This window comes from Williamsia sp. Y844, assembly GCF_056786475.1.
The window spans coordinates 115,343-229,134 of record NZ_JBXCJB010000002.1 but is presented as its reverse complement, the minus strand read 5'-3'; the positions used below and the strand labels follow the sequence as shown (position 1 = coordinate 229,134).

At 64.0% G+C, this 113,792-nt stretch carries 109 protein-coding genes and 1 tRNA gene (2 of these 110 running past the window's edge); 44 read left to right on the top strand and 66 right to left on the bottom strand.

Translation table 11 applies throughout. The features are described from left to right. A protein-coding gene (locus AC1TQG_RS13450) for an indolepyruvate ferredoxin oxidoreductase family protein (RefSeq protein ID WP_482137628.1) crosses the window boundary here: on the top strand, positions 1-2,918 show its 3' portion. 664 nt of this gene lie to the left of the window's left edge; the window shows 2,918 of its 3,582 coding nt (coding positions 665-3,582); its start codon lies off the left edge, out of view; it ends in the stop codon at positions 2,916-2,918. 121 nt (positions 2,919-3,039) lie between these two features. On the opposite strand, the gene AC1TQG_RS13445 is transcribed toward AC1TQG_RS13450, so the two are convergent. The 6 genes from AC1TQG_RS13445 to sucC form a co-directional block, all read right to left on the bottom strand. Next, positions 3,040-3,675, bottom strand: coding sequence for an SACE_7040 family transcriptional regulator (locus tag AC1TQG_RS13445; RefSeq protein ID WP_482137627.1), 636 nt, complete (start codon positions 3,673-3,675; stop codon positions 3,040-3,042). 101 nt (positions 3,676-3,776) lie between these two features. Then, the gene (locus tag AC1TQG_RS13440) at positions 3,777-4,241 is read right to left on the bottom strand and encodes an RDD family protein (RefSeq protein ID WP_482137625.1); all 465 of its coding nucleotides are present in this window, start codon (positions 4,239-4,241) and stop codon (positions 3,777-3,779) included. Beyond that, the gene (locus AC1TQG_RS13435; RefSeq protein WP_482137623.1) at positions 4,238-4,933 is read right to left on the bottom strand and encodes a hypothetical protein; all 696 of its coding nucleotides are present in this window, start codon (positions 4,931-4,933) and stop codon (positions 4,238-4,240) included. Before AC1TQG_RS13435 ends, AC1TQG_RS13440 begins: the two co-directional genes overlap by 4 nt. Before the next feature lie 146 nt (positions 4,934-5,079). Then, positions 5,080-5,433 (bottom strand): cupin domain-containing protein, encoded by a 354-nt coding sequence (locus AC1TQG_RS13430; protein WP_482137621.1) that lies wholly within the window; start codon positions 5,431-5,433, stop codon positions 5,080-5,082. A 144-nt stretch (positions 5,434-5,577) separates the two neighbouring features. Continuing rightward, positions 5,578-6,468 (bottom strand): succinate--CoA ligase subunit alpha, encoded by an 891-nt coding sequence (sucD, locus tag AC1TQG_RS13425; RefSeq protein WP_482137619.1) that lies wholly within the window; start codon positions 6,466-6,468, stop codon positions 5,578-5,580. Positions 6,469-6,481: 13 nt separating this feature from the next. After that, the gene (gene sucC / locus AC1TQG_RS13420; protein WP_482137617.1) at positions 6,482-7,645 is read right to left on the bottom strand and encodes an ADP-forming succinate--CoA ligase subunit beta; all 1,164 of its coding nucleotides are present in this window, start codon (positions 7,643-7,645) and stop codon (positions 6,482-6,484) included. A gap of 368 nt (positions 7,646-8,013) precedes the next feature. Between sucC and AC1TQG_RS13415 the strand changes: the two genes are divergently transcribed. Beyond that, positions 8,014-9,159 (top strand): M23 family metallopeptidase, encoded by a 1,146-nt coding sequence (locus AC1TQG_RS13415; protein WP_482137615.1) that lies wholly within the window; start codon positions 8,014-8,016, stop codon positions 9,157-9,159. A gap of 108 nt (positions 9,160-9,267) precedes the next feature. Here the strand turns inward: AC1TQG_RS13415 and AC1TQG_RS13410 are convergent, their stop codons facing one another. Next, entirely contained in the window at positions 9,268-11,820 is a 2,553-nt protein-coding gene (locus tag AC1TQG_RS13410) for a UvrD-helicase domain-containing protein (protein ID WP_482137614.1), read from the bottom strand. A 202-nt stretch (positions 11,821-12,022) separates the two neighbouring features. Between AC1TQG_RS13410 and AC1TQG_RS13405 the strand changes: the two genes are divergently transcribed. Next, positions 12,023-13,567, top strand: coding sequence for a hypothetical protein (locus AC1TQG_RS13405; protein WP_482137612.1), 1,545 nt, complete (start codon positions 12,023-12,025; stop codon positions 13,565-13,567). 11 nt (positions 13,568-13,578) lie between these two features. Here AC1TQG_RS13405 and AC1TQG_RS13400 read toward each other — a convergent pair whose 3' ends face one another. After that, positions 13,579-15,375 carry a hypothetical protein gene (locus tag AC1TQG_RS13400; protein ID WP_482137609.1) on the bottom strand — a complete coding sequence of 599 codons (1,797 nt, stop codon included), beginning with the start codon at positions 15,373-15,375 and terminating at the stop codon, positions 13,579-13,581. Positions 15,376-15,526: 151 nt separating this feature from the next. Between AC1TQG_RS13400 and AC1TQG_RS13395 the strand changes: the two genes are divergently transcribed. Then, positions 15,527-15,832, top strand: a complete 306-nt coding sequence (locus tag AC1TQG_RS13395; RefSeq protein WP_482137608.1) for a chorismate mutase — start codon at positions 15,527-15,529, stop codon at positions 15,830-15,832. Between the two features lie 139 nt (positions 15,833-15,971). Next, entirely contained in the window at positions 15,972-17,363 is a 1,392-nt protein-coding gene (locus tag AC1TQG_RS13390) for a sulfatase family protein (protein WP_482137606.1), read from the top strand. A 25-nt stretch (positions 17,364-17,388) separates the two neighbouring features. On the opposite strand, the gene AC1TQG_RS13385 is transcribed toward AC1TQG_RS13390, so the two are convergent. Beyond that, on the bottom strand, positions 17,389-18,885 hold the full coding sequence (locus AC1TQG_RS13385) for an MFS transporter (RefSeq protein ID WP_482137605.1): 1,497 nt from the start codon (positions 18,883-18,885) through the stop codon (positions 17,389-17,391). A gap of 99 nt (positions 18,886-18,984) precedes the next feature. Between AC1TQG_RS13385 and AC1TQG_RS13380 the strand changes: the two genes are divergently transcribed. Both AC1TQG_RS13380 and AC1TQG_RS13375 read left to right on the top strand, forming a co-directional pair. Beyond that, positions 18,985-19,662, top strand: a complete 678-nt coding sequence (locus tag AC1TQG_RS13380; protein ID WP_482137603.1) for a TetR/AcrR family transcriptional regulator — start codon at positions 18,985-18,987, stop codon at positions 19,660-19,662. A 160-nt stretch (positions 19,663-19,822) separates the two neighbouring features. Then, positions 19,823-20,554 (top strand): hypothetical protein, encoded by a 732-nt coding sequence (locus AC1TQG_RS13375; protein ID WP_482137601.1) that lies wholly within the window; start codon positions 19,823-19,825, stop codon positions 20,552-20,554. Here AC1TQG_RS13375 and AC1TQG_RS13370 read toward each other — a convergent pair. After that, positions 20,536-21,510, bottom strand: coding sequence for a formylglycine-generating enzyme family protein (locus AC1TQG_RS13370; protein ID WP_482137599.1), 975 nt, complete (start codon positions 21,508-21,510; stop codon positions 20,536-20,538). The two genes, AC1TQG_RS13375 and AC1TQG_RS13370, sit on opposite strands and share 19 nt — an antisense overlap. A gap of 133 nt (positions 21,511-21,643) precedes the next feature. On the opposite strand from AC1TQG_RS13370, the gene pgi reads away from it, so the two are divergent. The 3 genes from pgi (at position 21,644) to AC1TQG_RS13355 (ending at position 25,796) form a co-directional block, all read left to right on the top strand. Next, positions 21,644-23,359 (top strand): glucose-6-phosphate isomerase, encoded by a 1,716-nt coding sequence (gene pgi / locus AC1TQG_RS13365; protein ID WP_482138728.1) that lies wholly within the window; start codon positions 21,644-21,646, stop codon positions 23,357-23,359. Beyond that, positions 23,356-24,750 carry a hypothetical protein gene (locus tag AC1TQG_RS13360; protein WP_482137597.1) on the top strand — a complete coding sequence of 465 codons (1,395 nt, stop codon included), beginning with the start codon at positions 23,356-23,358 and terminating at the stop codon, positions 24,748-24,750. Before pgi ends, AC1TQG_RS13360 begins: the two co-directional genes overlap by 4 nt. A 62-nt stretch (positions 24,751-24,812) precedes the next feature. Beyond that, positions 24,813-25,796 carry a mechanosensitive ion channel family protein gene (locus tag AC1TQG_RS13355; protein ID WP_482137596.1) on the top strand — a complete coding sequence of 328 codons (984 nt, stop codon included), beginning with the start codon at positions 24,813-24,815 and terminating at the stop codon, positions 25,794-25,796. Positions 25,797-25,799: 3 nt separating this feature from the next. Here AC1TQG_RS13355 and AC1TQG_RS13350 read toward each other — a convergent pair whose 3' ends face one another. The 5 genes from AC1TQG_RS13350 to AC1TQG_RS13330 are packed head-to-tail and all read right to left on the bottom strand — an operon-like array spanning position 25,800 to position 30,741. Next, on the bottom strand, positions 25,800-26,333 hold the full coding sequence (locus tag AC1TQG_RS13350; RefSeq protein WP_482137595.1) for a hypothetical protein: 534 nt from the start codon (positions 26,331-26,333) through the stop codon (positions 25,800-25,802). Positions 26,334-26,385: 52 nt separating this feature from the next. Continuing rightward, on the bottom strand, positions 26,386-27,390 hold the full coding sequence (locus AC1TQG_RS13345) for a pyridoxal phosphate-dependent aminotransferase (protein WP_482137593.1): 1,005 nt from the start codon (positions 27,388-27,390) through the stop codon (positions 26,386-26,388). Continuing rightward, a complete protein-coding gene (locus AC1TQG_RS13340) occupies positions 27,387-28,403 on the bottom strand; it encodes a 3-oxoacyl-ACP synthase III family protein (protein ID WP_482137591.1) in 1,017 nt (338 codons plus the stop codon). Before AC1TQG_RS13340 ends, AC1TQG_RS13345 begins: the two co-directional genes overlap by 4 nt. Continuing rightward, positions 28,400-29,065 carry an SRPBCC family protein gene (locus tag AC1TQG_RS13335; RefSeq protein WP_482137589.1) on the bottom strand — a complete coding sequence of 222 codons (666 nt, stop codon included), beginning with the start codon at positions 29,063-29,065 and terminating at the stop codon, positions 28,400-28,402. Before AC1TQG_RS13335 ends, AC1TQG_RS13340 begins: the two co-directional genes overlap by 4 nt. Continuing rightward, positions 29,062-30,741: a thiamine pyrophosphate-binding protein gene (locus AC1TQG_RS13330; RefSeq protein WP_482137588.1), complete on the bottom strand. Its 1,680-nt coding sequence runs from the start codon at positions 30,739-30,741 to the stop codon at positions 29,062-29,064. Before AC1TQG_RS13330 ends, AC1TQG_RS13335 begins: the two co-directional genes overlap by 4 nt. A 169-nt stretch (positions 30,742-30,910) precedes the next feature. Between AC1TQG_RS13330 and AC1TQG_RS13325 the strand changes: the two genes are divergently transcribed. Continuing rightward, positions 30,911-32,344 carry a sensor histidine kinase gene (locus tag AC1TQG_RS13325; protein ID WP_482137586.1) on the top strand — a complete coding sequence of 478 codons (1,434 nt, stop codon included), beginning with the start codon at positions 30,911-30,913 and terminating at the stop codon, positions 32,342-32,344. On the opposite strand, the gene AC1TQG_RS13320 is transcribed toward AC1TQG_RS13325, so the two are convergent. Then, positions 32,297-32,968: a response regulator transcription factor gene (locus AC1TQG_RS13320; RefSeq protein ID WP_482137585.1), complete on the bottom strand. Its 672-nt coding sequence runs from the start codon at positions 32,966-32,968 to the stop codon at positions 32,297-32,299. The genes AC1TQG_RS13325 and AC1TQG_RS13320 overlap by 48 nt on opposite strands. Positions 32,969-33,102: 134 nt before the next feature. On the opposite strand from AC1TQG_RS13320, the gene AC1TQG_RS13315 reads away from it, so the two are divergent. Beyond that, positions 33,103-34,479, top strand: coding sequence for a cytochrome P450 (locus AC1TQG_RS13315; protein ID WP_482137583.1), 1,377 nt, complete (start codon positions 33,103-33,105; stop codon positions 34,477-34,479). On the opposite strand, the gene AC1TQG_RS13310 is transcribed toward AC1TQG_RS13315, so the two are convergent. From AC1TQG_RS13310 to AC1TQG_RS13300, 3 genes are read right to left on the bottom strand one after another with little or no spacing between them, the layout of a single operon-like run. Further along, positions 34,438-35,178 carry an SDR family oxidoreductase gene (locus AC1TQG_RS13310; protein ID WP_482137582.1) on the bottom strand — a complete coding sequence of 247 codons (741 nt, stop codon included), beginning with the start codon at positions 35,176-35,178 and terminating at the stop codon, positions 34,438-34,440. The genes AC1TQG_RS13315 and AC1TQG_RS13310 overlap by 42 nt on opposite strands. Positions 35,179-35,188: 10 nt before the next feature. Beyond that, a complete protein-coding gene (locus AC1TQG_RS13305) occupies positions 35,189-36,280 on the bottom strand; it encodes a Ca2+-dependent phosphoinositide-specific phospholipase C (protein ID WP_482137581.1) in 1,092 nt (363 codons plus the stop codon). Then, entirely contained in the window at positions 36,277-37,164 is an 888-nt protein-coding gene (locus AC1TQG_RS13300; RefSeq protein ID WP_482137579.1) for an Fpg/Nei family DNA glycosylase, read from the bottom strand. Before AC1TQG_RS13300 ends, AC1TQG_RS13305 begins: the two co-directional genes overlap by 4 nt. 25 nt (positions 37,165-37,189) lie before the next feature. On the opposite strand from AC1TQG_RS13300, the gene AC1TQG_RS13295 reads away from it, so the two are divergent. After that, a complete protein-coding gene (locus AC1TQG_RS13295) occupies positions 37,190-37,936 on the top strand; it encodes a 3'(2'),5'-bisphosphate nucleotidase CysQ (RefSeq protein WP_482137577.1) in 747 nt (248 codons plus the stop codon). Positions 37,937-38,000: 64 nt separating this feature from the next. Here AC1TQG_RS13295 and cobF read toward each other — a convergent pair whose 3' ends face one another. Both cobF and AC1TQG_RS13285 read right to left on the bottom strand, forming a co-directional pair. Beyond that, on the bottom strand, positions 38,001-38,771 hold the full coding sequence (gene cobF, locus AC1TQG_RS13290; protein ID WP_482137575.1) for a precorrin-6A synthase (deacetylating): 771 nt from the start codon (positions 38,769-38,771) through the stop codon (positions 38,001-38,003). 4 nt (positions 38,772-38,775) lie between these two features. Continuing rightward, positions 38,776-39,582 (bottom strand): SDR family oxidoreductase, encoded by an 807-nt coding sequence (locus tag AC1TQG_RS13285; protein WP_482137573.1) that lies wholly within the window; start codon positions 39,580-39,582, stop codon positions 38,776-38,778. Positions 39,583-39,740: 158 nt separating this feature from the next. On the opposite strand from AC1TQG_RS13285, the gene AC1TQG_RS13280 reads away from it, so the two are divergent. Beyond that, positions 39,741-40,778, top strand: coding sequence for a hypothetical protein (locus AC1TQG_RS13280; protein WP_482137571.1), 1,038 nt, complete (start codon positions 39,741-39,743; stop codon positions 40,776-40,778). Here the strand turns inward: AC1TQG_RS13280 and AC1TQG_RS13275 are convergent. Together AC1TQG_RS13275 and AC1TQG_RS13270 are read right to left on the bottom strand one after the other, a co-directional pair. Continuing rightward, positions 40,675-41,961 carry a family 1 glycosylhydrolase gene (locus AC1TQG_RS13275; RefSeq protein WP_482137569.1) on the bottom strand — a complete coding sequence of 429 codons (1,287 nt, stop codon included), beginning with the start codon at positions 41,959-41,961 and terminating at the stop codon, positions 40,675-40,677. The genes AC1TQG_RS13280 and AC1TQG_RS13275 overlap by 104 nt on opposite strands. 27 nt (positions 41,962-41,988) lie before the next feature. Beyond that, entirely contained in the window at positions 41,989-42,807 is an 819-nt protein-coding gene (locus AC1TQG_RS13270) for a maleylpyruvate isomerase family mycothiol-dependent enzyme (protein ID WP_482137567.1), read from the bottom strand. 138 nt (positions 42,808-42,945) lie between these two features. Here AC1TQG_RS13270 and phnD point away from each other — a divergent pair, with 138 nt between their 5' ends. From phnD to AC1TQG_RS13245, 5 genes are read left to right on the top strand one after another with little or no spacing between them, the layout of a single operon-like run. Then, positions 42,946-43,845, top strand: a complete 900-nt coding sequence (gene phnD, locus AC1TQG_RS13265) for a phosphate/phosphite/phosphonate ABC transporter substrate-binding protein (protein ID WP_482137565.1) — start codon at positions 42,946-42,948, stop codon at positions 43,843-43,845. Continuing rightward, positions 43,846-44,661: a phosphonate ABC transporter ATP-binding protein gene (phnC, locus tag AC1TQG_RS13260; protein WP_482137563.1), complete on the top strand. Its 816-nt coding sequence runs from the start codon at positions 43,846-43,848 to the stop codon at positions 44,659-44,661. It abuts the gene before it with no gap. Then, complete coding sequence (gene phnE, locus AC1TQG_RS13255) at positions 44,645-45,508, top strand: phosphonate ABC transporter, permease protein PhnE (RefSeq protein ID WP_482137561.1); 864 nt, start codon at positions 44,645-44,647, stop codon at positions 45,506-45,508. Before phnC ends, phnE begins: the two co-directional genes overlap by 17 nt. Before the next feature lie 2 nt (positions 45,509-45,510). Further along, positions 45,511-46,287 carry a tyrosine-protein phosphatase gene (locus AC1TQG_RS13250; RefSeq protein WP_482137559.1) on the top strand — a complete coding sequence of 259 codons (777 nt, stop codon included), beginning with the start codon at positions 45,511-45,513 and terminating at the stop codon, positions 46,285-46,287. Between the two features lie 17 nt (positions 46,288-46,304). After that, a complete protein-coding gene (locus AC1TQG_RS13245; protein WP_482137557.1) occupies positions 46,305-46,886 on the top strand; it encodes a TetR/AcrR family transcriptional regulator in 582 nt (193 codons plus the stop codon). A gap of 55 nt (positions 46,887-46,941) precedes the next feature. On the opposite strand, the gene AC1TQG_RS13240 is transcribed toward AC1TQG_RS13245, so the two are convergent. Continuing rightward, positions 46,942-47,017, bottom strand: a tRNA-Arg gene (locus tag AC1TQG_RS13240). Between the two features lie 140 nt (positions 47,018-47,157). Here AC1TQG_RS13240 and pgfA point away from each other — a divergent pair. Further along, positions 47,158-48,378 carry a cell envelope lipid trafficking protein PgfA gene (pgfA, locus tag AC1TQG_RS13235; protein ID WP_482137555.1) on the top strand — a complete coding sequence of 407 codons (1,221 nt, stop codon included), beginning with the start codon at positions 47,158-47,160 and terminating at the stop codon, positions 48,376-48,378. A gap of 97 nt (positions 48,379-48,475) precedes the next feature. On the opposite strand, the gene AC1TQG_RS13230 is transcribed toward pgfA, so the two are convergent. Beyond that, entirely contained in the window at positions 48,476-50,086 is a 1,611-nt protein-coding gene (locus tag AC1TQG_RS13230; RefSeq protein WP_482137553.1) for a PucR family transcriptional regulator, read from the bottom strand. 94 nt (positions 50,087-50,180) lie between these two features. Between AC1TQG_RS13230 and pruA the strand changes: the two genes are divergently transcribed. The 3 genes from pruA (at position 50,181) to AC1TQG_RS13215 (ending at position 54,562) form a co-directional block, all read left to right on the top strand. Beyond that, on the top strand, positions 50,181-51,857 hold the full coding sequence (pruA, locus tag AC1TQG_RS13225; RefSeq protein ID WP_482137551.1) for an L-glutamate gamma-semialdehyde dehydrogenase: 1,677 nt from the start codon (positions 50,181-50,183) through the stop codon (positions 51,855-51,857). Next, complete coding sequence (locus tag AC1TQG_RS13220) at positions 51,854-52,813, top strand: proline dehydrogenase family protein (RefSeq protein ID WP_482137549.1); 960 nt, start codon at positions 51,854-51,856, stop codon at positions 52,811-52,813. The genes pruA and AC1TQG_RS13220 overlap by 4 nt, the downstream gene beginning before the upstream one ends. 192 nt (positions 52,814-53,005) lie before the next feature. Beyond that, positions 53,006-54,562 carry an HNH endonuclease signature motif containing protein gene (locus AC1TQG_RS13215; protein WP_482137547.1) on the top strand — a complete coding sequence of 519 codons (1,557 nt, stop codon included), beginning with the start codon at positions 53,006-53,008 and terminating at the stop codon, positions 54,560-54,562. Positions 54,563-54,713: 151 nt separating this feature from the next. Here AC1TQG_RS13215 and AC1TQG_RS13210 read toward each other — a convergent pair whose 3' ends face one another. The 11 genes from AC1TQG_RS13210 to AC1TQG_RS13160 all read right to left on the bottom strand — a co-directional run bounded on the left by AC1TQG_RS13210 (position 54,714) and on the right by AC1TQG_RS13160 (position 66,027). Then, positions 54,714-54,932, bottom strand: a complete 219-nt coding sequence (locus AC1TQG_RS13210; protein ID WP_482137545.1) for a hypothetical protein — start codon at positions 54,930-54,932, stop codon at positions 54,714-54,716. Between the two features lie 131 nt (positions 54,933-55,063). Continuing rightward, the gene (locus tag AC1TQG_RS13205) at positions 55,064-56,584 is read right to left on the bottom strand and encodes an oxidoreductase (RefSeq protein WP_482137543.1); all 1,521 of its coding nucleotides are present in this window, start codon (positions 56,582-56,584) and stop codon (positions 55,064-55,066) included. Then, positions 56,581-57,441 carry an FAD:protein FMN transferase gene (locus AC1TQG_RS13200; RefSeq protein WP_482137541.1) on the bottom strand — a complete coding sequence of 287 codons (861 nt, stop codon included), beginning with the start codon at positions 57,439-57,441 and terminating at the stop codon, positions 56,581-56,583. Before AC1TQG_RS13200 ends, AC1TQG_RS13205 begins: the two co-directional genes overlap by 4 nt. Positions 57,442-57,452: 11 nt before the next feature. Further along, positions 57,453-57,977 (bottom strand): FMN-binding protein, encoded by a 525-nt coding sequence (locus AC1TQG_RS13195; RefSeq protein ID WP_482137539.1) that lies wholly within the window; start codon positions 57,975-57,977, stop codon positions 57,453-57,455. Between the two features lie 86 nt (positions 57,978-58,063). Further along, a complete protein-coding gene (locus AC1TQG_RS13190) occupies positions 58,064-58,555 on the bottom strand; it encodes an FMN-binding protein (RefSeq protein ID WP_482137537.1) in 492 nt (163 codons plus the stop codon). Positions 58,556-58,650: 95 nt separating this feature from the next. Next, positions 58,651-60,321: a substrate-binding domain-containing protein gene (locus tag AC1TQG_RS13185; RefSeq protein ID WP_482137535.1), complete on the bottom strand. Its 1,671-nt coding sequence runs from the start codon at positions 60,319-60,321 to the stop codon at positions 58,651-58,653. A 105-nt stretch (positions 60,322-60,426) separates the two neighbouring features. Beyond that, positions 60,427-60,864, bottom strand: coding sequence for a type II toxin-antitoxin system Rv0910 family toxin (locus AC1TQG_RS13180; protein ID WP_482137533.1), 438 nt, complete (start codon positions 60,862-60,864; stop codon positions 60,427-60,429). Positions 60,865-60,901: 37 nt separating this feature from the next. Beyond that, on the bottom strand, positions 60,902-62,047 hold the full coding sequence (locus AC1TQG_RS13175) for a lipase family protein (protein ID WP_482137532.1): 1,146 nt from the start codon (positions 62,045-62,047) through the stop codon (positions 60,902-60,904). Between the two features lie 142 nt (positions 62,048-62,189). Next, positions 62,190-62,384 carry an antitoxin gene (locus tag AC1TQG_RS13170; protein WP_482137530.1) on the bottom strand — a complete coding sequence of 65 codons (195 nt, stop codon included), beginning with the start codon at positions 62,382-62,384 and terminating at the stop codon, positions 62,190-62,192. Between the two features lie 8 nt (positions 62,385-62,392). Next, positions 62,393-64,900, bottom strand: coding sequence for an HAD-IC family P-type ATPase (locus tag AC1TQG_RS13165; protein ID WP_482137529.1), 2,508 nt, complete (start codon positions 64,898-64,900; stop codon positions 62,393-62,395). Next, complete coding sequence (locus AC1TQG_RS13160; protein WP_482137527.1) at positions 64,897-66,027, bottom strand: MBL fold metallo-hydrolase; 1,131 nt, start codon at positions 66,025-66,027, stop codon at positions 64,897-64,899. Before AC1TQG_RS13160 ends, AC1TQG_RS13165 begins: the two co-directional genes overlap by 4 nt. 154 nt (positions 66,028-66,181) lie before the next feature. On the opposite strand from AC1TQG_RS13160, the gene AC1TQG_RS13155 reads away from it, so the two are divergent. Then, on the top strand, positions 66,182-67,390 hold the full coding sequence (locus AC1TQG_RS13155) for a thiolase family protein (protein WP_482137525.1): 1,209 nt from the start codon (positions 66,182-66,184) through the stop codon (positions 67,388-67,390). 107 nt (positions 67,391-67,497) lie between these two features. Here AC1TQG_RS13155 and AC1TQG_RS13150 read toward each other — a convergent pair whose 3' ends face one another. Then, the gene (locus tag AC1TQG_RS13150; protein WP_482137523.1) at positions 67,498-68,448 is read right to left on the bottom strand and encodes a hypothetical protein; all 951 of its coding nucleotides are present in this window, start codon (positions 68,446-68,448) and stop codon (positions 67,498-67,500) included. Positions 68,449-68,628: 180 nt separating this feature from the next. On the opposite strand from AC1TQG_RS13150, the gene AC1TQG_RS13145 reads away from it, so the two are divergent. Continuing rightward, positions 68,629-69,570, top strand: a complete 942-nt coding sequence (locus AC1TQG_RS13145) for an ROK family protein (RefSeq protein ID WP_482137522.1) — start codon at positions 68,629-68,631, stop codon at positions 69,568-69,570. A gap of 76 nt (positions 69,571-69,646) precedes the next feature. Here the strand turns inward: AC1TQG_RS13145 and AC1TQG_RS13140 are convergent, their stop codons facing one another. Beyond that, complete coding sequence (locus tag AC1TQG_RS13140; protein WP_482137520.1) at positions 69,647-70,786, bottom strand: acyl-CoA dehydrogenase family protein; 1,140 nt, start codon at positions 70,784-70,786, stop codon at positions 69,647-69,649. A 112-nt stretch (positions 70,787-70,898) separates the two neighbouring features. On the opposite strand from AC1TQG_RS13140, the gene AC1TQG_RS13135 reads away from it, so the two are divergent. Beyond that, entirely contained in the window at positions 70,899-71,486 is a 588-nt protein-coding gene (locus AC1TQG_RS13135) for a TetR/AcrR family transcriptional regulator (protein ID WP_482137518.1), read from the top strand. On the opposite strand, the gene AC1TQG_RS13130 is transcribed toward AC1TQG_RS13135, so the two are convergent. Then, complete coding sequence (locus AC1TQG_RS13130) at positions 71,473-72,606, bottom strand: FUSC family protein (RefSeq protein WP_482137516.1); 1,134 nt, start codon at positions 72,604-72,606, stop codon at positions 71,473-71,475. The genes AC1TQG_RS13135 and AC1TQG_RS13130 overlap by 14 nt on opposite strands. A 44-nt stretch (positions 72,607-72,650) precedes the next feature. Between AC1TQG_RS13130 and AC1TQG_RS13125 the strand changes: the two genes are divergently transcribed. Beyond that, on the top strand, positions 72,651-73,172 hold the full coding sequence (locus AC1TQG_RS13125) for a MarR family winged helix-turn-helix transcriptional regulator (protein WP_482137515.1): 522 nt from the start codon (positions 72,651-72,653) through the stop codon (positions 73,170-73,172). 8 nt (positions 73,173-73,180) lie between these two features. On the opposite strand, the gene AC1TQG_RS13120 is transcribed toward AC1TQG_RS13125, so the two are convergent. Beyond that, a complete protein-coding gene (locus AC1TQG_RS13120; RefSeq protein WP_482137513.1) occupies positions 73,181-73,519 on the bottom strand; it encodes a winged helix-turn-helix transcriptional regulator in 339 nt (112 codons plus the stop codon). Between the two features lie 77 nt (positions 73,520-73,596). Between AC1TQG_RS13120 and AC1TQG_RS13115 the strand changes: the two genes are divergently transcribed. Beyond that, a complete protein-coding gene (locus AC1TQG_RS13115) occupies positions 73,597-74,199 on the top strand; it encodes a malonic semialdehyde reductase (protein WP_482137511.1) in 603 nt (200 codons plus the stop codon). Between the two features lie 19 nt (positions 74,200-74,218). Here AC1TQG_RS13115 and AC1TQG_RS13110 read toward each other — a convergent pair whose 3' ends face one another. The 10 genes from AC1TQG_RS13110 to AC1TQG_RS13065 form a co-directional block, all read right to left on the bottom strand. Then, a complete protein-coding gene (locus AC1TQG_RS13110) occupies positions 74,219-74,692 on the bottom strand; it encodes an NUDIX hydrolase (protein WP_482137509.1) in 474 nt (157 codons plus the stop codon). Positions 74,693-74,786: 94 nt separating this feature from the next. After that, a complete protein-coding gene (locus AC1TQG_RS13105; protein ID WP_482137507.1) occupies positions 74,787-76,184 on the bottom strand; it encodes an aminotransferase class III-fold pyridoxal phosphate-dependent enzyme in 1,398 nt (465 codons plus the stop codon). Next, on the bottom strand, positions 76,184-77,497 hold the full coding sequence (locus AC1TQG_RS13100; protein ID WP_482137505.1) for a M20 family metallo-hydrolase: 1,314 nt from the start codon (positions 77,495-77,497) through the stop codon (positions 76,184-76,186). Before AC1TQG_RS13100 ends, AC1TQG_RS13105 begins: the two co-directional genes overlap by 1 nt. Before the next feature lie 27 nt (positions 77,498-77,524). Next, positions 77,525-78,544: a TIGR03842 family LLM class F420-dependent oxidoreductase gene (locus AC1TQG_RS13095; RefSeq protein ID WP_482137504.1), complete on the bottom strand. Its 1,020-nt coding sequence runs from the start codon at positions 78,542-78,544 to the stop codon at positions 77,525-77,527. Positions 78,545-78,604: 60 nt separating this feature from the next. Then, positions 78,605-80,026 carry a dihydropyrimidinase gene (hydA, locus tag AC1TQG_RS13090; RefSeq protein ID WP_482137502.1) on the bottom strand — a complete coding sequence of 474 codons (1,422 nt, stop codon included), beginning with the start codon at positions 80,024-80,026 and terminating at the stop codon, positions 78,605-78,607. Continuing rightward, positions 80,026-81,387 (bottom strand): uracil-xanthine permease family protein, encoded by a 1,362-nt coding sequence (locus tag AC1TQG_RS13085; protein WP_482137501.1) that lies wholly within the window; start codon positions 81,385-81,387, stop codon positions 80,026-80,028. The genes hydA and AC1TQG_RS13085 overlap by 1 nt, the downstream gene beginning before the upstream one ends. Positions 81,388-81,400: 13 nt before the next feature. Further along, positions 81,401-81,841, bottom strand: a complete 441-nt coding sequence (locus AC1TQG_RS13080) for a VOC family protein (protein WP_482137500.1) — start codon at positions 81,839-81,841, stop codon at positions 81,401-81,403. 16 nt (positions 81,842-81,857) lie between these two features. Then, the gene (locus tag AC1TQG_RS13075; RefSeq protein WP_482137498.1) at positions 81,858-82,142 is read right to left on the bottom strand and encodes a 2Fe-2S iron-sulfur cluster-binding protein; all 285 of its coding nucleotides are present in this window, start codon (positions 82,140-82,142) and stop codon (positions 81,858-81,860) included. Then, entirely contained in the window at positions 82,142-83,137 is a 996-nt protein-coding gene (locus AC1TQG_RS13070) for an isopenicillin N synthase family dioxygenase (protein WP_482137497.1), read from the bottom strand. The genes AC1TQG_RS13075 and AC1TQG_RS13070 overlap by 1 nt, the downstream gene beginning before the upstream one ends. Before the next feature lie 187 nt (positions 83,138-83,324). Then, positions 83,325-84,302, bottom strand: a complete 978-nt coding sequence (locus AC1TQG_RS13065) for an isopenicillin N synthase family dioxygenase (protein ID WP_482137495.1) — start codon at positions 84,300-84,302, stop codon at positions 83,325-83,327. Between the two features lie 50 nt (positions 84,303-84,352). On the opposite strand from AC1TQG_RS13065, the gene AC1TQG_RS13060 reads away from it, so the two are divergent. The 4 genes from AC1TQG_RS13060 to AC1TQG_RS13045 all read left to right on the top strand — a co-directional run bounded on the left by AC1TQG_RS13060 (position 84,353) and on the right by AC1TQG_RS13045 (position 88,580). After that, positions 84,353-85,828, top strand: a complete 1,476-nt coding sequence (locus AC1TQG_RS13060; RefSeq protein ID WP_482137493.1) for a PucR family transcriptional regulator — start codon at positions 84,353-84,355, stop codon at positions 85,826-85,828. Between the two features lie 113 nt (positions 85,829-85,941). Then, positions 85,942-86,619, top strand: coding sequence for a FadR/GntR family transcriptional regulator (locus tag AC1TQG_RS13055; RefSeq protein ID WP_482137492.1), 678 nt, complete (start codon positions 85,942-85,944; stop codon positions 86,617-86,619). Continuing rightward, positions 86,616-87,830, top strand: a complete 1,215-nt coding sequence (locus tag AC1TQG_RS13050) for a CynX/NimT family MFS transporter (protein ID WP_482137490.1) — start codon at positions 86,616-86,618, stop codon at positions 87,828-87,830. Before AC1TQG_RS13055 ends, AC1TQG_RS13050 begins: the two co-directional genes overlap by 4 nt. 135 nt (positions 87,831-87,965) lie before the next feature. Beyond that, positions 87,966-88,580, top strand: coding sequence for a TetR/AcrR family transcriptional regulator (locus AC1TQG_RS13045; protein WP_482137488.1), 615 nt, complete (start codon positions 87,966-87,968; stop codon positions 88,578-88,580). A gap of 89 nt (positions 88,581-88,669) precedes the next feature. On the opposite strand, the gene AC1TQG_RS13040 is transcribed toward AC1TQG_RS13045, so the two are convergent. From AC1TQG_RS13040 to AC1TQG_RS13030, 3 genes are all read right to left on the bottom strand, one after another. Beyond that, complete coding sequence (locus AC1TQG_RS13040) at positions 88,670-89,575, bottom strand: oxygenase MpaB family protein (protein WP_482137486.1); 906 nt, start codon at positions 89,573-89,575, stop codon at positions 88,670-88,672. A gap of 121 nt (positions 89,576-89,696) precedes the next feature. After that, positions 89,697-90,206: an O-acetyl-ADP-ribose deacetylase gene (locus AC1TQG_RS13035; protein ID WP_482137484.1), complete on the bottom strand. Its 510-nt coding sequence runs from the start codon at positions 90,204-90,206 to the stop codon at positions 89,697-89,699. Further along, a complete protein-coding gene (locus AC1TQG_RS13030; RefSeq protein ID WP_482137483.1) occupies positions 90,203-91,147 on the bottom strand; it encodes an ADP-ribosylglycohydrolase family protein in 945 nt (314 codons plus the stop codon). The genes AC1TQG_RS13035 and AC1TQG_RS13030 overlap by 4 nt, the downstream gene beginning before the upstream one ends. Before the next feature lie 69 nt (positions 91,148-91,216). Between AC1TQG_RS13030 and AC1TQG_RS13025 the strand changes: the two genes are divergently transcribed. Further along, positions 91,217-91,846, top strand: a complete 630-nt coding sequence (locus AC1TQG_RS13025; protein WP_482137481.1) for an NUDIX hydrolase — start codon at positions 91,217-91,219, stop codon at positions 91,844-91,846. Positions 91,847-91,855: 9 nt separating this feature from the next. On the opposite strand, the gene AC1TQG_RS13020 is transcribed toward AC1TQG_RS13025, so the two are convergent. Next, positions 91,856-92,962: an alcohol dehydrogenase catalytic domain-containing protein gene (locus tag AC1TQG_RS13020; RefSeq protein ID WP_482137480.1), complete on the bottom strand. Its 1,107-nt coding sequence runs from the start codon at positions 92,960-92,962 to the stop codon at positions 91,856-91,858. Positions 92,963-93,114: 152 nt separating this feature from the next. Here AC1TQG_RS13020 and AC1TQG_RS13015 point away from each other — a divergent pair, with 152 nt between their 5' ends. The 3 genes from AC1TQG_RS13015 to AC1TQG_RS13005 all read left to right on the top strand — a co-directional run bounded on the left by AC1TQG_RS13015 (position 93,115) and on the right by AC1TQG_RS13005 (position 95,828). After that, positions 93,115-93,528 carry an acyl-CoA thioesterase gene (locus AC1TQG_RS13015; RefSeq protein WP_482138726.1) on the top strand — a complete coding sequence of 138 codons (414 nt, stop codon included), beginning with the start codon at positions 93,115-93,117 and terminating at the stop codon, positions 93,526-93,528. Next, positions 93,525-94,739, top strand: coding sequence for a cation:proton antiporter (locus AC1TQG_RS13010; RefSeq protein ID WP_482137478.1), 1,215 nt, complete (start codon positions 93,525-93,527; stop codon positions 94,737-94,739). Before AC1TQG_RS13015 ends, AC1TQG_RS13010 begins: the two co-directional genes overlap by 4 nt. Positions 94,740-94,805: 66 nt before the next feature. Continuing rightward, positions 94,806-95,828 (top strand): hypothetical protein, encoded by a 1,023-nt coding sequence (locus AC1TQG_RS13005; protein WP_482137476.1) that lies wholly within the window; start codon positions 94,806-94,808, stop codon positions 95,826-95,828. 68 nt (positions 95,829-95,896) lie between these two features. Here the strand turns inward: AC1TQG_RS13005 and AC1TQG_RS13000 are convergent, their stop codons facing one another. Next, entirely contained in the window at positions 95,897-96,646 is a 750-nt protein-coding gene (locus AC1TQG_RS13000; protein ID WP_482137474.1) for an alpha/beta fold hydrolase, read from the bottom strand. A 35-nt stretch (positions 96,647-96,681) separates the two neighbouring features. Further along, complete coding sequence (locus AC1TQG_RS12995; protein ID WP_482137472.1) at positions 96,682-97,101, bottom strand: CoA-binding protein; 420 nt, start codon at positions 97,099-97,101, stop codon at positions 96,682-96,684. 56 nt (positions 97,102-97,157) lie between these two features. Here AC1TQG_RS12995 and AC1TQG_RS12990 point away from each other — a divergent pair, with 56 nt between their 5' ends. Beyond that, the gene (locus AC1TQG_RS12990; protein WP_482137471.1) at positions 97,158-97,685 is read left to right on the top strand and encodes a DUF1697 domain-containing protein; all 528 of its coding nucleotides are present in this window, start codon (positions 97,158-97,160) and stop codon (positions 97,683-97,685) included. A gap of 15 nt (positions 97,686-97,700) precedes the next feature. Here AC1TQG_RS12990 and AC1TQG_RS12985 read toward each other — a convergent pair whose 3' ends face one another. The 3 genes from AC1TQG_RS12985 to AC1TQG_RS12975 all read right to left on the bottom strand — a co-directional run bounded on the left by AC1TQG_RS12985 (position 97,701) and on the right by AC1TQG_RS12975 (position 100,271). Then, positions 97,701-98,504 (bottom strand): ABC transporter permease, encoded by an 804-nt coding sequence (locus AC1TQG_RS12985; RefSeq protein ID WP_482137469.1) that lies wholly within the window; start codon positions 98,502-98,504, stop codon positions 97,701-97,703. 31 nt (positions 98,505-98,535) lie between these two features. Next, positions 98,536-99,516: an ABC transporter ATP-binding protein gene (locus AC1TQG_RS12980; protein WP_482137467.1), complete on the bottom strand. Its 981-nt coding sequence runs from the start codon at positions 99,514-99,516 to the stop codon at positions 98,536-98,538. 89 nt (positions 99,517-99,605) lie between these two features. Then, on the bottom strand, positions 99,606-100,271 hold the full coding sequence (locus AC1TQG_RS12975) for a response regulator transcription factor (protein WP_482137466.1): 666 nt from the start codon (positions 100,269-100,271) through the stop codon (positions 99,606-99,608). 202 nt (positions 100,272-100,473) lie between these two features. Between AC1TQG_RS12975 and AC1TQG_RS12970 the strand changes: the two genes are divergently transcribed. Next, positions 100,474-101,688, top strand: coding sequence for a sensor histidine kinase (locus AC1TQG_RS12970; protein ID WP_482137465.1), 1,215 nt, complete (start codon positions 100,474-100,476; stop codon positions 101,686-101,688). A gap of 9 nt (positions 101,689-101,697) precedes the next feature. Here the strand turns inward: AC1TQG_RS12970 and AC1TQG_RS12965 are convergent, their stop codons facing one another. Further along, entirely contained in the window at positions 101,698-102,390 is a 693-nt protein-coding gene (locus tag AC1TQG_RS12965; RefSeq protein ID WP_482137463.1) for a GntR family transcriptional regulator, read from the bottom strand. A 137-nt stretch (positions 102,391-102,527) separates the two neighbouring features. On the opposite strand from AC1TQG_RS12965, the gene AC1TQG_RS12960 reads away from it, so the two are divergent. From AC1TQG_RS12960 to AC1TQG_RS12935, 6 genes are all read left to right on the top strand, one after another. Continuing rightward, positions 102,528-103,757: an NRAMP family divalent metal transporter gene (locus tag AC1TQG_RS12960; protein ID WP_482137461.1), complete on the top strand. Its 1,230-nt coding sequence runs from the start codon at positions 102,528-102,530 to the stop codon at positions 103,755-103,757. Between the two features lie 25 nt (positions 103,758-103,782). Next, entirely contained in the window at positions 103,783-104,538 is a 756-nt protein-coding gene (locus AC1TQG_RS12955) for a LamB/YcsF family protein (protein ID WP_482137460.1), read from the top strand. Beyond that, entirely contained in the window at positions 104,535-105,164 is a 630-nt protein-coding gene (locus AC1TQG_RS12950) for a 5-oxoprolinase subunit B family protein (RefSeq protein ID WP_482137459.1), read from the top strand. The genes AC1TQG_RS12955 and AC1TQG_RS12950 overlap by 4 nt, the downstream gene beginning before the upstream one ends. Further along, entirely contained in the window at positions 105,161-106,036 is an 876-nt protein-coding gene (locus tag AC1TQG_RS12945) for a 5-oxoprolinase subunit C family protein (protein ID WP_482137458.1), read from the top strand. The genes AC1TQG_RS12950 and AC1TQG_RS12945 overlap by 4 nt, the downstream gene beginning before the upstream one ends. 46 nt (positions 106,037-106,082) lie before the next feature. Then, a complete protein-coding gene (locus AC1TQG_RS12940) occupies positions 106,083-106,868 on the top strand; it encodes a putative hydro-lyase (protein WP_482138724.1) in 786 nt (261 codons plus the stop codon). Positions 106,869-106,932: 64 nt separating this feature from the next. Next, entirely contained in the window at positions 106,933-107,511 is a 579-nt protein-coding gene (locus AC1TQG_RS12935) for a TerD family protein (protein WP_482137456.1), read from the top strand. A 20-nt stretch (positions 107,512-107,531) separates the two neighbouring features. On the opposite strand, the gene AC1TQG_RS12930 is transcribed toward AC1TQG_RS12935, so the two are convergent. The 6 genes in view from AC1TQG_RS12930 to AC1TQG_RS12905 are tightly spaced (at most 2 nt apart) and all read right to left on the bottom strand, a layout consistent with a single transcriptional unit that may run on beyond the window. Further along, the gene (locus tag AC1TQG_RS12930) at positions 107,532-109,202 is read right to left on the bottom strand and encodes a dipeptide ABC transporter ATP-binding protein (protein ID WP_482137454.1); all 1,671 of its coding nucleotides are present in this window, start codon (positions 109,200-109,202) and stop codon (positions 107,532-107,534) included. Continuing rightward, a complete protein-coding gene (locus AC1TQG_RS12925; RefSeq protein WP_482137453.1) occupies positions 109,199-110,101 on the bottom strand; it encodes an ABC transporter permease in 903 nt (300 codons plus the stop codon). The genes AC1TQG_RS12930 and AC1TQG_RS12925 overlap by 4 nt, the downstream gene beginning before the upstream one ends. Next, complete coding sequence (locus AC1TQG_RS12920) at positions 110,094-111,095, bottom strand: ABC transporter permease (RefSeq protein ID WP_482137451.1); 1,002 nt, start codon at positions 111,093-111,095, stop codon at positions 110,094-110,096. Before AC1TQG_RS12920 ends, AC1TQG_RS12925 begins: the two co-directional genes overlap by 8 nt. A 2-nt stretch (positions 111,096-111,097) precedes the next feature. Continuing rightward, the gene (locus AC1TQG_RS12915) at positions 111,098-112,723 is read right to left on the bottom strand and encodes an ABC transporter substrate-binding protein (RefSeq protein ID WP_482137450.1); all 1,626 of its coding nucleotides are present in this window, start codon (positions 112,721-112,723) and stop codon (positions 111,098-111,100) included. Continuing rightward, on the bottom strand, positions 112,720-112,869 hold the full coding sequence (locus AC1TQG_RS12910) for a hypothetical protein (RefSeq protein ID WP_482137448.1): 150 nt from the start codon (positions 112,867-112,869) through the stop codon (positions 112,720-112,722). Before AC1TQG_RS12910 ends, AC1TQG_RS12915 begins: the two co-directional genes overlap by 4 nt. Then, positions 112,866-113,792: the 3' portion of an LLM class flavin-dependent oxidoreductase gene (locus AC1TQG_RS12905; protein WP_482137446.1), read on the bottom strand. The gene runs 183 nt beyond the window's last position; 927 of the gene's 1,110 nt are visible here — the last part of the coding sequence; its start codon lies off the right edge, out of view; it ends in the stop codon at positions 112,866-112,868. Before AC1TQG_RS12905 ends, AC1TQG_RS12910 begins: the two co-directional genes overlap by 4 nt.

The window sequence follows — 113,792 nt, the reverse complement described above, 5'->3', positions numbered from 1 at the left end:
ACGCCGCCATCATGTCGCGGGTCTCCGGACTGTGGACGTCGTTCAAGATCTCCGCACATGTGGCCGACGGCGCCTGCACGGCCGATGTCCATCCCGATCGCATCCTGCCCGTCTACGGCGACCTCGGCACCAGCCCCCACGTACCGAGCGGAAAACTGTTGGGCGCCAACCTGATGGAGCTCGAACAGAATCAGCTGACGATCCGGTTGCCACGGGCGGTCGAGTACGCCCGCATCAACCGGCTCAACCGGATCGCGGCACGCAGCACCGATGACCGGATCGGCATCGTCGCCGCCGGAAAAACCTATATGGACGTCCGGGAAGCGTTGCGGCTCATCGGCATCACCGACGACGACTTGCCGCGCCTGGGGATCCGCATCCTGAAGATGGGTATGGTCTATCCGTTCGAGCGCGAGATCATGGACGAGTTCGTCTCCGGACTCGACGAAGTGATCGTCGTCGAGGAGAAGCGTGACTTCATCGAAACGATGATGCGCGACATCCTCTTCCGGCGGCCGAATGTCCCCGCAATCGTCGGCAAGACACATGAAGACGGTTCCACCCTGTTCTCCCGATTCGGCGAACTCGACATCGATTCGGTCACCCGCGGACTCGCCGGCCGCCTCGCCCATCACCACCGGATCCCGGCGGCGCAGAACTGGCTCGACACCAAGGGCCGCAGTCGAGGACGGATCGAGATCCCCCTCGCGGTCCGCACCCCGTATTTCTGTTCGGGATGCCCCCACAACAGCTCAACCAAGGTGGCCGACGGGACCCTTGTCGGCGCTGGAATCGGCTGTCATGCAATGGTTCTCTTGATGGATCCGAGCCAGGTCGGTGACATCGCCGGCGTCACCCAGATGGGTGGTGAAGGCGCGCAGTGGCTGGGTATGGCGCCGTTCGTCGAACAGCAACATTTTGTGCAGAACATCGGCGACGGCACGTTCATGCATTCGGGTTCGCTCGCGCTGCGATCGGCCGTTGCCTCCGGCGCCGACATCACCTACAAATTGCTGTTCAACGGCACGGTCGCCATGACCGGCGGCCAAGATCCGGTTGGTCAGATGACACTGCCCCAGATCGTGAATCTGCTGCAGGCCGAACGGGTCAGCCGGATCATCGTCACGTCCGACGATCCCATCCGGACCCGGGCCCTGCACCTACCTGCCGGGGTCGAGGTACGGCCACGCGACGAGATGATGGCCGTCCAGCAAGAGCTGGCCACCACCACCGGTGTCACCGTCCTCATCCACGATCAGGCCTGTGCCGCGGAACAGCGCCGTAAGCGCAAGCGCGGCAAGGCTGCCACACCCACGCAGCGCGTGATGATCAACGAACGCATCTGCGAGGGCTGCGGCGACTGCGGCGAGAAGTCGAACTGCCTGTCGGTGCACCCCGTCGACACCGAGTTCGGACGCAAGACCCGGATCGATCAGAGTTCCTGCAACTTCGATTTCTCATGCCTGCAGGGCGACTGCCCCTCCTTCGTCACGGTCACCCCCTCCGACAAGGAGAAGATCCGCCACACCGTTGCCGACATCGGCGACGACTCACTGCCCGAACCGGTGTCGTCCAAATCCATCGACAACGGATTCACGTTGCGGGTCACCGGCATCGGCGGCACCGGTGTCGTGACGGTTTCCCAGGTGATCGCCACGGCCGCTGTCCTCGACGGTCATGTCGCAAGGACCGTCGACATGACCGGCCTGGCACAAAAGGGTGGTGCGGTCGTCAGCGACGTCAAGGTCAGCGCGGGTGTGGTCGAGCAGGCAGCCAAGGTCGCCACCGGCGACTGCGACATGTACCTGTCCTGCGACGGTCTGGTTGGCGTCGATCCCGCGAATCTCAAGGTCGCCTCCCCCGAGAAGACCACCGCCGTGGTGTCGACCACCAAGATCCCCACCGGAGCCATGGTCATCGACACCTCTGTCTCTTATCCCGACCACACCGCGATCGCGGACTCGATCGGCCACTCGGTGGCCCGCGCCATCTACCTCGACCCCGGCGCGTTGACACTCGACCTGTTCGGCGACGAGCAATACGCCAACATGCTGATGGTCGGTGCCGCTTACCAATCCGGTGCGATGCCGATCTCGGCCGATTCGATCGAACGTGCGGTTGAGCTGAACGGCGTTGCGGTAGAGCGCAATGTGCAGGCGTTCCGGCGTGGACGTCAAGTGGTTGCCGATCGCGCCGCGGTGTCTGCGGCCATCGCCGCCACCCATCCGGCCCCGCCACCGAAGCAGCCGAGCAACGACGCGGTGCGGTTGACCGCCGAGTTGACCACGGTGCGACCCGGTGTCCGGCAGCGTGTTCAGCATCGTGCCGACGAGCTGGTCGCGTACCAAAATCTCTCCTACGCAACCGAATACACCTCGTTTGTCACCCACGTTGCCCAACGCGGCGACATCGACGACCTGACCGACGCGGTGGCACGCAATCTGTTCAAACTCATGGCATACAAGGACGAATACGAGGTTGCGCGACTCACCCGCGATGCCGCCTTTGCCGCCGAGGTCGCTGATCAGTTCGGCGACGACGCCAAGGTTGCGGTTCGACTGCATCCACCGACGTTGCGGGCGATGGGCATGAAGAACAAGATCGCCCTCGGCCGCCGGGCAGCACCGGCTCTGGCCGCGTTGGCCAAGGCAAAGCGGCTGCGCGGCACCCGGTTCGATCCATTCGCCCGAGCCGCGGTCCGCACGACCGAACGCGCTCTGATCGGCGAATACCGCGACGTGGTCGAGCGGGTACTGACCGGACTGGCCGACGGGACAATCACCCCGGACCGCCGGCATGATGCGGTCGCGCTTGCCGAGTTGCCGGACATGATCCGCGGCTACGAGGACATCAAGCTGGCCAACGTCGACCGCTATCGCGAGGCCGTCGCTGTCCAGACCGCCGCCCTCGGCATCTGACCCTAGCCCCGTCGCTGCCCCACCTCCCAAATTCGCGCCACTTACTCACGAACGCGCCGGTTGCAACCGGCGCACACGCAGGCAAGCGGCGCGAATTTCGGGAGGGAACTGTGGGAGCTCGTCAGGGGCGTGCGGCGGTCAGTGCCGCGCGCGCCATCTGCGCCAACAATTTCTGCTGGCGGGCGATCTCGAGCTCAGGCAACCGCGGGGAGGAGTTGATCAGGCCGAAGGCCGCGTGGACTCGCGTTCGGCCCTCCTGCCGCGGGATCGACGGGTCGACCCGGACGAGAACGTCGGTCCACAATTCGACGTATTGGCGCTGCAGTCGCCGAACCTCACGACTGGCCTCCGGTGTCAGGGACGACAGGTCGCGATCCTGCACGCGAATGAGCTCCGGTTCGGTGGTCGCGAAATCCACGTGGAACTCGATGAGCCGCTCCAGCGCGTCGACGTCGTCGGTCGATGCGGCCACCACCGCCTGCCCGCCTGCATGCAGGCGTTGCGAAATGGTGATGAGCATTTCTGCCAGCACGGCGTCCTTACCGGAGAAATGCCGGTACATCGCCGGACCACTGACGCCGACCGCGGCGCCGATGTCTTCCAGTCGCACACCGGCAAAACCCCGTTCGGCCATCAGTCGGGCTGCCGCAGCAAGCAGTTCACGCCGACGCGCGGCCTTCGCCAGACCACGACGGGTCACCGGGGCAGGCGACGGGGAACCCTCCGTCGCAGATGTCCCCTCGGTTGCAAATGTCATGGTCTGTTGAGAGTACCGAGGTACACCCCCGTCACTCCAACAAATCGGTCGGTTCCACAGACTTCACGTGACGGTTGCGGCATCGGTGAGCCCACGCCATCTCACCAGGCGTAGATGACCCGGCTTCGCAGGACCATGTCCTGAACCGACCGGCGGCGGCGGTCAACTACCACCCAGGCCAATCCGATCGGAAAGAACGCACAGAACGCTGCCCGCAGCAACGCGCGGGCCGGGCCGAGTCGACTTCCGTTGCGACTGACCACTTCCAAACCCATCGCCACCGATCCGACGGTCCGCCCCGATACCGTCCAGCACGCGGTCAGATAGATCAGCACCACCGAATACGAAACGACACCCGAGGCCAGAATGTTCGGGTTCGGTGCGCTGAACGATCCGGTGGTGAACAGCAAGTCCAGCAGCAAGATGAAGAGATACATCGCTCCGAGAATCACAATGACAACCAGCACGTCGATCGCGGCTGCCGTGCCCCGGCTGACGATCCCTGCCAGCCGGGTGTCGAGTGCGTCCTTGTTGGTGTGGTGCGGCTGGTGTGTCGCATCGGTCATGACTGACCGGCCGGTGGCTCGTGGGACCCGCGCCGGTGCACATCGACAACGATTTCGCTGACCGCGGTGGTCGCTTCGACCTCGCCGTTGACCACTCGCCCACCGTTGTGGGGAGTCGGCTTGCGGCCCAGCAGTTTTCCGAAGACACCGGCAACGACGTCGTCGGCCCGGGCTCCTTGGACGCGGACGTCATCGAGAACACCGTTGGTCAGGGTGGTGGTCGAATCCCGGACGATCGCCTCCAGGTCGACGCCATCGATGACCTCGTTGGCGATTCCGATCAGGTCGACACGACCGAGTATGGCGTCGATATCGATCCGCGCCGCGATCATATCGATGTCGACGCCGCCCACCGCACGATTGAGATCCACCGTCTCGATCACCGAATCGATGTCGACCCGGCCCAGAATCGCGTCGATATCGATCCGCGCGGCAATGCCGTCCAAGTCGATCTCGGTGGCGATCTTGTCGAGGTCAACGTGATTGAGGACGAGTTCGGTCAGATCGACTTCGTCGACGAGTGCGGTGATCACCTCGCGGATGACGACTTTGAGCGCGGCCCGGGTCAGTTCGATCGTAGAGTCGATGAGCTGCTCACCCAACGCGGCAGCCGCCGCCGCTCCGCGCTCGAGCAACGGGCCGGTTACCGGAATGCGGATGGCCACACCATAGAGTCCACGAACTCCACTCACGACGCTCGACGCTGTCGTCGCACCAGTGACCATTGGTCTACCGCTCTCTTCGCCGCTGTCAAAGCCGGTGCCTTGTACCCCCTACCGCTCATAGAACGATACTCGACCTCGGTGTTCTGGCGGCAGAACCGGGTGACCCGCGACTACTACGCCCCTTTGAGGACCAGCAGCGTCGCAGCCGAGTCCTCCACGGCGACAAGCTTGTGCGTCACACCCGCAGCCACCTGGACCGCCGATCCTGGCGAGAGTTGCACGCGCTCACCGCCCACCGAGAACTCGATCAAACCGCGCTGACCGATCACCAGGATTTCCATCGTCGATCGATGATCGTCGATCACCTGGCCGGCCCGCAGCGACAGGTGCACCACATTTGCCCCGGCGAGCTTTGCCACGACGTCGATCTTCGGCCGGCCGGTACCAGAGTCGACCACCTCGTCGAGACCGGTGAACACCGTGAATTCGACTGTCGGCCCTGGGTTTTCTGCCGGAACATCGGTCATGGATCAGCCTTCCGCGGGGGGGGTGTAGCAGTAATTCGACACTACGTGTCATGCACCGCGGGGGCCAGGACCAACGCAAATGTCGATGGCGTCGACCCGGAAAACCCGGGTCGACGCCATCGACGTTGTCAGCGCAGTGCGCTGTTACAGATTCTTGTAGATCTCGCGAGCGAGCGCCGCGGTCGCGGACGGCGTCTTGCCGACCTTGACTCCGGCGGCTTCGAGCGCATCCTGCTTGGCCTGCGCGGTGCCCGAGCTACCCGACACGATGGCGCCTGCGTGGCCCATGGTCTTGCCCTCGGGAGCGGTGAAGCCTGCCACGTAACCGACAACCGGCTTCGTGACGTTGGCCTTGATGTAATCGGCTGCACGCTCTTCGGCGTCGCCACCGATCTCACCGATCATCACGATGATCTTGGTGTCGGGGTCCGCCTCGAACGCCGCGATGGCGTCGATGTGGGTGGTTCCGATGACCGGGTCGCCGCCGATGCCGATGGCGGTCGAGAAGCCGATCTCACGCAGCTCGAACATCATCTGGTAGGTCAACGTGCCCGACTTCGACACGAGGCCGATCGGGCCCGAGCCTGCGATGTTGGCCGGGGTGATGCCGACCAGCGACTCACCCGGGGTGATGATGCCGGGGCAGTTCGGTCCGATGATCCGGGTCTTCTTGCCCTTGGACTCGTTGTAGGCCCACGCATACGCGCTGTCCTGCACCGGGATGCCCTCGGTGATGACGACGAGCAGACCGATCTCGGCGTCGATGGCCTCGATGATCGCGTCCTTGGCGAACTTCGGCGGCACGAAAGCGATCGACACGTCGGCGCCGGTCTTCTCGATGGCCTCGGCCACGGTGCCGAACACGGGCAGCTCCACGCCGCCGTCATGGCTGACGGTGGTGCCTGCCTTGCGGGCGTTGACGCCACCGACGACCTGGGTGCCGGCCTTGAGCATCAGCGCGGTGTGCTTGGTTCCCTCGCCGCCGGTGATGCCCTGGACGATGACCTTGGAATCTTTGTTCAGAAAAATCGACATTGGTCTACAGCTCCTACTTGCTCGCCAGTTCGGCGGCCTTGTCGGCAGCCTCATCCATGGTTGCGACGACCGTCACCAGCGGGTGGTTGGCCTCGGCGAGGATGCGACGACCCTCTTCGACGTTGTTTCCGTCCAGGCGCACGACGAGCGGCTTGTTGGCCTCGTCACCCAGGGTCTTCAGTGCGCCGACGATGCCATTGGCAACCGCGTCACACGCGGTGATGCCGCCGAAGACGTTGACGAACACGCTCTTGACCTGCGGGTCGTTCAGGATGACGTCCAGACCGGCAGCCATGACCGCAGCCGAGGCGCCGCCACCGATGTCCAGGAAGTTGGCAGGCTTGACGCCCTTGTGCTTCTCGCCTGCGTAGGCGACGACGTCCAGGGTCGACATGACCAGACCGGCACCGTTACCGATGATTCCGACCTGACCGTCGAGCTTGACGTAGTTGAGGTCGTTTTCCTTGGCCTTGAGCTCAAGCGGGTCGGTGGCGTCTTTGTCTTCGAACGCCTCGTGACCGGGCTGACGGAATGCGGCGTTCTCGTCGAGCGTGACCTTGCCGTCGAGGGCGAGGATCTCATCGTTCGGCGTACGCACGAGGGGGTTGACCTCGACCAGGAGTGCGTCTTCGTTGATGAAGACCTCCCAGAGCTTCTGGATCGTGACGGCCGCGGCGTCGAGCACCTCGGCGGGCAGCTTGCCGGCTTCGGCGATCTCGCGGGCGAACGCGAGGTCGACACCCTTGACGGCGTCGACGGGGATCTTGGCCAGTGCGTCAGGGCTCTCTTCGGCGGTGACCTCGATCTCGACGCCACCCTCGACCGAGCACATGGCCAGGTAGGTGCGGTTGGTGCGGTCGAGCAGGAAGGAGATGTAGTACTCCTCGGCGATGTCACTCGCCTCTGCGACCAGCAACTTCTTGACAACATGGCCCTTGATGTCGAGGCCGAGGATGGCCTCCGCATTTGCAACTGCGGCGTCGACGTCAGCGGAGTACTTCACGCCGCCCGCCTTACCGCGGCCGCCGACCTTCACCTGCGCCTTGACCATCACGGGCTTGCCGATTTCTTCGGCGATTTCACGTGCGCCTGCAACCGTGTCGGTAACACGTCCTGCCGAGGTCGGCACCCCGTGCTTGGCGAAGAGTTCCTTCGCCTGGTATTCGAAGAGATCCATTCAGCTCACCATCTCGTAGGTTTGTCCGCAGTTGGTGCCTGCGAACCATCGATGACTCTAACGCCGCGCGAAACGCCGTCGGCCATTGCTACCGCCGCTTGTGCCTCAGATCACTTACTGATTGTTCACTCGGGGAATCATTTGCAGGATTCGTCTGCGACCAGCGACGAGGCATATCGAGAAAGCGTACGCAATTACGTGATCCAGGTCACATTCGGGGCCTCAAATCCGTGAGCGGTTGCGGCCGTTGCAATCGTTTCGTTACCGTCGCTAGGTCAGAAGGTCACGGATTTGTCACAGTAAATTATTCGTGCAGTTCGGTGGAACTACCTCGACTGCTTCTGTACACGCTAGGAAGGCTCAATCAGTTGGACGCTCGTGAAACGAAACCCGGAGGCGGCGCAGGTAAGCGCGCTTCGGCCGGAACTCTAGACGAGCAGCGCCCTGATGCCTTACGTGACGAAGAGATCACCAGCATCATCCCGATCGACGACTTCGGTCTCGAGCAGTATGCAGACGGACCTCTCAGCCAATGGCGTAACGATTCGGCCACGGATACCCGTGCAAGCCACCGCTCCACCGGTACTCGTCGTTTCGATCGCGACGCCTACGACCAGCCTCGGCCGGCCGAGGTCACGCAAGACATCGTTGTCGCCGAGATCGAGTTCGACGAAATCCTCCACGAACATCCCTTTGAGGTCCGTGGCGCTGAATTCGACGACTTCGCCCCGCAAGACGATGCTCCCGAATGGTCTCCACAAAGACAACGTTCCCCCGGGCGCAGTGGCGGTAAACACCGCATCACCGCCCCGCCGCAGGCACTGAAGGGCCGCGCCGCACTTCTTGCGGTCGCCGCCGGTGCCGCAGTGGCCGCAGCAACGGGATCGTTTGCACAGCAATCCGACGAGGCCACACCCACGACGGCCGCGAAGACCGCCACGCCGACTCCCGCAGCAATGGTCAGTACCGGTAGCGGCCCAGCAGCCGCAATGGCTACTGCACCGATACCGGTCAACATGGACACCTTTACGGCCCAGCTCGCGACCGGCCAGCAGATCGCCGACGAGAAAGTCGCCGCAGAAATCGCAGCGCGCCGTCCGACGATCGTCTCCCCCATCGATCTCGGGACCTACGACTTCACCTCGGCATACGCCAGCCGCTGGGGAACATTCCATGGCGGTATCGACATGGCAGCCCCGCTTGGTACGCCCATCCACGCCGTCACCGACGGTGTTGTGATCGCGGCAGGCCCGGCTTCCGGATACGGGCACTGGGTCCAGATCCAGGCACCTGACGGCACCGTCACGATGTACGGCCACATGTCATCGAGCGGCGTGCACGTTCAAAAGGGCCAGACCGTGACCGCGGGCGACGTCATCGCCGAGGTCGGCAACGAAGGCTTCTCCACCGGACCCCACCTCCACTTCGAGGTCTGGAAGAACGGCACCACCAAGACTGACCCGACGCCGTGGCTCGCCTCACACGGTGTGCAGCTCTCCGGCTACGCCAGCTGACCCGAACATCTTGTTCCCGCGGGCTTTTCAGCCCGCGCCGGCACTGCGAGACCTGAAGACAACAGGAAAGCCTGCATCGATCTGATGCAGGCTTTTCCTGTCGGCGACTCAGAGCTTTTCTACCGGTAGCCCGCCGAACGACATCAGCGTGATCTGGCCGGCGCTGCCGAAGTCGAACTTGACCCGTTCGGTCGGACCGGCGCCTTCCTTGGCAACCACTTTGCCCATCCCGTATTTGGCATGGGTGACCCGATCCCCCACCTCCACGTGGACCTGCTTGTTACGACCACGGGTGGGTGAGCCGAACGACTCTCGACGCCGCGAACCGGACCCGGCCGAACCGCCGAAGCGCTCGTCACCGAAGCCGCGGCCGTTGTCGCCGTAGTCGCGGGTGCCATCGCTCAACCCGCGCCCCATGCCGCGCTTGGGTTCAGTCCGTCGCCACTCGATGAGATGTTGTGGAATCTCTTGCAGGAAGCGCGATTCCGGGTTCTGCATCGGAGTGCCCCAGGCCGAGCGAACCATCGCCCGGCTCAGATACAGCCGCTTGCGCGCACGCGTGATGCCCACGTACGCCAGCCGGCGTTCCTCCGACAACTCGGCCGGATCGCCGAGGGACCGCATGTGCGGGAACTGCCCGTCCTCCCAGCCGGTCACGAACACCACCGGGAACTCCAGGCCCTTTGCCGTGTGCAGGGTCATCAGCGTGACGACACCATCTTCGTTGTCGGGCACCTGGTCGGCATCTGCCACCAAGGCCACCCGTTCCAAAAACGCGGCCAGAGAACCGGGTTCGGGCTCACCCGGATCCGGCTCGAGATCTGGGTCCTCGGGCTCGGGCGACAGGACTCCGTCGGCGGCCTCACCGATCTGCGTTTCCGGTATCTGCGTCGCCACCGCTTCTGCGGCCTCGGCACTGAATTCCCTTGCCACCGAGATCAATTCGTTGATGTTGTCGAGGCGGGCACCGTCTTGCGGATCCGATGAACCCTCGAGTTCGTAGCGGTAACCGGTACGTTCGACGATCGCATCCACCAGCTCGCCGATGTCGCCGGCTTCGCTGCCGGCATCCAGCTCGACGATGTCAGCGGCATCGGATCCGCCCTCACCGAAGTTCGACAGGAAGTCTTTGCGCAACCCTTCGATGAGTTCGACGAAAGCCGAGATCTGTTTGACCGCACGGGTTCCCAGTAGCGGGACCTTGCCCTCGGAACCGTCGATCAGCGCCTGGTAGAAGCTGATCCCGGTATTCTCCGAGTGGACCGCGACGCAGGCCTCGGCGCGATCGCCGATCCCCCGGCGCGGGGTGTTCAGGATGCGGCGCAAACTCACCGTGTCATCCGGGTTGGCGACCGTTCGCAGGTACCCGACGATGTCGCGGACCTCTTTGCGTTCGTAGAAGCGGACCCCGCCGACAACCTTGTACGGGATGCCCAGACGGATGAACACCTCTTCCAGCGCACGCGAGGCGGTGTTGGTGCGGTAGAACGCGGCGATCTGCGAGTAGTTGAATTCCCCGGAATCGGTGAGAGCGTCGATCTCGCGGGCGATGAACTGTGCCTCGTCATGCTCGTTGTCGGCAACGTATCCGACGATGAGTTCACCGTCACCGGAGTCTGTCCAGAGCTTCTTCTCGCGGCGGCCGACGTTGCGTGAGATGACCGCGTTGGCGGCCGACAAGATCGTCTGGGTGGAACGGTAATTCTGTTCCAGGAGAATCGTTTCGGTGTTCGGGAAGTCACGCTCGAATTGCTCGATATTGCGGATCGTCGCGCCCCGGAAGGCGTAGATCGACTGGTCGGCATCACCGACCACACACAGTTCTGCGGGCGTCACGTTGCCGATGGCGCCGGTACCGACCAACTCGCGGACGAGAACGTACTGCGCGTGGTTGGTGTCCTGGTACTCGTCCACCAGAACATGCCGGAACCGACGCCGGTAGTACTCGGCGACCTCTGGGAAGGCCTGCAACAAACCCACGGTCTCGCCGATCAGGTCGTCGAAGTCGAAGGCGTTCGCGGAGCGCAATCGCTGCTGATACTGCCGATAGATCTGAGCAATCGTCTTCGATGCGGGCTCGCTGCCCTCTTCGGCGGCGGCCATCGCCGCATCGGGATCGACGAGTTCGTTCTTGAAGTTGGAGATCGAGATGCCGACCCCGCGCGGACTGAACTTCTTCGGATCCAGATCCAGGTCGCGCACGATCATGCCCAGCAACCGGCGTGAGTCATCGGCGTCGTAAATGGAGAAGTTCGAGTTCATCCCGCTCAGCAGCGCCGCCTGGGCCCGCAGGATGCGGACACACGTCGAGTGGAACGTGCTGACCCACATGCGTTGCCCTCGCGGGCCCACCAGGTCGACGACCCGCTCCCGCATCTCGGCGGCCGCCTTGTTGGTGAAGGTGATCGCGAGGATCTGACCTGGACTGACCTCACGTTCGGCGAGCAGGTAGGCGATCCGCCTGGTGAGCACGGCGGTCTTACCCGAACCCGCGCCTGCAACGATCAGCAGCGGCGAACCGGCGTGCAGTACCGCTGCCCGCTGCTGCGTGTTCAGCCCGTCGAGCAATTCTTGGGCACGCCGTGATTCGGCGCGGGTGCCCTCGTGCAGGTTTCCAGTGGCCATGCCCGGCAGCGACGGGTGGGGAGCAGCGCTTTTCATCGTGCCCCAAAGTTACCCGCTCACACCGACACCTCACGACTCCGCCGGTCCTGGCAAGCGTTCGGTAACATCATCGCCACTCGAGCTCGGATCACGTTGGTACGCATGCGCCACGTGAGCCACTCGGTGGCCGATGCGGGGTGGGACCCGCACCACACCGGGGGATGCAGCCGGACAAAACGAATGGGTGGGGGGCACCACGTTGAAGAGCAATGCAATCCCGAAGGTCGCGTTGGGTATTGCCGTGGTGGCGCTGATCGCGGTCGTCGTGGCCATGTTCATCCCGCGCGCCGCCGACGGGGCCGCGGTGGCACCCTCGGCGATCCTGGCCCAGAAGCAGCTCGGGGCGGTCGCTCTGGAGTTCGCGAATCAGCGCGGCGCCACGTACTCGGGCACCGTCACCTCCGGCACCGACAAGATCAACCTCGACGATGTCGAGGTGACCGCAGGCGGTGACCTGCGCGGCACGATCAAGGTCGGTGGCGAAACCGCCGACATCATCGGCGTGAACGGTCAGACGTACGCGAAGGGTTCGGCCAGCTTCTGGAAGAGCCATCTGGAAAAGCCCAAGATGAACTACGAGGCCGTCGCCAGCGATTGGGCTGCCCTGGACCCGGCAACATTCCCCGACCTGGGTCGCCTCCTGGCCCCGTCCGCACTCGGCCTGGCACTGTCCAACGACAACTCTTCGCTGGACATGACCGAACGGGGACAGGCCACCGGCCTCGTCGGAACCCCTGACGGGCGCTTCACACCGGGAACACTTCCGGACATCGTCGTCGAAGAGGACGACACGATCGTCGCCGGTGGCAGCCTGCGCACCACGACTGTGGCCGAAACCAACACCCTCTCGACCGTTGCCGGCCCACTGGATCAACCGGGTGGCTCGGTCATCGAGGTCGATCTGTCCGTCGAACCCCTCGGCGCCGACGAGATCGCCCGGATCTACGACGCGATCGATGAGCAGGCCGCGACTCTCACCCACATCCCGGCGCCGTATCTGAACCCGAACTTCGACGCCAGTGGATTCCGCCTCGCGGTGTTCCCGGCCCCGTGCACCCCGCCGGTCTGTGAGTACATCGTCACGTACGTCGCCACGACCCCCGGGACGAGCGCGCCGGGGTCCATCACCATCGTCGGCGACATGACCCTGACCCTCAACGACCGGCCGGTGGGCGGCACCTGCACCCGCACGGTTGTCATCCCCCTGAACGGCCGGGGCGAAACCCGCTGCCCCTTCACGGTCGGATCCGGCGAGGACGGCACCCTCAAGGGTGACGTCGCATATGTCTTCACCGTGTACCTCGATCAAGACGCCACAGTCCTGACCCGCGCGCTCGCCGGCAACGAACAGGTGTCCACCGCCGAGCCGACCGGAGTCTGGAGCCGAGACGGATTCAAGGGCACTCTCGAGAGCCGGGACTACAACCAGCAGATCACCGGCATCAACTCCACCAACACTTATGTCGTCGGCGGGCAGGCATTCGACGGCCGCGCTCCCGACGGCACGTTGCTCACAACGTTCGGTCCGGGCTACTCGGACAACATCGGCAGCGATGGCGCGCTGAGCAGCAGCTGGGAAGGCACCGAGGCCATGATCGCGGCCGCGCAGGCCCAGACCGATGCCGCGCAGGACACCCCGGTCCGGTGGGTCTTCGCCGAATCCGATGCCGCCGCAGCCACCGAGAAGACGCTGGAGAAGGCGGGGGTCAGCGGTATCGAGGTGGTCACCGTACCGGCGGTGTGATTCGAGACAGGTCAGGGCACCCGCACGAGTTCACCGACACGTCCCTGCGCGATGTGCAGTCCCAGCCCCGGCGTCAGGGGCCGCACCCGGAGCTGGTCTCCACCTCCGTGTAGCTGGAGGTAGACCGTGTTCAGTCCCGCTTTGACCGGTGCGGTCACCGGATCTCCATCGGCGAGGCCCACTTCGATCTCCCCGTCGGAGGTCGCGCAGTACGGCAGCGCAACCTTCCACGACCAGACCAGGAGCGGTCCGTCGAGTTGCAGGTCGGTGGGACCGTTCACCTCCGGATCGGCACAATCCCCGAGACCGGCTCGGATGCCGCGAATGGGAGTGATGTCGGCGGGCGCCAATCGCCCGGAGTCGTCGAGCACTTGCAATTTGTCCGTCGGCGCATCGAATTCCGGACGGTCCGACAGGCTGCCGAAGACCTTGCTGACCATGTTGTACGGCTTGACCAGCGGCAGCAGGACCAGGATCGGAACCTGATGGTCGAACATCGGGGTATCCCGCGTCTGCGCCAGCGACGTACGCGCATTGGCGAGGTAGTCGCCGGTCGGATCGGTATCCCATTCCTTCGAGAACTGCTGTGTGGCGAGCACCGAACTGACGATGAACGCGCCGGTCGCCACCACTGCGGTCGGGCGCAACCACCGCCGATGGCTGAGCTCGACGTCACGTCTGCGGACCGGTGCCACCAGCGTCAACGCCATTGCAATGGTGATGAACAGTGCACTGTCGGGCAGGTAACGCAGCGTCTGGGCCAGCTCGACGGTGGTGTGGTCACCGGTCCGGTTCCAGATGATGGGTATCTGCAGCACGACCACGTAGCCGACCACGGCGGCGAGTATCCATCCGACATGGCGGCGGGTGTACAGGGCGTAACCGGCAGCCCCCAACACCAGCAGCCAGCCGACGACGGTCAGCGGCCAACCGACCGTGCCGAACGGCGGACTCGGCAGCCAGCGTTCCCAGTCCCATGGCCCGCCGAGCAGTCCGGGGATGAGCCCTCCATTGACCGATCGCCAGGCGATCCGCAACGTCTGGTCGAGAGAGTGACCCTCGGCGTCCACCGGCACCACGATCAGATACAACGCCAGCCACCCAGCGGTGATCGCGCACAGCCCAATCCACAATTCCCGTGCCGATGTCCAGGCCGTACGCACCGCCTGCCGCACGGTGGCACCGCGGCCGGACATCAGGCACCACAGCACCGCCACAACCATGGCCGCCGGCACGATGAGGAGGGACTTCTCGAAGAACGCCAGCCCGATCACAAACGCCACCAGCGCCCGGCCGATCACCATCCGCCGATTCGCGACCCCACCGCGACACAGGTGCACCACCTCGGTCACGACAACTGCCATCGCGATCTGCATCGGCAGCGCATTCAAGCCCGCCGACCACCACGTATATGCCGGCACGGTCAGCGGTGTGAAGAGGTAGAACGCCAGCGGAACCAGCAACGCCGGACGCGTCCGTCCCACGATCGCGTTCAACATCCTGAGCACTGCCAGCGAGGCCGCCAACTGCAGAACCACGAGCGTGACCGCCGGGACCACCCAGTTCAACGGCGCGAGGTCGGTACTCAGACCTGCGACCAGAAATGCTCCCGGCATCAGATGTCCATCGTGGCCGTACATGAGGTAATCCCACGAGAATGTCGAGAGCTCGGAGGCCCGGCCGATGAGGATCAGGTCGTCCCAGTAGAAGTCGCCGCCGGTAACCAGCGCGATCCGCACCACGAGTTGAACGAGGATCAGCGCCGACGCGATCCACAGCACCATCGCACCCCGAGATGTCGCGCTCACCGCAGAGCCCGGCTGTGACGGTACGGGGCGGGGGCGTGGCAGAGACGAAGCCGAAGGCGGAGCTCGACCAGTCCATCTCAGGGCCGCTGTGGACAGATGCACAACGACCACTCTTACCAGCGTCACCACCCTGCGTGGCACACTTGGGCCCGTGACTGCTGACCAGCCGATCGACCTGTCCGGCCTAGATCTTGGGTCTGACGTGGTAGATCTCCCCGAGGACATTGATGACCTGCGCCGCGAAATCGATCGCGTCGACGCGATAATCCTCGCCGCGATCAAACGCCGGACCGCGGTGTCCAAGCGCATCGGACAGAGCCGGATGGCATCCGGTGGCACCCGCCTCGTGCACAGCCGTGAGATGAAGGTGCTCGACCGGTTCAGCGAACTCGGCCAAGAAGGCCACACCCTGGCCATGCTGCTGCTGCGTCTGGGCCGCGGACCCCTCGGTCGCTAGTTCGGGCTTCGCCGCACATTCGGCCCACGCCGAGCGTAAGTGTGGTCTCGGACGGTGCGTTGCCTGCAGGATTGGTCGACTCGAGGGACATGGATCTGCTCGCCGTGAGGAGATCCGAAGCCCGATACAGGAGTGGTGAATGGCCGAGAATGTTCTGCTGATCCATTGGCATGATCTGGGTCGGCACCTGGCCTGTTACGGGGCGGACGGCGTCGACAGTCCGACGATGGACACGCTGGCCGCGGACGGGATCCGTTTCAGCAACGCCCACGCCACCGCACCGCTGTGCTCGCCTGCCCGCGGTTCGCTGTTCACCGGGCGGTATCCCCATTCGAACGGTTTGACCGGTCTGGCACACCACGGTTTCGAATACCACGACGACGTCCGGACACTCCCCCAGGTCCTGGGCGAGAACGGCTGGTACAGCGCGCTTTTCGGGATGCAACACGAGTCGAGCGATCCGGGGCGTCTGGGCTTCGACGAATTCGACATCTCCGATTCGGAATGCGACCACGTCGTGGAACAGTCACAGGAGTGGTTACGCACCTTCGGCGCCGACGCGCAGCGCAGGCAGCAGCCGTTCTTGTTGACGGCCGGGTTCTTCGAGACCCATCGACCCTATCCGGCCGAAGACTATGTGCACGCCGACCCGAAAAGTGTTGTTGTCCCGGCATTTCTGCCCGACGCCCGTCCCGTCCGTGAGGATCTCGCCGGGCTGCTCGGTTCGATCACCAAGGCCGACGCCGCGGTCGGGCGTCTCCTGTCCACGCTCGCCGAACTCGACCTCGACCGCACCACCTGGGTCGTGTTCATCACCGACCACGGACTGGCCTTTCCGCGCGCCAAATCGACGCTGTATTCCGAGGGCACCGGGGTCGCGCTGATCGTGCGGCCACCCACCGACCGCAACATCACACCGTTTGTCTATGACGACCTCTTCAGCGGTGTCGACCTCACCCCGACCGTGCTGGATCTGCTGGGTGTCGAAATCCCTGAAGCGGTGGAAGGCTTTTCACACGCCGAGACGATCACCGGCACCGCCTGCGCCACGGTGCGCGACGAGGTCTTCACGGAGAAGAGCTACCACGACAACTTCGATCCGATCCGGGCGATCCGCACCGATCGGTACAGCTACATCGAGAACTACGCCGATCGTCCGGCTCTGAGTCTGCCGCTGGACATCCGCGACAGCCCGTCGGCCAGGGCTTTGGACGGTTCCCAGGATCTGCCGCGGGCGCCGCATGAGTTGTACGACCTGTTGACCGATCCACTCGAGTTGAACAATCTGGTCGACGACCCCCGTCTCGCGGACGTGGTGACCGACCTTCAGGCGCGACTGCACCGGTGGCGCGCCGACACCGGCGACGTGTTGCCCTCGGAAGCCGACGGCAACAAGATCGCCCTCGATTTCATGGCCCGCTACCGTCGCCAGCTCGACAAGATCGACGGGGAAAACGCGGAGCGGTCACTTCCGTCTCGGCGCCCCCGGGCCAGCCAGCGCGAACTCCGTGGCGAGCCGACCCACCGCTGACCGGCGCGGCGCGCCAGAGGCCACCTCAGTCCGAGACCACCAGCTCGCCCCTTGGCAGTAGCAGGCCCACGGCGATGGCCGTGATGAGCACCGCAACCGAGCCTGCGATCAGCGCGATCTGCAGACCGCTGACGAATGCGGTATCCGCCTGCGCGGCGACCTGACCACCGGCATGGGCCGCTCCGGCGAAGGACTCCTTTGCCTTGTCCACCACGCCGGACGGCAGTCCGGGCAGCTCGAGATGATTGCGGTAGCCCTGCGTCAGCAGGCTGCCGAGTACGGCGATACCGAGTGCTCCACCGACTTCGCGGGACAGATCGTTCATCGCCGACGCCACACCCTGCTGCGCCGCGGGAAGCGCGCCGGTGATCGCACTCGTCGCGGGAGTCATGGCGGTCCCCATCCCGATCCCCAGCGGGATGAGTCCGACGAGCATCAACCAATACGAGGTGCCGACGCCCAGCTGCGACAGGACGAACAGTCCGGCGGAGACCAGGACCAGTCCGGCAACACACACCCGGCGGGTCCCGAACCTCTCGACGAGCTTCGGGGACACCCGGGCCGAAGGCATCATCACCGCCGCCATCGGGAGCATCGAAATCGCGGACATCAACGCCGACCCACCCCGCACGATCTGCAGATACTGCAGCACCACGAAGATGAACCCGAAGAACACGAAGAACTGCATGAAGATCGACAGGCTGCCTGCGCTCAGTCCGCGATGGAGGAAGACCCGGGGATCGAGCATCGGCGCTTTCTGACGCAGTTCGAATCCGATGAACAGGGCCAGGATCACCAGACCACCGACGATGCCGGTCAATGTGCGCGCCGAAAGCCAGCCTGCCTCGGGAGCTTCGATGATCGAGTACACCAGCACCACGAGGCCGGCGATCGACAACAACGCACCACCGATGTCGAGGCGAGGGGCATCAGCGTCGGCCGACTCGGGCACAACGCGCCATGCCGCTATGAGCGCGACGGCTGCCAGTGCCACGTTGAGTCCGAAAACTGAACGCCACGACCAGAATTCGAGCAGCACACCTGAACACAACAGGCCCAGGATGGCGCTGCCTCCGGCCACGCCTGCCCAGATTCCGACAGCCTGCGTTCGCTTGTCGGCGGGGAAGGTTCCGGTGATGGTCGACAGTGTCGCCGGCATGACCAGTGCCGCGCCCAATCCCAGGATTCCGCGGAGCACGATCAGCTCCGATGCCGAGGTGGCGGTCATCGCGACCACCGATCCGATCCCGAAGATCGCCAGTCCGGCGATGAGGGTTTTGCGTCTGCCGTAGCAGTCCCCTATTGCCCCGGCCAGCAGGAGGAACGAGGCGAAGATCAGCGAGTAGGCGTCGATGATCCAGGACAGCTGTGTCTGACCGGCGTGCGTCGCTCGGGCGATGTCCGGGAGGGCGACGTTGAGCGAAGACATGGCGGCAACAACCGCCGCCAGGGCGATACACACCACGATCATGATGGCGCGCGTGTTGATCGGTTTCTGCGTGGTGCGGGGTGTGGTTGTCATGGCTTCGGATCTTTCGGAGGATGTCCGGTCAGAACGTTTTTTTGAGTCACGTTCAAATGATTTGGAATGTTACTCCAAAGAATGACATATACTGTCTACGTGGGCAAGAGCGAAACAGAATCAAAAAGCCGGAGGACCAGCAGGCAGCGAGAGGCCGGCGCCGCCACCCGAGCCGAGACCCGCCGACGCGTGCTGACCGCGGCTATCGAGGTATTCACCGAAAGTGGTTATGCCGCTGCGACTGTGGCGAAAATTGCCGAACGCGCTGACGTATCGGTTCAGAGTCTCTACTCGTCATGGGGCAGCAAACGCGGTCTGTTGCGCGGAATGATGGAGTCACAGGTGATCGGCCACCATCCCGGCTCGGTCAACCCCGACGACATGCCGCTGGCCATCCTGGGGACCTTCGATCCGATCGCGGCTGCGCCCCGCGAACTGATCGCGCACATGACCCACCAGTTCCGGTTGCTCGCCGAACGTGCCGCCGTCGGCTTCAAAACCTATGCGCAGGCAGCTGCGGTCGATCCCGAGGCCGCCGACGACTGGCAATCGCTGATGGAGATCCGTCGCATGAGCATCCGCAATCTCCTCGCCAATCTCGACCCGGCTGCGCTGCGGCCCGGGCTGACACCTGCGGCCGCCGCCGACACGGCCTGGGTCATCGCGAGCCCTCAGACACATCAGCAACTGGTCGACACGGCCGGATTCACCTACGACGAGTTCGAGAACTGGATCCGGGTGACCCTCACCCGGGCCCTGTTGCCCGACGAGTCCTGACCGGACTGCCAAGAAAGCGACTTTCGTCGACGAGGGCCAGTACGACCACTGGCGTCGTGCCGGATTTTCGTCAGGCTGCTCATCGTCTCCTCACAGACGCCTGCCAGGTTGGGAGACGACAGTGGAGTTCAGACGAACTCCGAGACGGGCGAGGTGCACCATGCCGGACAACGCCACCATCAGCGGGCTCGGGACCGACATCGTCGTGTCGGTGGCCGACCCAGGGCTGCTCGACCTCGCCGTCGAACACACCGCCGCGGTCGCCGCCCGCCTCGATGCCACCGTCAACCGCGACTGTGGATCAGCCGAAATCGAAGCGGTGGATCTGGCGAACGGCCAACCCGTACTGGTCTCGTCTCTGCTCGATCAGTTGATCATCGAGGCGCTCTATTTCGCCGATCTCACCGAAGACGCATCCGGTGTTGTCCGCTGCCCGGACACCGATCCGCCGATTCCCGCGTGGCATCGGGTTCAGCTCGGCCGTGGAACGGTGATCGTTCCGGCAGGCGGTCGACTCGAATTGATGACAACGGCTCGCGCATTCCTCGCCGATCGGGCCGGCCGGCTGCTCACCGACACCTTCGGCGGCCCGGTGACGATCCAGGTCGGCCCGGTGATTGCCTCCGCGGGCGCCGCGCTCGCGCAGGTGAGAGCCGCCGACCTGCTCGCAGCCATCGATCCGCGTCAGGTGACCACGGCATTCGACTGTGTCAGCGTGGCTGCAGACAGCGCTGCACTGGCGTTCACCGCGGCGGTCATGGCTCACCGTCATCCCGACGATGCGACCGGATGGCTCCACGATCACGTCCGGGCGGCCAAACTCGAGAGCCTTCGACACACGGTGACGACTGTGGGCGCGTGGCCGGTCGCCGATCACGCGCTGGTGGCCTGACCGCCTCGATCCGCGGTCAGGGGTCCATCTGCGGACGTGCCCACCGTTCGAAAACCGGCGTTGCCCATCGACGAGACCGGCGTGTTGTGTGAGCGGGCCGAGTTCCGGTAGCGGTTGCAGTAGGAGTCGTGGCACAGGTAGGAACCGCCCCGCAGCACTCGCGACCGGCCCCGCTGTGGCCCTGGCGGATCGTGGCGGTCCGCGCTGCGGTAGTACCGGGGGTCGAAGAGGTCCGCGCACCACTCCCAGACGTTGCCCGCCATCTGCCACAGCCCGAACCCGTTGGGCACGTAGCTGCGTACCGGCGCCGTCCCGAGGTATCCGTCTTCCACGGTGTTGTGGGCGGGAAAATCGCCTTGCCAGATATTGCACAACCAACTGCCGTCTGCCGCCATCAAGTCATCACCCCAGGGATATCGGGCTCCGGCCAGGCCACCACGGGCCGCGTACTCCCACTGCGCCTCGGTGGGCAGCCGACGACCCGACCACTGGCAATATGCCTGCGCATCAAGCCAACTGATGTGGACCGCGGGATGGTCGTCCACACCGTCCACATTCGATGGCCGCCCGAACGGTTGTCGCCAGCTCGCACCCGCCACGGCGAGCCACCATGGCGCGCCTGGATATTGCTCGATCACGTCGCTTCCTTCGGCGATCAGCAGGTGGAACACCGCGGAGAAACCCTGCTGTTCGGCGACTGTCAGATAGCCGGTCTCGGCCGCGAATTCCGCAAAGTCCGCAGTGGTGACCGGATGTGCGTCCATGGCGAACGCACTGACCGACACCTCGTGTAACGGCAGCTCGCCGTCGGCGGCAAACCCATCACCGGTGTGGTCGCCCATCACGAAACTGCCTGCTGCGATCGCCACCTGCGGGACACGATGAATACCCGTGGTCGCGATCGTCGGTGTCGCATTGTCGTCACCCGATTCGGAGGCAGGTGTGCAGCACGTCATGGAACTCGATGCTAGGCCGCTTGATCAAGTCGGCGTGCTCGCTGCCACCCGAGATGGACGGTCTGACTAGGCTGATGGTCGAGGTACGGCAGTGAAGAAGCACATTCGCACCACCGATGAAGGGGCTGTCACGATGACCAGCGTTCCGACTGAGCCAAGCCGAAAGTTCGATTTGACCGGGTCACAGCCCTGGCAAGAACTGTCTGCGCATCAGCCACATGTGTACGCGATGCATCTGCGGGAGATCTTCGCCGTCGACCCCACGCGCGGAACCGATCTCACCGTCGACGTCGGAGATCTCCACATCGACTACTCCAAGCATCGGGTGCTGCGCGAAACCCTGGACCTGTTGCTGGATCTGGCCCGCCAGACCGGGGTCACCGAGAAGCGCGACGCGATGTTCTGGGGCGAACACATCAACACCTCGGAGGACCGCCCGGTCTTGCACACCGCACTGCGACTCCCCCGCGACGCGACCCTGAAGGTCGACGGTCAAGACGTGGTGGCCGACGTCCACGCGGTCTTGGACGCGATGGGCGTTTTCACCGACAAGCTGCGGTCCGGTGAATGGAAGGGCCACACCGGAAAGTCGATCAAAACCGTGGTGAACATCGGTATCGGCGGCTCCGACCTCGGTCCGGTGATGGTCTACAAAGCACTGCGCCACTACGTCGACACCGACATCCGCTGCAAGTTCGTCTCCAACGTCGACCCCGCCGACCTGGTGGCCGCACTCGATGGGCTCGACGCCGAGACAACGCTGTTCATCATCGCGTCCAAGACGTTCAGCACCCTCGAGACGCTCACCAACGCCTCCGCGGCGCGGGCCTGGCTCCTCGAGAAGTTGGGTGCCGGACCCGACGCCGTCGCCAAACACTTTGTCGCGGTGAGTACCAACGCCGAGAAGGTCTCCGAGTTCGGGATCGACACCGCCAACATGTTCGGCTTCTGGGACTGGGTGGGCGGCCGCTACTCGGTGGATTCGGCCATCGGTCTGTCGGTGATGGCGGCGGTCGGCAAAGAATCCTTCGCCGAGTTCCTCCATGGATTCAACATCGTCGATCACCACTTCCTCACCGCGCCACTGCATCAGAATGCTCCGGTGCTCCTGGGCCTGATCGGGTTGTGGTACTCCAACTTCTGGGACACCGCATCGCGCGCTGTGCTGCCATACTCGAACGACCTGGCGCGGTTCCCCGCCTATCTGCAGCAGTTGACGATGGAGTCGAACGGCAAGTCGGTCGACATCGAGGGCCACCACGTCTCCACCGAAACCGGTGAGATCTTCTGGGGCGAGCCAGGAACCAACGGGCAGCACGCCTTCTATCAGATGCTGCACCAGGGCACCCGGATGATCCCGGCCGACTTCATCGGTTTTGCCGAGCCCACAGATGATCTACCCGCGAGCTACGAAACCGAGGGCGGAGCCGGCTCATCGACCCGCGGTACCGGCAGTATGCATGACTTGTTGATGAGCAACTTCTTTGCGCAGACCAAGGTGCTGGCGTTCGGCAAGACCGCGGACGAGGTGGCGGTAGAGGGCGTCGACCCACATGTGGTCGCGCACAAGGTGATGCCGGGCAACCGTCCGTCGACGTCGATCCTGGCACCCAAGCTCACCCCGTCAGTTGTCGGGCAATTGATCGCACTGTACGAACACCAGGTCTTTGTCGAGGGCGCGATCTGGGGCATCAACAGCTTCGACCAATGGGGCGTCGAACTGGGTAAGACCCAGGCCTCCGAGTTACTGAAGGTGATAACCGAAGCCGATTCGCCACAGGCTCAGGATGATTCGTCCACCGACTCGCTGCTGCGCTGGTATCGGACTCATCGCGGCCGACAGGCATGAAGCGCAGGGGAAGGCCCGTCGGTACCGCCCGTACACAACGGGCGGGCGCCAGGAGCGAGCGACTCGGTGTACAGAGCGAGCGACTCGGCGTCTCAGATGACATCTTCTGGCGAACCCATCAGGGCATGGGCCTTCCCCTCTACATGCAAGGGCTCTGGCGATTCGACACAGTTGTGACCGCCGCCGATCTCGAACCGTCCCATCGCGCCTTGGCGATGGGACCGCTTACCCGCAGGGTGGTCCGCCCTCGGATCTGGCCTGCCCGCAACGTCTTTGCGTCCGATGCACACGTGGCACCGATCTACGACGAGCCACGGTCACTGGCTCCGGGAACCATCACCGCCTGGGCTGACGAACGCAGCAACACCCACCTCGACATCGGCGCGGGTCCGGTGTGGGAGTTGTCGGTGGCCCGGCTCGATGCGGGCGGCAGCGTGGTCTCGCTGGTCTGCTCGCATGTTGTTGCCGACGCCCGGGCACTGTTGACGGCCGCCGGGATGGCTGCAGATGAAAAGGCCACGGCAGGAGAGCTTCCCGAGTTGGCCCACTCCCCCTCACCCACGCTCGCCGATGACCTCCGGGACGCGGCGTCGCAGCTTCGAATTGTTGTCGGCGGGGTCGCGCGGAGTCTATGGAAAGGTTGCCGCGATCGCGCACATCGCGCCGAACTGTTCGCTGCGGCCCAACGCTCTCCGGCTGGACCTCCCAAAGCCTCCGGATCGCCGCAGTGGCGGGAACCGACCGCCATCTTCTCGGTGGACGCCGAGGCCTGGACTGCTGCTGCCGCAGCGCATGGCGGCACATCGAACACTCTCTTCACGTCTTTGATCGGTGAACTCGTACTGCAGATCCGGGGTTCCGGGCCCATCGAACTCTCACTTCCGGTTGCCCAGGGCGGCACCGAGGCAAACTCTTTGACCACCGCCGCGATCGGAATCACCTCGATCGACGAATGTCAGGATCTGCCGTTGCTGCGTCGGCGCGCACGAACCGGCTATGCCGCGGCGGGCGATGGCTCCGGGCTGGGACCGCCTGCAGGCATGCCTGCCGAACTCTTGCAGGTCATCGGACACCGCGCCGCGCACGCCCTCGTCCCCGACCCGGGTTCGCGAGATGGCCTGGCTTCCAACCTCGGTGAACTCGACGGCATCTTGTCGATGCTCGCCGGTCATCGTGGTCGGGTGATCGCTGCCCGCTCCGTGCATCCGAGGCTCTCTGCCCAGGCCACACAGATGACGCGAACCTCCGTTGCCGGTTGGGCTGCGTCGTCCGGCGGGGTGATGACCATCGCGTTGGCAACCCCGGACCCCGCAGTTGCAACCAGTGAAGATCTACATGAACTGATCAACAAAGCTCTCGGACACTGGGAACTGTCCGCCACCCATTGGTAGCCGACCACGGCTTTTGCGTCGCAGCGGTGGACAGATGACACAAAGTACGTACGGTCGAGAGAATGACTGCCCAACCCCTGAGCACTCTGGCGAGCTCCACCACTGCGTTCGAATGGACTGAGACGAACCGTCTTTGGCTCATCGAGAACCCGATCCGGATAGCGATCTATATCGCTGTCGGACTGGTGGCCCGGTACGTGGTGCACCGGGTGATCAATCGGGCCACGCGCCGTCCACCGGCGGATTCGGGCAATGCTCGCGCACAGCCGGCACTGTTGCGACACCTACGGGAACGGACACCCAGGTCGCTGCGCGACCCCACGGTGGCCCAGCGCCGTCAGCAGCGCGCCGAGACCATCGGGTCGGTCCTGAAGTCGACGGCCTCGATCCTGATCCTGGTCTGGGTGGTGCTGACCTGCCTGAGCGTTCTGCAGGTCAACATCGCGCCGTTCCTGGCCTCTGCCGGTCTGGTCGGCCTCGCCATCGGTTTCGGCGCCCAGAACTTGGTGAAAGACTTCGCCTCTGGCGTGTTCATGCTGCTCGAAGACCAATACGGCGTCGGTGACATCGTCGACCTCGGCGAGGCGATCGGTGAGGTCGAATCGGTCGGTCTGCGGGTCACGACGATTCGTGGCGTCGACGGAACGCTTTGGTACGTCCGCAACGGCGAGATCATCCGCGTGGGCAACATGAGTCAGGACTACGCCGTCGCACGGATCGAGATCCCGGTGGCGCACAACGTCGACCTGGAACGCGCGCAAGAAGTCGCCCTCGAAGCCGCGCGGCAGGTGGTGGCCGACGCCGCTGTCGCCGACGATGTCCTCGGACCTCCCGAAATGCTGGGCGTTCAAGATATCTCGGCCGACATGGTCACCCTGCGCATCCTGCTCAAGACCCGGCCGAATGCCCAGTGGGCGCTGCAGCGACGAATCCGCAAGGAGATCCTGGCAGCCTACGAGGCCAACAACATTCGGCTGCCCTACCCCAGTGGCAGGGACTTCGGTCCCTCCGCGATGGCGAGCGGCGGGCAGCAGTCCGGTGAATAGCCCTCAGTTCCAGCGGGCCTCGTCGTACAGCTCGTCCGGGATCGGATCGCCGGGTTCGACGCCGAGCACTTCGAGACGGCCCATGATCACGGCGGCCAGCGCCACATGGGTCACGATGTCGCGAGGTTCACTGACCCGCACATCCGGCGCACCCCCGATGAACTCGAGTTCGAGCGTGGGCGCGCAGGTTCCCATCGGAAGCTCCTTGTGCCCGGTCTCGGCGAGCCAGGCCTCGAATCCCGCGCCGTCAACGGCTTCGACGATGTCACCGTTGTCGACGGCCGCCATCACCTCCGACAACGTCGCCAGTTCTCCGCTCTCGCCGGTCGACGGATCAAAGCCGAACACCTGCTGCGGATCAACGCCGGGTTCGTCGTCGAGGGTGAAGTACAGAACGCCGCGCCAATCACCGGCGTAGCAGGTGATGTCCTCACGCCCGAAGATGTCGGACAGCAGGTCACTCATCCGGACCTGCATGTCATATCCGTACAGCTGGAACGCACCGCGTCCGTGGACCTCACCATCATCTTTTGCCATGCGTGCCAGCCTACTTCTTCTGCGACAGCGTTCAGATCACAAACGCCCGCCATCACGCACTGACCGACTGCTCCTCGATCAGCGCCGCGACCACCGAATCCGTCGCGGCCCGGTCACCGACGGTGATCCGCACGCCTCGCAGTGCACCGGGAGCCGCACACACCTTCGTCGCGACACCACCGCACTGCAGGTCGGCGGCCAGTTCCTGCGGTCGCTCCGATGGCACGAACACATGGTTCGCCTGGCTCGGCAGACTCGTGATCCCGATATCGGTCAGGTTCGCCTGCAATCGGATTCGTTCCTCGCGGACGGACCGGACCCGTTGCCGGAGCGCATCGGTGGCGGCCAACGCCGCGGGCACGGCAAGTGCGGCCGCGGACCCGACGGCGAACGGCACTTCGAAACGGCGCACTTTCGTGATGAGCTGCGCACTGCCGACCGCATAGCCGACCCGCAGTGCAGCCAGTCCGTGTGCTTTGGAAAAGGTGCGCAGCACGATGACATTCGGATGGTGGAGTAGCAGTAGGTGCAGATCCGGCCTGTAGTCGGCGAACTCGAAGTAGGCCTGATCGAGAATCACCACAACATGTTTCGGCACCCGACGCAGGAAGGCGTGCAGGGCGGGTTCGTCGATGACCGATCCGGTGGGGTTGTGGGGTGAGCACAGCACCACCACCTGGGTGTGTGGGCCGATCGCTGCCGCCATGGCCTGCAGGTCTGTGCCGCCATCGGCACGCAGTGGTACCGCGTCGACATGCACCCCGGCCAGGTCAGCCAGGATCGGATAACCGTCAAAGGTTGGTGTCGCGGACACCATCCGCCCTCCTGGTGGGCAAAATGCCTGCAACACTTGGTAAGCCAGGCCGGTGGCGCCGGCTCCGATGCTGACCCAGTCGCCGGGCACCCCGAGGTGGTCCGCGACCTGCGAGCGCAGGGTGTCCGGGATGAACTCAGGATATCGGTTGGCGCTGCTGACGAACTCGTGCAGGGCTGCCGCCACGCTGGGCAGGGGTGGATACGGACTTTCGTTGAGGTTCAGCGGGATCAGCGCGGTCATCGCCCACCCCATCGGATCGCTGTGGCGCCCGCATAGTCGCCTGCGTGGGCGAATGCTGCCATCAGCACGATGTCGCCGGGCTGGATCCGGCCGTCTGCGATCGCGGTGTCCAGGGTCAGCGGCACGCCGACACCGAACAGGTTGCCGCACTCCTCGAACGTGTCCGGATGACGTTCCGCAGGCAGTTCCAGGGCATCACGCCAGTTGCGCAGGAAGATCCGGTTGGGCTGATTGGTGATGAACCAGTCGATGTCCTTGGTCGCGACACCGATCTTGTCGGCAACATCGTAGGCGACCTCCGGAACCAGCCGATTGCCGCGTGCCAGTACTTTGGCGATCTTGGTCTCGGTGAATCCGATATGAACCTGACCCGGGCCCGCCTCCCAATACTTGCGTTGCGGATAGGCCACCGACGTCATGTCGCCTGCGTACTCGCCGTACGAGCGACAGGTGGTGGCCAGGATCGGAGAGGCATCGCTCATCTCCAGGAGCGCCACACTCGAACCGTCACCGGGTATCGACGCCTGCGGTTTGCCGCGCACCTGATCCTGCACGAATACCTGGCCTGCACTGTTCTGGGCATTTGCTATCAACGCTTTTCGGGCACCCGAGGCGATCATCAGTTGTTGTGCCATCTTCATCATGTGCATGAATGATGCGCATCCGCCGTTGTGGACGTCGATCACCCATTCCGGTTTGATGCCGAGTCGGTGCGAGACCTCACCGCCACACCCCACCACCGGCAGTTCCGGTAGCTGACTGTGCGTGATGAGGATGTCGACGTCGTCGAGGACCTCGGAGCCGTGCCGGTCCAGCAGGCCGGCCATCGCGCGTTCGATCATCTCGGCCGAGGTCTCATCCGGAGCCGCGTGGTGCCGGTACGCCGGTGCCCGGAACATGAGATTGTCGGCCAGATCATCCGATTCGGCATACTGCGCGAAATAAGCTGCCGGGACGCGGTTCTCGGGCAGGTAGCTGGCAACGTCGACCAGGGAGATCGTCGGAGAATTCATCGGCTCATCCATTCTGGCTTGATCGGCAGTCCGTGATGGCTGCGGTATTCGGCAATTGCTTTGAGGTTGTCCATCTCGAGCTGGTGTCCGGCGGAGAACATGTCCCAGAAGTCGCCCACCCAGACCGGACGCTCCGGTGGGGCCGTCTCCGGATAAGGGTTGTTCTCGTAGAACGGGTGTCTGCAGTTGTTCCACAACACCACCGACCCCGGTTTGTTCAGCACCACCTGCGCGTCGACCACCCGCATCAGATAGATCATCCACAGGTGTTCTCCCTGGTCCCAGGCACAGTGATAGTCGACGGTCATGGCGTCGGCGTGGGAGACCGTGCGGGTGAAGCACTTGGTGTTGTCACCGAGGCGGTCCTTCGAGACCCACAGTCCCGGTTCGTCGGTGGGAGTGAATCCACGCAGACTGTAAGTCCACTCCTCCAGCGATCTGGTATCGGAGAGCCAGTCGAACAGCTCGCGTGGGGGTGCATCGACATAGGCCTGAACCGGGCAGAACTCACCGAACACCTGATCATGCGGGTACACCGACCTGAGCATGTCCAGGATGATCGGGGTGGCCTTCTTCCGGTCGTGGGTCTCGATTCGGTGCAGGCCCGGAAGGTCATCGGCACTGTGTCCGAGGTCTTCGAGCGCGGGCAGGGTGACGGTCATCGGTGCTCCTCGAGTGTTGTACGGGCGGCAAGAAATGGGGCAAAAGGTGGGAGTTCGTCCGGATCGGTCTGCACCACAAGACAATGCGGACCGTCTCCGTCGAATGCGACGTCGGCGGCGGCAACCAGATCGGTGCGCGACCGGGCGCCACTGACGTTCAGTGAGGGGAACATCATCGAGAGTCCGGCCTCGAAATCGGCAGGCCGAAACCGGTTGACGCTCGGGGTACCCGGGAAGAACAGCTGTTCGCGGGTCACACACATGCCGTGTGCATTGTTGTTGAACAGGACAACGGTCAGCGGCAACTGATGTTCGATGGCGGTGTGGATCTCCATGCCGTGCATGAGAAATGCTCCGTCCCCGGCCAGAACCACCGAACGACGACCGGTGACCATCGCGGCACCGATCGCCGCGCCGAAGGCGTATCCCATACCGCCCATACCCAGCGCGACCACAAACCGTCCGCCGCGACCGACCGGCAGGTGATGGATCGCCGCCGCACCGACGTTACCCGCGTCAGCAAAGATGTTGGCGCCGGCCGGAATCCGGTCTCCGATGGTCTGGATCACCTGTATGGACGTCAGCATTGGCCCGGCTCCGGGGAACACGCGCGCCGGGGTCGGCAAGGCCTCGATGCCCGGCACGATTTTTCTCACTCTGCCATGCGCGGTATCGATGTTCTTGGAGATGACCTGTACCGCCCACCGCAGATCTGTGATCCGGACGTGGGTGTCCACGTCGATGGTCGGCGATTCGGCGCCGAGGTGGATGACGATGGTGTCGCCGGTATCCAGGCCGGCGCGGTCGGTCAGGCTCAACCGGCTTCCCAACACGAGCAGGACAGCAGATTTTGCGACCGCAGACGCCGCCGACGGGTGTCCCATCACGCCGGTCAGACCGACCGTCGGCACACCTGACCCCAGGACGTCGCGGCCACCGGGCGTGGCGGCAAGGACTCCCTCCGTCGCTGTGACCAGGTCGGCCAGATCGTCTCCGATCTGTTGCCGAGATGCTTCCTCACCTGCCAGGACAGTCACGGCGCCGCGCGCATCGGACAGTGTCGCGGCAACCTCTTCCAGCTCCGCGATCGGGGCAACAGTGCGGTCGCGAACACATCGAAGCCTCGGACGATCGACGACCAGTGCGCTCTGAACATCCTTCGGGATGATCAGTGCGACCGGAAGATTGGCTGCGAGTGTTTCTTCGGCCGAGTTCAGAGCGGCATGGATCTGCTGCGGCGCATCGATTTTCAGGCACAATCCGGTCACGCCGGAGAAGATCGCCCTGGCGTCGATGGTGTCCGGCGGACTGAGCATGTCCTGGAATCCGCCATGGCCTTCCAGCACCGTGGGGGCCGAGCCGATCAGCGCCAGCACCGGCACCCGACTGTCGTATGATTCCGCCAGCGCGGCAACCACATTCATTGCCCCGCCGCCGGAGGTGGTCATCACCACCGCGGGTTTCCCGGTGATCCGCGCGGCACCGTCGGCCATCGTTCCCGCCGAGAATTCGTGTTTTGCCACAACGGGTTTCATGTCCGAATCGGCCAGTGCCGCCGCATAGAGGTCTTCGATGTTGGCACCGTGTACGCCGAATATCCGATCAACACCGAGGGCACCTAGCCTTCGGATGATCACGTCGGCAACCGTTGCCTTCGTGGGCTTGAGATCTGTCATGAATGCAACCCTGCGCCCGTCGGCCTGAAAGGCTCCTGAAAGCGCCCTCTGGTATCTACCGAACGACGGACATACTCTTGGAACAACCCGCAGCAACAGTTCGGAGGCCGAGCCGATGGCCAGGACATGCAGTGTCCGCGCGATGTTCCGCCGCAATCAGGGAGTGCGAGTGCGCTCCACGATTGTGGCAACCTGCATCGTTGCCATCGCGATGTTCGTCGGCGCAGTGATCATGTTGTACATGTTGCAGCGGTACCAGGATCGCGAGATGTACGAGTCCACCGGAACCCGGTCGTATGACATCGCACATCAGATCAGCGAGGGCGGCCTGCCCTCTGTGGATCCCGACCTCCTCTCCGCCACAACAGGTATCGACATCATTCAGGTTGTCGACCAGAACGGTGCCGTGGTGGCGAGCAGCCCAGGTGCCACCCAGGAACCGATCTCGACGGTGACCCCGGGAGGGTGGAACACCCAGCGGATCGACAACGTCGATATACCCGGCCGTTCCGGCACCTACTGCGGGCAGGTCACCGGCGCCCGGTTTGACGGGATCAACTACAGCGTCATCACGGTCGTCTCCACACAGGCATATGCGTCGGCATTACTGAGTACCGCGGCCATCCTGGCCGTCGAGTTCCCGATCGTGATCCTGATCGCGGGAGCGGCCATCTATTTCTTCGTCGGGCGCGCCCTGGCCCCGGTCGCCCGCATCACGAAGCAGGTATCGGCGATCACCAGTTCCGATCTGAGTCGCCGCGTCCCGGTCCCCTCCACCGACGACGAGGTGACCACACTGGCGGTCACCATGAACACCATGCTCGATCGGCTCGAAAAGAGCCGGGCCAGCCAGCTCGAGTTCGTCGGGGACGCCTCGCACGAATTGCGGTCGCCGCTGACCACCCTGGTCGGCATCCTCGATCTGGCCGACGACACCGATTCATCGATCGATGTCGAGACCGTGCGAACCATCCTGTTGCCCGAAGCCCAGCGGATGAACAGCATGGTCGCCGACCTGCTGCTGCTCGCCCGCGCCGACGAACGCGGCATCCCGCTCACCGTCGACGAAGTGGACCTCGACGACATCGTCGGCTCCGAGGTTCAGCGGCTCCGGTCGCTTGGTCTGGCGAAGGTGATCGCCGACGTCAAGCCGATCCGGGTCATCGGAGACTCGGACAAACTGCAGCGGGCGATCCGCAATCTCACCGACAACGCAGCCCATTACGCGACGTCGACGATCACCATCAGGATGAGGAAGAACACCGACCTCTCCACCGCGACCATCGAGGTCATCGACGACGGACCCGGCGTCCCGGAAGCGGGCCGGAACAAGATCTTCGACCGGTTCTACCGGCACGACGTCGACCGTGGCCGACATCGTTCGGGTTCGGGTCTGGGACTACCGATCGCGATGGAGATCGCCCGTGCACACGGCGGAACCATCACCGTCAGCGATGCCCCGGGAGGCGGCGCATGCTTCACGATGACCATAAGAACCGAAACAACCGTGCCGCAGACGGACGAACCCGCCCACCGCGACAGCCGACCCGACGCACTAGTCGTCGGCCAGACAGTAACCGGCACCCCGGATCGTCTGAATTGAGTTGGCACCGAATGGGATATCTATCCGTTTTCGGAGATATCGGATATACACCTCGACGATATTCACATCGCCGTCATAGTTCTCATCCCAGATCGCTTGCATGATCTCGGTTTTGGTGACCACCCGGCCCTTGTTACGAATCAAGAACTCGAGCACCGAGTACTCTCGGGGCGTCAATTTGATCGGGGTGTCAGCACGATGCACACCGTGATCGGACGGGTTGAGGGTCAACGAGCCCGCAGACAGCACTGCGGGTCTTTCCCGGACGCCACGTCGCAGCAGTGCCCGCAATCGAGCCTTGAGGACGACCACGGAGAACGGTTTGACCAGATAGTCGTCGGCCCCGTAGTCGAGCGCCTCGGCCTGGTCGTACTCGCCGTCCTTCGCCGAGAGCATGAGCACGGGGGTCCACACATGTCTGCCGCGCAACTCTTTGATGACCTGGTAGCCGTTCAGCTTCGGAAGCATGATGTCGAGCACGATCACATCGAAATCATTCTCGGTGCCCTGCCACAATCCCTCGGCACCATCACGTGCGATGACCACACTCCAACCATCGCTGACCAGCATCCGCCGGACGGTCTCGGCCGCGCGAACGTCATCCTCGACCACGAGAACACGCACTTTCGGGCCTCCTCCGGACTGACCGACGCCGGTTCCAGCGTACTTGGGCCGGGCCCTGGCGACCGGATCACATCGAACCCCCTACCGATTGATATCGGTCGATACGGGAACCCGACCACATCGAAGGAACGATCATGAGCAGAGTCTTGTCCACGCCGCCTCCCGACACCGGATTGCGCGCAGTCCGTGGTCCGCGAAACCTGCCGCTGATCTCAACGGTCAAACTGGTCCGCCGACCGGCAGATCTTGCCGTTTCGTTGCGTCGTGACTACGGCGACATCGCGCTGACCAGCGCACTGCGTCGCAAGGTCGTGGTGGCACAGGGTCCGGCCGCAGCAGAAGAACTGACACTCAATCGCGACAAGGCGTTCTCGAACGAACCCGTCTATGAGTTCGCGTTGGGTAGATTTTTCCAGCGAGGAGTCCTCTTGATGGACTTCGAGGAGCATCACCGAGATCGTCGGATCATGCAGCAGGCGTTCACCGCGGACCGACTCGCCGTCTACCAGCGGCAGGTGGAGGCGAAGGTGCGTCAGTCGATCCAGGCACTTCCGGTCGGTCCGGCCGTCGACCTTCGGACGGAGTTCAAGAATCTCACGTTGGACATCGCCCTCGAAGTGTTCGCGGGGATTGAACTCGACCGCAAAGAGGCGACCGTACTCAACCGCGCCTGTGTCGATTTGATCGAGGCGGGCGGAGCGCTGGTCCGCTTCCCGATACCGGGGCTCCGGTTCAGTCGTGGCCTGAGGGCCCGCCGCCGGCTGGAGACGTTCTTCGGCGATCTCGTCTCCATGAAGCGGTCAGCAGATGGGGACGACCTGATGTCCGAACTGTGCCGCGCCGAGGTGGACGGTCATCGACTCAGTGACGCCGCGGTGATCGACCACATGATCTTCATGATCTTCGCAGCTCACGACACGGCAACCATCGCGCTCACCGCCACCGCATTCGAGCTGGCCAAAAGCCCCGAGTGGCGCGCTCGGGTACGGACCGAGGTCGAGGCATTGCCGGAGATGATCACCTACGACGACCTGGCATCGATGCCACTGGCAGAACGCGTCATGAAGGAGGCCATTCGGCTTCGACCACCGGTCCCGGTACTGCCGCGCGCAGCGGTGAAGGACACCGAACTGTGCGGTCACCACATCCCGAAGGGCACGTTTGTAGTGGTCCTCGTGGCGGCAAACCATCGTATCGACGACGTGTGGCCCGACCCCACGCACTTCGACCCCGACCGATTCAGCGTGTCCGAACGTGATGCAGGCAGACATCGGATGGCGTGGATGCCGTTCGGTGGCGGTGTACACAAGTGCCTCGGTATGAACTTTGCCCGGATGGAAGTACTCACGGTCCTGCACCGCATGCTTCGCGACTTCGAGTGGTCTGTGCCAGAAGACTTTTCGATGCCCGCCGCAGACCGCTCATTGACCGTGAACACCGGCTTCCCGGCGACGGTGCGCAGGCGCCGGTCAGACCATTCGACGAGTGATGGCAGCCGGCAGATGGCGTAGGGCCAGGTCGATTGCGGTCCACGGCCAGCGCGGCACCACGGCCCGACCACGTTCGGACTCGATGGCCGAAACCAGCGCCGCCACCCCGGCCTCGCGATCGGTCATCATCTTCGATTTCACACCGTCGTTGATGTCGGTGGCGATGTAGCCGGGCAGGATCACGCTGACCTTGATGGGCGAACCGGCCAGCTCCGCCTGCAGGCCTTCTCCCAGCGCCGACAGTCCGGCCTTGGACGCCGAATAGGCAGCCTGGGCCTTCGGGAGCCCGTGCACCGCACTCATCGAACTGATCAGCACCAGATGTCCGGAGTTCTGCGCCCGGAAGATCTCCATCGCGGCCTCGATCTGTGCCAGGGCGCCGATCAGATTGGTCCGTACCGTTTCGAGGTTGGCGTGAGCCTTGCCCGTCCCGATCGGTGCGCCCTTACCCAGGCCGGCGTTGACGATCACCCGGTCGAGGCCGCCCAGTTCGTCGCGCAGCCGACCGAAGACGACCGGAACGGTACCGACATCGGTCACATCGAGCCCGGCCACCGCGATCTGTGAGGCCTGCGCGCCGAGCTCGGACTTCAACTTGTCGAGACGATCGACCCGTCGCGCGCACAGCGCCAGCGCACGGCCCTGTGCCGCATAAGCTTTGGCCATACCCTCGCCCAGCCCCGAGCTGGCACCGGTGATCAAGATCTTGTTGCGGCTCATGGCAGGCAACCTACCTTCTGCCACCGACCGGCGCCGTCACCGGATTCGGCCGCACCGCCGACCCGTCCGGCAACCGGGACACAAATGTGCCGTCGCCCCATCGAAACGCCAGGCCCGGCACCGGGAAGTCGGTGCTGATCATGTGCGCACCCGAGGCGAGCGCCAGCACCGGCCGGCGGTGCTCATCGGCCTTGGCGGTCGACACCGGATCATCGGATCGGGTCCGGACCAGATATCCCCGGTTCACCAGTTCACGAATCCGCAGGAATCCCTGTCCGCGAGGATCGTTGTGCATCATGAATGCCGAATCGGGCTGTCCGGGAGGTGGAGTCGTGAACGCGACGCGGGCTTCCAGACTCGGCCTGCCGATCCGGTAGTTGTCGCGGATGTCGTCGTGGTCGCCGTAGTCGAGGAAGAACAGGACGCTGCCGCGAACGTCGTCGACGCGCGGCCAGCCCCGCTCCAGGACCGCCCGCTCCAACGTCGGTGCGGCGCCGCGGATCCGGTCCGGGGTCAGCAGCGACCGCTCGTCGAACACCGAGCGGATCTCGGCTTCGAGCAGCTCGAGTATCGCCGCCGACCACCGCGGCACCCGGGCACCGCGCAGTATCCGAGCCCAGGGCCAGGTCGTCTTCAGTTCGAGTTGGATCACCAGCGGCACATGGTCGGGATGTGCGTCCGACCAGCGCTTCACAGTCTGCAACGCACCGATCATCGTTGGGCAACTGGTCCGGTAGTCGCCGTCCGGGGCGTGCATCACCTTGAAACCCGGTTCGTCCCAGAGCGATTCGGGGCGTGGAGACGGAGCGGAGCGGAGCTCGACCAGATTCGGGCATCCCCGGCCGCGCCACCTGCGTGCCAACGGACTCACATACCGCCCGCCCTCGGGGTCGGGGTAGACATCGAGTTCGATCCCCCGCACGTGCTGGTCACGCAGTTGCTGATCGAGCGGAAGATGTTCGTAGCGGTATGAATCCAGGTTCGACCCCATCAGCCATCCGAATCGCTCGTCGGGCGCCATCAACTGGTGCGACGAGTTGTGGGTGGCCATGAACTGGATCTGGTTGAGTCGCAAACCCGCCGGAAGCGGATCCGTGCTCACTTGAGCAATCTCGACATCCGGCGATCGGCCAGGACCTTGCCGCCGGTCTGGCAGGTCGGACAGTACTGGAAAGACCTGTCGGTGAACGACACCTCGCGCACGGTGTCACCGCAGATCGGACAGGGCAGACCGGTGCGCGCATGGACACGCAAACCAGACCGCTTCTCCCCCTTCAGCTTCGCCACCTCCTGGCCTTCGAGCCGACCGATCGCGCCTCGCAGGACCTCACCGATGGCCGAGTACAGCGCATCGACCTGTTCGGGCGTCAGCGTCTTCGACGTCGCAAAGGGCGACAACTTGGCGGTGTGCAGGATCTCGTCGCTGTAGGCGTTGCCCACCCCCGAGAGGATCCGCTGGTCGGTCAATAACGTCTTGATCCGCGCCCCCGACGTTTTCAGCAACGCTGCCAGTTCGTCTCTGCTCAGCGACAACACATCAGGACCGAGTGTCCTGATCCGTTCCACCTCGGCGGGATCGCGGACGATCCAGACCGCCAGGCGTTTCTGGGTACCTGCCTCGGTGACGTCGAACCCTTCACCGGGCAGCCCACAGTGCACGCGCAGCGCGATGGGCCCCTTGCCGCCAGGACGCGGCGGAGCCGGTGACAGATTGTCCGACCACCGCAGCCATCCGGCCCGCGATAGATGGATGATCAGATGGATCGGGCCGTCATCAGCGCTGTCATTCGGTCCAGCTGTGGTGATGACCAGGTACTTTCCGATCCTGGTCACCGATTCGATGGTTCTCCCCGCCAGCACCGTGTACGGCGGGTCGGCGGTTTTGAGCACCGCCAGCGATGCCACGTCGACACGACGAATCGGAAATCCAGCAGCCCGGCCGTCGACATAGTCGGCGATGGCCTGCACCTCAGGTAACTCCGGCATGAGGACAGTATGTTCTAGTAACCAGATGCGCTCCAGTGGTTCGGTGACCGATGCCGAGTTGGCCAGAATGTTGGCCGAAGGCGCCGGGAAGATCCTGGTGGACATCCGGTATCAGCATCTGCTGGGCGGATATCTGCTCGGTGATGTCGGTGATGCGATGGCACAGGCCTGGATCGGTGCGGTTCTTTCACAGCACCGCCCGGCCGACGCGGTGCTCTCCGAAGAGGCCACCGACAACGGCAGGCGGCTCACCGCCGACCGGGTCTGGATCATCGACCCGCTGGACGGCACCCGCGAGTTCGCCTCCGGCCGCGACGACTGGGCGGTCCACATCGCCCTGACAATCGATGGTCAACCGGCCGACTGCGCGGTCTCGCTGCCTGCAATCGGCGAGGTGTACACCACCGACACCGTGCCGACCGTCGACGGCGAACTGACCGGCCGAATGGTCGCCTCGCGGGGTTGGGCCTCCTACGAGTCCGGCCACGTCTCACAGCGGCTCGGACTCGACATGATCCCGATCGGTTCGGCAGGTGCCAAGGCCATGGCCGTCGTCCGCGGTGATGCCGACGCCTACGTCCATGCCGGTGGGCAGTACGAATGGGACAACTGCGCGCCCGTCGGGGTCGCCAAGGCCGCCGGGCTGCATTGCAGCCGTATCGACGGAACTGAACTCGAATACAACCGGCGCAGCCCGTTCATGCCCGACTTTGTCATCTGCCGCTCTGAACTCCGCGACCCAATCCTGTCTGCGCTCGCCGAGATCGCCTAGCCCCACCCGATAATGTGCCCTTTTGGCGGTGCCCACCTGGGCTTTTGTTCGCCAAAAGGCCACATCATCGGGGTGCGCGGAGCAGGTAGATGTCCATGATCCAGCCGTGGCGTGCCCTCGCTGCGGTCCGGGTGTCGCGGATCTGCTCACCGACCTCACCGACGGTGCCGGAGATCAGGAGCTGATCTGGCGTGCCGAGGTAGGCACCCCACCAGATGTGATCGTCGGGCGAGGCCGTCTGCAGGAATGTGCAATCGGCGTCGAGCATCACCACCTGATTGGCCGCCGCTCCGGCCGGGGTTTCGGCCAGGCGGCGTCCGGTGGTGATGTGGATGGGCTCACCGATGCGGTTGAGCAGGATCTTGTGAGCCGCGGTCAACGACGCAAAACTCGTGATACCCGGGATCACGCTGTGGTCAAGGTCCAGGCGCCCGCGCGCAACGATGGTGTCGACAATGCGCAACGTGCTGTCGTAGAGCGCCGGATCACCCCAGACCAGAATCCCCCCGACACCATCCTCGCCCAGTTCGTCGGCCAGAGCCTGCTCGATCAGGTCGGCGCGGGCATCGTGCCAGCGACGGACCTCGGCGGCATAATCGTCCGGATTCCGGTCACGCGGCGGATCGGGGACTTCGACAAACCGGTAGTCCCCGTCGAGGTAGCGGTCGCAGATCTCCTTACGCAGGCCCACCAGGGATTGTTTGACCGCAACACCACGCTCGGGAGCCTTGTCGAGGACGAAAAATGTGTCGACGGATTTCATCGCATCGATGGCCTCGATGGTGATCTGGCGTGGATCGCCTGGCCCGATGCCGATGACAAGTAGCTTTCGCATGTCCTCAGGGCCTTGCCTTCGAAAGTCCGTGGAATCTGCCGGTGATGTCACCGATCGTCCGGCGCGGCAGAATCCGGCGTAGCGCGAATACGATCGGCGCGCGGTTCCCCTTGGCGTACAACGGCTTCGGGTCTTTCGACAGCGCCGCCTCGACGATCACTTCGGCCATCGGCCCGACGGCCAGACCGGCATCCTCGTTGCGGCGGGTGGCAGCGGCGACCGTGTCGTAGTCACCGCGATAGGACGAGTTGTCGGCGATGAAATACCCACGCCGGTCGCCGATACCGGTGGCGATGGTGCCCGGCTCCACGGTGCAGATCGCGACCCCGAACGGCGCGAGCTCGCGGCGGCTGCCGTCGGCAAAGGCTTTGAGCGCGGACTTGGTGGCGCCGTACGACGATCGGAAGGCGAGCGGGAAACTCGAAAGCATCGAACCGACCATCACGATGGTGCCGCGCCCGCGTTCCCGCATTCCGGGAAGAACGGCCTTCGTCAGTGCGATCGGTCCGAAGACATTGGTGGCGAACAGCTTTTCGATGGCCTCCATCGGGGTGTCCTCGAGTGGGCCCATCTGCGATTCGCCTGCGTTGTTGATCAGGATGTCGACCGCTCCGGCCTGCTCCGCGCAGCGGGCGATACTGGCCGGGTCATTCTGGTCCAGTTCGAGGTAGGTGACACCGGGGATCGGATTCTCGATGGCGCCGGGCCTGCGACTGGTACCGAGGACAGTGAGTCCGCGCGCGACCAATTGGCGGGCGACTTCGGCGCCGATCCCACTCGATGCACCGGTGATCAAGACGGTTTGGCTCATCGCTCAACCCTAGGTCCCGACCCTCCCGGAGGGCACCAGCACACCCTCGACGTCGTCGACTGTGAAAAATCAATGGCGAATCTGGGAAATACCTGAGCATCCTGGAGGTGTTGCAACCAAGAAGTACACGCGAAAGGGAAATCGACATGCTGCTCGGAGTGAGCTTGGCAATCATCGCGGCGGTGGGCTACGGCCTATCGTCGGTGATGCAGGCCCTCGGAGCACGGCAGGCGGCCCGCGCACACGTCGACGATGACCGGATGTCCACCGCAGCCGGGTCGCCATCGTGGCGATCAACTGTTGCCACCGCGATGACCGGGGCCTTTGTCGCGGGGGCGATCTTCGACGTACTGGGATTCGTTGCCGGTGCAGGCGCGGCTCGGATGCTGCCACTGTTCCTGTCGCAGACCATTGTCGCCGGCAACCTCATCGTCACGGCACTTCTCGGGATGCGGATACTCGGGATCAAACTGCACCCGCGCGACTACATCGCGATGGGCACGGTGCTGGTGGCACTGCTGCTCTTGGGTTCGGCGTCGCAGCCGCACAGCGACTACCCGACGCCGCCGTCGCTGCACTGGGCACTGTTGGCCGTGACCGTCGTGTTGGTGGTTTTGTCGCTGTTCACGGTTCGCCGGATGGGACGTGCCGGGTCGGTGGCCGCCGGCGCCGCAGCGGGTCTGTTGTTCGGCGCTGTCGTGATCGGCGTCCGCATTCTCGACGGCATCGATCCGCTCTCATTGCCGACCATCCTGGCCGATCCGGCCGCGTGGGTGATCGCCATCGCGGGTGCGGCGGGGTTCTATCTGCACACCGTGGCGCTGCAACTGGGCGAGGTGAACGGGTCGACGGCGGCACTGGTTGTCGGGGAGACCGCGGCGCCCGGGATCGTCGGGGTGCTCTGGCTCGGCGACTCGACGGTGCCCGGCATGCAGTGGCTGGCGCTCGCCGGATTCACGTTCGCCGTCCTCGGCGCGGTTGCGGTTGCGATGTTCGGATCTGCCGAAGCCGAACGCTCGGCACAGGAGAATTTGACCGGGGAGGGACAAGCGGCCAGATCAGAATTCGATGACGGCTTTGATCGGTCGTCGTTCACCGTACCGGCTGACTGCAGCTCGTTGGAGCATCCACAAGAGAACAGAAATCAGGCGGGCGGGTGGGCCGATAGTTGGCCGGAACGCCTCCGTTGGCGATGATATCGGCGTAGGCCGCGACGGCCGGGGTCGGCTTGCGGGTCAGCGTCGGGTCCGAGATCACGTCCACCTGGTAGAGGCCGAAACGTGGTGTGTAGCTGCCCCACTCGTAGTTGTCGGTGATCGACCAGTAGTTGTAGCCGGCCACGTTCATCCCGTCGGCGCGGGCCCTGGCGATCCAGTACGCCGCATCGCGCAACTGATCTTCCCGCTGATACCGGTCGGGTCGCGCCTTCCCGTTCTCGGTGGGGATTCCGTTCTCGACGATGTACAGGGGCATGCCGGGGAACTTCCGCGCGTAGTAGCGCAACGCGTAGTAGAGGCCATCGGCCGACGATGACGCCTTCCAGAACTGGTCGGTCGCGGCGTTATACGTATTCAGATCTGTCGTCGCCACCGAGTAGTAGTAATCGATACCGACAAAGTCCTGCTTGTCTGCGATCCGATCGAGAAACATCGCATCCAGTGCCGGTTGGACGGTCGGCAGATACGCAGAGTTGGACGTCACCCAGGCTCCGGGCTGAATCGAGTGGATGTGGTCATAGATGCTGCGATGGACCCGCACCAGTTGATCGAGCATCAACGGGACGTTCTGCGCTTCGACACCGCCGAAGGACAATTCCTTGAGGTACGTATAGACGATCGGCTCATTGATGGTGACCCAGATGGGGTTGAACTGGGCATACCGGTCAACCACCTTGCGCGCGTTGGCAAGCCAACTCTGCGCCATGGTCGGGTTGTTCCAACCACCGCGGTCGGCCACCCACCCCGGGTACACCCAATGGTCCAGCGTGATCATCGGACGCATCCCGGCCAGCAGGATGTAGTGCATCACGCGGTCGTAGTATTCGAGCTCGCGCTGATCCCACATGCCCGGCTGCGGCTGGATTCTGGCCCACTCCACGCTGAATCGGTACACGCCCACGCCCATGGCCTTGGCGTTGTTGATGTCCTCTTCAAAGCGATTCCGGAAGTCGACCGACGTGCCCACCGGCTCGTCGACGCGATCGCTGTTGGAGTAGCGCAGCCAGTTGCTGTCAGGAGAGGAGCCCTCGGCCTGAAATCCGGCTGACCCGACGCCCCAGAGAAACTCGGACCCGAGTCCGGCGTCCTGGGCGGCGGAGGGTGCGGCCGGAATCGCGATCACACATATCAGCGGGAGGATCACCGCCAACAGTCGTCGCATCTTCCCTACCCAAGATTCGCTGCCCGCTCACATCACATAGGCCAGGTTGGCCAATATTCTTTCGCCGAGCACCCGGTCGCCGTCGATGACAGCGGAACGAAGATCACCAGTCGATCGACCCCCGACCAGCCGAGCAAATTCAGCATAATTGATCACTAAGGTCAGATCTGGAATTCGATCGAGTTCATCAACAATTCCCGCCCGGCCGTCGACCGCGATGTTCAACGTCCGCGACACCGATCCCTCGATGACGATGCGGATCCGGCTGCCGTCCGGGGCGGCTGCCTTCTTCCCGACAACAAACGGCATGCTGGCAGCGATCTCGTCCAACGCCACCTCGGCGGCGATCCGATCGACGGGCAACGGCAGGCCAAGCGAGTCGCAGAGGTCCAATTCGTGCATCCAACTATCGAAGACGCGGACCCGAATGAACCGGCCAAACGTGTCCGGGCCTGCCGGAGTGAACGAATCGGCGTCGAAGTCGGCCTGGCCCATCATCGCCAGCGCATTCTTCCGCCGCGCAATGACATCCCGGTAGTCGGCGAGCACGGTCGCACGATCCTGCGCCCGGTAGAACTCGAGCCAGCGTTCATTCATCACGCCGATGCTGTTGTGGACGTGGTCGAAGGCATCCACGTCGGCGGCAACCTCCGGCAACGCGTCACCGAGCAGCATGCGCTCGGTTGTCATGACATGGGCCACCACGTCACCCACCGACCATCCCGGCAGAATCGAGGGACTCTGCCATTGCTCATCGGTGACTGACGTCGCCAGGGATTCGACAGCTGACCACGCCGCCGACATCGCGTCGACGAGTGGTTCCTTCGGCAAGATCGTTCGGCTCATGGCTGATGACGATACGTCGAACGCCCCAGCCGTAGATGTTCATCTGGATGCAATTTCGATGTCGCCGTTTCCGTAATTCCCGTCTTTTTGCGCAGGGTTTCATTCCCTTTCGGTAACACCGCTTCCGAAAGGTCCCCCGTGAACAAGCGTCTCTCCCTGACCGCCGCACTCCTTGCGGTCGCCGCTCTTGCGCTCAGCGCCTGCAGCTCCGATTCCACCGACGACACCTCGTCTGAACCGCAGACCACCGTCACAGTCGCCATGACACCCATCGGCGACGACGTCACCGCATCGAACCCCGTCGATGTGTTCACCGACCTGGTCGGCAAAGCCACCGGGATGAGCGTCGACGTCACCGACGTGCCCGACTACCTCAGCGTTGTCGAAGCCTTGCGAAGCCAGCACGTCGACCTCGGTCTGATGAGTGCCTTCCCGTCTGCACTGGCCGTGAACACCGGAGAGGTCGACCCGCTGTTGGCGTTTGCTTCGGACGGCAAACCCGTCTCCACCTGCATGGTGATGGCGAACTCCGACATCAATTCGCCCGAAGACCTGCGCGGAAAGAAGATCGCCTTCGCCGATCAGGCGTCGAGTAGCGGGTACTTCATGCCCGTTCACATGCTCGCTCAAGCCGGTCTGACCCAGGGCAAGGATTACGAAGCCATTTTTGCCGGCGGACACGATGCCGGATGGGCCGCACTGAAACAGGGCAGCGTCGACGCCGCGTGCACGGCCAACGTACTCACCTCGATGGCGGTCAAGTACGGCATCTTCACCGAGGGCGAAACCCGCAACGTCGGACAGAGTGCGTCGATGCCCGTGGCGATGGTCATCCTGGTCCGCAGCGAGATGAATCAGGCAACCCGCGACAAGCTCCTCGAAGTGCTTCCCGGAGTCTTCGCCGACCACGCCGATGAACTCGGTGTTCTCGCGCAGGGAACCACCGGTGAGCCGATCCCGAACCCGGATTCCTCGATCTTCGATCCGCTCAACGAGATCGCCGCGGTCGCCGGTGTCCAGCTCAAGGACTTGGGCTAAATGGCAGAAACAGCGCTCGCCGCGCCCATCCGCGGTGACTCCGTCCCGTCTCCCGAGCGGGCAATCGTGACCGGGCGCGGTATCCGCGTCACCTACGGGAACACCGTTGCGCTCGACGGTGTCGACATCGACCTGCACCCCGGTGAGGTGGTGGCCCTGCTCGGATCGTCGGGTTCCGGGAAGTCCACACTGATGCGGACCATCACCGGATTCACACCGCTGGCGGGCGGCTCGCTCGTGGTGGCCGACCGCGATGTCACGCGCACCTCCGGACGCGACATGCGGCATCTGCGTTCGGAAGTGGGTCACGTCTTCCAGCAGTTCAACCTGATTCCGCGCCTGTCGGTGATGACCAATGTCCTCACCGGAGGACTTCATCGGGCCGGTCCGGTCAACTGGATGGGCGGCTTCTCGTCCGTCCAGCGCATGCGGGCTCTGGAACTGCTCGACCGGGTCGGAATCGAGAACAAGGCCACCTCACCGGCGCGGTCACTCAGCGGCGGCCAACAACAGCGGGTGGCGATTGCACGTGCACTGATGCAGCAACCCCGACTGATCTTGGCCGACGAACCGGTGGCCTCACTCGATCCACGGCTGGCCGCCTCGGTGCTCTCGCTTCTGCGCGACATCGCGCACTCCGAAGGCATCCCCGTTTTGATCAGTCTGCACGTGGTCGATCTCGCGCTGCAGTACAGCGACCGGATCATCGGATTGCAGCACGGACACACCATGATCACCGACCACACGAGCAACCTCTCGGCAGACGACCTGACCCCGCTCTACGACCAGGAGGTCCCCGGTGCCGACGACGAGTGAACGGGTCACCTCAACCGACACCTTGCCCAAGAGAATCAACCTCCAACCCGAGTTGAGTTCTGCGGATCGGCAGCGACTCACCAGTGCGTTCCATCTCCCACGACGTGGGGTGATCGCTGCGCTGCCCGTTGCCGTAGTTGTTCTGATCTGGTCGTTTGCCGGCGGCGAGTTCAACTTCACCAAGCTCGCCGACGGTTCGGTCAACATGTGGGAGTTCCTTTCCCGCCTGTTTCCGCCGACGTGGGACAAGTTCGACGTCATCGTCGAATTGCTGATCGAAACCGTACAGATGGCCGTGGTCGGGACCGTGCTGGGCGCACTGTGCTCGCTCGTGATGGCCTTCGCCGCGGCGAGCAACATCAGTCCACCCTGGGTCTACTACCCGACCCGCTGGATCATGAACGTCATCCGCTCGGTGCCCGAGTTGGTCTTTGCGTTGATGTTCGTCTCGGCAGTGGGACTCGGACCCTTCGCAGGCATTCTCGCGATGACACTCGGCTCCATCGGAACGATCGGCAAGGTATACGCCGAAGCGATGGAAGCCGTTGACACCGGCCCGATCACAGCACTCGAGTCGGTGGGCGCCAGCCGTCGTCAGGTGGTCGGCTATGCCATCGTGCCGCAGGCCGCGCCCATGCTCGTCTCGTACACGCTGCTGCTCTTCGAAGGCAATGTCCGCGGAGCCACCATCCTCGGCATGGTCGGTGCCGGCGGAATCGGACTCGAATTGACCACGGCCATGCGCATGTACAACTACGGCCACCTCAGCGCCATCATCATCAGCATCGTCGTCCTGGTCACGGTCATCGACCGGATCAGCGCGATCATCAGAAGAAAGCTCACCTGACCATGACAGTTCAACTCGCTTCCACACCACTGCCACTGTCCATCCCGGTCAATCTACGAGACCTCGGCGGTATCTCGACTGCCACCGGCGTGGTCCGTCCCGGAAGAATTCTGCGAGCCGACGATTTATCGCTGGTCACAATCGATTTCGCCGCAGAGCTGGTGGCGGACGGTCTGAGTGCGGTCATCGATCTCAAGAGCGCACAGGAAACCAGGACCACCGGCCGTGGCCCGCTGGCCGATCTCGGTGTCGCTTACCATCACCTGCCACTGCTCACCCAATTCCCAACGGATACACATGCGTTGGCGGGTCCGAGGGATGCGGTCGGGATGGGTGAGGGCTACGCCGACCTGTACGAGTCATCCGCAGGCGCACTGGTGAACGCGCTGGCGCTGACCGCCTTCAGTCAGGGCACCATCGCATTTCACTGCGCGGCAGGCAAAGACCGCACAGGGGTGCTCGCCGCGGCGATACTCCTCGCGCTCGGCGCAGGTGACGAGGCGATCATCGCCGACTATGCCGCCACCGGACCAAATGTCCAGGCGATCAAGGCCAGAACTGCCCCGTCGATGCGCCAGTTGATCGCTGCGACCGGAATCGATCTGGGCCAATACTCGGCTGCCGCCACCGGTGAGGACTTCTCAGAAGAGGCGATGGCCACGATGCTGCGGGTACTGCGCGAACGTCACGGAGACCCGCTCGGCCCCTTGCGCGCGGCCGGACTCACCGACGGGTTGATCGACACCCTGCACCGGCGTGTGACGTCGGCACACGCATGAACCCGGCCGGCGGGGTCGTGCCAACTGCGGCGCGGCCCGGGCGGCCGTTCGATGTCGACGTCGAATCCCGGGTGTTCGCCGCAGTGCTGGCATTGCTCCGTGAATCGCCTTCGCATCGCGACGTCACCACTCGCGCGATCGCGCGACGCGCCGGAGCCGGACTGGGAACCATCTACCGCCGGTGGTCCACCAGGGAAGAGCTCATCGTCGCCGCACTCAACAGCGTTCGCCCGTCAGAACAGTTCGAGCCCACCGGCGACTTTGTCGCGGACATCCTGCAGATCATGGGGATAACCGGCAACCAGCTGACTCCGGAACAGGCGGAGGCCGCACACGTTCGCATTCAGCTGGGTCTGAGCGATCCCAAGATCCGGGATCTCAACCACGCCCGGCACACCAGCCACCGTCGGCACCGTCTCCTGGACGCGATCGATCGCGGGGTCGGTGCCGGCCAGGTCGATCTCCCGATCCCTGCCGACCACTTGATCGATGCCATCGTCGGTGTGGTCGCCTACCAGCATCTGGGCGGCGATCCCGCTGGTCCCCGCATCGAGGCGTCGTTGCGGTCATTGCTCTCACTTGTCACCACCAACAAGTGAGAGGTACTCACCGTGCGCTGCCGCTGTGCGCAGTTGTCCACCCATTCGGCGGACGTGGTGCCCTAGGCAGGATTCGAACCTGCGACCTACCCTTTAGGAGAGGGTTGCTCTATCCCCTGAGCTACTAAGGCGCTTCGCGTGAAGACTTTACCTGCGCGATGACAATACCCGGGGTCGGGCACGAAGTTGGCCCCGAATGCGCTCACCGCAACACGCCAGGTATGCCGGAATCGTCGACCAGGCGTAACCGATCGGACGACTGCTGTAATACTTGAGCTCGCTTGTCGCCGTTCGAGAGGGGTATGACATCAAAAAGATTTTGGCACCGGCGTTGATCTTCATCGGGATCGCCATGGTGACCGCTGCACTCGCAGTTCCGTTGTGGCTGGTCCCCAAGCTCAAAGTGGTTCCTCTGGACCTCGATATCACCTCTGTGGCGACGTCGGTTCCCGCAGGACTGACCGATGACAACAACACCCCGGCACGCGTCTTCAACCGCTGTTCGATCAGCGAACCGAAGGCACAGGTCTTTGATGCGCATCTGACCCAGCAGCGTCGCAGCATCATCATCAACCCGTCGAACTCCGATCAGGCAACACTGCAGTCCGGGCAGACCGTAATGATCGACCTGATCCGCGACGGCGACGAGACCTACGAACCCACCGCGGAGCCGGCGAACGCCAAGCGCACCTGTGAAGATGCCGTTCTCACCTCGAACGTCGACGTCGTGTCCGTCGATCGCGACACCAGCAAGCCGAATGGCAACATCGCCCGCATCCACACCATCCAGGCACCCGAAGGCGAGGTGACCATCGAGGACGCCGACAACTTCGTCGAAGCGCCTCGCGAGGGATACCAGTACAAGTTCGGCTTCGACGTCGAGAAGACCGATCAGATCTACTACGACTCCAACTCCCGACAGGACGTCACCGCCACGTTCGTCGAAGAAGAAGAGATCAACGGCCTCACCGCGTACCACTTCGTCAGCGACGTGCCCGAGGTCGATCAGGTGACACTTCCGACCCCCAACGGGGAGCCCGGACTCGGCACCTCGCTGGAGATGCCGGCGAGCTGGTGGGGCATCCAAGGCGTCCCGGCCACGGAAAAAGTTGTGATGGACCGCTTCGCGAAGTCCACTCGCCACGTCTGGGTCGAGCCGCAGACCGGCACCATCCTCAAGGGGCTGGAAGAGCAGCATCAGTACTTCAAGTCCCCGGGCTGGGAAGATCCTGATCTGGCCCAACCGATCCGTGACTTCCGGATGGACGCTTTCGCCGCGACCATGGCTTGGCAAGACACCACCGTCGAACGGCAGTCCGACAAGGCTTCCGGCTATGTCGATCAGCTCCGCCTCGGCGGCGTGATCCTTCCGGCGATCCTCGGTACCGTCGGCGGTCTGCTCTTCATCGCAGGTGTGATCCTGCTGTTCCGGCGCCCCACCCCGGCGACGGTCTCCGCTACTGACGACACCCAGCAGTTCCCGAGGAGCTGACCCCACCCCGGTCCGCCTCTCTCACGAACGCCACAAGAGCCCTCGAGCGAAAGCTCGGGGGCTCTTGTCATATGCGGTCTCGGACTTTGCTCAGCGATCAAATACGAAGAGCGAGGGCCACAACCAGGCGCGAAGCGGGATCGGCCAGGTCCAACCCCGTCAATTCCTGGGTTCGACGTATCCGGTACCGCAGGGTGTTCGGATGGATGTGCAACTTGCCCGCCGCCAGCCGGACATCACCGAACGCGTCCAGGTAAACCCGCACGCTCGATATCAACTCGGTCCCGTGCGCAGCGTCGTAGTCACGGAGTTCGGCCACCCGGGGATCCACCAGTTCTGGGTTGGCCGCCAACAATCCGACGATCTCACCGAGGAGCACCGGGGTCCGTGACTGCTCGATGGTGGTCACGGTGTCGATGAGCGCGCCCTCGCGGCGCGCAGCATCGATCACCCGGTCGACCTCGCCCCGCAGTCTGGCCGCATCGATCACACCGGCGCCTTCGGCGACCACGGCCCGGATCCGCACCCCGAATCTACGTTCGGCCGCAGCGACGGTCGCCCGCGCCCACCGCACGGTCGCAGGCCCACAGCTCGTCCGCGGGAACAGCACGTACACCCGCCCGCCGACCGCAGCGGTCACGGAATCAGGCCGAAAAGCACTGGCGTGCAGTGTGAGCGCCGGCAGGTTCTGCTCCCCCGGATCACCTCCCCCGCCTGTGTCATCGTCACGTTCTCGCGCCGCCAGGCCGACAACAACCACCGGACCGTCTGACGGAATGTTCAGCGCCTGAGCAAGATAGGCGATGTCGACGCCCTCGCCCCGAAAGCCGAGCAAGCGCTGAACCTGCTCGCCGTGCACGGATGGCATCGCCGCCGACTGCGCGATGATGCGGGCGGCAACCGCGGACGCACCGGTGATGATCTCCGCGGAGTCCGGCGCGAAATCGGTGTCGGCCTGCTGCAACCACAGCGTTCCCAGATACGTTGTCCCGCTTGGTCCACGGATGCCGACGGCCAGGCGTGGGCGGAGCCCCAGATCGTCCCGCCGGGCCACCGACACCACCTCCTTCCCGGCTCGCAGGGCGCCGAAAACCCCCCACTGCCGCAGCCAGTCGAGCATCTCCGGCGGACCTTCGCGGCCGAGAATCGACAGTCGGCGCAATTGGTCGGCGTGCTCATCGGAGGTGCTGTACGCCAGAACGTGCGAGTCTGCGTCCTCGATGCTCACGAGTCCGCCGGTCCGGTCCGCGACGGCCTGCGCCAGCGCGAACAGATCACCGGCGGTTCCGCTGGCCATCGATTCCGCCGTTCCGGCGCGCGCCTGGTCCAGCACGCGCCCGATCAGGTTGTAGATGCGCTCCCACCGGGCGTGCGGGTCGACGGCCACCACCGCAACGCCTGCGCCTGCCGCCCGGCGCACCAACGTCGTCGTCGGTGCCTTCACCAGAATCGCGGTGGGGGTCCGGGTCCCGAGTGTCGCCAGCCATGCGATCACCTGATCGGCACCGACACCGACCAGCAGTGCGAGATCGGCGCCGCGGGCCGCGCGCCCCACGCCCAGGCGCAGATCATCATCGTCGAGAAGAGCCATCGACGACACGGACCGATCCAGGCCGTCAGGCGCTTCGACCAGTGTCACCAGCGTGCCGTCCAAGGCCAGGAGGAGGCGCCCGAGCGTGATCGATGCCGACATACCAGGTTCGGACATCTGCAGTCCCCTTTGTTCAGCTGGACCAAGCATATGCAGACGCTTTGACCAATTGGCTATCGTTTCTGCAACGCCGCGGGGCTGTGATGGGGAGATGGATGCCATCACCACACCCCCGCGCGCGCACAACGAACCCGTGCACACTTATGCCCCGGGCTCTCCGGAACGCCGACGCATCGTCACCGAGCTGCGCAGCCTCACCGCCGATGCCCCGATCGACCTACCCCACGTGATCAACGGTGCCCATGTCACCGGCACCGGAACGCCGACCCCGGTTGTGCAACCCCACGCTCACGACGAGGTTCTCGGCACCTTCACCAACGCCACCCACGACGACGCCCGCGCGGCGGTGGACGCAGCCCTGGCCGCCGCGCCGGGTTGGGCGGCTACCGACTTCGATGCCCGTGCCGCGATCCTGTTGCGGGCGGCGGATCTGATGTCCGGTCCGTGGCGCGAGAAGATCGCCGCAGCCACCATGCTCGGGCAGTCGAAAACGGTGCAGCAGGCCGAGATCGACGCTCCCTGCGAACTTGTCGACTTCTGGCGGTTCAACGTCGGATTCGCGCGTGAGATCCTCGCCGAACAACCGGTCTCGAGCGCCGGGGTGTGGAATCGACTCGATCACCGCCCGCTCGAAGGTTTTGTCTACGCGATCACACCGTTCAACTTCACGGCCATCGCCGCAAACCTTCCAACCGCCCCCATGTTGATGGGCAACACCGTGGTCTGGAAACCATCACCGACACAAACTTATTCGGCGTATTTCACCATGAAATTGCTCGAAGCGGCGGGACTGCCTCCCGGTGTCATCAACCTTGTTGCCGGCGACGGTGTCGCGGTGAGCGATGTGGCACTACGTGATCCGAACCTGGCCGGAATCCATTTCACCGGTTCGACGAACACCTTTCAGCATCTGTGGCGTGAGGTCGGGGCAACCATCGACCGCTACCGCAGCTACCCACGGCTGGTCGGAGAGACCGGCGGTAAAGATTTCGTACTGGCGCATGGTTCGGCTGATCCCGATGTGCTGCGGACCGCCCTGATCAGGGGCGCCTTCGAATACCAGGGCCAAAAGTGTTCGGCGGCCTCGCGGGCATATATCGCCCGTTCGGTGTGGGACACCATGGGCGACGACTTCCTCGCCGAAGCAAACAACCTGAGCTACGGCGATGTGCGAGACCTGACCAACTTCGGCGGTGCGGTCATCGACCAGCGCGCCTTCGACAAATCGTCTGCCGCCATCGAGCGGGCCAAATCTGTACCCTCGCTGACGATCGCGGCCGGCGGCGACCACGACGACTCCGAGGGCTACTTCGTGCGGCCGACAGTGCTACTCGGTGACGATCCGACCGATGAAGCTTTCATCACGGAGTACTTCGGGCCGATTCTGTCGGTCCATGTCTATCCGGACGACAACTTCGATTCGATTCTGCAGCAGGTTGATTCGACTGCTCGCTACGCCCTCACCGGTGCGATCATCGCCGATGATCGCGCCGCTGTCGGTGCCGCGTTGTCCGGGCTCCGTAACGCCGCAGGCAACTTCTACATCAACGACAAACCCACCGGAGCGGTGGTCGGACAACAGCCCTTCGGTGGCGGACGCGCGTCGGGAACCAACGACAAGGCCGGATCCAAACAGAATCTGATGCGCTGGACCTCGACCCGGACCATCAAGGAGACCTTCACCCCGGCGACAAGTTCTGGCTATCCGCATATGGAAGTCGACGCCGCAGGGCACACGGACCGCGACGACGCGAGCAACCAACCGTGAGGCCAACCACCGCTGCCGCAACCCGCGGCATCATCACCGCCGCCGGTCGCAGTGATCGAATCAAGCGCCTGGGCGGCCGTCTACCGGTGACACGAAATGTTGTGCAGCGCTTCGTTCCGGGCGAAACCCACAACACCGTCATAAATGCCTGCCGATCACTGCTCACATCCGGCCGGATGGTCTCCATCGACTACCTCGGCGAGGACACCACCGACGAAACCCAGGCCGAAGCGACCGTCGCGGCGTATCTACAACTGATCGATATGGCTGCGGGACTTGACCTCACGCGGTCGGGCCATCCGATGGAGGTGTCGTTGAAGTTGTCGGCGCTGGGCCGCGCACTCCCCCGCCACGGTGAGAAGATCGCGCTGGAGAACGCGCACCGCATCGCCTCGGCCGCCACCAGGGCCGGCGTGTGGGTGACCATCGACGCCGAAGATCACACCACCACCGACTCAACCTTGCGGATCGTCCACGAGTTGCGGTCCGACTTCCCTGATCTCGGTACTGTGCTGCAGGCCTATCTGCATCGAACCCAGGACGACTGTCATGCATTCTCTGGTCCCGGGTCGCGGATCCGGTTGTGCAAGGGGGCATATGCCGAACCGGCGACCGTCGCCTTCCAAGACAAGCATGACGTCGACGCGGCCTATTTACGTTGCCTGCAGGTGTTGATGGACGGCGACGGATATCCGATGGTCGCCAGCCACGATCCCGCGATGGTGGCGGCCGCCGAGGCAATGGCCACCGGTGCCGGCCGGGACACCGATCAATGGGAACACCAGATGCTCTATGGCATCCGTGATTCCGAGCAGCAACGACTTGCTCAGTCGGGCCGTCAGATCCGCGTCTATGTTCCGTTCGGCTCCCAGTGGTACGGCTACTTCATGCGCCGTTTGGCCGAGCGTCCCGAGAACCTGACATTCTTCCTCCGCGCCTTGGTTTCCCGCAGTTGAAGCTTCGCAGTTACACCTCAGTGGCACCAGTTTGTCTTGACGTGGGTTGACCTACACGACTGACGCGCGCAACACGTTGCCTCACAAGGAATTCGCCGGTCGAGCCCGACCCCTAATTCGAACAAACATTCGACACAATGTGCATTCCGAGGTATTCTGATTGAAAGATTTCGATCAGATGTGCTGGGGGGCATGATGACTGACGATCCGTCCGATGAGATTCCGGTTGATCCTTCTTCGGTTTCGGTGTTGGTGCGTAAGTACCTCGAGTTGGAGTTACTGGTTGCCGATATCGCGGACTGCACTGATTCCGACATGTCCGATTCCGAAGTCAATGAGCTTGTGCGGGTGCATGAACGGGTCGTTCGTAAGCTCGAGTTCACCGGGTTGCGGCACCTGTTGCGGGTCTCGGATCGGTCGTCGTTTACCGAGGCTGGGTATTCGTCGCTGTTCGGGTTCACCCGTAGCGAGTTGCGGTTGACCAAAGGTCAAACCACCTCCAGGATCCGCGGGTTGGAAGCAGTCGGCCGGTTTCACACGATGCAGGGTGAAGAGCTGGCACCGAAATGCCCTGCCGCCGAACAGGCCTGGTCCCAAGGGTTGATCGGGGCAGCGCATATGGATGTGATGTTGGATGTGCGCAAACACATCCCGTCAGCGTCGGATTCGGCGGTGTATGACGTGGTCGATCATTGGATGACCGAAGAGGCCGTCGGCCAGGACCCCACCCAACTGGCGGCGTCGGGCCGTCAGGTGCTGGCCCGGGTCGATCCCGATGGCCGGTTGACTGACGATTCGGATCGGGCCCGTAAACGTTCGGTGAGTTTGGGTAATCAGGGTGTGGACTTGATGGCGAAAATCTCCGGCACGCTGGATCCGGAAACGTTGGCGTTGTTCACGACGGTGATGGATGTCTGGGCTGCACCTGGCATGAATAATCCGGCCGATCCGAACTCGCCGTCCGGTGCCAGCGATGATCCGAAACAGGATCCGGAGTTGATGAAGGCTGCGGCTGAGCGTGATACCCGCTCGATGGGCCAGCAGCGCCACGACGCTTTGAAGGCGATCTTGAAAACGATTTTGGAGTGCAACCTGCTCGGCAAGTCCCATCGGGGTTTACCGGCGCAGCTGATCATCACGATGACCAAACAGCAGCTCGAGGATTGCGCGGGGATCGCCAAGACCGCCTCGGGGGTGGATATTCCGGTCAAAGAGGCCCTGCACCTGGCTGCGCGTTCGGACAAATACTTGGCGGTGTTCGCTAGCCACAGCGCCGAGGTTCTGTATTTCGCCCGGGCCAAACGCACCGCGCAGAAGGGTCAGCGGTTGGCGTTGTTCGCCCGAGATCGAGGCTGTTCACACCCCGGGTGCACCAATCCGGCGACCTGGGTGGAGATCCATCATCTGATTGCCTGGATCAATGGTGGTCTGACCGACATCGATCTGATGGGATCAGCGTGCCCGCCGCACCACAAGTTGGTGGGCGATGGTCCGGGTCAGTGGCAGACGATCATGATCACCGAAGGCCCTGACAAGGGCAGGGTCGGGTGGATACCACCATCGTCGGTGGATCCAGAACGTAAACCGCGGGTCAACCGTGCCCAGCACGTCAACGAAACCTTCGCAGCGGCCTGGGAAAAGACTCTGGCCGACCGCCGAGCAGCATTGGCCCAACAACTGGGAGAGCTCACTCGGGCGCGCGGCAAGGAACCCGAACCGGACGTTGAGAACCCCGAGCCAGTCGAATAGCAGTTCGCTCGAGCATGTTTCGGGACCACGAGCAATCACCTCGACCCGAGTCCGGCATCAGACCCGACCACACAAAACCGGGCCACCTGTGTTCAGGTGACCCGGTTTCGGGAGGGCGGCACATGGCCGCGGTCGAGAGGTCTGATGGCACTCAGGCGGCGATGACGGTGTCGTAGTAGCCGTCGTAGTCGGTGTCCATGGCAACCTCGTCGACGTAGCCGTCGTAGTCGTAATCGGTCTGGACCTCGTCGATCCAGCCGTCGGCATTGGTGTCGTATTCGACGATGTCGGCGACGTTGTCGCCGTTGGTGTCGGTCAGGATGGTGTCGAAGTAGCCGTCGGCGTTGGTGTCGTACTGTTCGATTGCCATAAGGGTGAGTCCTTTTCGTGTCGGGTGCCGGATCTTCGGAAGTGCCGCCCTGTGACTGTCGAAGCTGTGCGGCGGTCGAAGATAGGAGCACCCGGGGCGGCGGTTTGTTCCCGCCCTGTGAAAAGTGCTCGTCAGTAGCCGATGAATCGATCGGTGTGCAAGCGCCAGGGTTGCCACCGCAGTCCGGGTTCAGCGTGCAACAGCATCGGCTTGATGGCATCGAGCATGGCCGGAGGACCTGACAGGTAGTAGTGCGATCCGGGATGCGCCACGGCCGCAATGTCGCTGGCACCCACCAGCCCGCCGGTCACGGTCACGACCGTGGCACCGGCCGCGCGGGCGGCGTCGAGAACATCGGTGTACACCAGTCGATCGTCACCGTTCGCCGCGTAGATCAGCGAGACCTTCTTCAGATCGCCGCCACGGTCCAGCAGGTCGGCGAGCATCGATCGGAACGGGGTGATTCCGATACCGCCCGCGATGAACACAACCGGCGCCGACAGTTTGCGTGGAAGGGTGAAGTCCCCGCCCACCTCGTCGATGTACAGCTTCGTACCCGTTCCACCGCTGTCGATGAGCCGCTTCTTGAATGCCGAGGTGTTGCCTGCTGCGCTGAAGCCGAACCGTGTGGTCGACTCGCCCGGCGCACCGGCAAGCGAAAACACTCGTCGGGTGCCCTGCTTGTCGGGCGTCGGATTCCAGGTGGGAGCAGAGATCTGAGCCCACTGCCCAGACCGGAAACGCAGCCCAGGGGATGCGAGCACCTCGTAGGTGTCGACACCGATCGGTTGCACCGACTTGATCGTCAGTACCGGACGTCGCCACCTGCGGGCGACAACGAACGTGAACACGCTGCCCGCCAGTAGGGCCATCTCGGGAACGAAGGCGAGCGTGTAGTCGGAGGTGATCTCGAACGTCTGACCCCAGTACATGAGCACGCCGACTCCCGCTGCGTAGATCCCCTGCGCGATGCGGGTGGTCGGTGATGTCAAAGGTTCGGTGAGCATGATCGCTGCCACGAACAGCAGCGGTGTCGACTGGAATCCCAGATCGAGGGCGTCGCCGACCGGCGTTCCGTCATCGAGCGCGACCACGACGATCGTGATCACCGAGGCCAGCAGGAAGATGCCGGACATCCACCAGTCGCGAAGCTTCCAGACGACCGCCGCGCCGATCACGATCATCGGGATCAGCAAGGCGTCTGCCGCCACCCACCAGATCGGATACGCGAAGTAGCCGACAGAGAAGTAGGCGAACAGGTAGCTGACCACCGCACCCACCACCGCCGGGTTCACGATGTGCCGACGTCTGATCGCCAGCACGTACTTTGATGCGCTCGCGATCGCCGCGGCCAGCACCAGACCCCATGCGGTATCCGAATCGGTGACACCAGGGAAGATGAAGAACAGGATCAATGCGGTGATCAGCCAGGATTCACTACCGGGTGGAACCCTCACGATCGCCGCACAGATATATGTCACGGCGGCACAGACAACCACAAGAATCGCCAGCGAGCCGGCCAACTCTGTTGCGGTGTACTGGAAATCGGCATCCGATGCGGCCACGACAAATGAGTAGACGGCCAGCACCACCAGTGCCAGCAACACGAACCGGTACATCGAGAGCCGGTCGACAAGCCGTAGGTACCTCACAGAAACAACTCCAGTTCTCGCGCATGCGAATGTTCCACGGTGCCGTTCGCCCGTACCACCACATAGTCAAACCGATAGCGGCTTAACAGTTTCTGAGGAGGACAGAAGAACAGGGCGGTTGACAGCCCGTCGGCGGTCATCGCGTCGTCGGCGATGGCCCACGTGGCCAAGACCTCTCGGGTGGGCGCGGAAGTGGTCGGATCGATGATGTGATGCCAGTCCGCCCACGCCCGACGATTGCTCGCCGACCCGCAGATCGCATTGCCTTCGATCACCACTGTGCCGATCGCTTTGGTCGGATCAACCGGATGCTCCAACGCGATTCGGTGGGGTTCCGATCCGGCCGCGATGTCCCCGCTGCCGTTGACCAGATAGTGATCGAACCCGTGGGATGCGATCAGGCCCGCGACCCGGTCGACGGCAAATCCTTTACCGGTCGCGCCCACATCGATGAGCGCCGGCCTGGCCAGTTCCAGCTCGCCCGACCAACTGGTCAGCACCTCGTCCCACAGTGGTACTGCGGCAACATGTTCGGCAGGCGTCAACGAGTAGCCACTGTCATAACCCGCGTCATCGAGTGTCTGGCCGACAAGCGGTGTGACCTTGGCACCGGTGAGCTCGTAGAGTTCGCGGTGCAGATCGATCATCGGCTGGTCGGTCGGTGCAATCGGGTACCGGCCGGCGCGCCCTGCCATCTCCGCAACCATCGAGTCAGCGCGAAACCTCGACCACACCCGATCAATTCGGTCGAGCTCGTGCGTGATCTCCGCTCGCAGGCCATCTGGTATCGGCCCGGGCAAAGTCACGTCCCACGAAGTACCGAGTGCCTCGAACTCCCAGACCGTCGGATTTGTCACCGCGTCGAGGTTCAGCCCTGAGCCTCGGTTTTGATTTGCTCGATGGCGTCGTTGAAACCGCCTGAGGTCAAGGACGATCCAGAAACCTTGCTCACATCGAGCTCATCGATGCTCTTGCCGACCACCAGTGCGTCGATCCCACTCGCGAACTTGCCCTGGAATTCCGAGGACGTGCCCTTGGTCTGACTGGTATCGAGCGTCAGCGCGGTGATGACCGAGTTCGACAAGGTGACCGTCACGCCGACCTCTTGCCGGCCACCGGGTGACTGGTAACTGCCGAAGGCGCTGTATTCACCATCGGCGTATGCCGATGCCTCAGTACCGGATTCCGCCGCTGCGGACCCGGCGGCTGCCGATTCGGCGACCGCGGAAGCACTGGTTGCGGCGGTGGTAGTTGTGGCCGATGAACTGCTGTCGCCATCGTCGCCACAGGCCGCGATAACGGCACCGGTGGCTGCGATGACCGCAGCGACCTTGCCCGCGTTGGCAATCCGATTCTTCACCGATGACGTTGATGTCGAGGTCATGGCATCCATTGTGCTCCCTGAAAATTGAACGTGATCTTTTTGAAACGCGTTTTTCAGGAGACTCTCAGTTCTCAGGCACGCGCCGAACAGCCTTTTTACGCTGCAGCCTCAGTTTTGATCTGGTCAATCGCATCATTGAAACCGGTGGCCGTCAAGGAAGACCCCGAAACTTTGCTCACGCTCAATTCATCGATGCTCTTGCCGACGACGAGTCCCTGTTCGATCACGCCGGACTCGAACTTGCCCTGAAAATCGGCCGAAGGTCCGGTGGTCCCGCTGGTGTCGAGCGTCAGTGCGGTGATGACCGAGTTCGACAGGGTGACCGTGACACCGATCTCCTGCTTTCCGCCCGGAGACTGGTAGCCACCGATCACGGAGTACTCACCGTCGGCATAAGGCGACTCGCTGCCCGCTGCCGCACCGGACCCGACCGCGGTGGTGGTTTCGGTGGCAGCTGAAGCCGGCGCGGCCGTGTCGTCGCCATCGGCTCCACATGCCGCAACGGCCATCGTTGCGGCAGCAACGACCGATGCGGCCTTGCCGGCGTTGACAATTCGAGCTCGGGCGGACGTCGTCAGAAAACTCATACCCAGATAGTGCCGCATCTATCCGGTCCATGGTCCGTTTTGCGACAATACTGTTAGGTTAGTCTCACCTACATCGTCAGGCCGGGCCGGCGTTGTCAACGACCGGCGGCTTCGATCCGTGCTGCCACGGCGTCGATGAACACCGTCGAGATATCGGCTGGGGTCTTGGCGACGTAGCTGGTGCCACCCGTCGCCTCCGCGATCTTCTTCAGCGATGCGGCATCAGCATCTTCCGTGATGCCGATTGTCAGGATCAGCACCGGCCGAGCCGGATCCTCGAGTCGCTTCAACTCGGCAAGGAGTTCATCGAGGGTGATCGAGTTCTCATCCTCGTTCTGTCCGTCCGTGAGCAGGATGACGCTGTTCGAGAAGTTGGGGTCGTAGGTGTCCTGAACTTCCTTGTACGCGGCCAGAGTCGTGTCATAGAGGCCCGTCGCGCCACCCACTCGGTCAGGCAATGTCAGAAGCTCGGACTCCAGACGCTCGCGGTGGGTCTGGCCATCGGCCCCTACGGTGTCGAGGCGTTCGATCGGCACCAGAGGCAGCCAGTCCTGTCCCCTCCCACCCATATTGATGGAGAACAACCAGGTACCCAACGCGGTGGTGTTGGGGAACAGCTTCAGGCCGTTCTGACTGGCTTCCACCAACATCTCGGCCCGGGTCGAGTTCCCCGCCGGAGCCGACATCGACCCTGACGCGTCTTCGACGACCAGACTGCGGATCGGTACACCGAGCACCGCCCACTGCCGCAGCGCTTTTGTCTCGCGCTCGGGATCACCCGGTGTGAGAACAGTCACATCGCCAACTCCTCCCTCGGGTGCAGGCGCATCGACGCCGGTGCGGAAGCCCGCGGTGGTCAGGGTCTGCGCGCCGTCGTCGGAAGTGATCGCCGCCAACAGTTCCTGACCGGCTTTACTCACCATTTCCTTGCGAGCCGCCGACGCGGTGTTCAGCATCGGAAAATCGAGGACGACGGTGCCATCGGAAGGGACGGAGGCCGTCAGCCCACTGTTGGGCTCAGCGAGCTGGTATTCGATGAAATGCTGTTCACTGACCACCGTCGGCGAGTCGCTCACCCCGGCGAGGGCGAGCCGGTCTCCATCGGAATCGCCACCGACCCGCGCGTTGCCCTGCTGCAACGCCAGCAGGGTCATCCCGTCGGTGAAGGACTTGGTGTCGATGGCGCCCGACTGCTCGGCAGCCAGCGCGCCGATGATCGGGGCGTCGCCGGTACTCGAGTCGATCGGGTTGCCGAGTCGCAGTCCCGGCAACTTCATCACATCGACCCAGTTCTCCAGTGCCGGAACGTTTTTGCCTGCCACCACCACGGGGCTTGCCGCGACCGATTCGGCGACCACATCGTTGCCGACGCGGACCTGCTCGGTGACCGTACGGGCACGGGTCGACGAATCGGCAATCCACAGATCCGGCGCACTCTCCCCCTTGGTGAGCTGCCCTGCAACGTTCGCGCCGCTGACCGCGGAGACCGTGAAGTCGAAGCAAGAGTCGCCCGACGCGGTACCCGCGAGCGGTTTGATCGTGGCCGCCATCGAAGGATCCGCGACGACGGACACGGCTTCCCTGGAGTCACAATCCGGACCGGACCCGTTGCCGATCGTCCGCCACAGGATGACACCGGCCACCAGCAGCGCTACGAGAACCAGCGCACCCAATATCCATGCGGTCCCGTGCCCCCGGTCCCCATCTCGGTGTCCGCTGAATCCGAACTCGCCTCCAGCGTTGCTGTCGCCACCATGCCGCCCCATCCGTTACCGCCCTTGTTTCGAGGTTCGCCGGATTCTATACACAGCCTTGTCAGGCGCTAACCCTCATTTGGTAACCGAAATCGGCAATGTACCAGGCGTATTCACTCAGGCGTACAGATCGTGAAAATTCTTTAGTGAAGTCTCGATTTCACTTTTGACAACCTTCGCCGTGATCTTCCCGACCGGACCGATCATGGCCAATCCGCCGAGTTCAATCTCGAATGTCAATTTTGAGCCTTCCGGTGCCGGATCCACCGCGAGGATCAGCGTGACCTTGACCCCGCCCTTTCCGGAACCCTTCAGGCTGACGCGGTGCGGTGGATCGTAGGCGTTGACCGTCCAGTCGAACCGGACGCGAGTGCCCCTGGACGCGATGACAGAGGACACCTTGATGCCCTTACCGATCTCCTCCGGCCCGGGAAGCGGACCGCGCCAGCCTTCGTGGATCGTCAACCACTCGTCGTAACTCGAGAGATCCAGCACCCGATCCCAAGTTCTCTCCGGCGTCACACCGATCTCTATCGCGTCCTTCACTTTTGCCATGGCGCTGACGTTATCGGTCGGGCCACATCTTCACCCGTCACACAGGACACGTGTCGGGCGCCGACTCCCCGGCAAACCGGTCGGCGATCCAGTCGACGGCGTCACCGGTCACACCCAGATTGGTGTGTCCGCCCTCGGGCTTGCGAACGACCTCGATCACGTCGCCCTGCGCGCAGGCGCGCTGCACCGCGGCGGTTGTCCAGGCGGGCAGGATGATCGTGTCCTTGTCTCCGTAGGCCACGAACAACGGCCCGTCGGCGGGTTCGGCGGGCAGCGCATCGGTGATCAGGATCCCCCGGAGTCGCTCGAGCGCCTCCTCGTCGGCGATCGTGGCGTCACCGGGCGCAATGTCCATGGCAGCGGAGAACTTGTCCGCGGTCGAGGTGGGCCCACACGAGGTGAAGGCTTCCGCCCCGGCGGCCAGCCCACCGCGCATGTAGTCGTCGGGGTCGAGGTCGGGATGCACTTCGCGTAGTCCCGCCACAAGATTGGGGATGAAGATCTTCTGGGCGTCGGTGTAGGTCAGGTCGAGTCCCGCATCGGTGATCGGCGACAGATCAGCGGCAGGCGCCAGGGCCGCAGCCCCGACGAAGTCGAGCCCCTGTCCATAGTCGTCGGCATGCTCGGCTGCCGCCCAGGCGGCTTGGCCACCCTGCGAAGCACCCATCGCGGCCCAGTCGGCAGACGCTTCGGGTACCACATTGCGGGCCGCACGCACCGCGTCGATCATGTTGTACGCGACGGTTTTCGGTTCCAGATAGGGATGCGTTCGCGGGCTCTCGACGCTGGACCCCAGTCCCTGGTAGTCACTCGCGGCGACCACGTATCCGCGGGCCAGCAATCGCGCGACGTTGCCGTCTTCGCCGAGCAGATCCGGGTAGTCCGACGGACCGCACGTCACATCGGTCCCGGTGGTGCCGTGGCCGAGCGCGACCACCGGCCATCCACCCGGTGGCGGATCACCGGCCGGGACGGCGATCACCCCGGAGACATCGGTGCCGAAGCCACCCGCGTAACCGGCCGTCGAGCGATAGACCACCCGTATCAACCGGCCGGCATCGCCCAGAGTGCTGCTGCCCTGAAATGGCCGCTGCGTCAGGACCGCGCCGCGATCGGCGAGTGCGGGAGGTGGGGGCGGCGGCGTCGACGATTCAGACAAAGACGGCGGAGACGATGGGCTCACACCATCGTCTCCGCCGCCGCCTGAGCAGGCTGTCAGGGTCAAAGCACCGGAAATCAGCAGAACTCCGGCCAACCGAACCGCCGGCCAGGCTTCTTTCAAGGTCTTCTACCTACAGCGCAGTCTGCTCACTGCCAAGTCTCAACTACTGGGGTTTCGGCTGGTCCGGGTTCGGACCACCGTCCTGTGCGAACTTCTTGGCGGCGTCCGCACCCTTCCTGACCTGGGCGGAGTACTTGCCCTTCGTCGCCTTGTTGACGGCGTCAGCGCCCTGGTCGATGACCTTGGCGTTCTTGCTGAGCGTCTGCTTGCCCTTGTTGATCAGACCCTTGATGTCCATGCGTGGCCTTACCTTTCTGCGGCGCCGGAAACGTGCTCGGCGGTCTTTGGGTCTTTGGAACTGAGCTTACTGGACCACATTGCGAAGACGGGGTTCAGTCGCCACAGGATCTCGACCGCGACGATGCCGACCGCGGCGGTCGCCAACCCGATTCCGGTCTTGCCCCAATCGGTCGGATCCAGCTTGAAGATCTCCTGCGTGAACGGCAGCGAGAAGATCAGCACATACATGAGCACCGATACGCTCAGCAGCACGATCTTCCACCAGTTGTAGGGACGCGCGATCACCGCGAGTACCCACATCGAGACGGCGATCATGGTGATCAGCGCGGTGGTGGCAGCCTGCATCTGATCCGGCGGCAGATCCACCGAATCCTTGGAACCGAGTTCGACACCGGAACCACCCGGGTAGACCAGCGCGTAGGCCACGAAGGTACAGACCGCGACCACGATTCCCGACGGGACCGCCAGTCGGAGCACGCGGCCGACAAAGCCGGTTCGGGCCCGTTCGTTGTTGGGGGCCAGTGACAGCACAAAAGCAGGCACACCGATGGTGAACCACGCGGCGATCGTGACGTGGATCGGCTGGAACGGGTACGACATCGGCGCGAACCCGAAGATCTTGCCCAGGATCCCGGCAACTCCGATGGTCATGGCCAGCAACACCGCGTACACGGTTTTTGTCAGGAACAGGGTGGAGACGCGTTCGATGTTGCCGATGACGCGACGGCCTTCGGCGACCACATACGGCAGCGTGGCAAAACGGTTGTCGAGCAGGACGATCTGGGCCACCGAACGGCTTGCCGAGCTACCCGAACCCATGGCCACACCGATATCGGCATCCTTGAGTGCCAACACGTCGTTGACACCGTCTCCGGTCATCGCCACCGTGTTGCCGCGTGACTGCAGCGCACCGACCATCGCCCGCTTCTGATCCGGACGGACTCGACCGAATGTGGTGTGCGAGTTGACGACGTCGGCGAGCTCGTCGGTGTCGGTCGGCAGGTTACGGGCGTCCACCGCGTCATCCAGCGTCCCCAGACCCAGCGACCCGGCCACCGCACCCACCGAGACGGCGTTGTCCCCCGAAATCACCTTGACCGAGACATTCTGCGACGCAAAATAGTCCAGCGTCTCGCGAGCATCCGGGCGCACACGCTGTTCGAGCGCGATCAGTGCTCGCGGACTGACGACACCGGGCGCGGACAGATCGTCCGGCGACTCGGTGTCGACCGACACATCGGTCGAGGCCAGCAACAGCACACGCAGGCCACCGGACCCCAGTTCGCTTGCCTGGGCCGCGGTCTGGCCCTCCGCAGGCAGCAACATGTCGGGTGCACCGAGCAGCCAGTTGCCGCGGGGTTCGCCGGAAGCGCTGTCGGAGAACGAGATACCACTCCACTTTTTCGCCGACGTGAACGGGGCGACGGCGCTCGACGCCCAGGCCGGGGCGTCCGGGAACGCTTCGGCCATGGCCTGGACACTCGCGTTCGGGCGCGGATCATGGGCTGCCAGCGCAGCCAGGGCCTGCTCCAACTCGACCCGGTCCCCCTGCAACGGAACCAGTTCCGAGAGCCTCATCCCGTTCTCGGTGAGCGTTCCGGTCTTGTCCGCACAGACCACATTGACCCGGGCCAGGCCCTCGATGGCGGGCAGTTCGTTGACAAGGCACTGTCGCTTGCCGAGCCGGACCACACCGACCGCAAAGGCGATCGAGGTCATCAGCACCAGGCCTTCGGGCACCATCGGGACCAGTGCCGCAACCATTCCGAGCAGGCTCGCCTTGATGCCGTTGTCGCTGATGAACAACTGGTTGACGATGGTCAGCACACCCGCCGGGATGAGCAGGTAGGTGATGATCTTCAGGATCTTGTCGATCCCGTTGCGCAATTCGGAGTTGACCAGCGTGAACTTGCTGGCCTCTTCGGCAAGCTGCGCGGCATAGGCATCGCGGCCGACCTTCGTCGCGCGGTATGCACCGAAGCCGGCGACCACGAAACTGCCCGACATGATCGGATCCCCAACAGCTTTGTCGACGGCATCGGCTTCACCGGTCAGCAACGATTCGTCGATGTCGAGGGAGGCCGATTCGACGGTTTCACCGTCCACCACGATCTGATCGCCGGGGCCGAGCTCGATGATGTCGTCGAGCACCACCTCGCCCGGATCGATTTCGGTGGCGACACCATCGCGGCGGACCATCGGCCGGGTCTGGCCGACGATCGCCAAGGCGTCGAGGGTCTTCTTCGCGCGGATCTCCTGGATGATGCCGATGCCACTGTTGGCGATGATCAACAAACCGAAGGCGCCGTTGATGATCGAGCCGGTGCTCATCACGATGATGAACAGCACACCGAGAATCGCGTTGATCCGGGTGAATATATTTGCGCGGACGATATCTGCAACGCTTCGGCCCGACCGGTCGGGCTGAACATTGATCTGCCCCGCGGCCACCCGTTCGGCGACCTGCGCCGCGCTGAGGCCTGAGGCCTGATGCTTCTCGTTGATCGCGGTCATACCGCGGCCTCCCACCAATCCTGGGTCTCGAAACCATGTCCGCTGCGTGAGTGGACATCAAAACGGGCGCCGGGCATCGGGGTGATCACCGGAATGCGCAACTCCTCCGCCGCCGGGAGCAGTCGCTGCACCGGGTCGGCCCACTCGTGCAGGGCGAGATTGAATGTCGCCCAATGGATGGGAAGCAACAGCGACTCGGACAGGTTGGCGCGATTGAGCATTCGATGCACGTCCACCGCTTCCTCTGGGTTGAGATGGATGTCCGGCCAGAGCCGGTCATAGGCGCCGATCGCGATCAGCGACAGCCCGAAAGGACCGTGGTCGGCACCGACTTGCTCGAACGAGTCGGTGATGCCGGTGTCGCCGGAGAAGAAGAAGTTGTTGCGCGGTCCGGTCACAGCCCAACTGGCCCACTGCGTGGTGTTGCGCTGCAGTCCTCGCCCGGAAAAGTGTCGGGCGGAACAGCAGTTGAAGCGCAGGTCTCCGATGGTGACCGACTCACCCCAGTCCGCCTCGCGGATTCGGAAGGGGTCGATACCCCAGTACTGCAGATGTGCACCGACCCCGATCGGTACCACGAACACGGCTTCCGGATGGGTCCGGGCGAGTCTGCGGACCGTGGCGGTGTCGAGGTGGTCGTAGTGGTCGTGGCTGATCAGGACGACGTCGATGGCGGGCAGCTCCTCGAGCGTGTGCGGCACGGGGTGCAACCGTGCAGGTCCGACCACGCTCGACGGTGAGCAGCGCTTACTCCACACCGGATCGGTGAGGATGCGGTGTCCGTCGAGTTCGACGAGCACCGACGCGTGACCGAACCAGGTGGCGGCAAGGTCGGCGACCTCCGCAGGCAACGGCGAGGCATCGAACTCGAGGCGGACCCGCGGCTTGCCGATGTCACCGCGGCGGAGCATCGCGAGTGCGGCCGCTCTGTCACCGTCGACGGGCCGCGGCGGCTCGATATTGCCGAAGCTCCCACCGGTTTGATGCGGTGAGCCACTGATATGCGGGAGCACAAGATCTTTCGGCGCCCCCATGGCCCGATACACCTCGGTCCCGGCTGTGACTCCGGCGGCGGCAAACGCCGCACCAGCGGTTGCGGCACCGGCCAAGAGCCTGGGACCGGTCATTGCATTCGGTAGGCGCACCACCCTGGACACACTACCGGCCGCGTGTCCCATTTCTTCGATCCATCAGCCCGGTGGTCGATCAAGAGTCGACAGGAAGGAATATCTCGGGGTATACCTGACTTATAGAAACCATAGTCAGCTGAAGGAGTAGGTCATGACCCAGATCGTTGATGCAGTAATCGTCGGTGCGGTGCGAACTCCGATCGGAAAGGGTAAGCCGGGCCGCGTTGTTGACGGTGCGACCGTCGGTGCAGGTGGACTCCACGACGTTCATCCGGTCGACATGCTCGCCCACAGCCTGCGCGCACTCGTCGAGCAGACCGGCATCGACCCGGCGTTGATCGACGACGTCATCGCCGGTGCCGTCACGCAGGCCGACGAGCAGGGCCAGAACATCAGCCGCAAGGCCGCACTGGCCGCCGGCTTCCCCGAATCGGTTCCCGGCACCACCATCAACCGACAGTGCGGTTCGAGTCAGCAGGCGATCTCGTTTGCCGCCCAGGCCGTGATGTCGGGTGTGCAGGACGTGGTGGTCGCGGCCGGTGTGGAGTCGATGAGCCGAGTGCCGATGGCGTCCGATGTCCGGCCCGGCGTCGACGCGTCCGGCGTGGGATTCTCGCAGCGGTACTCGAACGGATTGATCTCCCAGGGACTGGCCGCCGAATTGATCGCGGCCGATTGGGGGTTTTCACGGACCGAACTCGACCAGTTCGCGTTGTCGAGCCACGACAAGGCCGTCGCGGCGACCAAGGCAGGCAAGTTCGACCAGGAGATCGTGCCCCTGGCCGGCCTGCGCACCGACGAGATGATCCGCCCGGGCGGCACCATCGAGCAGTTGGCCACACTCAAGCCCGCGTTCTACCACCCGGCGATGCTCGAGCGCTTCCCGCAGATCGAATGGCAGATCACGGCAGCCAATTCGAGCCCGCTCTCCGACGGCAGCGCCGCGGTGTTGATCATGAGCAGCACCAAAGCCGCGGAACTCGGCCTCACGCCGCTCGCCCGACTGCACAGCTTCTCGGTGGTCGGCTCCGATCCGCTCTACATGCTCACCGGCGTCATCCCGGCAACCGAGAAGGTGCTCGCCGCAGCCGGCCTGACCATCTCCGACATCGACCTGTTCGAGGTCAACGAGGCCTTCTCCCCCGTCGTCCTCGCGTGGGCCAAGGACACCGGCGCAGACCTGGCCAAGACCAATGTCAACGGCGGCGCGATCGCACTCGGTCACCCACTCGGCGCCAGTGGTGCCCGCATCATGACAACCATGGTCAATGCGCTGCAGCAGTCCGGTGGCCGCTACGCCCTGCAGACCATGTGCGAGGCAGGCGGGATGGCCAACGCCACCATCATCGAACGCCTCTAACCCCCCACCCCACACCCCACACCCCACCGCAAACGCTCCACCTCTACGAGGGTGCTCCACATATTTGTGGAGCACCCTCGTACAACCGGAGCGTTTGCGGGATTGGATCACTGCAAACCCGCTCGCCGCAAGCCATTTCGCAAAGTCTCGCGCAACCGTTCGGGGTGCATCAAGTCGTCCCAACCCCACCGCGCGACCACAAACCCGAGCTCGTTGAGGCGTTCCTCGCGGCGCTTCTCGCGGTACACCGCATCCGCAGGCGTCTCACCCGGGCGAAGATATCGGATGTACTTACCCTGACCGTCGAACTCGCCGAGAAGATGGTCTTTGATCCGAAAATCAGTGCGCGCCAAGTGTTTACCGTCAGGAGCGTAGATCTCCGGCTGCAACTGCGGTACCGGAATATCGGGCATGCCATACATCCGGGCGCGCGACAGCGACTCGCCGACGCTTTCTGAAGCACTGTCGGCGAGCGATACCGCCCGTCTGGCGTTGCCCACACCCTTGCGTCGACCGGCCCGCGCGAGCACCACCTCCAGTTCGGCGCGGGACACACCCATCCGAAGAGCCGCATCGCAGACACAGAGCGCTTGCTCGAAACTACCCAGACGGCTGATGTCGACGGCCGTCCTGGCGAGGCTGGTCACCAGGAGTCCCGGAAGTTCGATGACCTCGTCGGGCAGCCACGACGCGGCATGCAATCGGCAGGCCCGGTCACGATTTCGCCCGCCACCGACACGGTTCACGGTGAAATGCACTCGATCCAGGTCGGCGTCGAACGTCGACATCCCGAGTAGTGCTGCCGCGGACCAGTGACTCACCGCCTTGGTGCCCTCCCCCGCGTCGACCGCCCCGAGAACCTTGAATCGGTATCGGCGTTCACGCTCCTCGCGGCTCAGAACGCCGTTGAATGGACCACTCGGCACGTACATGCCCCGGTAGACCCGCTCCAGGCTCCCCGCCCGGACTGCAGCCTGGAGCGTGTGGTCGTTGTGACCGGCCGACGTTGCCGTGCGGCGCAAGACCAGACCCGCTGCGCTCAACTCGTATTCCCCCATGAATCCGATTCTGGCGCGTCTGATGGTGCCGACTTTCCCCTTCGATGTCGCACTGTGGACAACTTCGTCTCCTGTGCACAACCCCAAACGCTCCGGTAATACGAAGATGCTCCACATATTTCTGGAGCGTCTTCGCACAGGTGGAGCGTCTGGGGAGGGGTGGGCCACTAGGCTGAATCGGTGGCAGACAATCTGGTCCTCGCGATCGATCTCGGTGGCACGAAAGTGGAAGCCGCACTGGTCGACCCGGACGGCAACGTGCTGGCGGCCGGCCGAAGTCGGGCCCTGACCGGTTCACAATCCTCACCCGACGTCCTCGGTGGCAACGTCATTCGGGTTGTCGATCATGCGCTCGCGCACGTGCCCGACACCGCGCAGGTGATCGGTGTCGGGATCGCGGCGGCCGGACCAGTGGGCGAGCGGGCCGGAACCCTGTCCCCGATCAACATTCCGCAGTGGCGCGACTACCCGCTACGCGATCTGGTGACCGGGCGGATCCGACAAACGTTGGGTCACACACCCGTCCACTTTCATCGAGATGGCGTGGCGATCGTGCTGGCCGCGCAATGGATCGGCAACGCGGCCGGCGAGAAGAACCTGTTGGGCATGGTGATCTCCACCGGTATCGGTGGGGGTTTCATCGTCGACGGCCGGGTGCTGGCCGGGAACAGCGGCCACATCGGCCAGATCCAGTTGTCCGGCTTCACCGGCGAGCTCAGCATCGGCAGTCACACCACACTCGAATCGGTGGCCTCCGGCCCGCATACCGTGGCCTGGGCCAACAAAGAGGGCTGGACGGGGTCCACCGGCGAAGACCTCGCCGCGTCTTATCGGAACGATGACGACATCGCCCATCGCGCAGTGCACCGCGTGGCCGAGGCTGTGGGACAGGCCATCTGCAGCGCAGCAGCATTGATCGAGCTGGATGTGGTGGCGATCAGCGGCGGCTTCGCGCGGGTGACGCCCGACTTGATCCCGCTCATCGAACGGGTCGTCGCGCGGCATCCACTCGACTACATCGCACGCGTTCGAGTCATCGATGCCGGACTATCCGACACCGCCCCACTCGTCGGCGCCGCCGCCCTGGTGTATCGCCGCGCTCACGTCGGCCTCCCGACCTGACACAAATGCTCCGCCTGTACGAAGATGCTCCAGATGCACGCGGAGCGTCTTCGCATAAGCGGAGCGTTTGCGGGGATTAGGTCGCCAGCGAGCGACTGATGACCAGTCGCTGAATCTGGTTGGTGCCCTCGAAGATCTGGGTGATCTTGGCTTCGCGCATCAGCCGTTCGACGCGGAAATCCTTGGTGTAGCCGTAGCCACCGAACACCTGTACCGCATCGGTGGTCACCTTCATCGCCGCATCGGTGGCAATCAGCTTGGCCACCGACGCATTACGTGAATACGGCACACCGGCATCGCGACGACGAGCGGCATCGATGTAGGTGGCGCGGGCCGAATCCACTGCGGCAGCCATGTCGGCGAGCAGGAAGCCGAGCCCCTGGTGGTCGATGATCTTCTTGCCGAACGTCTGCCGTTCCTGCGCGTAGGCGACGGCCTCGTCCAATGCGGCCTGCGCGATGCCGACGGCAACCGCCGCGATGCCGAGCCGGCCCGAATCCAGTGCGCTGAAGGCGATCTGGAGACCCTGACCTTCGGCGCCGATGCGACGGTCTTCGGGCACGAACGCATTGTCGTAACTGGCCGACGTGGTCGGAACCGCCGTCAGGCCCATCTTTTCTTCCGGCTTCCCGAAGCTCAGACCCTCGGTGTCATCGGGGACGAGGAAGCACGAAATGCCCTTGGACCCTTCGCCGGTTCGGGCGAACAGGTTGTAGAAGTCGGCGACACCACCATGGGTGATCCACGCCTTCGATCCGTTGATCTTGTAGCCACCCTCGGTGGCGGTGGCCTTGCAGGCCAGGGCCGCGGCATCGGAACCGGCCTGTGGCTCCGAAAGGCTGTAGGCGCCGATCTTCTCACCCCCGAGCATCTCGGGAAGCCAGCGCTGCTTCTGCTCGTCGCTGCCAAAAGCCATCAGCGGATGGCACGACAGGCTGTGCACACTCACCGCAACCGCCACCGCCGCCCAGCGCGCCGCCAACTCCTCGAGTACCTGGAGGTAGACCTCGTACGGCTGACCGCCACCTCCCCATTCCTCGGGGTACGGCAGGCTCAGCAGGCCTGTCTGGCCCAGCACCTTGAAGGCCTCGGCCGGATACTTCTCGGCCTTCTCGTACTCGTCGACGATGGGTTTGAGTGCCTTGTCCGCGACGTCGCTCGCCAGCTGGACCAGGTCGCGTGCTTCTTCAGTGGGGAGCAGCCGGTTGACGGGCATCGGGCACCCTTTCGATCGTCGGAACAGGCAGGGACCGGATTCAAGCAGTACTGAGCCAGGCCCTTCAGTACCGTCGACAGTACTCCAGAACCTCACGCAGTACCATCAGCGCATGGTTCCGACCGTTTCCCCTGCACACGCGACCGCACGCCGTGCGCAATTGTTCGACGAACTGGTGGCCCTGTTCCTCCACGAAGGTTTTGCCCACCTGACGCTCGACCAGATCGCGGCGCGCCTGCACTGCTCCAAGTCGACGCTGTACACGCTCGCAGGCAGCAAGGATGAACTCGTCCGCGAAGTGACGGTGCACTTCTTCCGGGCCGCGACCACCGAGGTCGAGGCGGCGGTGGAGCGCGCTACCGGGACAACCGAACGGCTGACCGCGTACCTGACTGCGGTCGGTACCGCACTTGCGCCCGCCGATGAACGGTTCATGGAAGACCTTGCCGGCTTCCCACCCGCCCGCGACATCTACGAGCGCAATACCCGGTCGGCGGCAGATCGCGTCCATGAGCTCATCAGCGAAGGTGTTGCCGCAGGCGATGTCCGCGATGTCCACGCGGCATTCGTCGCCGACGTGGCATCTGCAGTCATGGTCCGGATCCAGCAACGCAAGATCAAAAGTGCCGTCGGGCTGGATGATTCACAGGCCTACCTCGAACTCGCGCAGCTGCTGACCACCGGGATCAGCGCGCAGTAGCCACCTCGGCGACCTCGTGGTGCGCGGTGTCATGGCGCGCGATGGACAGGGCCGCGACCACGATCCCGAAGACGACCCCCAGCGCGGTGTCCGCCATCCGGTCGAGCGCCACATCCGGGGTCAGACCCGCACCCAGTGCCGTGAGCAGCAGCGCCATGGGCGTCACGGCCATCGAGCAGAGTCCATAGTTGACGGCAACCAGGAGTTCCGCCGCGATCTGGAAGATCACAACGAGAACCACTGCGCCCCAGTAGCCCAACGGCACCGCGAGCAGTCCGGCAGCCAGCACTCCGCCGACCACGTTCCCGATCAACCGTTGTACACCGCGATGCACGGTGAGGTGAAAGTTGATGCCCTGCAGCGTGGCGATCGCGCCCATCGCCGCCCACATCGGATGCGCCAGACCGATGGCTTGGGCGACACCGGCAGCCACCGCAGAAGCCAGAGCCACCCGGATCGCCGAGACCATCAGCTCTCGCTCGGCCATCCGGCGAAGGTCAGCACCCACCGACCCCCACGACGAGCCACCGGCGTTTCGAACACCCCGCACCACGTCAAACGGCCACGGAGCCAAGGACGCGCAGATCCCGATCGTCACTCCGATCGCCGCAGACGCGCTCGCGGCCACCACATCACCCGTCGATGTCGCATAGCCCACCGCAGCGGCCGCGGCGAAGATCATCACCACCGGTCCGGGACCGACCAATCGGCAGGCACCCATGACCAACATGGCAACGGCCGCAGCCACAGACATGGCCGCGATCTGTACCGGCATCGAGGCCCCCGCCGCACCGAGAATGCCTCCGAATACCACGAACGCGACAAGTGTTCCGCCGGTCACCGCGAGCCGCGGCAGCCGGATGCGATAGGGATCGTTCCGGCAGAATGCCGAGGTCAAAGCACCCAACGCCGCGAATCCGGCGATATCGACACGTCCCATCAGACCACCGATCACAAGCACCACCGCGAGTGCGATGCCCACTCGGACCGGCAACCAGATCGACGCGTTGCTGCGGTTCAGTGTCAGCGCGGCATCACGCCAGGTCCGAGGAGAAGCAGAGTGGACCAGCGCATGACGACGGCGGGTCAGATGCTCGGAAAGGAAATCGCTTGTCAACACCTAAGTATTTTACAACTATTTTACTGATAAAGTAAATAGTGGCCATGACCTACCATGATCCGGTGACCGCAGACCCCAACCCGAGTGACGTCGTCGAGCGCGTGAGCCTGGAGTGGGCACGCGCATATCCCGACCTCGATACCGAGCCCATCGAGGTGGTCGCCCGCGTCAACCGCATCGCCACCGTGCTCGCGCATCAACTCGACCTGGACCTGGAATCCCACTCGATCACTCGCTCCGAGTTCGACGTGCTGGGCGCACTCGCCCGGTCGGAGCGTCCACTGCGCGCCAGCGAGGTCGTCTCGACAACGATGCTCAGCGGCGCCTCGATCACCAAACTCAGCGAACGCCTTGGCGACCTGGGCCTGTTGCAGCGCAAGAAATCCGAACGGGATGGGCGGGTTGTCCTTCTCGAATTGACCGATGCCGGACGCGAACTCGTGGACACCCAGTTTCCTCGGCGGCTCGCCCGCGACACGGCGATGCTGGCGACACTGAGCCCCGACGAGCGGTCGACCCTGATCACGTTGTTACGCAAGGTCTCCCGGACCATCGACAACCGCTAGGTCGGATTCTACGAATCCAGGTTCTCCGACGCCCACGCCCCGAGTTCGCCGAGAATCGGCAGGAGCGCTTCGCCAGACGGCGTCAGCCGATAAGACACCGACACCGGCGGGCCTGCCTCGACCTGCCGCTCGATCACACCCGCTTCTGCCAATTCGACCAACCGTGACGACAACATCGAGTCACTGATTCCGCCGATCGCGGCGCGGAGTTCGGCGTAGCCCGCCGGACCGTGCATCAGGGTGCCCAACAGAACCCCATTCCAACGCTTGCCGAGCAGGGCGAACGCCGACCGTAGCGCGCCGTCACAGGCACGTGGCTCGTGCGTGACTTCGACTTCCCTGGGCATCGGCCCAGCATACCGTTTGCTACAGTCGCTCCTAGCTACTTTTATTTTAGTAGTCCCTCTAGATGTAGGAGCACATCATGTCCGATGCCGTCCACACCCTCGACGCAGACGCGCGCGCATTACTCTTTCGCGACGCCCGCACCGCCAACACTTTCAGTTCCGAGCCGGTGAGCGACGAGGCACTCAAAGAGGTCTGGGAACTCGCCAAATGGCCACCCACCGCAGCCAACACCCAGCCGCTGCGAGTCCTCTACGTCCGCAGCGACGAAGCCAAGGAACGCCTGCTCCCCCACGTCGCCGAAGGCAATGTCGACAAGGTCCGCAGCGCACCGGTGACCGCCGTACTGGCGATGGATTCGGCGTACCACGAGCACATTCCGACCGTGTTGCCCTTCCGGCCCGAGATGAAGGACGCCCTGGAGGCCAACGAGGACATGCGTACCTCGATGGGTACGTTCGGCAGCACCTTGCAGGCCGGATACTTCATCCTCGCCGTACGTTCCGTGGGGCTGACCGCCGGACCGATGGCCGGATTCGATTCCGCCGGAGTCGATTCCGAGTTCTTCGCTGACGGCCGCTGGAAATCAACCCTGCTGGTCAACGTCGGCCATCCGGGCAAAGATGCCTGGTTCGACCGACTGCCCCGCCTGGACGAGGACGAGGTCTTGCGCTTCGCCTGATCCCTTCGAGAAACGCGGTCTAGTCGAGATGGTCGAGGAGACGGTCGAGAAACGGACGCTGACCTTTCAGCAGTTTGTCCCCGGCCGTCTCGAGATCGCACCACGCCACCCGGTCGATCTCGGGATACGACTGCATCTTTCCCGATCCCCGTGGCCATTCCATCTCGAACGTGTTGCTGGCGGCATCGGTGATGTCGAGGTCGGCCTCAATCGCAAAGGCGGTCACCAGCTTTCCGCTCGGCTGCTTGATCTCCCCGAGTTCGATGACCTCCCCGTCGGGAACCGTGAGACCGACCTCCTCGACGAATTCCCGATGGGCCGCGGCCAGCGGTTCTTCGTCTTCGTCGTACAACCCTTTGGGTATCGACCAGGCGCCGGAATCCTTGCGCGCCCACAAGGGGCCTCCCGGATGCGCGATCAAGACCTCGACCTCGATGCCCGCCTCTGCCTCGGAACGACGGAACAGCAGTATCCCCGCACTTCGCTTTGGCATCGTCGCCACCGGCCTTCCTGCTCTGTGGACCGCACGATCCGCCAGGACTACACACTAGTCCTGGCGGGCCGCGTCACCGGCAACCGAAACCCGGCTACTCGACGAACGAATCGGCCACGGTCAGCGCCGCGTCCAGGATCTGCAGGCCGACGGCCACCTCATCAGGGGTGACCGTGCACGGCGGCACCATGTGGATCCGGTTGAAGTTGGCAAAGGGCAGCAGGCCGCCCGTTTTGCAGGCGGACAGAACCGCAGTCATTGCCGGGCTCGAGCCACCGTAGGGCGCGAGTGGTTCCCGGGTGTCGGGGTTCTTGACCAGTTCCACCGCCCAGAACACACCCACGCCACGCACTTCACCGACGCTGGGATGCTGCGCAGCGAGTTTCTCCAGTCCGGGTCCCAAGACGTCTGATCCGATGGTCGCGGCATTTTCGACAATGCCCTCGTCGGTCATCGCGTTGATGGTGGCGACGGCGGCCGCGGTGGCCAGCGGATGCCCGGAGTAGGTCAGACCACCGGGATAGGGCCGATCGGCAAACGTCTGGGCGATCTCGTTGTTGATGGCCACGCCACCGAGCGGGACGTATCCCGAGTTCACGCCCTTGGCGAAGGTGATCAGATCAGGGATGACCTCGGAGTGGTTGATGGAGAACCACTCTCCGGTGCGGCCGAATCCGGCCATCACCTCGTCGGCCACCATCACGATGCCGAACCGATCACACAGTTCACGAACTCCGGCCAGGTAGCCGGCCGGCGGCACCATGATGCCCGCGGTCCCCGGAACCGGCTCCAGCACAATGGCTGCAATCGTCTGCGGACCCTCCATCGAGATCACCGATTCGAGGTGCTCGAGAGCACGCTCGCATTCCTGCTGCTCGGTTTCGGCATGGAACTGGCTGCGGTACAGGAAGGGTCCGAAGAAATGGACCACTCCGGCCGACGCGTAGTCGTTGGGCCAGCGCCGCGGATCACCGGTCATGTTGATCGCGGTATCGGTACCCCCGTGATACGAACGGTAGCGGGTGAGCACCTTGCGTCGACCGGTGTGCAGGCGTGCCATCCGCACGGCATGCTCCACCGCATCGGCGCCGCCGTTGGTGAAGAACACCTTGTCGAGATCACCGGGGGTCCGCTCGGCGATCAGGCGCGCAGCCTCCGACCGCGCATCGTTGACGTGCGACGGTGCGATGGTGCAGAGCTTGTTCGCCTGCTCGGCAATCGCCGCAACGACTTTGGGGTGCTGGTGGCCGATGTTGGTGTTGACCATCTGCGACGAGAAATCGATCAGCCGATTGCCCTCGCCGTCCCAGACATACGATCCCGCAGCGCCCAGGATCGTCATCGGATTCAGCTGTGCCTGCGCCGACCACGAATGGAACACGTGAGCCCGGTCCAACTCGTGGGCTCGACGCCCGGCGGTCTTGGCCGCTTCCAGCTCGCTTGCGTCGGCAAACGGCGAATTACCGCCGAAGCTCGTGTTGTCATCTGCCATCAGAGGGCACCTTCCGCCATGCGACCGACTGTCTCGGTCAATACGTCCACACCGGCCGTGAGGTCGGCGTCGTGAGTATATTCATTCTCCGCGTGAGAGACACCGTCGACACTGGGTATGAACAGCATCACCGTCGGAACCAGATCTTTCATGTTTGTCGAATCATGACCGGCCCGGGTTCGCACCTGCATGTGGCTGTGCCCGAGCTGCTCGATCACCTTCTCTGCCAACGCCACACCCTCGGGCTGGTAGGTATGCCCCTTCCAGGTGTGGGCGAACCGCCGCTCGATCTCGACGTCGGCCGCTACCTCGATCTCGGCGAACGCACGATTGAGCTTCACGTCGGCCTCGGCCAGCAATTCATCGGACGGCGACCGCAGATCCAGGTGCATGTGGACCTCGCGGGCCACCACCACCGGCGAATTCGGGAAGACCGTCAACTGTCCGCATGAGGTGTGCAGATCCTCACCGTATTCGTCGGCCAGCTCACGCAGCGCCACAACGGCTTTCGCTGCACCGTAGAGCGCGTCCTGCCGGTCCGCGATGGCGGTTGCACCGGTGTGCGACTGCGACCCGATGACCGAGATCTCGTACTTGTTGGCACCCCAGGTCGACGGCACCACACCCATCAGCACACCGGCCTTGTCGAGTTCGCGGCCCTGCTCGATGTGGATTTCGGCGTACGCGGCAACCTTCAGACCGCCTGCCGTGTGGTGCTCGCCTGCCGTGAAGACATCCTTGTCCCCCAACATGTCCAGCTCACCGAGGGCGTCGGCCACCGTGACACCGGCGACGTCGGTGGTGTCGAGTGCTTCTTGCAGGTCGAGCTTGCCGGTGAACACACCGCTACCCTGCATCGACGGTTTGAATCGTGATCCCTCTTCGTTGAACCAGTTCACGACGGCCAGGTTGTGGACGGCTTCATCAGGATTGGCGAGGTAGTACTGCCGAAGCCGATCCATCGCGTGCGCCGCGGCCAGGACACCGTAGGCACCGTCGTAGCGACCACCACGGGGCTGGCTGTCCATGTGCGATCCGGACAACACGTACGGCGCGCCGGGTACCAGTTCGTACAGCCCGAACATGTTGCCGATCCGGTCGTACGCCACCGTGAAACCGCGCTCGGTCAGCCAGCCGGCCAGCCATCGGCGATTCGCGCCGTCGGCTTCGGTGGCGGCCTGGCGCTCGACCCCATTGGCCGCCGTCGCGCCGAATGTGGACATGGTATTGAAGTCGTCGACGAACGCGCTGTCCGTAGCCGCATCGGCGGCAACCCGAACTCCGTTGCCGCGCGCTGATTCTGAAGAAGTCATCGAAGGATCCTTACGTCTGGGACGGGGTTACGAACGGGCGGCGAGGGTCGGCGCCATTGCCGGAATGATCTTCTCTCCGTACGCTTCCAGGGTCTGATCCTTGCCGTCGTGCTGCAAGTAGATCGAGAACTGATCGACGCCGAGGTCGCGCAGCTCCTCGAGCCGGGCGATGTGCTGCTCCGGCGTACCCAGCAGGCAGAAGCGATCGACGATATCGTCGGGCACGAAGTCGGCGTGGCTGTTGCCGACCCGCCCGTGCTCGTTGTAGTCGTAGCCCTGCCGGTTCTTGATGTAGTCGGTGAGAATCGCCGGGACCTCGGACCCGTCGCCACCGTATTTGTCCACCAGATCCGCGACGTGGTTGCCAACCATCCCGCCGAACCAACGACACTGATCACGTTGGTGCGCAAGGTCATCACCGACATACGCCGGGGCCGCCACCACGATCTTCACCTCATCCGGGTCACGTCCGGCAGCTACGGCGGCCGCCTTCACCCGCTTCACCGTCCACTCCACGATCGCCGGATCTGCCAGTTGCAGAATGAAACCGTCGGCGACTTCGCCGATCAGGTCCAACGCCTTGGGTCCGTACCCGGCGCCGTAGACGTCCAGCCGTGAGCGACCGGCCCACGGGAATCGGATCTCGGTGCCGTTGATGGTGGCAGAGCGTCCGTTGCCCAATTCCTTGATGACAGAGATGCTGTCGCGCAGGATCGCCAGCGTGGACGGCTTGCCCGAGAGCACTCGGACCGCAGAGTCACCACGGCCGATGCCGCAGATGGTCCGGTTTCCGTACATCGAGTTCAGCGTCGAGAACGTCGAGGCCGTGACCGTGGCGTCCCGGGTCAGCGGATTGGTCACCATCGGCCCGACGATCACATTGCGTGTCGCCGCCAGGATCTGGCTGTAGATCACGTTCGGCTCTTGCCAGAGCACATGCGAGTCAAATGTCCACACGTATGTGAAGCCCCGGTTCTCGGCCGCAACGGCGAGTTCGACCACTCGCGATGCCGGCGGATTGCATTGCATGACAACACCAAAGTCCATGTCGTGCTCCTATCGATTCTATTTGCTCATACTGCGTGGCGATCGCAGGCGATGACGGCTCTAGATGAGGTTTTGCGAGAGTTCGCGCCGCACAAATCGTCCGTCGGTCTTCTTTCCGAGATACTCACCCGCATCGACGATCACGGATCCGCGCGAGAGTACTGTTTGCACCGCACCGTCGATCTCGTATCCCTCCCACGCCGAGTAGTCCATGTTCATGTGGTGGGTCTTGCCGAGCCCGATACTGGTGTGGCCGGCCGGATCGTAGATGACGACGTCGGCATCGGCGCCCGGCGAGATGACGCCCTTGCGTGGGTACATGCCGAACATGCGCGCCGGCGTGGTGCAGCAGACCTCGACCCACTTCTCGAGACTGATCCGTCCGTCCACCACACCCTGATACATCAGGTCCATCCGGTGCTCGACACCACCGATTCCATTGGGGATCTTGGAGAAGTCGGCGATACCCAGCTCTTTCTGGTCAACCATGCAGAACGGGCAGTGGTCGGTCGCGACTCCGGCGACGTCGCCGGTCCGGATGAACTTCCACAACTCGTCCTGATGACCCTCTGCCCGCGACCGCAGCGGTGTCGAACAGACCCACTTCGCACCCTCGAATCCCGGTGCGCCGAGCTGTTCTTCGAGCGAGAGGTACAGATACTGCGGGCAGGTCTCGGCGAACACATTGGCGCCCCGACCACGTGCGGTGGCAATCTGCTCGAGTGCCTGCCGAGCCGACACGTGCACCACGTACAACGGCGCCCCGGTGACATCGGCCAGCATGATCGCCCGGTGTGTGGCCTCTTCTTCGAGCTGCCACGGCCGCGAGACCCCGTGGTAGTACGGCGATGTCTCGCCGCGCTTGACGTGCTGCGACACCAATTCGTCGATGGCGATGCCGTTCTCGGCATGCATCATCATCAGTGCACCGGTGTCGGCGGCGCGTTGCATGGCCCGCAGGATCTGACCGTCGTTGGAGTAGTAGACCCCGGGGTAGGCCATGAACAGTTTGAAACTGGTGACACCTTCATTGATCAATTCACCCATCGCGGAGATGGATTGATCGTTCACGTCACCGATGATCTGATGGAAACCGTAGTCGATGGCGCTCTGCCCACCGGCCTTCTGGTGCCACTGGGCGAGGGTGTCCTGCAGTTGCTCACCCGGTGTCTGGATGGCGAAGTCGACAATCGTAGTCGTTCCGCCGAATGCCGCAGCACGCGTGCCGGTTTCGAACGTATCAGATGCCTCGGTCCCACCGAACGGCATCTGCATGTGGGTGTGGGCATCAACTCCACCGGGGATCACGTACTTGCCGGTGGCGTCGATCACCGTGTCGACATTGGCAGCGAGGTCGGTACCGAACGTCGCAGCGCCCGGCTCGATCAGTGCCACGATGGTCTCACCGTCGATCAGCACATCGATGAGCTGCCTTCCGGTGGACGAGACCACCGTTCCGCCACGAATGAGGGTTGTTTCCATCAGATTCCCTGCTTTCCTGCGAGTTGTTCGTCCGGATCCTTGTCTGGCTCACTGACCACCGTGTTGGAACCGACGGCATTCGGATCGATCGGCTCGGTGCTCTCTGGCGTGGAATCGACATCCACGGTGCCGCTCCAGGTGCCGATCAGACGCATCAGGTGGTAGATCACGACGGCGGAGATGGCACCGAGTGCGATGCCACCGAAGCTGAGATCACCGATGGTCCAGGAGAAGTCGGCAATACCGATGACCAGCGCGATGGCTGCGGTGAACTGGTTGATCGGCTTGGAGAAGTCGACCTTGTTGGTGACCCAGATGTGCACACCGAGGATGCCGACCAGACCGTAGAGGGCAACGGTGACACCGCCGAGCACACCGGGCGGGACGGAGGCGATGACCGCACCTACCTTGGGCGAGAGACCGAGCAGGATGGCGGCCGCGCCGGCAACCCAGTAGGCCGCGGTCGAGTAGACCTTGGTCGCTGCCATCACACCGATGTTCTCGGCGTAGGTGGTGGTGGCCGAGCCGCCGCCGCTGCCGGCGAGCATTGTCGCCAGACCGTCTGCGGCCAGGGCCTTTCCGATCCGGTGATCATTGTTGATACCGGTCATGGTGTTGATGGATTTGACGTGACCGATGTTCTCGACAACCAGGACCAGGACCACCGGGATGAACATGGGCAGCACCGACAGGTGGAACGTCGGGGCGGTGAAGTCGGGCAGGCCGACCCAGTCGGCGGCACCGATGGGGTCGGTGTCGACCTCACCCCGCGCCAGGGCGATGAAATAGCCGATCACCACGCTCAGGAAGATCGCCAATCTGCCGAGCAGTCCACGAAAGAGCACCAGCGACAACAGCAACATTGCCAACACGATGAAGGCTGTGACGGGCTCGGTCTCGAAATTGCTCTTGGCAACGGGCGCCAGGTTGAAGCCCACGAGGGCGACGATCGAGCCGGTGACCACCGGCGGCATCAGCTTTTCGATCCAGCCGATCCCGACGAAATGCACGACGACGCCGATGATCGTCAGCAACGCACCGACCACCACGATGCCACCGAGGGCACCGGACTGGCCGTGCGATGTCGAGGCGGCGATGGTGGGTGCGATCACCGCGAAGCTCGACCCCAGGTAGCTGGGCAGACGGTTGCGGGTGATGAGCAGGAACAGGATCGTGCCGATGCCGGAGAACAGCAGGGTGGTGGCCGGCGGGAATCCGGTGAGAACCGGGACCAGGAATGTGGCACCGAACATGGCGACCACGTGCTGCAGGCCGATACCCACGGTCCGCGGCCAACTCAGCCGCTCATGCGGTGCGACAACGGAGTCACCGGTCTTGACCTGCCACTCGAATAGGGACATTTGGTGGTTCCTTTCAGCGCACGCCGGGCGTGCGTGAGGAGATGCGATGGGAGGGGGATTCGAGTTCGAGGTGGTTGAGCCGAAAGGCGTTGCCTTCCGGATCGAGGAGCACCGATTGCCAGGCCCCGTAGTAGGTTCGTCCCGGTTCCTTGACGCAGGTCGCACCTGCCGCGACGGCCGCTGCGGTGAGTCGATCGACCTGAGCATCGTCGGCCATCTCGAAGGTCAGGAAGCTGCTGACGCCTGCGCTATGTTCCTCGGGTGCAACCAGATTGAGCATGTCGTAGGCGGTGTGGGCGCTGAATCCGAGAATGGTGTCGCCGACCATCAGGCCCCGGAAGTGTTCTGAGCGGAGCTCCATCACCTCGTCGAGACCGAGGAGCTCGCAGTAGAACTCGGCCAAACCGGCAAAATCCTTGGCCAGCACACTGGCAAAAGACAGACCTACAGTCATGTGGCTACTCACTTCTCTAGAGGTCGAGCACCAGGCGCGGTGTCTGCGACCTGCTGACACACAAGATGATTCGTTTACCCGCGGTTTTCGCCCGTTCGGAGAGCACCGTGTCCCGGTGTTCGGGAACCCCGTCGAGGACGGTCGCCACGCAGGCCCCGCACTCCCCTTGCAGGCAGTTGAATTCGGCGGCCGGTACCGCCTCGCGAACCACGGCCAGCGCGGTGCGATGCGGCGGTACGGTCACCACCGCACCCGTCCGAGCAAGCTCGATCGCGAACGGCTCCGCGGCGCCCGCCGGCATCAGGACGGGCTCAGCACGATCGTTTTGGCGAACTTCGACGTCAGGTGGTCACCCGAACTGATCGGCGCATACCGGGGCTCGCCACCGTCGGCAACACAGGTGGGCAGGCATTCGATCATGGCGTCATAGTTGGGTTGGTGGAAGAACACCAACGACATCCGGCGAGTGTTCCCGTCGGCGTCGGGATTCGGTGTCCGGACCCGGTGGCGGGTCGAGGTCCACAGGTCATTGGTCCACTGCGCCATCAGGTCTCCGATGTTGACCACCAGTGCGTCGGGCACCACGGGCACCGGGATCCAGTCACCGTCCTTGGTGAAGACCTCCAGCCCACCGGGCGCCTCCTCCTGCCGCACGATCGTCAGGCTGCCGTAGTCGGTGTGCGCGCCTGCCCGCATCTGCCCAGGCTGCGGCGGAGTGGTCATGTGGGGGTAATTGATGGCGCGGAGCATCGAGATGTCCTTGTCGATGGCGTCGACAAAGAAGTCCGGATCCAGTCCGAGCCCAAGTGCGAAGGCGCTCATGAGCTTTCGCGAGAGTTCGTTCATCGCGCGGAAGTAGGTGGTCCAGGCCTGCTCCATGGCGACCGGCTGCTGCGGCCACTGGTTGGGAAGAAAGTGGGGTCCGGCGTTCTCTTTCGAGAAGTACGGGTCGGAGCTGTCGAAGTCGACGGGACCCACATCGAACTTCTCGTGCAGATCCCGCGGCTGATGCACGTCTTCGCTGTAGGAGAACGCCTGCTCGCCGATCGACGAGTACCCGCGGACCGTATCCGGGCTGGGTTGGGCCACCCGCCGCTTCTCTTGCTCCGGCAGTTGAAAGAACGTGTCCGAGGTCTGGTACATCGCGTCGATGATCTCGTGCGCGATCCCATGGTTCTTGATCTGGAAGAAACCGATCTCGCGGCAGGCGTTGTCGAGTTCGGAGGCCACCTTCGCCTTCGCCTCGCTGTCATCGCCGTACAGCGCAGAAATGTCGATCACCGGCACCACAGACATGTGTTTCGCTCCCTGTCGTCGTCTCCCCTCAAGTCTGTTTCGCAACAGGTACGACCAACAAGAGCTCAGGGTGCTGACAGATCCACAGGGTCGATGTCACCTGCGGCCAAGGGAAACATCTGCGTAACACTCGATTACGCAAACGACTCACGCGTCATCCTGCCGGTAACAAACCCCCCGGCGCCTCTCACCGACGGGTGCGTCGACCGAACGTCGTCTGCCGTGTGTACTTGTCGGTGAGATGCCGGCCGGCGATCAGCGCATCGGTGAACTGCGGGTCACCGCCCCGGAGCGGCGAGACCGCGACATCGGCGTTGGGATGTTGATAGAACGCGAACTCCAGGCGGGCGCTGTCCAGCGCCACCGACCTCGGCGGGTTGGCGGTCCGGTTGAGTGTCGCGGGCCAATGATCATCGGTCCACTCGGCCAGCAGGTCACCCACGAGGACCACCAGCGTGGCCGGCGTGGTCGACACCTCCAGCCACTCGCCGTGCGGTCCGAGTACCTCGAGCCCGCCCGGTGTCGATTCGGCCGACAGGACGGTGAACGCGCCGTAGTCGGTGTGGATCCCGGCCCGCGACTGATGCGGCAGCGGGGCCTGCGCCTGCGCCGGGTAGTAGAGGGCCCGCAGCATGCTCAGTTCGGTGTCGAACTGTGGGACGAAATGGTCCGGCGACAGACCGAACGCCTCCGCGGCCATGGACATCAATTCACCGGTGACCCGCTGCATGTGTCGGTAATACTGCTCCCAGACCGGCCGGAATCCTTCCGGGACACTCGGCCACAGGTTGGGGTACGCCATCGGCCCGGCCCCCGGTTCGCCGAGGACCGGAGCGTCGACGGCCCCGATATCCAGCTTCTCCTTGAGGTCGCCGTGTGACTCTTCTCCGATCGAGTAGGTCATGCCCTCGGATCCGGAACCCGACCAGCCGCGCACCTGGTCAGGGGCCGGTTGCGCCACGGCCTCTTTCAGGCGTTCGGGCTGCAGGAAGAACTGACGGGTCACCGAGTACATGTCGGAGAGCAGCGCAGTCGGGATCTGGTGACCGACCAGGTAGGCGTGGCCGCTGCGCGAACACGCGGTATCGAGCAGTTCGATCTGACGGGCCCGCGACCGGGAGCCACGAGCAGCCTCGGAAAGGTCGACGGACGGAATGGAGAGCACCCGACTACTCTGCCTCACAGCCAGGTTTCTGGCGACGGAGGAGGAAAGTCGTGTCGAGCCCGATGGCCACCGTCGCCGAATTGGCGGTTGCGACCGGTGTCCAGATTGCGACGCCACCGTCGCGGTGGGAGACCGTTGTGACATCGGTGGTCGACGCCGAGGCCGCACGCGAGTTGGTATCGCTTGCCGGGGTTCTGGTGGTTGTCGATTGGAGTCCGGCGCGGCCGAGTGATCCGCTCCCCGATCTTCCGGCCGTCCTCGAACCCCTGGTGGCAAAGAAACCGTCCGCGATCCTGGTGAATCCGGCCCGGCAGGTCAATCCCCCCAAACATGCGGTCACGATCGCCGAGCGGGCGCAGGTGTGTCTGCTCTGGAACGCGGTGCCCGACACCGGCGCCGATGTGACATCGCAGCTGCAACGACTGCTGCAGCAGCAGCAGCCGATCGCGCCGGCGGCCGACGAGGTGGTGACCGGATCGGACCTGTTGCGGATCTTGCACCAGGCCGACAACCTCGAAGGGCTTTTGGACGCCATCGGGACGCGGTTGCGCGCCACGGTCCGCCTGAGCGAGTCGTCCGCTGCGCTCTCCCACCCGGCTGTCACCCCCGTCGCGGTATTTCCGTTGTCTCCCATCCCCCACAACGGCCCGGCCCTGGAGGTCATCAGGGAAACCGGCCTCACCGCGACCGAGACCGCGATGCTGGAAGGTCTCGTGCCGGTCGTCGGGTTGCACGTGAAACTGCGGGATACCGAATCCGATGACGCCGCCGTCGAAATCGCCCGCAATCTGAAGAACATCCTCGGCGACGACCTGGTCCAGCGCGAAGCCGGACTTCGCAAAGGCCGACGCCTTGCCCTCTTCCCCCGGCATCCGGTGGTGTGTCTGGCCATCGAGCCCTTCGGTGTCGCGGTGGACATGAGTGGCCTGCACGACTTGAAGGCCACTCTGGCACCGGTGGCAACCCGGTTCGACGCCGACGCGATCACCATCGTCAACGAGGGCGTGCTGGTTGTGATGATCAAGGCGACAACGGATTTCGATGCACTGTCCCGGGCGCTGTATCGCGGGGTGCAGGTTCCCCTGGCGATCGGCGCTGGCGATCCCGTCGACAACGCGCGCAGCTACCCCGGAGCGTTCCGGCAGGCGGTCCGGGCAGTGGCCGTCGGCCGTCGCATCGGCGCGATCAACCGCGTCACGGCCTACCGGGACCTCGGGGTCCTCGGCGTGCTCTACCAACTCCCCGAGCACGCGCGGCGACAATTCGTCGACGAGACCCTGGGCTCGGTCGCCGACGAGACACCGGACGGCCTCGACCAGCGCCGGATCCTGCGGGTTCTGCGGGCCACCGATTGCAACATCGCCGAATCCGCCCGCGAGCTGTTCGTGCATCCGAACACGTTGCGCAGCCGGATCGCCCGGATCGAAGCGATCACCGGGCCGTTCATGAACGAACCCGATCGCCGGCTCACCATCTTCACCGCACTCTCGATGTTCTCCCTGGACAGCAACGTCGAAGGCGACTGACGCCCGCCCCCGCACCCCGATGATGTGCCCTTTTGGCGACCATTTCCCCAGGTGGACTCCGCCATAACCCCACATCATCGGGCGCGGGAAACATGGGATGTTAGGTTCTTTTCATGTCCACGCAGATCGAGCGTCCCCGCCGCACCAGTGAGGTCGTGGTCGAACGCATGCAAGAGCTCATCCGAACCGGCGACTGGCCGGTGGGTTCACGCATCCCCGCAGAACCCGAATTGGTGGAGCAACTGGGCGTCGGGCGCAACACGATCCGCGAGGCCGTGCGCGCTCTGGAGCACGCCGGATTCCTCGAGCCCCGCCGCGGCGACGGAACGTACGTCCGCAGCCGAAACCTGCTGGCCGCCGCGATCGGTCGATGCGTGTCGAGCAGCGAGGTCCTCGAACTGCTGCAGGTGCGCCGCGCACTCGAACGTGAGGCCGCCCAATCAGCAGCACGCAATCGCACCGACGATCAGGTGCAGACGCTCCGCGACCTACTCATCGAGATGCGGTCAGCCTTCGAGGACAACAACTTACAGCGCTACATCGACGCAGACATCGCGTTTCACACCACTTTGGTTGCCGCAGCCGATAATTCACTGCTGTCCGAGCTGTACAACGGGCTGGCCGAGGTCATGGATCGTACGCACGCGACGCTGATCGCCGCCGACGTCGATGCCCACCCACATCCCACCGGACATGCCGAGGTTGTCGAGGCGATCAGCAAGGGCGATTCGAACGCCGCCCTCGCCGCCGTCGACCACTACCTCAACCGCTCGATCGAAGCCTTGTCATGAAGCCCACAACCACAACGACACTCACGGCGAACCCATCACCCAAGGCCGGGTCGACGCGACGAACAGCGACGATCTTCACGGCGCTCGGGATCATGGTGGTCGCGGCAAACCTGAGGCCTGCGGTGGTCGCCGTCGGACCACTCATCGACGACATCAAGGTGTCCGAGGGCTTCGGTAGCGCAGCGGCCGGCCTGCTCACCACGTTGCCGGTGCTCTTCTTCGGACTGATCGCGCCGATAGCACCCCGCATCGCCGCCCGGTTCGGCATCGAACGCACCGTGTTCGGGGCCATGGCCCTGCTCCTTGTCGCCATCGTGGCGCGCATGATCCCCAATATGTTTGCCCTGTTTGCCGGCTCCGCGCTGGTAGGCATTGCCATCGGCATCTGCAACGTCGTCTTGCCTGCGCTCATCAAACGTGACTTCTCACATCGCTCCGGCCTGATGACCGGCCTGTACTCGATGACACTGTCCGGCGGTGCGGCGCTGGCAGCCGGCCTGACGGTGCCGGTCTACTCCGCCGTCGACGAGAATTGGCGTGTTGCGCTGGGGAGCTGGGCACTCCTTGCCGCGCTCGGCCTGATGTTGTGGATACCGCAGCTGTCCCGCATCCACCGAATCAGCACCACGCCGCTGCCTGCATCTCTGTGGCGCAACAAGATCGCCTGGGCGATCACGGTTTTCATGGCATCGCAATCGCTGATCTTCTACACCTTCACCGCATGGCTGCCCGAGTACCTGATGGACAGGGGCACCTCGAAGGCCGCCGCCGGTGGAATGCTCGCCTTGGCCCAGACCGCCGCCCTCCTGATGGCATTGGTGGCACCGATCATCGCGGTTCGATTCCGCGACCAGCGGGTGTTGACACTCGTCTTCTGCGGAATCTGCGCCAGCGGGTTCATCGGCCTGGTGACCACCGACGTGCTCACCGTTCTCTGGGTCATCCTCATCGCGAGCGGACCGGGTGCCGCCATCAGTCTGGTGCTGCTGTTCATGGTTCTACGGAGCTCGAGCACCGTACAGACAAGCCAGGTCTCCGGGATGGCCCAATCGGTCGGCTACTGTCTCGCCGCCATCGGCCCTCTGGCCATCGGCGCACTGCACGACGTCACCGGTTCCTGGACCCTGTCGATGGCAGTGTTGGCGCTGGCGCTGATTCCCCTGACCGGATCTGCACTTGTCGCCGCCAAAGATTCCAAGATGACCACGTAGACCCCTGCATCACCCGATAAGTACCTCCGCCCCTGAGAACTGCACCACAAGTGCCGTTCTCTGCTATACAAAACGACATCACCATGGTGAACTATGAGTTCAGTTCAATTTTGGATGTTTAAGGAGCGCGGACAGATGTCGAGTAATACCGAAGCAGAGGCGCCCACGGAGTCTCCGATCCTGTCCAGCGCACGCAGCATCAAATGCCACAACGACGTGCTCGCGGCGACTCAGGAACTACTTGCCGACGGTGGGCTCCGCGCCGCCACAATCGACGCGATCGCCGAACGTTCGACAGTCAGCAAGGCCACGATCTACAAGCATTGGCCGAGCCGGATCGCGGTTGCCGCCGAAGCGTTCAGCCTCGCTGTCCGCGACGCCCTGCCCACACCCGACACGGGCAACATCGTCGACGACCTCACCGAACACGTACGCAACGTCAGCATGTTCTACGCCACCCCCAGGGGCAAAGTATTCACCCAGCTCCTGGCCGCCTGCGTCGACGACGAGGCCGGTGCGGACTACTTCCAGCGGTACTACCTCGACGGCCGCCGAGCGCTGACCGCCACGCTGTGGGAACGCGCCGTCGAACGTGGAGAAGTGCACCCCGGCACTGACATCCAGGTGGTTTCAGACGTCCTGTTCGGGCCCATGGCCCTGCGGCTGATGACCGGTTCAGCGCCCTTCGACGCAGCGCAGGCCGAAGAGTTTGCCAGAGTGGCGTTGCACGGACTTCTCAGCGTTCCGTAGAACACCCCACGGAGCCCTGAAAGCCGGCGAATAGCGGGGCGCCGAGGGTCAATAGCCCTCCGTGGCCCGGTATTCGACAGTTTCCAGGGTCATCGACCGGACGTCGACACCGCATCGGCCGGATCGCGGTGTGCCACCGGACATCCGCGGGGGAAGGTGCCCAGGTCCCGGAGCTGGTAGCCGTCCGGATACGTCCGGATGTTGGGCAGGTCGCGGGCCTGGATCGGCTGATCGCGAACCGGGAAGAAGCGCACCAGAGCGCCACGCGCCTTCAGTGCCGCCCGCGACAGAGCCCGGACCGGACGCGGTGGGCGCCGATACCCGAACGCGGCGAGTAGCGGATCGTCCATCAGCGATCGAGCGAAGATGTTGATCAACCACTTCGGCGCCTTGTCATTCGGCGGGAAGGTGGTCATCAGGTCCAAGGTCGAATCGGCGACCTTGCGGGCACCGGCGTTGTAGGCGAAGTGCGTGGCCTCATACTCGTCGAGGAACCGGGCGAACTCGGTGTAGTTGGCGGGAATGTCCTTGATTCCCATCAGTGTTCCGAGGCGCCGATAGTAGTTGGTTGCGCCGACCACCTCGTTGTGGGTGAGCTGACGCCATCCGTACTGCTCGATCCACCGCACCGGTGTGACCACAAAAGTCGCCAAAACATATCGCATGTCGTCATTCGAGATGTCGTAGTTGCCGTGCATCTGGTTCACCCGACGAACTCCGTCGCGTCCCTCGACACTGTCGAAACCGTGTTCAAGAACCGCATCGAGAAGCAGCGTGGTGTCGTCGTAGCGCTTCTGGACCCGCTCGGTGAACTCACCGGTGTCGAACAACAACTGACCGACCGACGGCACGGCATAGGTGCGAAACAGTGCAAAGCTCAGAGCCTGGTTGATATCCCAGGGGAACTCGACTGTGGCCAAGAGCCGGTTGATCTGCTCGAAGTCCCGCTCGGGATCGAGTTCACCGGTCTTCTTGCGCAGTGCATATCGCTTCATGTGGTTCCCCTTCTCTGACCGTCCGACACCGGCCACCTCGAACACCGAACTGCACGCCTGTGATGCAGCGCACAATCGACCGTACCGGACCGAGCGGGTGATCGGTCTCCACCCCTTACGTTCAGCCGACAAGGCGCCTGGTCATCTCGGCGATCTCTCGGGAGTAAGCGACGAGCGTGACGATGTCGACGCTGACGTCGGCCGTCTTTATCGCGCGAACCTGCTGGGCCACAGCGTCGCCGACGGGCCACCCGTAGGCCCCGCCCGATATCAACGGGAACGCGATCGACGACGCCCCCAATGACCGAGCCAGGAGGAGGCTGCGCTGGTAGCAGCTCCGCAACTGCGCCGATCGGTCCTCATGTTTGGAATACCGTGGCCCAACGGTGTGAATCACCCACCGCGCAGGCAACTTCCCGGCTCCGGTTGCCACCACGGCTCCCACATCGAGACCGTCCGGAAGCGTGGTTGCGCGCAGAAACCTACATTCGTCGAGAATCCCAGACCCACCGGCGCGGTGTATCGCACCGTCCACACCCCCGCCACCGAGCAGCGAGGAATTCGCCGCGTTGACGATGACGTCCGCGCGGACCTTGGTGATGTCACCCTGGGTGACGTCGATGACGGTCATGATGTTGCCTCCTGCGAGTTCGTGTTGAGGATCTTGTCGGTGAGTGCGCACAGATCTGGGGCCCCGGCTCCCGGGTACCCATGCAGGCGGTCGAGCCAATCGGCGGGGATCGAGGAGATGCCGCCGCAGGCGCCGACCAACCCGCCCGCGATCGCGGCGGTCGTGTCGGTGTCATGGCCGGCCCGAACACACAATTCCAGCGTCAGCGGCAGATCGCCGTCGGCCTTGTGGATTGCCCACCAGGCCGTCTGCAGGGCGTGGACGACCCATCCATTGTTGGGAAAGTCTGTGGGCGAGCCGGTTTCGGCAATATCCAGCAGCGGCGACCAATAGTCGCCGGTCGATGCCGGAGCAGCATCCAAGAACTTGCGCACGCCACCGGCTGAACCGGTCAGCACCGCATCGTGGATGCCGGCACTCCACATCTGACACGCCTCGCGGGCACGTACATCGCAATGGGTGAGGTCGCTGATGGCACCGGCGGCCTGGATACAGGCCTCGAGGTCGTCGAGGAATGCCAGCGCCACCGGCGCAGTCCGCATCAGCGACCCGTTGCCGCCGGTGCGCCCGGACAACTTCGCGGCCGCGGCGGCCATCTCGGCGGCATCGGTGGCGCGAGCCGACAGGACAGTGCGCGTCTGATTTCCGATATCCGGGGGATTCGATCGATACCAGTGCATGAATCCGGCAGCGATGGCGTCAAGGTCTGCGTGCCCGAGCGAGAGCCCCTCCGCAACACAGAGCGCCATGGACGTGTCGTCCGTCCACTCCCCCGGCGCCCAGTTGAATGTCCCGCCGCCCTTCATAAATATCGGCGTATCCGCTGTGGGATAGGTGAATTCGTAGCCGGCACCCAGAGCATCACCGGCCGCGGTCCCGGCGAGCACTCCGGCTCCGCGATCCCTCTGCACTTCGGTCAAGTGTTGTTCGATCAGTGTCATCAGACCCTCGCCCCAGTTAGATCAATATTGAGCTAAAGATTAGCGCACGGATGAGCTAATGTGCAAGACATGGTGTGGCGAGATTCTGAGGGCAAGACCCTGGACGACTACACACGGCCATCAGTGGCGGTTGACGTGGCGGTTCTGACCGTGCGGGACGATCAGCTCTGCGTGGTGACCGTGGACTCCGAACGTGGTTTGTCGCTGCCGGGCACATTCCTGCACCCGGGCGAGACGCTGCGAGATGCTGCCGGACGGGCACTGCAGACCAAGGCCGGCCTCTTTGACCTCGAGTTTCACCAGCTCGGGATGTACGACGACCCGGCCCGCGACGATCGCGGCTGGGTTCTGTCCATGGCGCACAGCGCAGCCATCGCACATCACCGGTTGCCGGAGACCGTCAATCTGGTCACGGTCACCGACGGTGTGGCCGACGAACCATTGGCCTTCGACCACGGCGACATGGTCACCCAGGCAGTTGCCGATCTGCGCCAACGCTATTGGCCGCTACCCGACCCCGACAACCTCTTACCCGACCAATTCACCCTGCTGGAGCTGCGCCGACTGTACGAGACGATCTTCTCCGAGGCCTTCCCCAAGGACACCTTCCGCCGCCGGTTCATCGGACAACTCGAGGGCACCGGGCAGCGGTCGTCAACAGATTCCGGCCGGCCGGCCGAATTGTTCCGGCGCCGGTGAGATGCCAGGTCAATCGAAGATGACGACCTGACGGATGGCCTTGCCGTCAGCAAGTTGGTCCATCGCGGAGTTGATGTCCGACAAGGATATTCGCGATGAGATCAGCGCTTCGACCGGCAGCAGTCCATCGCGCCACATCTGCGCATACTTGGGGATGTCCCGACGAGGAACAGCCGAGCCCAGATAGCTCCCGACCACCGTTCGCGCTTCGGCGGTGAGCGTCAAAGGCGAAATACTCGCCATGGCATCGGGCGCGGGCAGACCAACGGTCACCGTGGTTCCACCGGCTGCCGTAGCCGCGAACGCGGTCTCGAATGCCCGTGCGCTCCCGGCACATTCGATGACATACGTCGCCTTGATCCCCTGCTCGACAACCGCCTGTGGGGTATAGGTTTCGTGCGCACCGAGCCGGCGGGCGTGGTCCAGTTTCTCGTCGAGCGTATCCACCGCGATGATCCGTGAAACATGCTGCGCCACAGCGGTGATGAGTGCCGCCATCCCGACACCACCGAGCCCGACGATCATGATCGAGTCACCCGTGGTGGGGTTCGCCGCATTCAGGACTGCACCGCCGCCGGTCAGGACTGCGCAGCCCAGGACAGCCGCGACATCCGGCGGAACGTCGTTTCCCACAACGACAGCCGATGCTGCGTCCACGACTGCGTGGTCGGCAAAACCGGAAACTCCGAGATGGTGGTGTACCAGCGCACCCTGATCCGTCACCCGTCGGCCACCGCCGAGGAGTTCACCGGCATTGTTCGCGGCACTGCCGGGCCCGCAAGGCAATCGGCCGTCGGCCGCACAACCCTCGCAGTTCTCACAGCGCGGCAGAAAAGACATCACGACTCGTTGCCCGACCTCGAACCCGGTGACGTCGGACCCGACCTCACGAACCATGCCTGCCGCCTCGTGACCGAGGAGCATCGGGACGGGTCTGACGCGATTGCCGTCCACCACACTCAGATCCGAATGGCAGATACCTGCCGCTTCGATCTGCACCAACAGTTCGGTAGGTCCGGGCGGTTCCAGATCGAGCTCACGGATGACGATGGGAGTCGATTCCGCATACGGCCGAGGCCGACCGATCTCCTCGAGGACCGCGCCCCAGATCTTCAAGTCAGCCCTTTCTCACTTGGCGATGCCCGAACCACGATGCACCCCACCACTATGCACCTCGTAGTCTGCAACGAGGCATTCGCCGCGAGAGAGGCTGGACAGTGACCGCACCCGGAACCCCCGTTCCCGAGGACTATCCCGTGCTCTGGCCGATGCCAACCCGATGGGACGACAACGATCACTACGGCCACGTCAACAACGTGACGTACTACTCGTACTTCGACACCGCCGTGAACGCGTGGTTGATGTCGGCCACGCGCACCGACATTCGGCTGCTACCCGCCATCGGGATCGTCGCCGAGACATCGTGCAAGTTCCTGAGCGAGCTCACCTTTCCGGATCTGCTCCAGGTCGGGATCTCGATCGAGCGACTCGGCAACCGCAGCGTGGTCTACGCGCTGGCCATCTTCGCCGAGCAAGCCGACGGCAGCCTCAAACCCGCTGCCACCGGCCGATTTGTGCACGTCTACGTCGACCGAGACGATCGTGTGCCGGTTGCAATCCCCGCCGAGATCAGAGCCGCGGCCGAGTCACTGACCACCGACCGTGGACGGGAACTGACGTGACGGCAACGGTCGCCACGTCGCTGTTCTGGATTCTTCTGATCGCGGTTCTGGCCCCCTTGATCGCCGGTCTCATACCCGGAAAGCGAATCCCCGAAGTCGTCATCCTGCTGGTCGGTGGCATCCTCATCGGCCCCCACGTCCTCGATTTCGCCACCGAGGGGTCAGCGATCGATTTGCTCCGCGAACTCGGTCTCGGTCTGCTGTTCCTGCTCGCCGGCTACGAGATCAGGACCTCAGAGGTGGCAGGCCGGGAAGGACGTCGGGCGCTTTACACGTGGATCTGCTGCCTGGCATTCGCCTTCACGATCACGTTCGGCATCGGCATGACCACCCTTGTCAACGCGGAAAGCGCGGTGGCGATTGCCATGTGTTCCACCGCCCTCGGCACGTTGCTGCCGATCCTGCGCGACACCGGGATGTTGAACAAACGACTGGGCCAGACGGTCCTGAACCACGGCGCATTCGGCGAACTCGGCCCGGTGATCGCGATGGCGGTACTGCTGGGCGCACGCGGATCATTGAAATCGGCAATCGTGCTCGCCGTCTTCGCAATTGCCGCGGTGACGGTGTGGCTTCTGACCGAGAAGTTGTTACAGCGCCAGCGCTGGCTGACGACCCTGATCTCGGCGGGTTCGCACACCACCGCGCAGACCACCGTGCGGATCACGATGCTGCTGCTGGTCGGGTTGATGGCACTGGCCTACGCCTTCGACCTGGACACCATACTCGGCGCATTCGCCGCCGGTTTCATCCTGCGACGCATCCTTCCCGACGGCGACGAGATCTTCGAACACAAGCTCGACGGGCTCGCCTTCGGACTGCTGATCCCCATCTTCTTCATCACCTCGGGGATGGCGATCGACGTCTCCGCTGTGGCAAGCAAGCCCGGACTCCTCGTCGCGTTCATCCTGATGATCCTGCTCGTCCGCGGATTCCCGGTGTTCATCTCCACCCGTTGGGATCGCGGCAACTCGGGCAACGAGCCGCCGTTCACCACCGGCGAGCGGGCGCAGATAGCGCTCTACTCGGCGACCGGATTGCCGATCATCGTCGCGGTCACCGGTGTAGCGGTGTCCGCCGGGCACATGTCGAACGGCAACGCATCGGTCCTGGTGACGGCGGGCGCACTGACCGTCCTGCTACTTCCGTTGGCCGCGACGATCATCGGTTCGCGCGGAAACAAGACCGGCATCGACGAACGCATGGCGTGAGGGTCCCATCGTCGGGGTCGAGCCGACTCCCGGCACGCGGTCTCCGAGATGGGGATAATGGTGCAGATGGTGTACGTCTCAGCGATCGTCGGTTTTGTGGTGCTGTTTGCCACGACCGCACTCGCCTTCGTCGGCACCGAGTGGATCAGGTCGATCGACTGGTCCGACAAGTTCCGGAAGGCGGCGCTCCCCCGCGCCGACACCGGAACCTCGAAGCAGCCTTTCGCCGAGTCCGACGACCCCGCACCGCAGCGTAGGCCGGTACCCGACGACGGGCTGACCGGGCTGGCGAAGAGCACCAACACGCCCTACTGGATCAATCATCTGGGCGGCCCGCGGCCCGAAGGTGCGACCTGCATCCGTTTCGCGTTCATCGCGGTGGACACCTGGCGCGACGATCCCGGGCGCATCGACCTCACCAACCTGCTGGACCGCGACGCGGGCGTGGCCGACGACTGGGCAGGCCGCAGCGACGAGGAACACTATCCGCGCCTGCTCCGGCGGCAACTGCGCCAACCACATCTGTCCCATGGGGACCAGACGACGATCGACGAGATGCGCGCACATCCGATCGGCAAGCTGGCCTACTTTGCCTGTTCGACCGCAACCGCGATCGAACTGAGCGCTTCGTGGCGTCACGACATCTTCGACGACAAGATGATCCGAGTCGATCTCGATGCCGAGGTCGCCGAGGTCAGCCGTAGCTGCGCACGTTTGCGCGATTCTGTCGACAAACTCGGGCCCCTTCCTGATGGCGACCTCGGCGATGATCCCGACATCGTCGCAATCCACGTCAGCCGGGCGCAGGTGCACGACGACCGGCTCGGCCTATTGGTCCAGCGTCTACAGGCGTTCGCGCGTTACCGCGCAGGCATCGAGCAGGTGGATCGTCAACTCGCCAAACTGGAATGGGTCATCAATGTCGGCACCGAGGACGACTCCGACGAATATCTTGTTGCGGCCGAAGACGAATTGGGATCCGAGCGCCTGAACCAGGCGGCGCAGGAGTTCGATGCGGTCTCCGGCGCGATCATCGACAGCATGCTCACCGACGCCAAGAAGTTGTCGCGAATCATCCGCTATTCGTAGCCGCGTGGTTCGTAGACGGCATGGTTCGTAAGCGGCATGGTTCGTAAGCGGCGCCACGAATCCCGCCCCTAACCCCGCAAGAAGTCCGTCACCAGCCGATTGAACTCGGCGGTCCGGTCGCGGTGCACACTGTGACCAGCCTCGATCTGACCGAAATGCCCGTCGGGCAACGCCTCGGCGAGACTCACCAGGTGCCGCGGCGGCAGGAAACTGCGCTGACCACCGGAGACCACCAGCGTCGGAAATCGCAGCTGCGACAACGACTCCCACCAATCGTCGTCGACCGTCTCGAACTGGCGGGCCACGATGTCCGACATCCGGTGATCGAACCGCAGCACCGGGCTCGGGTAACGAACTGTCGACCACAGCCCGCGCAGCCGGTCGGCGACACCGCTGAAGGGCACGATGTGCTCGTCGACGTCGGCCTGATCACGCGGCATCGGCGGGATCTCCTCGAGCACCAGCTTGCCGATGCGCGCCGGATCGAGGGCCGCGAGCCGAATCGCGGTCTGGCCACCCAGAGAATGGCCGATCACATCGATTTCGTCGACGGCGAGTCCGTCGAGCACAAAACTCAGATCATCGCGGAAGTCATCGAGCAGGTACGACGTCGATCGCGAGCTGCGACCATGTCCACGCTGGTCATAGGTGATCACCGTGCGGCCATCGGCGCGTAGCTCCCGGGCCAGCGCTCGCCACGTCTGGTGATCGCCGCCCATGCCGTGGACCAGCAACACCGGTTTGCCGGTCAGCGGACCCGCGGTACGAACGGCCAGCCGAACCGCCCCGGGTCCGTCGGTGCGGGTCAAAGTGTTCACCGGACACAGGGTAGTCACCTCGCCACCCAACAGTCCTACTTCGGTGCGTCCAGGCCCACTCGACGCCGCTCGATGATCAGGCAGCGGTTCTCGACGTAGAGCAGGCCGGCTTTCTCGGCGATCTCTCGAGCCTCCGCCGACACAATCCCCAGCTGCAGCCACAGCGCTGTGGCGCCTGCGGCCACCGCCTGGCGGGCGATCTCAGGGGTGTCCTCCGACGGGCGGAATACGTCGACCAGACCCACCTGCTCGGGAATATCAGCCAAGGTTCGGTAGACCTTCTCACCGAACAGCTCATCCGCCTTGGGGTTCACCGGGATGATGCGCCATCCGTGCTTCTGCATGTTCACCGGGACTTTGTGCGCGGGCTTCTCCGGCGACGCACTGGCACCAACAACGGTAATGGTCTTGTATGTGGAAAGGATTTGCTCGACCACGTCGTCTGTATCAGCCATGCACACGATCGTAGAGGTCCGGCCCGGCCCGGCCTCAGGGGTGTTCAATCGACGGTATGGCACAACGAGTGGTTCTCATTCGCGCGGTGAACGTCGGTGGCGCCAAGCTGCCGATGGCCGAACTCCGGGAGATGGCAGCCGACCTGGGCGCCACCAACATTTCGACCTACATCGCCTCCGGCAATCTGCTGTGCACTTCGCCCGACGATCCCGCCGCCTTCGACCGCGCGCTCGAAGAGGCGATCACCAAGCGCTACGGATACTTCCGCGAAGTCATCAGCAGGTCGGTCGACGATCTCGCCGCCGCGTTGGCCGAGCATCCGTTCGAAGTCGTCGATCCGAAATACTCGTACGTCTACTGCCTCACCGCGACTCCAGAACCAACCGCGGTCGCAACGTTCCACAAACGCGATTTCGGAAACGATGTGTTCGAGGTCATCGGCGACAACCTCCACATCCGCTACGACGCGGGAGCCGGAACGTCCAAGCTCACTGCCCCGGTCATCGCAAAAGGGTTGGGAGTCCAGGGCACCGGACGGAATCTGCGCACCATCGAGAAGCTGATCGACCTCACCCGGAAGTAGAGGTCATGACGACGTCTACTGACCTGCGGTGACGTCCCGGCGCGACATGGTGAAGCCGATCACGCCCACACACGCCGCGGCGTAGATCGCAAGAGTTGTCAGAGTCTCCGCCTGCGACAACGCACCTGGCCGCTCCGGCTGCACCAACGATCGCATGACCAACCCGGGGAACCAGCGCTCCGCCCAATCGCGATTTTCCGCAAGGACGTTTTCGACGGGCCCGAACCACAGCAGGCAGACCCCCAACGCGATGGGTGTCGACTTCACCAGTACCGCAACCGTTGTGCCGATCAGGGCGTACATCGCCACGAACACCAGCAGCCGGCCATAATCCGCAAGCCCATTGCCGAGCGCATCTGCCCCGAACCAGCCTGCGGTCTCGACATCGACCGACGGTGCCACCACCGCCGCGGTCAGCGCTCCGACGATCAATGCCACCGCCATCAGCACAGCGGCCAAGCTGACTCGTGCCGCGAGCTTTCCGGTGACCAGCGACAACCGGCTCGGCTGGCGGGTCAGCGCGGCCCGCAATGTGCCCCGGCTGATCTCATTACCCATCGCGGCCGCAAACGCCGCGACCACGAGCACGGTGGCGACGCTCATCGACGCGATGACCGCAGCGGTGGCGCCGCCAGACCCGACGAGCGCTTCGAGGGACACGCTTGGCCCGTCGCCGCCGCGTCCGAACGGTTTGGCAGCTTCGATCAACAGCCAGGTGGCCAGCACACTGAACACCACGGTGGTGATTCCCAGGCCCGCCCACAGACGTGGCCGGTTCAGCAGGATCCATTCGGACCGAAAAGAATTCAGCAGATTCATCGCAATGCCTTTCAAGAGGATTCTCCAGATGTCAGATCGAAGACGTGTGAATCAAGTTGAGATAGCGGGCCTCGAGATCGGCACGGCGATGGTGCAATTCGGCAAGAACGATCCCGGCTGCATGGGCCCGGACGTTGATCTCTGCGGCCAATCGCCGGGCATCGTCGTCATCGGCGAGGGCGATGACAATGCTTGTCCCGTCACAGCTGATCTCGAGCCCCGTCGCCTGTGCGATCGCCTCGAGGTCGGCGAGCCGTGATTCGTCCTCGGGCGCCAGGACCAGGGCATCGGCCGTGGCACCCAGCGATTGCGGTGTTCCGGCGTGGACGAGTCCGCCGTGGTCCAGGACCACCAACCAGTCACAGACCTGTTCGAGTTCGGCGAGCAGATGCGACGAAACGATGACGGTGCGTCCCTGCGCGGAGATGCGCCCGATGAGGTCACGGACCTCCTGCATGCCTTGGGGATCCAGGCCGTTGGTCGGCTCGTCGAGTATCACCAGTTCGGGGTCACCGAGCAGAGCAGCTGCAATTCCGAGTCGCTGCTTCATCCCGAGCGAATAACTGCCGAAGCGGTCCCTGCCCCGATCCCCCAGACCAACCAGATCGAGTAACCCGTCGACACCGTCGGTGGCCTGGCCGGATAACACAGCCAGTGATCTCAGATTGTCTCGAGCAGACACAGCCGGGTGAAATGCCGGCGACTCGATGAGCGCACCGACGCGCGGAAGATAGTGCGCACGTTGATGAATCGGCGCATCGAGAACGGTTCCGTCACCACCGCTCGGTTTGACGAGGCCGAGCAGCATCGCCATCACAGTGGTTTTTCCGGCTCCGTTCGGCCCGATCAGACCCGTGACCGAGCCGACCGGCACCGTGAAGGACACATTGTCGACAGCGGTTCGGTTCCGATATCTCTTCATGAGCCCCTGTACCGAAACTGCCACATGCGCAGTCGGATTCGGCGACTCCAGTACTGACCGTCCATCCTGGATGACTGGTGTTGATTCCATGAGGACAACGATGCCGTTGCCTGCGCCCGAAGTCGTCAGCCTGATGTGGATTTCGGCACTACGTCAGGTGTGGACCGCAGGCCAACTGCTCAGATACGAACCAACCCGTGCCGGTAGGCGAACACCACCATCTGCGCCCGGTCGCGGGCCTGCAGTTTGGTCATGGCCCGGCTCACGTGGGTGCGGACCGTCGCATTACTGACGAACCACTTGGCAGCGATCTCGTCGTTGGACAACCCGGCCGCCACCAGCCGGACCACCTCGAGTTCACGAGTGGTGAGCAGATCGACGACGGCATCCGGCGCAACAGACGCCCGCGCCGCGGCGGCTTCCTGGGCGAACTCGGTGATCAGCCGCCGTGTCACCCCGGGCGACAACAGCGCCTGGCCGGCGGCGATGACGTGCACCGCCTGAATCAATTCGGCCGGCTGGGTGTGTTTGACCAAGAACCCGCTGGCACCGGCACGCAGTGCCTCGAACACGTACTCGTCGAGTTCGAAGGTGGTCAGGATCAGGACCTTCACGTCAGCGAGGTCGTTACGGGCGGTGATCTGCCGCGTCGCCTCGAGTCCGTCGCAGCCGGGCATCCGGATGTCCATGATGATGACGTCGGGCCGCAGATCGATGCACACCGCGACCGCTTCATCTCCGTCGGCGGCCTCCCCGACCACCTCGATGTCGTCCTCGGCGTCGAGTAGCGCGCGAAAGCCGGTCCGTACCAGGAGCTGATCATCAGCCAGTGCCACCCGAATCATGTAACCCCGGTCCCGACTGCCGCCTGTTCGTTGAATGCTTGTCGCCTGCCCCGAGCGTAACCACCCGCCGATCGCGCTGACCGCATTCGAAGCAGATCTCCACACCTGACGTACGTCCCTCGCACCGAATCATCGCCCCGCCCTGTGCGATCTCAACGGTGAACCGACGCGAGCCGCACCGAACGACTCTACGATCGGCCAGGTGGACGTCAGATGGTCGAACAGACTGCGCGACCTCGGAGTGCGCGAGTTCGGGGTGCGCGAGTTCGGGGTGCGCGTGTTCGGCGTGCGAGCGTCCGATCTGGCACTGGCGCTGGCGGTGATCATCCTGGTCGTCGTCGGCAGCCTCCTGGGACACACCGGTACGACCGGTCAACCGATCGACGGTCTCGCGATCACCCTCGGGATCATCGGCGCTCTGTCGCTGGCCCTGTCCCGCCGATATCCACAGGTGATGATCGGTGTCGCAGCCTGCGTGATCTTTGTCTACCTCGCTCGCGGATACCCCGGTGGCCCAGCGCTTTTGGTCGGCCCGCTGTCCATGGCCCTGGCCGGGTATCGGGCATCCCGCACGATGGCGCTCGTGGGTGCCGCCGTCATGTCGGTTGCGGTGATCGCCGGACGGTGGATCGGTCCCGGAACGCTCGGGACCATCGGAATCGCCGGTCCGGCGTGGGCCTTCACGCTGGCACTGGCGGGTATCGCGCTCTCCGCGCGCACCGAACGGGCTGCGGCACAGCGGGAACGCGATGAGCTGCGCCGCAGGCAGGCAATGACCGATGAGCGCCTGAACATCGCGCGAGACCTGCACGATTCGGTCGCCCACGCGCTGGCCACCATCAATGTGCAGGCCGGTGTCGCGGCGCATCTACTCGACCGGCAACCGCAGCAGGCGAAACCGGCCCTCGAGGCCATCCGGGCGGCCAGCAGTGAGGTACTCGACGAGCTCGGCACCATGCTCGAAGCCTTGCGGGACCGCGACCAGGCCGCGCCCTTGACACCGGCACCAACACTCGGACAGGTCGACGGCCTCATCGATCGCGCCCGCGCGGACGGCCTGACGGTGAACTACGAAACCGAAGGCGACACCGCTGCGGTGCCATCGGCGATGGGAGTCGCGGCGTACCGCGTTGTCCAGGAATCACTGAGCAACGTGCGCCGCCACGCGGGTGCATCGCCGGTGGTCGAGGTCTCGGTGACCGCCCATCCGCCACATCGGCTCGAGGTGAGCGTGTTCGACGACGGAGGTCGACCGGGTAGCACGAAAACTGTTGCACCGCAGCCGGGTACCGGCCTCGGCATCACCGGCATGACCGAACGGGTCGAATCCAGTCGCGGCACACTCGAAGTCGGAACTGACGCCCTGGGCCGGGGCTATCGCGTTGTCGCCCGCTGGGACACCACGACGGGCGACTGACCCGACAGTTCAGTCGAACTGCGTCAGCAGATGTGCTTCGGCATCGAATAGATAGCGGTCCATCGCCGCAGCCGACTCCTCGACGGCCCCGACCGCCATCAGATTCACGATTTCGGCGTTCCGTTCGACGTACCGGGTGTGGAAGTCACGCGCCGACGCGCTTCGGAAGAACACCAACCGCATTTCCGCCAGCAGCAGGTTCATCTCCACGTCGAGGCGGTTGCTCTGCGCCTGAGCCACCACAGCACGATGGAAGTGCTGGTTCGCCGTCGCCACCGCATCGCCGTCACCCGCGGCGATCGCGACCCGCCCCGCGTCCACTGCCGCAGCCATCGCGGCCAGGTAGGGCGGCGCTCCGCGACCCACTCGTATCGCACCCGACTCGATGACCCGGCGGGCGCGGTAGACGTCCCGCACGTCGTCAGCGCCCGGCGTCCGGATGAGAACGCCCCGATTGGGGACCCGCTCGAGTATGCGTTCGGAAACCAGCTGGCTGAGCGCCTCGCGGAGCGTATTGCGCGAGATACCGAGCGCCCGCGCGATCGACTCTTCCGGTAGTCGGTTCCCTGACCGCAGGCGACCTTCGTCGACCTGGGTACGCAAGACCGCTGCGGCCCGCTCGGCGGACGAAGTGCGGACCACCTCTCCGCGGGCAGCAACCAGCACACCGAGCACGTCGTCCAATCCAGACTCGTTTTCCACATTAGGAGTCTACGAGAACGCAGGATTGCGGGATTGTTGAACAATCCTTAGCGCTGAGGAAACATTCTGGAAACAATTGGATACGACGCTGAGAACACCCCAAGCCCGTCGGGGTCCGCCAAACCGAGGAGAGTTCCATGGCAGACACGCCTGCCACCACCATGAACACCACTGAGAAGGCGGTCGACGCCAAGGGCGGGCGCGCCGCCCTGCTCGGCGCAATGTTCCTGATGGCCACCAGCGCCATCGGACCGGGTTTCATCACCCAGACCACCAAGTTCACCGTGCAACTCGGTGCCGCTTTCGCGTTTGCCATCCTGGTCTCGATCCTCATCGACATCGCAGTTCAGCTGAATGTGTGGCGGGTGATCGGGGTCGCCGGGAAACGTGCTCACGAACTGGCCAACGATGTCGTTCCCGGTGCCGGCTGGGTCCTGGCCGGCCTGGTCGTCCTCGGCGGCCTGGTGTTCAACATCGGCAACATCGGCGGCACCGGTCTGGGTACCGACTCGATGTTCGGACTCGAACCCAAGATCGGCGGCGCCATCTCGGCGGTGATCGCCATCGCCATCTTCCTCAGCAAGCGGGCAGGCGTGGCCCTGGATCGGATCGTCGTCGTGCTCGGTGCGGCAATGATCCTGATGACCGGCTACGTCGCGGTCGTGTCCGGACCACCGGCCGGAGACGCCCTGCGCAACATGGTGATTCCCGAGGAGATCGACTTCCTGGTCATCACCACCATCATCGGCGGAACAGTCGGTGGTTACATCACCTATGCCGGCGCGCACCGACTACTCGATTCGGGGTTGACCGGACCGGGGCACATCCGCGAGATCAGTCGCACGTCGATCATGGGCGTCATCGTCACCGGCATCATGCGCGTCTTGCTCTTCCTCGCCATCCTGGGCGTGACCGCGGGCGGAGTCCAACTCGCAGAGGGTAATCCGACCGCGTCGGCCTTCGAATCCGCACTCGGCGACATCGGGTTGCACGTTTTCGGTGTGATCCTGTGGGCGGCCAGCATCACCTCGGTCATCGGGGCCGCGTACACCTCCGTCTCCTTCCTGACGAAGAGCGACACCACCGCGCGGACCCGGAATCTACTGACGGTCGGATTCATCGCCATCTCCACCGTCATCTACCTGCTGATCGAGACGACACCGGTCAAACTCCTGATCTTTGCCGGTGCGTTCAACGGCATCATCCTGCCGCTCGGGTTCACAATCATCTTGTGGGTCGCGTGGCGCCGACGTGACCTGCTCGGTGGATACCGGTACCCGACATGGCTTCTGTCCATCGGAGTGATCGCCTGGTTGATCACGCTCTACCTCGGCTACGAGTCGCTGACGACCCTGGGAGACCTGTGATGCTGACGACCTTGGGAGACCTGTGATGACCATCGACCTCAACAGTGACATCGGCGAATCGTTCGGTCGTTGGGACCTCGGCGACGACGAGGCCATGCTCGATCTGGTCACCAGCGCCAACATCGCCTGCGGCTTCCACGCAGGCGATCCGAGCACCATCTCGCGTACCGCGGGATGGTCGGTCGACCGAGGGGTCCGGATCGGAGCGCAGGTCGCCTACCGCGACCTCGCCGGTTTCGGCCGGCGATTCGTCGACGCCACCCGCACCGAACTGACCGACGATGTCGTCTACCAGATCGGCGGCCTACAAGCGCTGGCCGCTGCCGTCGGCGGCCGCGTCACTTACGTCAAACCCCATGGAGCGCTGTATAACACGGCTGTCCACCATGAAGAACATGCGCTGGCGCTTGTCGACGCGATCGCGGCGCTCGATCCCAGTCTTGCCTTGCTCGGCCTTCCCGGTTCCCGGCTTCTCGCCCTCGGTGAAGAACGCGGCCTGCGCGTCGTACGGGAGGCGTTTGCCGACCGCGGATACACCGCGGCCGGAACGTTGGTGCCGCGCAGCGAGCCAGGAGCGATGCTCGACGATCCAGCTGCCGTGGCCGCCCGGGTATTGCGCATGGTGACCGAGTCGGTCGTCGAATCCGTCGACGGGACAGATGTCGCCATCGACGTGGATTCGATATGCGTACACGGAGATTCACCTGCTGCCGCGCAGATGGCTGTGGCGGTCCGCGAGTTGCTGGCAGCCGAAGGTGTCGAGGTGAAAGCGTTCACATGAACCTACTCGCCTACGGCGATCGGTCGTTGATGATCGAGGTGGACACCACCGATGAGGCGATCACCTGGACCTCGGCCCTCGGCAACGCAGAGTTGCCCGGCATCGTCGACATCATCCCCGGCGCGCGCACGGTTCTGCTGGTCACCGACTCACCCACACGTCTACCCGCAATCCGTACCGCCGTGGGCTCGCTGTTCCCCGCGCCTGCCGGAACCCCGCCGTCCGACGCCGCAGCCGGCGAACTCGTCGTGGAAGTACCGGTCACCTACGACGGCGCCGATCTCGAGGAGATCGGCCGGCTCACCGGGTTGTCGACCACCGAGGTTGTCGCAGCACACACCGGATCGCCGTGGAAGGTCGCCTTCGGCGGGTTTGCCCCCGGGTTCGCCTATCTGATCGGCGGAGATGCCCGACTCGAGGTCCCCCGCCGGGACGAACCCCGCACCAAGGTTCCGGCGGGCGCCGTCGGACTTGCCGGTGAGTTCAGCGGAATCTATCCGCGCACATCACCCGGTGGCTGGCAGCTGCTCGGTCACACGGATCTATCCATGTGGGACGCCAACCGTGAACCCCCCGCGCTCCTACGCCCGGGGTGTTCGGTGCAGTTCCGGGAGGCCGGGCGATGAAGGCATTCGAAGTTCTGGCCACCGGCCCACTGAGCACCATGCAGGACCAGGGACGACCGGGTTTCGCCGCACTCGGCGTTGGCAGATCGGGTGCGGCCGACAGGCATGCCCACGCGTTGGGGAACCGACTCCTGGGCAACTACGAAGGAGCCGCCGCAGTCGAGGTGACCCTCGGTGGCTTATCGCTGCGGGCACAGCAGGAGGTCTGGCTGGCGGTCACCGGCGCCGACCTCGATGTTCTGGTGGACAAGGGATCGGGCGCACATCCGGCCGGAATGAACGCACCGTTTCGAATCCTTCCCGGCGATGTGGTGACCCTCGGTATGGCCCGCGCCGGACTACGCGCCTACGTCGCCGCACGTGGCGGTTTCGACGTTCCCGAGACGCTGGGATCGTGCAGTACCGACACCTTGTCCGGACTCGGTCCCGCCCCACTGGCCGTCGGCGATGTGCTCGAACTCGGGCCGCGACCCGGCGATCTGGTCGAGATCGATGTCGCAGCGGTGGCGACGCCGACAACCGGTGAGATCGAGCTCCGGTTGCATCGCGGTCCGCGAGACAACTGGGTCGACGACGCCGACGCCCTGGTGCACACCCGCTGGCAGGCATCCGACCGCAGCGACCGGGTCGGAATGCGATTGAGCGGCACCGCATCCGGGCTCGCACATCGCGATCCCGGCAGGCAACTACCGAGCGAAGGTATCGTCCGCGGCGCCATCCAGGTGCCACCGAGCGGCGAACCGGTGATCTTCCTGGCAGACCATCCCGTCACCGGCGGGTATCCCGTGGTCGCGGTTGTTGTCGACGACGATGTCGATCTCGCCGCGCAGATCCGGCCCGGCCAACACATCAAATTGCGGTGGACCAGATAGCCCCGCCCGCTGTCACGACCTGTATGCCCTGAGGAGGGACACCATGATGGACCCCGCAAAACTGGATCCGGAGCAGGCCCGCGCGCTGTTTCGAGACGGTCTCATCACCCCGACCGCCGGATGGGCTCCGGGCTGGACGCAGGCCAACCTCATCTCACTGCCCCGCGCCGACGCCTACGACTTCTTGCTCTTTGCACAGCGCAACCCGAAGTCGTGCCCGATCCTCGACGTCATCGATGCCGGAGCAGTGACCGGCCCGCTGCTCGGCGAGGGCAGCGACATCCGCACCGACGCGCCGCTGTACCGGGTCTACCGCGGCGGTGAAATGGTCGACGAGACAAACGATGTCACCCCCTGGTGGCGCGACGACCTGGTGTCGTTTCTCATCGGCTGCAGTTTCACCTTCGAGGCCGCACTGATCGAAGCCGGTGTACCGGTGCGTCACATCGAGCAGGGAAAGAACGTGCCCATGTACAAGACGTCGCAACGATGCCGACCGGCCGGGAGCATCTCCGGACCCCTGGTGGTCTCGATGCGACCAATGCCTGCCGAGCATGTCGCGACAGCCGTTCGGGTGACCTCGCGATACCCCTCGGTCCACGGCGCACCGGTCCACGTGGGCGACCCCGGCGCGCTCGGGATCGCCGACATCGCCGCACCGGACTTCGGCGAAGCCGTCGAGATCCACCCCGGCGAGATCCCGGTGTTCTGGGCCTGCGGCGTCACCCCCCAAGCAGCGGTGATGGAATCGCGCCCGGATCTGGCGATCGGACACGCACCCGGACACATGGTCGTCACCGACGCCCGGGACAGCAACTATCTCGTTCCCTGACCACCGGTAGGCTGGACACGACTGATCACGAGAAAGACGCAACTGCGAAATACGGAGGATCAAGATGTCGGTGAGCCTGGCCAAGGGCGGAAATGTATCGCTGAGCAAAGCGGCCCCCAACCTGACGGCGGTGACCGTTGGGCTCGGTTGGGACGTCCGTGTCACCACCGGAGCCGACTATGACCTCGACGCCAGCGCACTCGGAATCGACAGCAACAAAAGGATTCTCGACGATTCGTACTTTGTCTTCTACAACAACCTCAGATCCCCCGACGGCGCCATCGAGCACACCGGCGACAACCGCACCGGTGAGGGCGAGGGTGACGACGAAGCGATCAACGTCGACCTCAAGGCGCTGAACCCACAAGTCGATTCGATCATCTTTCCGGTGACCATCCACGACGCCGATACGCACGGTCAGAGCTTCGGCCAGGTGCACGGCGCCTTCATCCGCGTCGTGGATCGTGCCGACGGCCGCGAACTCGCCCGCTACGACCTCAGCGAGGACGCCTCCACCGAAACCGCGATGGTTTTCGGTGAGATCTACCGCCGTGGCAACGAGTGGAAGTTCCGGGCCATCGGTCAGGGCTACGCCTCGGGTCTGGCCGGCATTGCCCGCGACTACGGCGTCAACATCAGCTAGTTCAGGGTTCCGCTGCCGCGTCAACGCAGCGCAACCTTCTTTCCCTGGATGGCTTTCTTTCCCGGAATTGCCCGCTTTCCCGGAATTGCCTGCTTTCCTGGAATTGCATTGATGAGCTCACGGGTGTATTCGTGTTGCGGATCATCGAAAACGTCTGTGATGCGGCCGGTTTCGACGATCCGCCCCTTTCGCATCACCGCGACCCCGTCGCTGATCTGCCGAACAACGGCAAGATCGTGGGAGATGAAGAGGTAGCTCAACGAATGCTCCTGCTGCAGCGCTGCCAGCAAGTCCAAGATCTGCGCCTGTACCGAGACATCGAGCGCAGAGACCGGCTCGTCGAGAACGACCAACTGCGGATTCAGTGCCAGGGCCCGAGCGATCGCCACCCGTTGTCGCTGCCCGCCGGACAGCTGCGCCGGATACCGGGACAAATACTTGTCCCCCAACGCAACCTGATGGAGCAGTTCGCGAACCTTCTCCCGCCGATCCTTCGCCGTCCCGATTCCGAAGGCCTGCAGTGGCTCGGCGACTATCTTGTCGATGGTGAGCTTGGGATTCAACGATGCGTACGGATTCTGGTGGACCAGTTGCACGCTGCGGCGCAGGGCACGCAACTCCTTTCCTCGCACGGACGAGATCTGATGACCCTCGAACCCGACCGTGCCGGACGACGCGGTCTCGAGGCGGGCCACGATCCGGGCGGTGGTGGACTTACCCGATCCGGACTCACCGACGAGTGAAAACGTCTGGCCCCTTGGCACATCGAACGAGACGTCATCGACGGCGAGCAGAGAGCTACCGCGTCCGACGCGGAAGGTCTTCGACAGGTTCCGAACCGACAGCAGCGCCGAACCCACATCTGTTGCCTGGGGTTTGCGTGGCAACACACGCGCCACCGCTGTCATGCTCGGCGCCGCTGCGAGAAGTTTGCGTGTGTCGTCGTGCTGAGGATCGGTGAGTACTTTCTCCGCTGAACCGGTTTCGACGATACGTCCCTCGCTCATGACGACGATGCGGTCCGCCCGATCGGCGGCAACACCGAGATCATGGGTGATGAGGAGGACGGCCGCACCGGTCGCGGTGATGCGCTCATCGAGGTGATCGAGAATCCGGCGCTGCACCGTGACGTCGAGTGCACTGGTCGGTTCATCCGCGATGATCAGATCCGGCTCGCAGGCCAGTGCGATACCGATCAACACCCGCTGCCGCTGTCCGCCGGAGAGATCCTGCGGATACTGCCGCATCCGGAGTTCAGGATTGTCCAGACCGGCCTCGGTGAGAATGCGCAGCGCCTCGATCTTGGCCCGGCGCCGGTCGGCGCGCCCATGGATGCGCAGTACCTCGGCCACCTGATCGCCGATCCGGGTCACCGGGTTCAACGAGGTTGTCGGATCCTGCGGCACAAGTCCGATATGCGCGCCGCGGATCTTCTCCAATGCCCGCTCGGGCGCGTTGTCGATCCGGTTGCCCCTGAAGGACACCGACCCGGCCGTGATGCGCCCACTCCCCGACAGCAGACCGATGACGGCATGCGCAGTGGTCGATTTGCCTGATCCGGATTCACCGACGATCGCGACGACCTCGCCGGTGGCGACTTCCAGATCGACACCATCGACTGCGTGTCCGACGTCGGATCCGTACTGAACGTGCAGACCTGAAATATTCAGAACAGGTTGTGGATTGGTCATCGGGACCCGCCTCGATCAAGTTGATGGCCGACGCGGTGGGCCGAGATCACGACCGCGATGATCACGAGCCCGGGAAGGGTCGTCATCCACCATGCCACGGCCAGATAGTTGCGACCTTCGGCGATGAGCGACCCCCACTCGGGCGTCGGTGGCGCCGCCCCGAATCCCAGGAAGCTCAGGGCCGACACCGCGAGGATCGCCATTCCGAATTCGACTGCGGCCAAAGCGATCACCGGCGCGTAGGAGTTGCGCAGGATGTGGCGGAAGAGCACGGTCGGCCAGCGGACACCGGAGGCAAAGGCGGCCTCGACATACGTGGCGCGGCGAACCCGCAACACCTCCGAACGGGTCACGCGCGCAAAACTGGCGACCATCGCCACCCCGACCGCGATCGCTACGTTGACCGTCCCGAAGCCGAGCGCGGTGACCAGCGCCAAGGAGAGCAGCAGCGCCGGAATCGACAGCAGCACATCGACCACCCGCATGAGGACCGCGTCGACGACGCCGCCGATCGAACCTGAGAGCAAACCGATCAGCGTGCCCACGATCAGCGCGATCCCCACTGCCAACAGCGTTGCGGTCAACGACAGTCCAGATCCGTGGACAACCCTGGTGTAGACGTCACGACCGATGTTGTCGGTGCCGAACCAGTGCTGGGCACTCGGTGCCTCGAACTTGTCTGCCGGAACACCGGTCAGCGGATCGCCACTGGCGAAGACCGAGGGGAAGAGCGCAAACCCGATGACCAACAGCAAGACGATGATCGCCAACCCCAGGACCGAATGCCGCAGGATGTTCCGTGCTCCGAGCCGTCGGGGTGCTGGCCGTCGATCCGGCGGGTGTGCCACCTCGGCCTCGCGGTCGAGGATCTTGCTGTCGGCGAGTATGAGGTCAGACATGCGCGGCCTCTTTCTCGGTTGTGTCGGACGCCGCGGCATCGGTGGACGGCGTCTTCTTCCGGAATGTCTCGACGATCCTCGGATCGATGAGTGGATACAACAGGTCGACGATCAGGTTGATCAAGACAAACGCCACCGTCGACAGGACCACGATGCCGAGCACGACCGGGATGTCCTGGGCCATCACCGACGTCTGCATCAGGCGACCGACACCGGCCCGGGAGAAGACGGTCTCCACGACCACCGCGCTGGCGACCAGATTGCCGAACAGAACTCCCGCGATGGTCAGAGCCGGGATGCTGGCCAGCCGCACAACGTGATGCGTCACGACCCGAAACCGGCTCGCCCCCTTGGCCTGTGCCGTCTCGACGAACGGCTGCCGCCAAGTGGTGCCCATACTCGAGGCGAGGACCTGAGCGATCACCGCCCCCGTCGGCAGAGCCAACGTGATCGCGGGCAGCACGAGGGTCGAGAATCCACTGTCCCCGAATGCCGGGAAGACGTGCAGGTTGAAGGAGAAGGCCTGCAACAGCATCAGACCGACCCAGAACGTCGGGACCGCAACACCCAACGGCGGCAACGCCTGCAGCGCTGTACGCAACCACTGGGTCCGCGTATACGTCGTCGCAAAGGCGATCAACCCACCGAACAACAGCGCCAGGGTCAACGCGGCCAGCGCCAATGCCAGGGTATTCGGCAGCGCGTCGCCGATCGCGGTGGTCACCGGCTGCCCGGTCGAGATCGACGTACCGAAGTCACCACGGATCGCGTGGGTGAGCGAGGTCCAGTACTGCGACAACAACGACTGGTCGAGTCCGTATCGGGCCTGCAGATCTGCAACCGCCTGTTTATCCACCGGTGTCGCCGAATTGCCTTGTACCGCAATACTGACCGGATCAGATGGGAGGGCGAAGAGTATCAGGAAGGCCACGGTGAACGATGCCCAGAGGACACCGACCGCCTGCAGCGCCCGCAGTCCGACATACCGGATCACGATCAGTTCCCGGATATCCAGGTATCGAAGAACACGAGTCTGGCAGACGCGTCGAACTTGACGTCTTGCGTCTTCGACCCGGTACCGATGACCTGTGACAGTTCCGTGGTGGGAATCCAGAGACCGTCCGAGATGACCTGCTCCTGCGCAGTGGCCAGCAGGACGTCGCGCGGCGCTTTCTCCGTCGTCGCGAGCTGTCCGGAGAGTGCCTCATCCAGCACCGGGATCGGGCCACGATGGTTCAGGTTGCGACTTTCGAGTCCGAAGGTCGTACGCAGGATGTCTCCATCGGCGCGAGTGCTGTTGTAGTACAACGCGTCGTAGTCCCCGCTGGCCTGCAGCGCGGTGAACTCGGCATTCGAGAGGAGACCGAGCTGCAGGTCGACCCCGACGGCCTTCAGCTGTTGTTGAACCAACTCGAGAATCGCCTGGTTACCGGTGAACACAGCGCTGAACGAGAGCGTGAAAGAGAGCTTCTGGCCATCCTTCTCCCGGATTCCATCGCCTCCGTCGACCCATCCTGCCTGGTCGAGAATCGAGCGCGCCTTGTCCTGGTCGAAGGTCACCTCCGACGACAGGTCCGTGTACCCGGGAGTGTTCGCGGCCAGTGCGCTGGTCGCGACATTGAAATCGTCACCCAGAACGGTGTCGACAAGTTCCTGACGGTTGATGGCCGGGATGATCGCCTGCCGCACAGCCGGATCGGTGAGGACCCCACGGGTCACATTGGGCTGGAATCCGAACGTGATGCCCGGGTTCGGGGTAGTGAGAACCTGACCACCGACCGCTTCGATCTGTGGCGCGTCCTGGGGCAGCGCGTCACTGACCGCGTCGAGCTGATCCGAGGACAGCGATCCCGTGCGCACACCCGACTCGGGGATCACCGTGAAGTCGATGCCATCGAGATATGCCTCACCGGCATGGGCGAAAACCGGTGAGCTCCAGTTGTAACCGGTGCGCTTGGCCAGCGACACCGACCGGTCCTGCTGCCAGTCCGAGTAGGTAAACGGGCCGCTGCCGATATTGGTCCCGAGGCACCGCGCTTCGGCGGTCTGAGCGACGGTGGCATCGGCTTGCAGGCCGAGCTGCGAGGTCGACGTGGCCTGCAGGAACTGCGCGTTCGGTGTGCTGAAATCCACCGTCGCGGTCAGCGGGTCGACCACCGTGGTTCCCGCATAGCCGGTCAGATAACTCGAGGCCAGCGGGGTTTTCGCGGCACCGAGCGCAAGAATGGAGTCGAAGTTCTTCTTCACGGACTCCGCGGTGAGCGGCGTGCCGTCACTGAAGGTCACGCCGTCGCGGAGCTTGAAGGTGAACGACTTTGCGTCGGGGCTGATCTCCCAGCTCTCCGCCAGCCACGGTGTGATGTCACCGGTCTGCGGATCCTGGTCGGTCAGGGAGTCCACCACCTGGCGGGTGACATAGATCGTCTGGTTGGTGGCGCCCTGTGCCGGATCCGAACAGGTCGGTGCCCCGGAAAGCCCGTAGCGCAGGGTTCCACCCGGCGCAGCGGGGCCGGCGTCGCCCTCGCCGCCGGAGGCGTCGGACCCGCAGGCGCTGAGCAGGGTTGCTGTCATCAGCGCGGCGCCGACCACGGCGAACAGCGGGCGGGACACACGTGCATTCATCGATTTCCTCCATCGATCCTGGCGATAGCACGCTCCTGCGGAGAAGCGGCGGCTGCTTCGCCCGTTATCAGCTCACTGATGAGGTTAAACCGTTGCGCCCCAATATCTTCAATAAAATCAGTGTGGTTTTGAACCAGCCCGCTCACGCCACACCCGCGATCTTCCTGTCGCGCTTGGCGACTTCCTCACGAACGATGGGAATCACATACCGGCCGAAGTCGATCGCGTCGTCGAGCAGGTCGTAGCCGCGGGCCGAGAGGATGTCGATCCCCAGGTCGTAGTACTCGAGCAGCGCGGCTGCCACCGTCTCCGGAGAACCGACCAGCGCGTTGGAATTTCCGCCGCCCCCGGTTGCCTTGGACGTTGCCGTCCATCCCGCGGCTCCGAAGCGGTCGACTGAATCAGCGATCTCCAGTAGACGTTGGGAACCGGCATTCTGAGGCGATGTCAGGGAGAATCCGCGTGGGAGCTGGGCGGCGCCGGCTGCTCGGGCATTGAGCTGACCGAGTATCGATTCGGCTTTCTGCCAGGCCAATTCGTCGGTCGGGGCGATGATCGGCCGGAACGCGACCTGTAATCGCGGGCGCCCTTCACGACCTGCGGCCTTCGCAGACGCGGTGATCGACGCGATCTGCTCGGCCGTGTTTTCGAGGGGTTCACCCCACAGCGCGTAGATATCTGCCTCCGCGCCGCCGACCGCATAGGCCGCCGACGACGACCCGCCGAAGGAGATGTCGGGCCGAGGCTGCGCAACCGGGAAGACATCGGAGACGAAGTCGTTGAACCGGTAGTAGGTGCCGTTGTGGTCGAACGGTTCCCGGCTGGTCCACACCTTCTTGACGATCTGGATGTACTCCCGGGTGCGTTCGTACCGCTGGTCTTTCGACAGGAAGTCACCCTCCCGCTGCTGTTCGCTGTCGTTGCCGCCGGTGATGAAGTGCACCGTCACCCGTCCCTCGGAGATCTGGTCGAGTGTTGCGAAGGTTTTGGCGGCGAATGTCGGGTACGAGACATTGGGACGGTGTGCCAGCAGGATCTCGATGCGTTCGAGATTGCTCGCGATGTATGA

Excerpts from the sequence above, each read along its gene's own strand:
- AC1TQG_RS13430 (WP_482137621.1), bottom strand. The coding sequence starts at position 5,433 with ATGACCGATGTTCCGGCAGAAAACCCAGGGCCGACAGTCGAATTCACG.
- cobF (WP_482137575.1), bottom strand. The coding sequence starts at position 38,771 with ATGCGAAAGCTACTTGTCATCGGCATCGGGCCAGGCGATCCACGCCAG.
- AC1TQG_RS12940 (WP_482138724.1), top strand. The coding sequence starts at position 106,083 with ATGGACCCCGCAAAACTGGATCCGGAGCAGGCCCGCGCGCTGTTTCGA.
- AC1TQG_RS13300 (WP_482137579.1), bottom strand. The coding sequence starts at position 37,164 with ATGCCGGAGTTACCTGAGGTGCAGGCCATCGCCGACTATGTCGACGGC.
- AC1TQG_RS13170 (WP_482137530.1), bottom strand. The coding sequence starts at position 62,384 with ATGGACATCAAGGGTCTGATCAACAAGGGCAAGCAGACGCTCAGCAAG.
- AC1TQG_RS13035 (WP_482137484.1), bottom strand. The coding sequence starts at position 90,206 with ATGACCGTCATCGACGTCACCCAGGGTGACATCACCAAGGTCCGCGCG.
- AC1TQG_RS13410 (WP_482137614.1), bottom strand. The coding sequence starts at position 11,820 with ATGAAAAGCGCTGCTCCCCACCCGTCGCTGCCGGGCATGGCCACTGGA.
- AC1TQG_RS13370 (WP_482137599.1), bottom strand. The coding sequence starts at position 21,510 with ATGACGTGCTGCACACCTGCCTCCGAATCGGGTGACGACAATGCGACA.
- AC1TQG_RS13270 (WP_482137567.1), bottom strand. The coding sequence starts at position 42,807 with ATGAGCCGAACGATCTTGCCGAAGGAACCACTCGTCGACGCGATGTCG.
- AC1TQG_RS13355 (WP_482137596.1), top strand. The coding sequence starts at position 24,813 with ATGACTGCCCAACCCCTGAGCACTCTGGCGAGCTCCACCACTGCGTTC.
- AC1TQG_RS13120 (WP_482137513.1), bottom strand. The coding sequence starts at position 73,519 with ATGCCCAGGGAAGTCGAAGTCACGCACGAGCCACGTGCCTGTGACGGC.
- AC1TQG_RS13195 (WP_482137539.1), bottom strand. The coding sequence starts at position 57,977 with ATGGATGCCATGACCTCGACATCAACGTCATCGGTGAAGAATCGGATT.
- AC1TQG_RS12915 (WP_482137450.1), bottom strand. The coding sequence starts at position 112,723 with ATGAATGCACGTGTGTCCCGCCCGCTGTTCGCCGTGGTCGGCGCCGCG.
- AC1TQG_RS13105 (WP_482137507.1), bottom strand. The coding sequence starts at position 76,184 with ATGGCAGATGACAACACGAGCTTCGGCGGTAATTCGCCGTTTGCCGAC.
- AC1TQG_RS13045 (WP_482137488.1), top strand. The coding sequence starts at position 87,966 with ATGTCGAGTAATACCGAAGCAGAGGCGCCCACGGAGTCTCCGATCCTG.
- AC1TQG_RS13445 (WP_482137627.1), bottom strand. The coding sequence starts at position 3,675 with ATGACATTTGCAACCGAGGGGACATCTGCGACGGAGGGTTCCCCGTCG.
- AC1TQG_RS13285 (WP_482137573.1), bottom strand. The coding sequence starts at position 39,582 with ATGAGCCAAACCGTCTTGATCACCGGTGCATCGAGTGGGATCGGCGCC.
- AC1TQG_RS12925 (WP_482137453.1), bottom strand. The coding sequence starts at position 110,101 with ATGTCTGACCTCATACTCGCCGACAGCAAGATCCTCGACCGCGAGGCC.
- AC1TQG_RS13030 (WP_482137483.1), bottom strand. The coding sequence starts at position 91,147 with ATGACACTGATCGAACAACACTTGACCGAAGTGCAGAGGGATCGCGGA.
- AC1TQG_RS12955 (WP_482137460.1), top strand. The coding sequence starts at position 103,783 with ATGACCATCGACCTCAACAGTGACATCGGCGAATCGTTCGGTCGTTGG.
- AC1TQG_RS13080 (WP_482137500.1), bottom strand. The coding sequence starts at position 81,841 with ATGACTGTAGGTCTGTCTTTTGCCAGTGTGCTGGCCAAGGATTTTGCC.
- AC1TQG_RS13150 (WP_482137523.1), bottom strand. The coding sequence starts at position 68,448 with ATGGGGGAATACGAGTTGAGCGCAGCGGGTCTGGTCTTGCGCCGCACG.
- AC1TQG_RS13385 (WP_482137605.1), bottom strand. The coding sequence starts at position 18,885 with ATGACAACCACACCCCGCACCACGCAGAAACCGATCAACACGCGCGCC.
- AC1TQG_RS13055 (WP_482137492.1), top strand. The coding sequence starts at position 85,942 with ATGTCCACGCAGATCGAGCGTCCCCGCCGCACCAGTGAGGTCGTGGTC.
- AC1TQG_RS12990 (WP_482137471.1), top strand. The coding sequence starts at position 97,158 with ATGGCACAACGAGTGGTTCTCATTCGCGCGGTGAACGTCGGTGGCGCC.
- AC1TQG_RS12975 (WP_482137466.1), bottom strand. The coding sequence starts at position 100,271 with ATGATTCGGGTGGCACTGGCTGATGATCAGCTCCTGGTACGGACCGGC.
- AC1TQG_RS13180 (WP_482137533.1), bottom strand. The coding sequence starts at position 60,864 with ATGGCAAAAGTGAAGGACGCGATAGAGATCGGTGTGACGCCGGAGAGA.
- AC1TQG_RS13110 (WP_482137509.1), bottom strand. The coding sequence starts at position 74,692 with ATGCCAAAGCGAAGTGCGGGGATACTGCTGTTCCGTCGTTCCGAGGCA.
- AC1TQG_RS13125 (WP_482137515.1), top strand. The coding sequence starts at position 72,651 with ATGACCTACCATGATCCGGTGACCGCAGACCCCAACCCGAGTGACGTC.
- AC1TQG_RS13095 (WP_482137504.1), bottom strand. The coding sequence starts at position 78,544 with ATGGACTTTGGTGTTGTCATGCAATGCAATCCGCCGGCATCGCGAGTG.
- AC1TQG_RS12985 (WP_482137469.1), bottom strand. The coding sequence starts at position 98,504 with ATGAATCTGCTGAATTCTTTTCGGTCCGAATGGATCCTGCTGAACCGG.
- AC1TQG_RS13310 (WP_482137582.1), bottom strand. The coding sequence starts at position 35,178 with ATGAGCCGCAACAAGATCTTGATCACCGGTGCCAGCTCGGGGCTGGGC.
- pruA (WP_482137551.1), top strand. The coding sequence starts at position 50,181 with ATGGATGCCATCACCACACCCCCGCGCGCGCACAACGAACCCGTGCAC.
- AC1TQG_RS13230 (WP_482137553.1), bottom strand. The coding sequence starts at position 50,086 with ATGTCCGAACCTGGTATGTCGGCATCGATCACGCTCGGGCGCCTCCTC.
- AC1TQG_RS13040 (WP_482137486.1), bottom strand. The coding sequence starts at position 89,575 with ATGAAGCGATATGCACTGCGCAAGAAGACCGGTGAACTCGATCCCGAG.
- AC1TQG_RS13155 (WP_482137525.1), top strand. The coding sequence starts at position 66,182 with ATGACCCAGATCGTTGATGCAGTAATCGTCGGTGCGGTGCGAACTCCG.
- AC1TQG_RS12995 (WP_482137472.1), bottom strand. The coding sequence starts at position 97,101 with ATGGCTGATACAGACGACGTGGTCGAGCAAATCCTTTCCACATACAAG.
- AC1TQG_RS12950 (WP_482137459.1), top strand. The coding sequence starts at position 104,535 with ATGAACCTACTCGCCTACGGCGATCGGTCGTTGATGATCGAGGTGGAC.
- AC1TQG_RS13330 (WP_482137588.1), bottom strand. The coding sequence starts at position 30,741 with ATGACAGATCTCAAGCCCACGAAGGCAACGGTTGCCGACGTGATCATC.
- sucD (WP_482137619.1), bottom strand. The coding sequence starts at position 6,468 with ATGTCGATTTTTCTGAACAAAGATTCCAAGGTCATCGTCCAGGGCATC.
- AC1TQG_RS13185 (WP_482137535.1), bottom strand. The coding sequence starts at position 60,321 with ATGGGGCGGCATGGTGGCGACAGCAACGCTGGAGGCGAGTTCGGATTC.
- AC1TQG_RS13005 (WP_482137476.1), top strand. The coding sequence starts at position 94,806 with ATGGTGTACGTCTCAGCGATCGTCGGTTTTGTGGTGCTGTTTGCCACG.
- AC1TQG_RS13165 (WP_482137529.1), bottom strand. The coding sequence starts at position 64,900 with ATGACCGCGATCAACGAGAAGCATCAGGCCTCAGGCCTCAGCGCGGCG.
- AC1TQG_RS13390 (WP_482137606.1), top strand. The coding sequence starts at position 15,972 with ATGGCCGAGAATGTTCTGCTGATCCATTGGCATGATCTGGGTCGGCAC.
- AC1TQG_RS13190 (WP_482137537.1), bottom strand. The coding sequence starts at position 58,555 with ATGAGTTTTCTGACGACGTCCGCCCGAGCTCGAATTGTCAACGCCGGC.
- AC1TQG_RS13025 (WP_482137481.1), top strand. The coding sequence starts at position 91,217 with ATGGTGTGGCGAGATTCTGAGGGCAAGACCCTGGACGACTACACACGG.
- AC1TQG_RS13210 (WP_482137545.1), bottom strand. The coding sequence starts at position 54,932 with ATGGCAATCGAACAGTACGACACCAACGCCGACGGCTACTTCGACACC.
- AC1TQG_RS13140 (WP_482137520.1), bottom strand. The coding sequence starts at position 70,786 with ATGCCCGTCAACCGGCTGCTCCCCACTGAAGAAGCACGCGACCTGGTC.
- AC1TQG_RS13085 (WP_482137501.1), bottom strand. The coding sequence starts at position 81,387 with ATGTCCCTATTCGAGTGGCAGGTCAAGACCGGTGACTCCGTTGTCGCA.
- AC1TQG_RS13215 (WP_482137547.1), top strand. The coding sequence starts at position 53,006 with ATGATGACTGACGATCCGTCCGATGAGATTCCGGTTGATCCTTCTTCG.
- AC1TQG_RS12960 (WP_482137461.1), top strand. The coding sequence starts at position 102,528 with ATGGCAGACACGCCTGCCACCACCATGAACACCACTGAGAAGGCGGTC.
- AC1TQG_RS13375 (WP_482137601.1), top strand. The coding sequence starts at position 19,823 with ATGCCGGACAACGCCACCATCAGCGGGCTCGGGACCGACATCGTCGTG.
- AC1TQG_RS13295 (WP_482137577.1), top strand. The coding sequence starts at position 37,190 with ATGCGCTCCAGTGGTTCGGTGACCGATGCCGAGTTGGCCAGAATGTTG.
- pgi (WP_482138728.1), top strand. The coding sequence starts at position 21,644 with ATGACCAGCGTTCCGACTGAGCCAAGCCGAAAGTTCGATTTGACCGGG.
- AC1TQG_RS12980 (WP_482137467.1), bottom strand. The coding sequence starts at position 99,516 with ATGGAATCAACACCAGTCATCCAGGATGGACGGTCAGTACTGGAGTCG.
- AC1TQG_RS13335 (WP_482137589.1), bottom strand. The coding sequence starts at position 29,065 with ATGACCGTCACCCTGCCCGCGCTCGAAGACCTCGGACACAGTGCCGAT.
- AC1TQG_RS12945 (WP_482137458.1), top strand. The coding sequence starts at position 105,161 with ATGAAGGCATTCGAAGTTCTGGCCACCGGCCCACTGAGCACCATGCAG.
- AC1TQG_RS13360 (WP_482137597.1), top strand. The coding sequence starts at position 23,356 with ATGAAGCGCAGGGGAAGGCCCGTCGGTACCGCCCGTACACAACGGGCG.
- AC1TQG_RS13075 (WP_482137498.1), bottom strand. The coding sequence starts at position 82,142 with ATGCCGGCGGGCGCCGCGGAGCCGTTCGCGATCGAGCTTGCTCGGACG.
- AC1TQG_RS13070 (WP_482137497.1), bottom strand. The coding sequence starts at position 83,137 with ATGTCTGTGGTGCCGGTGATCGACATTTCTGCGCTGTACGGCGATGAC.
- AC1TQG_RS13015 (WP_482138726.1), top strand. The coding sequence starts at position 93,115 with ATGCCAACCCGATGGGACGACAACGATCACTACGGCCACGTCAACAAC.
- AC1TQG_RS13345 (WP_482137593.1), bottom strand. The coding sequence starts at position 27,390 with ATGACCGCGCTGATCCCGCTGAACCTCAACGAAAGTCCGTATCCACCC.
- AC1TQG_RS13340 (WP_482137591.1), bottom strand. The coding sequence starts at position 28,403 with ATGAATTCTCCGACGATCTCCCTGGTCGACGTTGCCAGCTACCTGCCC.
- sucC (WP_482137617.1), bottom strand. The coding sequence starts at position 7,645 with ATGGATCTCTTCGAATACCAGGCGAAGGAACTCTTCGCCAAGCACGGG.
- AC1TQG_RS13250 (WP_482137559.1), top strand. The coding sequence starts at position 45,511 with ATGACAGTTCAACTCGCTTCCACACCACTGCCACTGTCCATCCCGGTC.
- AC1TQG_RS13135 (WP_482137518.1), top strand. The coding sequence starts at position 70,899 with ATGGTTCCGACCGTTTCCCCTGCACACGCGACCGCACGCCGTGCGCAA.
- AC1TQG_RS13275 (WP_482137569.1), bottom strand. The coding sequence starts at position 41,961 with ATGCGACGACTGTTGGCGGTGATCCTCCCGCTGATATGTGTGATCGCG.
- AC1TQG_RS13115 (WP_482137511.1), top strand. The coding sequence starts at position 73,597 with ATGTCCGATGCCGTCCACACCCTCGACGCAGACGCGCGCGCATTACTC.
- AC1TQG_RS12935 (WP_482137456.1), top strand. The coding sequence starts at position 106,933 with ATGTCGGTGAGCCTGGCCAAGGGCGGAAATGTATCGCTGAGCAAAGCG.
- phnC (WP_482137563.1), top strand. The coding sequence starts at position 43,846 with ATGGCAGAAACAGCGCTCGCCGCGCCCATCCGCGGTGACTCCGTCCCG.
- AC1TQG_RS13315 (WP_482137583.1), top strand. The coding sequence starts at position 33,103 with ATGAGCAGAGTCTTGTCCACGCCGCCTCCCGACACCGGATTGCGCGCA.
- AC1TQG_RS13050 (WP_482137490.1), top strand. The coding sequence starts at position 86,616 with ATGAAGCCCACAACCACAACGACACTCACGGCGAACCCATCACCCAAG.
- AC1TQG_RS13440 (WP_482137625.1), bottom strand. The coding sequence starts at position 4,241 with ATGACCGATGCGACACACCAGCCGCACCACACCAACAAGGACGCACTC.
- hydA (WP_482137502.1), bottom strand. The coding sequence starts at position 80,026 with ATGGAAACAACCCTCATTCGTGGCGGAACGGTGGTCTCGTCCACCGGA.
- AC1TQG_RS13100 (WP_482137505.1), bottom strand. The coding sequence starts at position 77,497 with ATGACTTCTTCAGAATCAGCGCGCGGCAACGGAGTTCGGGTTGCCGCC.
- AC1TQG_RS13160 (WP_482137527.1), bottom strand. The coding sequence starts at position 66,027 with ATGACCGGTCCCAGGCTCTTGGCCGGTGCCGCAACCGCTGGTGCGGCG.
- AC1TQG_RS13350 (WP_482137595.1), bottom strand. The coding sequence starts at position 26,333 with ATGGCAAAAGATGATGGTGAGGTCCACGGACGCGGTGCGTTCCAGCTG.
- AC1TQG_RS12930 (WP_482137454.1), bottom strand. The coding sequence starts at position 109,202 with ATGACCAATCCACAACCTGTTCTGAATATTTCAGGTCTGCACGTTCAG.